The sequence below is a fragment of the Streptomyces sp. NPDC002888 genome, assembly GCF_042888465.1.
Taxonomy (GTDB): domain Bacteria; phylum Actinomycetota; class Actinomycetes; order Streptomycetales; family Streptomycetaceae; genus Streptomyces.
On sequence record NZ_JBIAPU010000027.1, the window covers coordinates 1 to 115,343 of the forward strand.

Sequence of the window (115,343 nt, forward strand, 5' to 3'; positions counted from 1 at the left end):
CGCCCTGCTCACCGCGATCCCGACACTGGTCGTGTACTTCGCACTGCAGAGGCAGTTCGTCAGCGGACTCACGCTCGGCGCCAACAAGGGCTGACGCCCTCTCCTTGAAAGAGACCTCCGTGCACCACCCCTTCACTCCGGTCGCCTCCGTGCCGGTGGACCCGCGCAGGGCCAGCGTCCACGAAGAAGGCTGGCAGTCCTGGAGCCCCAGCGGCGCCTACGCCCTCGACGCGACGCCGTACCGCCCGACGAACGCCAACTGGGCGACGGTCTGCTACCGGCCCGGCGTCACCGTCCCCGAGGGCGCCTTCCAGGGCGAGGGCCTGCTCGCGCTCGACCCCGGCGACGGCTCCCCGGTCCGCCTGTGGGCGGCGGCGGAACCCCTCCAAGAGGTGCCGTCGATCCGCCTGGTCGTCCGGGACCGGGCCGTCGCCGAGATCAGCGCCGACGGCCCGGTGAAGGAGTGGACCGGCGCGGACATCCAGGCGCTGCTGGGGGAGTGGGCCGACGCCCTGGGAGTCGAGGCGCCCCGCCGCGCGCCGACGGTCTGGTGCTCCTGGTACGAGTACTTCACCGCCGTCACCGAGGACGACATCCACGAGAACCTGCGCGCGATGGACACCCTCGGCCTGCCCGTCGACGTCGTCCAGATCGACGACGGCTACCAGAAGGCCCTCGGCGACTGGCTCACCCTCTCCGGCCGCTTCCGCTCCCGCGCGGGCATCGCCGACGCCATCCGCGCCCGAGGCCGCCGGGCCGGCATCTGGACGGCACCCTTCCTCGTCGACCCGGCGAGCGACCTGGCCGCCGATCACCCCGACTGGCTGGTCCGCGACGCGGAGGGCGGCTTCGCGCACGCCGGCCGCAACTGGGGCCACGACCTGTGCGTGCTCGACACCACGCACCCTTACGCGGCGGCCTACCTGACCGGGGTGTACGCCACCCTGCGCGCCGAGGGCTACGACTACTTCAAGGTCGACTTCCTGTACGCGGGCGCGCTGGAGGGCGTACGGCACGGGACGGCCGACCCTCTCCGGTCGTACCGCGACGGCATCCGGCTCATCCGCGAGGCCATCGGCCCCGACGCCTACCTGCTGGGCTGCGGCGCGCCGATCCTGCCCTCGATCGGCCTGTTCGACGCCATGCGGGTCAGCCCCGACACGGCACCGCACCGCCGCCCCGAGGCCGACGACCACAGCCAGCCCGGTCAGGACCCGGCCGAGTTCACCGGCGTGGGCAGGCAGTGGCAGCACGGCCGACTCTGGGTCAACGACCCGGACTGCCTGATGGCCCGCCCGGCCGTGGAGACCCGGGAGCGGTGGGCGGCGCACGTGGAGGCCACCGGCGGCCTGATGGCTTCCAGCGACCGGCTGCTGTCCCTGGACCAGTGGGGCGTCACCACCACCCGCCGACTGCTGTCGGGAGGCGCGGAGTGAAGCGCACCCTGTCCCTGCCCGGACTCGCGTACGGCGGCGACTACAACCCCGAGCAGTGGCCCGAGGAGGTCTGGGCCGAGGACGTACGGCTCATGGCCGAGGCCGGGGTGAACATGGTCAGCGTCAACATCTTCTCCTGGGCGCTGCTGGAACCCGCCGAGGGCGCGTACGACTTCTCGCGCCTCGACCGCATCCTCGACATGCTGTACACCCACGGCATCGCCGCCGACCTGGCCACCCCGACCGCGGCCCCGCCGGCCTGGTTCTTCAGGGCCCACCCCGAGGCGCTGCCCGTGGACCGGGACGGCCGCCGGCTGTCGTACGGCAGCCGCCAGACGTTCTGCCCGAGCAGCCCCGCGTACCGTGCGGCGGCCCTGCGGATCGCGGGCGAACTGGGCCGTCGCTACGCCGACCACCCGGCGGTCGTGATGTGGCACGTCCACAACGAGTACGGCTGCCACAACGCGGAGTGCCACTGCGACACGAGCGCGGAGGCGTTCCGGCGCTGGCTGCGGACTCGCTATGCCGATGACCTCGCGGCACTGAACGACGCCTGGGGCACCACCTTCTGGAGCCAGTGGTACTACGACTGGGACGAGATCATCCCGCCGCGCGCGACGGGCGCCGTCCCGAACCCGACCCACCAGCTGGACTGGCGCCGGTTCTGCTCGGACGAGCTGCTGTCGCTGTGCACGGCGGAGCGGGACGTGCTGCGCGAGGCGGCCCCTTCGACGCCCGCCACCACCAACTTCATGGTGATGTACAACTTCGACGCGCTGGACTACTGGCGCTGGGCGCCGGAGCTGGACGTCGTCTCCAACGACCACTACCTCCGCTCCACCGACCCCGAGTCGGAGATCGACATCGCGCTCAGCGGCGACCTGGTGCGGTCGTTGGCGGGCGGGCCCTGGCTGCTGATGGAACACTCGACGGGTGCGGTGAACTGGCAGCACGTCAACAGGGCGAAGGGACCCGGCGAGTTGCGGCGCAACGCACTCGCCCATGTCGCACGGGGCGCCGACGGCATCGCCTTCTTCCAGTGGCGGGCCGCGAAGGCGGGCGCCGAACAGTGGCACTCGGCGATGCTGCCGCACGCCGGCACCGACAGCGTGATCTGGCGGGACGTGGTCCAACTGGGCGCGGACCTGCGGGCCTTGGCGGAGGTCCGCGGCAGCCGGGGCGTGGCCGAGGTGGCCGTGGTGTGGGACTGGAACGCCAAGTGGGCCCTGGAACTCCCCTCCCAGCCCAGCGAGGAGGTCCGCCAACTGGACCTCGTCCGCTCCTGGTACGAGCCCCTGTGGCGGGCGGGCATCGCCGTGGACTTCGTACGCCCGGGCGCCGACCTTTCGGCATACCGCCTGGTCCTGGCCCCGAGCCTGTACCTGGTGGACGACGCGGGAGCCGAGAACCTCACCGGTTTCACCGAGCGCGGCGGCACCCTGGTCGTCGGCTTCCACAGCGGAGCCGTCGACGAGAACTGCCATGTCCGGCTGGGCGGTTACCCGGGCGCGTTCCGGGAGGCGCTGGGAGTGCGGACGGACGAACTGTTCCCCTTGCTGCCCGGGGAGACGGTCGGCCTGGAAGGCGGCGGCACGGGCTCGCTCTGGTCGGAGCGGGTACGGCCGACCGGCGCCCAGGTCGTGTCCTCGTACACCGACGGCCCACTCACCGGCGTCCCGGCGCTCACCCGCCACGGCTACGGCACGGGCACCGCCTGGTACGTGGCGACCCTGCCCGACCCGGACACGTTGACTGCGCTGCTGGACCGCATCCGCACGGAGGCGGGCGTGACACCGGTGCGGGTGACGCCCGAGGGTGTGGAAGCGGCGCTGAGGCGGGGGCGGGACGCGGACTACCTCTTCCTCATCGACCACCGGGGCAAGGGCGCTGAGGTCCCGGTCGCGGCGGACGCCGTCGAACTCCTCACGGGCAGACCGCTCACGGACGGTTCGGTGACGGTGCCGCCGGGCGGGGTGGCCGTGGTGCGGGAACCTCGTTCCGTCCTGCCCTGATCGACATCGACGGGGAACTCTCGTATCGACGAGGACTCTCGTGAGGACCGACGGAGCGCGGCACGCCCCCACGACGTGCCGCGCTCCTTCCCCGGTTCCCCCCGGCTTCTGGTTACCTTCCGGCTATACGGGCTCCACCGTCGGCAGCGTGCCCGTGCGGGCCGCCTGGCCGTACCACAGGGCGCTCGACTTCGGGGTGCGGGCCAGGGTCGCGTAGTCCACGTACACCGCCCCGAACCGCTTCTCGTAGCCGTACGCCCACTCGAAGTTGTCCAGCAGGGACCACAGGAAGTAGCCCCGCACGTCTGCCCCGTCGGCGATGGCGCGGCGCACTGCCGACAGGTGGCCGTGCAGGTACGCGACCCGCTCCGGGTCGTGGACGCGGCCGTCGGGGTCGGGCTTGTCGTCGTAGGCCGCGCCGTTCTCGGTGATGTACAGCGGCAGGCCCGGAGCCTCGCGGGTGTAGCGGATGATCAGGTCGTGCAGGCCCGTCGGGTCGATCGTCCAGCCCATCTCCGTGCGGTCGCCCGGCGTCTGGTGGAAGGCGACGTCGTCCGCGCCCGGCCAGGGGGAGTGGTCGCTCGCGCCGTGGCCGTCCGACCTCGGGCCCTTCACCTCGGTGTCCGCCGCCGAGACGAGCGCCGGGGTGTAGTAGTTCAGGCCCAGCGCGTCCAGCGGCTGGTTGATGCTGCGCAGGTCGCCGTCGAGGACGTACGACCAGTCCGTCACCGACGAGGTCGCGGCGAGGAGGGTCTCCGGGTAGGCGCCGTGCAGGATCGGACCGTGGAAGACGCCGTTGGCCAGGTCGTCGATCTTCTGGACGGCCGCCAGATCCGCCGGGTCGCCCGGCGAAAGCGGCCGGACCACCGAAGAGTTGAGACTGATCGCCACCGAATTACGCGCCGGCATCGACGCCCGCAGCGCGGACGTGCCCAGGCCGTGCGCCAGGTTCAGATGGTGGGCCGCGCGCAGAGAGGCCGCCGGGTCCGTACGGCCGGGGGCGTGCACGCCGGAGGCGTAGCCCAAGAACGCGCTGCACCACGGCTCGTTGAGCGTGATCCAGCTCTCCACACGGTCGCCGAGCGCCTCGCCGACGATCTGCGCGTACTCGGCGAAGCGGAACGCAGTGTCGCGCTCGGGCCAGCCGCCGGCGTCCTCCAGCTCCTGCGGCAGGTCCCAGTGGTAGAGGGTGACGGCCGGCTTGATGCCGCGCTCGAGCAGCTCGTCGACCAGGCGGCGGTAGAAGTCCAGGCCCACCTGCACGGCCGGGCCGCGACCCGTCGGCTGCACCCGCGACCAGGAGATCGAGAAGCGGTACGCCGTAAGGCCCAGCTCCGCCATCAGCGCCACGTCGTCGCGGTAGCGGTGGTAGTGGTCGACAGCGATGTCACCGGTCTCGCCGCCGGCCGTCTTGCCGGGCGTATGGCTGAAGGTGTCCCAGATCGAGGGGGTGCGGCCGTCCTCCCGCACCGCCCCCTCGATCTGGTACGCGGACGTCGCGGCACCCCAGAGGAAGGCGGGGGGAAAAGTCACGGACTGTGCGGACTCAGGCATGGAAGCGCTCCCATAGGAGGTCGAGGAGACCGACGGTTGGGGGGAGGGGGGAGGGAGAGGAACGGGGCCGAGACGGCGGTGGCTCGGCCCCTGGAAGCAGGGGGTCAGCCCTTGACGGCGCCCTGCATGATGCCACCGACGATCTGCTTGCCGAAGATCGCGAAGACCAGCAGCAGCGGCAGCGTGCCCAGCAGCGCGCCCGCCATGATCAGGGACTGGTCGGGGGTGTAGCCGCGGCCCAGGCCCGCGACCGCCACCTGCACGGTCGGGTTGCCGGTCTGGGTCAGCACCAGGAAGGGCCACAGGAAGTCGTTCCAGGTCTGGACGAACATCAGCATGCCCAGGACCGCCATCGCCGGACGCGCGGTCGGGAACACCACGTGCCACACCACGCGCCAGCTGCTCGCGCCGTCCACCCGGGCCGCCTCGATGATCTCGTCCGGCAGGGCCTGGATCAGGTACTGCCGCATGAAGAACACGCCGAACGCGCTCACCAGCGAGGGCAGGATCACCGCCTGCAACTGGTCGGTCCAGTCGAGCTTGGCGACCATCATGTACAGCGGGATCACCTGGAGCTGCGGCGGCACCATCATCGTGCCGATCACGATCAGCATCAGGGCACCCCGGCCCCTGAACTTCAGCTTGGCGAAGGCGAACCCGGCGATCGTCGACAGGAAGACGATGGTCAGCGCCGAAACACCGGCCACGATCGTGGTGTTGAGGAACGCCTCGCCCAGGTTGGCATCCGTCCAGGCGAGTTCGAGCTTGTCGAACAGGCCCGAGCCGAACCAGAACGGTGGCGGGTTCTGCGCGAGGCGCTGGTTGTCGCGCGACGCGGCGATCGCCGTCCACACCAGCGGGAGCAGCGACACGATGGTGAACACGGCAAGGATGATGTACGCCACAGGACCGGCGTGCATCTGCCCGCCCGCGCGTGCCGCCTTCATGCCGCGTGAACGCTTCGGCGGCTCGGGCGCCGCGTCGGCCTCGGGTTTCGTCAGGGTCGTCGTCACGGCCGGTTCTCCTAACTACTGGCGCGCAGCCGGCGCGAGATGACGTAGTTGACGATGCCGATCGCGATCAGGATCAGGAACATCGTCCAGGCGATCGCGGAGGCGCGGCCCAGGTGCTGGTTCACCCAGCCCTGTTCGTACATGTACAGGCCGAGCGTCTGGAACTGGTGCTGCGAGCCGCCGGAAGCACCCTTGGTGGAGTCGAACAGCAGGGGCTCACCGAAGAGCTGCGAGGCGCCGATGGTCGACACCACACAGGTGAACAGGATCGTCGGGCGCAGCGACGGCAGCGTGACGTGGAGGAACTGCTGCCAGCGGTTGGCCCCGTCGAGGGCCGCCGACTCGTACAAGTCTTGCGGGATCGCCTGCATCGCGGCCAGGTAGATCAGCGCGTTGTAGCCGGTCCAGCGCCAGATCACGATCGAGGAGACGGCGATCTGTGAGGGCCACTTCTCGTTCTGCCAGTCGATCTTGTCGATGCCGACCAGGTCCAGCGCCCAGTTGATCATGCCGTAGTCACGGCCGAAGAGCAGTACGAAGACGAGGGACGCCGCGGCGATCGAGGTGGCGTACGGCGCGAGCATCGCGACCCGGTAGAAGGTCGAGGCACGCAGCCGGTAGTTGAGGATGTGGGCGATGCCCAGCGCCATCATCAACTGCGGGACGGTGGAGATGATCCCGATGGTCAGGGTGTTCTTCGCCGCGTTCCAGTAGAACTCGTCGTCGAAGATCCGGGTGTAGTTGCGCAGGCCCACCCACTCCATGTCGGTGGGCGCGGTCAGCTCCACCGCGTGCAGCGAGGCCCACGCCGTGTAGATCAGCGGGAACAGGCCGAACGCCGCGAACAGCAGGAAGAAGGGCGAGACGAAGGCGTACGGACTCCAGCGAACGTCCCGCTGCCAGCGGCGGGACAGCCGGGCCCGCTTCCTGATCGTCTCAGGGGACTCGGCGGGCGGACGGGCCGGGGCCGCGCCCCCCTCCTTTACGGGGGGCGCGGCGGCGGTGTCGTGCCGGGTGGCCATGACCGGTCACTTCTCCAGGTTGTTGTCGATGGTCTTGACCGCGTTGTCCCAGGCATCCTTGGGCGACTTGCCCTGGGTCACCAGGATCACGCCGTTGTCGGTCAGACCCTGCTGGATGATCTGGTCCTTCGCGCCGACCACCTGAACCGGGAGCTCCGCGGCCAGCGGCGCGTAGATCTGGCCGATCGGGGCGTCACCGGTCATCTTGTTCTTCGCGTCCTTCACCAGCGGCAGGTCGTAGGCGGCCTGCGCGGTCGGGAAGCTGCCGCGCTTGGAGAACAGCTTCGCCTGCTGCTCGGGCGCGGTCAGCCAGGCGGCCAGCTTCGCGGCCTCCTCGGCGTTCTTGCCCGACTTCGGCACGCTGAGGAAGGAGCCGCCCCAGTTGGCGGCCTTCGGCGGCACGGCCAGGTCCCACTTGCCGGCGCTCTCCGGCTTCGACTTGCTCTCGATGTAGCCGAGCATCCACGGCGGGCAGGCCATCGCGGCGAACTTGCTGTTGGCGATCGTGGTGTCCCAGGCCGGCTGGAACTGCGTCTGGTTGCCGATCAGGCCGTCCTCTGCGGCCTCGGCCGTCAGGTCGAACGCCTTCTTGACGGCCGGGTTCGTCTTGTAGACGACCTTGCCGGAGGCGTCGTAGAACCGCTCCTTCTCACTGCCGACGATGGCGTTGAACAGGCCGCCGGGGGAGTCCATGAAGGTGGTGCCCTTGGGCGCCTTCGCCTTGTAGTCCTTGCCGACCTGGACGAGCTTCGCCCAGTCGCCCGCCCACAGCTTGCCGACCTGCTCGCGGTCGGTGGGCAGACCGGCCGCCTGGAACAGGTCCTTGCGGTAGCAGATGGCCATCGGACCGACGTCGGTGCCGAGGCCGACCGTCTGACCGCTCTTCGCGGTCCCCTGCTGCCACTTCCAGGGCAGGTAGTCGCTCTCCTTGCCGTACTTCGACAGGTCGACGAACTTGTCGGAGTACTTTTCGACGACCTCGGCGATGTTGCCGACCTCGATGCCCTGGATGTCCTGGAGGCCACTGTTGGTGGTGAGGTGATTGACCAGGGGCGGGTAGTAGTTCTCGTTCCGCTCGATGACGGTCTGCTGGACGTCGATGTCCGGGTGGAGCTTCTCGTACTCCTTGTACAGGCCGGCCTCCTCGAAGCCGAAGCTGCCGAAGAGTCCCAGGGTGATCTTCGTCTTGCCCTTGCCGCCGCCGTCCGACGAACCGCCGGAGCCGTCGTCTCCACCGTCGTCGGCACAGCCGGCCAGCAGCCCGGTGCCCAGCGACGCGACGGCCGCGAGGACCAGCGCCTTGCGGGCGATTCGGGTACGTGCTCGCATTGCGTCCTCCTGTTGCCCTGACGTGCCGACCCCCCGGCCAACTGCGTGGTTGGGCCCGTTAGTTCTCGTTGGCGGCTCGGGCGGGGAACGTGCGGGATGTGTATGTCTCAGGTACCGTGGGAGCGCTCCCACAAGTGATGTGTTGAAGAGTCGTCGGTCGGAGCGGGGGTGTCAAGGGAGTCGGCGCGGTGAGATGTGTTCAGTTATCGGGCTGTTAACTAACTCCAGGGGGTGGCGAACATTCCGCCCGAATTGGCATATATCGGTTCGCCCGGCGGAGGGCGGGGGCGGCTGCCCCCGTGCCGGTCACCGGCACGGACGGGACTGTTAAATTCCAGGCCATCGAAAGGTTCGACGGGAGGCGGAGCCCATGGCAAGCCACGGAACGCGGAACCGGAGTGGAGGGCGGCCCACACTCGAGGAGGTCGCCGCGCGCGCCGGCGTCGGCCGCGGCACGGTCTCCCGGGTCATCAACGGCTCACCCCGGGTCAGCGACGCCACCCGCGCGGCGGTCGAGGCGGCGGTCGCCGAGCTGGGGTACGTCCCCAACACGGCCGCGCGCGCCCTGGCCGCGAACCGCACGGACGCGATCGCCCTGGTCGTTCCCGAGCCGGAGACCCGCTTCTTCTCGGAGCCGTACTTCTCGGACATGCTGAAGGGTGTCGGGGCGGAGCTGTCGGACACCGAGATGCAGCTGCTGCTGATCTTCGCCGGCAACGACCGCGAGCGCCGCCGCCTCGCCCAGTATCTGGCGGCCCACCGCGTGGACGGCGTCCTGCTGGTCTCCGTGCACGCCGACGACCCCCTGCCCGACCTGCTCTCCCAGCTGGAGATCCCGGCGGTGATCAGCGGCCCGAGGTCGGCCGCGGAGACGCTGACCTCGGTCGACTCCGACAACTACGGCGGCGCCCGCTCGGCCGTGGAGCACCTGCTCGACCGGGGCCGCACCCGCATCGCCCACATCACCGGGCGCCTCGACGTCTACGGCGCTGAGCGGCGCGTCGACGGCTACCGCGACGCCCTGCGCGACGCGGGCCACGTCGTGGACGAACTCCTCCTCGAACCGGGCGACTTCACCGAGGAGGGCGGCAGCAGGGCGATGCGCAACCTGCTGGAGCGCCGCCCCGAACTGGACGCGGTCTTCGCCGGCTCGGACGTCATGGCGGCCGGTGCCCGCCAGGCCCTGCGGGAAGCGGGCCGCCACATCCCGGACGACGTGGCCCTGGTCGGCTACGACGACTCGGCCATCGCCCGCCACATGGACCCGCCCCTGACCAGCGTCCGCCAGCCCATCGAGGAGATGGGCCGCACGATGCTCGACCTCCTCCTCGCGGAGATCGCCGACCGCCGCCCGGCCGCCTCCCGCGGGCTGGAGCGCCGCCAGGTGGTGCTGGCGACGGAACTGGTGGCTCGTGCGTCGTCCTGAGCGCGGTGAACGCCTTCGCGCTCTCCTTTCAGGAGCGCAGGGGTAGCCGCCAGTGGGTCTCGCCGTCGTGCGTCTCGCCGGTGGGGGAGAGGCCGGCGGCCTCGGCCACGGCGGCGGAGGCCGCGTGGTCGGGGTGGATGTGGGCGATGACCGTGTGGACGGGGCTGTCGCGCAGCCACCGCACGAGTGCCCGGGCCGCCTCCGAGCCGAAGCCGCGACCCTGCCAGGGGGTGCCGGTCACCCAGGCGATCTCGGCGACGCCCTCCGCGGTGACCGTGGCCTGGACGGTTCCGACGAGCTGCCACTCGTGGCGCACCCGCAGGACCCAGTTGCACCAGGACACGGACGGGTCCGGGGAGCCCGCGACCAGACGCTCGTAGCGGGTCCGCAGGGCGTCGGGGGTGAGGGGCGTGCCGCCGATGAAGGCGTGCAGCGCGGGGTCGGAGAGGACGACCGCCATCTCCTCGGCGTGCTCGACGGCCAGCGGGAGGAGGTTCAGGCGGTCGGTACTGATCGGCTCGGCGTGAACGGCTGGCTCCCGGGAGCTCTGTGGCCAACAAGAAGCGGGGTCATGCTCCCACGGGGGCAGGGAGGAACGCCAAGCCTGACGCTCGGCTGCTCTGTGAGCGGGAAACGCCCTTACCGAGATCACCCAGAAACACAGCGCCCCCGCATCGGCGGGGTCGCTGCTGCCCTCCCCTCCCGCCGGACAGGCCCTAGTTGGGGGGTGACTCGTCGGCGAGCTGGTTGTTGCGGTCGATCGCCGGCATGTGTGTCTCGGCCCAGACCCGCAGGACGGAGAGCGGTCCTTCGAGGGACAGGCCGAGCTCGGTGAGCCGGTAGTGGACGGCGGGCGGCACGGTGGGTTCCACGCGGCGCGCGACCAGGCCGTCGCGGGCCAGGCTCTGCAGGGTGGTGGACAGCATCTTCTGTGAGATGCCCGGGATACGGCGCCGCAGTTCCGCGAAGCGGAGCTCGCCCGGAGCCTCCTCGGCCAGCACCTTGACCGCCATCGACGTCCACTTGGTGCCGATGCGGTCGAGCAACTGGCGGGTCGGGCAACGCGGATCCAGCAAATCACCGCGCTCACCGGGCCGCTGGTCAGGTCCGCCGGGCCTCGACGTGGTCACCCGGGGCTCACCACCTGAAGGGAAAGTGCCGTCTTGGGCGGGCCAGGCTAGTTCCCTAACGTGACCTTGTCACTTTCCATCACCACACGCCTGGAGTCCCTCCATGCCCGAGCTGCAACGCGTCCCCGTCAACGGCGTCGAACTGAACGTCGCCCTCGCCGGATCGGGCCCAGCCGTCCTGCTGCTGCACGGCTTCCCGCATACCTGGGAGCTGTGGACGGACGTCATGGCCGAACTGTCCGGCCGCTACCGCGTCATCGCGCCGGACCTGCGCGGGTTCGGCGCGAGCAGCCGGGCCGCCTCCGGGTACGACGCGGGCACTCTGGCCGAGGACGCCGCGGCGCTTCTCACCACGCTCGGCGTGTCCTCGGCCGCGGTGGTGGGCATCGACGCGGGCACCCCGCCGGCCTTCCTCCTTGCCCTGCGCCGCCCCGATCTCGTTCGGCGCCTGGTCGTCATGGAGTCCCTGCTGGGCAGGCTGCCCGGCGCCGAGGACTTCCTTGTCGACGGGCCGCCGTGGTGGTTCGGCTTCCATTCCGCCGCGCCCGGCCTCGCCGAGACCGTGCTGGAGGGCCATGAGGCCGCTTACGTCGACTGGTTCCTGCGCACCGGCACGCTCGGCGACGGGGTGCGCCCTGCCGTCCGGGACGCCTTCGTCCGCGCATACACCGGCCGTCAGGCGTTGAGCTGTGCGTTCTCGTACTACCGGGCCCTGCCCGAGAGCGCGGTACAGATCGAGCAGGCGGTCACCACTGCCCGCCTGACGGTGCCGACGATGGCGCTGGGCGCCCAGCCTGTCGGTGCTGCGCTGGAACGCCAGCTCCGCCCGGTCACCGACGATCTCACCGGACACGTCATCGAAGACTGCGGCCACATCATCCCGCTGCACCGCCCGCGCGCCCTGCTCACGCTGCTGCGTCCGTTCCTGGCCGGTGAGGACACGAGAGCGGCGTGACCGGGGCGGGGGGCACGAGTGGCTGTGAACAGCACATTCGATACACGCCTCAGGGGCGTTCCCGCGATGTTCCCATGGTGAGAAGAAACATCAAGGGCTGACCCGTTTGCACGGATCAGCCCTTGATTATTCAGGGTGAGTGACGGGACTCGAACCCGCGGCATCCTGGACCACAACCAGGTGCTCTACCAACTGAGCTACACCCACCATGACCGGCAGTTCGAGGAATGTTCTTCCCCGACCGGCCGAGAAAAAGTGTACAGGGTCCGAAGGGGTGCTCGCGCACAGCTTTTACGGCGCCCCCTCGTGGACCGTGCTTACGCCTGCTGAGCAGGCAGGACGTGCTTCGCCGCGATCGTCTTGGCGGTGTCCGAGTCCGGGCCGGGCTGCGGTACGAAGATGGCTTCGCGGTAGTAGCGCAGCTCCGCGATGGACTCGCGGATGTCGGCGAGGGCGCGGTGGTTGCCGTTCTTCTCGGGGCTGTTGAAGTACGCCCGCGGGTACCAGCGGCGGGCCAGCTCCTTCACCGAGGAGACGTCGACGATCCGGTAGTGGAGGTAGTTCTCGAGCGTCGGCATGTCACGGAGGAGGAAGCCGCGGTCCGTGCCGACGGAGTTGCCGCACAGCGGCGCCTTGCCCGGCTCCTTCACGTGCTCCCGGATGTAGGCCAGCACCTGCTCCTCTGCCTCGGTGAGCGTCGTGCCGCCGGCCAGCTCGTCGAGCAGGCCGGACGCGGTGTGCATCTGGCGCACCACCTCCGGCATGGTCTCCAGGGCCCTGGACGGGGGCCGGATGACGATGTCGACGCCCTCGCCGAGGACGTTGAGTTCGGAGTCGGTGACGAGGGCGGCAACCTCGATGAGCGCGTCGTCGGACAGCGAGAGGCCGGTCATCTCGCAGTCGATCCACACCATGCGATCGTTCATGCGACCACCCTAAGGCTGGGGTTCACTGATGTGGTGCCCCGAGCCGGCAGAACAGCACCGACCGGGGTCCACTTGCCGTGGACCCCGGTCGGCTCTCCGCTCTGTTCAGCTCACGTTCCGCTTCGCTGGCCCGGGAGGCTCGCCCTGCTCGGGACGTAGGCCTCACGGGCGTGGTCGCGGGCGTGCTCCGACTGGAGGCCGATGGCGCCGGCCGCCGTGCGCCGGGCCTGGAGTGGTACCGCGCTGTCCGGGTGCAGACCGGCGGGGGCGAGGCCGCCCGGGGTGCCGGTCACCGCCGGGGATGGCGGAATCTCGCCGTCCGTCGGCTTGTCGACCTGCGGCCTGCGGGCGCGGTACGCGGCCCGGTAGGCGGCCGGGGACGAGCCGAGCTGACGGCGGAAGTGGCCCCGCAGCGCCACCGGGGAGCGGAAGCCGCAGCGGCCCGCCACCTCGTCCACCGAGTAGTCCGACGTCTCCAGCAGACGCTGGGCCTGCAGGACGCGCTGCGTGATCAGCCACTGCAGCGGCGCGCTGCCGGTCAGGGACCGGAAGCGGCGGTCGAACGTACGGCGGCTCATGTACGCACGCGCGGCCAGCGTCTCCACGTCGAACTGCTCGTGGAGATGCTCCAGCGCCCAGGCGACGACCTCGGCGAGCGGGTCGGCGCCGATCTCCTCTGGTAAAGACCTGTCGAGATAGCGCTCCTGGCCGCCCGACCGGCGCGGCGGGACCACCAGACGGCGGGCCAGCGCGCCGGCCGCCTCGTTGCCGTGGTCCGTCCGCACGATGTGGAGACAGAGGTCGATGCCCGCCGCCGTACCGGCCGACGTCAGGACGTCGCCGTCGTCGACGAACAGTTCGCGCGGATCCACGTGCACCGACGGATAGCGCTTGGCCAGCGTCGGTGCGTACATCCAGTGTGTTGTCGCGGGGCGGCCGTCCAGCAGGCCCGCTGCCGCCAGCACGAAGGCGCCGGTGCACAGTCCGACGATGCGGGCGCCTTCCTCGTGCGCCCGGCGGAGTGCGTCGAGCGCCTCCTCCGGTGGCGGCGAGGTGATCGAACGCCAGGCGGGCACGACCACCGTGCCTGCCCGGGAGATCGCCTCCAGGCCATGTGGTGCGGTGAGTTCCAGGCCCCCTGTGGTCCGCAGCGGGCCCTCCTCGCCGCCGCACACCAACAAGCGGTAGCGCGGCACGCCGGCGTCCTGGCGGTCAATCCCGAACACCGACAGCGGAATGGAACTCTCGAAGATGGGGCCGCCGCTGAACAGCAGCACCGCGACGATCTCCTTGCGGCGTCGCCCGGAAAGCTTCCGGGCCGCGGCTTCCGGCGCGGCAGTGGAGTCGTGGCTCATACTGCTAAGCCCCCCTCGGTGGTCGCGGCTCCTCGGTTGTGTCGCTCCTGCACGTTTCCCCTCGGTCCTGCACGAGTCCCCCGCCATAAGAAAGTCAAGATCGAATCTACTGTGTGCCGTTGTGCCGCCGTGACCGGGTTCGGCACCCGGCACATTGTCGACATGGCAACTTGGCGTGAAGCATTCGATCACGAAGCGTTGCACTCGTGGGGCGTGCAGGGAAGTGCGCCTTGTCGCAGTGGCCAATCCACGTAGGGTGCGCAGGGTCCCGGAGGCCCTTTCCGTGCAGGTCAAACGGGGGGTGGGGGGTGGTTACGGCAAGGGGTGTACACACGCCAGAAGTTGGCTGAAAAGATGCGGTTGCGTGCGTGAAAACCGGTCAGCCGACCGGTGTGTTTCCCCCAGTGTGACGCCCGCCCCCGCGGGAGCCCGCCGCGGTCCTGTGGCAGCGGCCCCGGTTGCGCTCGGAGCGGCGCAGCAGGAACCGGCAGACCGCGGTGACGGCGGCGAGACCGAGTGCGGTGCCCGCGGCGCCGGCGAGGGACGTGCCGTACCAGAGGAGGACCACCGGGACGAGGACGCAGCTGAAAGCGGCCCAGCGGATGACGTCGGTCGCGGTGTCCTCGGCCGGGTGCCCCTCGGGGGTCGAACGGGGTGAGGACATGGCGGGCTCCTCCCAGGGACAGCGGTCACGGGGTTCAACGCGTGTTCGACCGGTCGGTCACTGCCGTGGGGGCCGTAGGACCGCGATGTGAGCGCCCGGTAAGTGAACCCTGTGCAAACCGCCTGTACGGGGCAGCAACCATTGCGTTACGGGCGCCCCTCGTGCATGCTCCCTGGAACCCCCACGCACGGTGGGCGGGAGCTGGGCCACGGAGGCTTGGCGCCGTACCCTTGGGGGTATGGGGTTGGGAAGATGATTCCCGGACACAGCTCCGCCGCACACTGTCGTCCCACCCAATAAGGATCACGACCCCGAGACAGCCATGGCCGGTCACGAATTCTTCGAACCCGCGGACCGCAAGCGGCCCGTCGCCGACCCCACGGCGGCCGAGCCCCTGGCGGCTGAAGAGCTACGCCATTCCTGCGATCCCGCCTTCAAGCACGGCGTGGTCGTCGGCTTCGACGGCTCCACCTCCAGCGAGCGCGCCCTCGCGTACGCGATCGGCATGGCCCACCGCTCCGGCTCGGGCCTGATCATCGTCCACGTCGCCAACCGGCTGCCGACGACGGTGTGGGCCGGCTGCGAGCCGCCCGTCTTCGTGGACGTCCCCGATCACCGCACCGAGGTCCTCGGCCTCGAGCTCGCCTGCGCGGACTACCTCGCCGAGGTGCCGTGGATCCTCGTCGAGCGCGGCGGCGACATCTGCCACGAACTCGAAGAGGTGGGGCGGGAGTACGAGGCCGACGCGATCGTCGTGGGCTCCACGCACGGCATCGTCGGCCGGATCTTCGGCTCCGTCGCCGGGCGCCTCGCCAAGCGGGCACAGCGGCCCGTCATCGTGATCCCCTGATCCTCCGACACGCTTTCGGCGTCGTTCAACTCCCTTGTGCCCGCCCCGGGGTGACAGCCACGGGCTGATCGGCAGCCGAGCGGAGGCCCCCGGCGAAAAGAGCGGACCCCCTGTGGTGGGTGGCACCACAGGGGGTCCGCTCTTTTCGCTCTGCCCTGCAGGGGCGTTGTGGTTGCTCGCGCCGACGCGGCGGAGCCGCACATTGCCACAGCCCCGCGCCCCTGTCGGGAGCGCTGCTACTCGACCGTCACCGACTTGGCGAGATTCCTCGGCTTGTCGATGTCCCGGCCCAGGGCCTTTGCCGTGTGGTAGGCGAGGAGTTGGAGGGGGATGCCCATGAGGATGGGGTCCAGCTCGTCCTCGTTCTTGGGGACGAGGATCGTGTGGTCGGCCTTGGGCTGGTCCTGGTGGGCGACGGCCAGGATCTGGCCGCTGCGGGCCTTGATCTCCTCCAGGGCCGCGCGGTTCTTCTCCAGGAGGTCGTCGTCGGGGACGATGGCGACCGTCGGCAGGGCCGGCTCGATCAGCGCGAGCGGACCGTGCTTGAGCTCGGAGGCCGGGTAGGCCTCGGCGTGGATGTACGAGACCTCCTTGAGCTTCAGGGAGGCCTCACGCGCCACCGGGTAGCCCCGGACGCGGCCGATGAAGAGCATGGAGCGGGCGTCGGCGTACTGCTCGGCCAGCTTCTTGACCTCCTCCTCCTGCTGGAGGATCTCGGAGATCTGGGCGGGCAGCTTGCGCAGGCCCTCGATGATCCGCTTGCCGTCGCGGACCGACAGGTCACGGGTGCGGCCCAGGTGCAGGGCGAGCAGCGCGAAGGCGACCGTGGTGTTGGTGAAGCACTTGGTGGACACCACGCAGACCTCGGGGCCCGCGTGCACGTAGATGCCGCCGTCGGCCTCGCGGGCGATCGCCGAGCCGACCACGTTCACCACGCCGAGGACCCGCGCGCCCTTGCGCTTCAGCTCCTGGACGGCCGCCAGCACGTCGTACGTCTCACCGGACTGGGAGACGGCGATGTACAGGGTGTCGGGGTCGACGACCGCGTTGCGGTAGCGGAACTCGGACGCGGGCTCGGCGTCCGCCGGGATGCGGGCCAGCTCCTCGATCATCTGGGCGCCGATCATGCCCGCGTGGTACGAGGTGCCGCAGCCGAGGATCTTCACGCGGCGGATCTGGCGCGCCTCGCGGGCGTCCAGGTTGAGGCCGCCGAGGTGCACGGTGGAGAAGCGGTCGTCGATGCGGCCGCGCAGCACGCGGTCCACGGCGTCGGCCTGCTCGAAGATCTCCTTGTGCATGTACGTGTCGTGGCCGCCCATGTCGTAGGAGGCGGCCTCCCACTCGACGGTGGTGGGCTCGGCGGTCGTACGGGTGCCCTCGGTGGTGTACGTGCGGAAGTCGTCGGCCTTGAGGGTGGCCATCTCGCCGTCGTCCAGCGTGACTATCTGCCGGGTGTGGGCGACCAGGGCGGCGATGTCCGAGGCGACGAACATCTCCTTCTCGCCGATGCCGAGGACGACCGGGGAGCCGTTGCGGGCGACGACGATGCGGTCCGAGAAGTCGGCGTGCATGACGGCGATGCCGTACGTGCCCTCGACTACGCGCAGCGCCTCGCGGACCTTGTCCTCGAGCTTCACGGCCTGGGAGCGGGCGATGAGGTGGGTGAGGACCTCGGTGTCGGTCTCGGAGAGGAACTCGACGCCGTCCGCCTCCAGCTTCTTGCGCAGGTCGGAGGCGTTGTCGATGATGCCGTTGTGGACGACGGCGACCTTCTGGTCGGCCGACAGGTGCGGGTGGGCGTTCACGTCGGACGGGGCGCCGTGGGTGGCCCAGCGGGTGTGGGCGATGCCGGTGGTGCCCTTGAAGCGCGCCGGAACCTTGGCCTCCAGGTCACGGACCCGGCCCTTGGCCTTGACCATCCTCAGGCGGCCGCTCGTCGGGGTGGTGACGACGATGCCCGCCGAGTCGTACCCGCGGTACTCCAGTCGCTGCAGGCCCTCAAGGAGCAGCGGGGCGACGTCACGCTTCCCGATGTAACCGACAATTCCGCACATGTACAGATGTCCCCAAGCTCTCGATCAGCCGTAGACGATGCGCCGCAGTTGCCTGAGCGTGAGCTCGGGCGGCGCCACCGCACGGTATTTCAGGTCCGCCTCGATCCGGTCGAAGATCGTCGCGTTGACCAGGCCCTGGGCCTGGAGCTCGCGGTGGCGGCGACGGACGTATTGCTCGGTCGTCTCGTCGAAGTAGGCGAGCACGTCCTGGACCACCCGCAGCGCCTCGCCCCGGTTCAGGGGCGTGGACCGCGTCAGGTGATCAACAAGTTCGTCGTGCACCCGCTAGATCTTGGGGCACGGAAGCCGGTTTCGCAAGAATCCTGCCCGAATTCGGGCAGGCGCCTGTTGGGGATCTTTGGGGGAACATTGAATCCGTCATGAGGACCTGTTCGTCGGCCGTCCATCCGGCGTCCCGCGGCTCGTCGCCCGAGGGGACGAGTTTCAGACGCCATGGACATTCCTCGCATGGGGGTACCCGAGCAGCTGGCCGAGCGCATGAGCATGGCCGAGCAGCACGAGTACCTGCGCAGCAGATTCTCCCGGCGCACGATGATCCGCGGTGGCGCGGTCACCCTGGGCGCCGTCGCCGGTGGCGCGTTCGTACCCGGCGCCACCGCACAGGCCGCCGTCCCGACGCGGACCGCGCCGAGCACCGAGACCGTCGACGGCTCCCGCGTCGCCCCCTTCGGCCGCCACCTCGCCTACGGCAACGACCCCCGCACCGAGATCACCGTCTCCTGGCAGGTCCCGATCGCGGTGAAGAAGCCCTTCATCCGCGTCGGTGCCCACCCCTGGGACCTCTCCCGCAAGATCGACGCCGAGGTGCGCACCCTGTACACCCCGGCCGGTGTCGGAGCCAGCGGCGACCACACCCAGTACTACCTGCACGCCAAGCTCACCCACCTCAAGCCCGGCAGGACGTACTACTACGGCGTCGGCCACGCCGGCTTCGACCCGGCCGCCCCGCACCTCCTGGGCACCCTCGGCACCTTCACCACCGCCCCCGCCCACAAGGCGCCGTTCACCTTCACGGCCTTCGGCGACGAGGGCGTCGGCTACCACGGCCTCGCCAACAACAGCCTGCTCCTCGGCCAGAACCCGGCCTTCCACCTGCACGCCGGCGACATCGCGTACGGTGACCCGTCCGGCTCGGGCAAGACCAGCGACACCGGCTTCGACTCCCGCATATGGGACCAGTTCCTCGCGCAGACCGAGTCCGTCGCCAAGTCCGTTCCGTGGATGCCCGCCTACGGCAACCACGACATGGAGGCCTGGTACGCGCCCCACGGCTACGGAGGCGAGGAGGCCCGCTGGACGCTCCCCGACAACGGGCCGGACAGGACGAACCTCCCGGGCGTCTACTCCTTCGTCTACGGCAACACCGCGGTCATCTCGCTCGACGCCAACGACGTCTCCTTCGAGATCCCGGCCAACCTCGGCCTCTCCGGCGGCACCCAGACCAAGTGGCTGGAGGCCCAGCTGAAGAAGTACCGGGCCTCCGACGACGTCGACTTCGTCGTCGTCTTCTTCCACCACTGCGCCTACTGCACCTCCACCGCGCACGCCTCGGAGGGGGGCGTGCGCCAGGAGTGGGTGCCGCTGTTCGAGAAGTACACGGTCGACCTGGTGATCAACGGCCACAACCACCAGTATGAGCGCACGGACGTCATCAAGGCGGGCGCGGTCACCAAGAAGCTCCCGATCGGCGGCACGGCCTACCCGGAGACGGACGGCGTGGTGTACGTGACGGCGGGCGCGGCGGGCCGCAGCCTGTACGCCTTCACCGCCCCGCTGTCGTACGAGGGCCACGAGAACGAGGTCGAGTCCGTCGCCTCGTTCATCAACACCAAGGACGGCAAGCAGAACGAGACGGTCGCCTGGTCGCGCGTGCGCTACCTCGACTACTCCTTCCTGCGCGTGGACGTCACCCCCGCGCCCCGGGGCCGTACCGCCACCCTGACGGTGCGCGGCATCGCCGAGAGCGGCGAGCAGGTCGACCACTTCACGGTGGCCCGCAGGGCCAAGTAGGCCAAGTAGGCCAGGTGCGCCCGGAAGGCGGGGCGCACCTGTGGAACTCCCGCGGCAGGCGGTCCTCACCCGCGCTACATGCGTTTGAGGACCGCCTGCTTGGCCCTGGCGAACTCCTCGTCCGTGAGCACACCGTCGCGGTGCAGCTCACCCAGCTCCCGCAGCCGCCGCAGCAGCGCGTCGTGGTCGTCCTCGGCGGGGGCGGCGGGCTGGGGAAGCAGCACGGGTTCCTCCGGCCGTACGTCGATGACCGCGGCCGTGGCCGGGTGCGGCAGGCGGGCCTGGACGGCCGCCGCGACCAGGGCCATCAGCGGGTCCTTCTTGAATCCCCACAGGTCCACGGAGTTGGGGTCGTACTTGGGCGGGGCCTTGGTGGGCGCGTTCTTCACGGTGAAGCGCAGCCAGCCGTTCTCCAGGCCGACCGCCGGATGCCACTCCACGGCCGCGATGTCGGCGACGGCGAGCGTACGGGCGCCGGCGGCGGCCTTGGCGTCCTCCGTCTTCCAGTTCCACTCCAGGCGCACCTGCTCGCCGTCGAAGCTCGCGGTGCCGTCCCCGGCGGACACGGACAGGGGCACGGAGGGGCCCGGCAGCAGGTACTCGCCGACCGGGTCGGACGGGACGCGGTCGAGCAGCAGGGCGTTGCGCACCTCGTCCACGAAGTACTCGGCGACCCCGTAGCGGTCGGATTCGACTACCAGTTGGTACGGATCGTGCGGTTCGGTCAGCCGGCCGCCGGTCGCGTGCAGCAGCGGATCGGCGCCGTCCCGCAGGCGCAGCCTGAGCCGCCCGCTCCTACGGCCCTGCTCGAACGACACCCCGGCCAACGCCCCCAACGGCACGACGAGTTCGCCCATCGTTCTGCGTAAGAGGCCCACGTTCTTGTCCCGCCCGGGCGTGAGCCGCAGCGCGTCGCCGTCGAAGGCCCAAGTCCCGTCCTTCTGGATGATTTCCGCCATGCGGGGGATTGTTCCACCGGTTCTGCGAGAGATTGGTCTATACCCATTGCGGGCAAGTGATGGTGGACAGGCACTGTGAAGGGAGCGCAGGTGAGACGACCCCCCGGAACGACTCCCCGTACGACCCGACTCCTCGCACCGCTGCTGCTGTTCGTGGCGGCCGGCGCCCTCGCCGCCGCCACCACGCCCGCACCGGCGGCGGAGGCCCCGGGCCCCTACGGCCGGCTCCTCCCCGCCCCCGTGTCGGCCCAGCCGGGCGGATCCCCGTACCGCATCACGAACACCACCCGCATCCGCGTCGACGACTCACGCGAGGCCCGCCGCATCGGCGAGTACCTCGCGAACATCCTCAGGCCCTCCACCGGCTACCCCCTGCCGGTCACCTCGCACGGCACCGGCGGCATCCGACTCCGGCTCGCGGACGGCAGGTTCGCAGCCGAGGGCTACCGCCTGGACAGCGATCCCCGACACGTCACCATCAGCGCCGGGTCCCCCGCCGGCCTGTTCCACGGTGTCCAGACCCTGCGCCAGCTCCTCCCCGCGGCCGTCGAGAAGGACTCCGTGCAGCCCGGCCCCTGGCAGATCGCGGGCGGCACCGTCGAGGACGCCCCGCGCTACGCCTACCGGGGCGCGATGCTCGACGTCTCCCGCCACTTCTTCACCGTCGACCAGGTCAAGCGCTACATCGACCAGCTCGCCCTCTACAAGATCAACAAGCTGCACCTGCACCTGAGCGACGACCAGGGCTGGCGCATCGCCCTCGACTCCTGGCCCCGGCTCGCCACGTACGGCGGCTCCACCCAGGTCGGCGGCGGCCCCGGCGGTCACTACACCAAGGACGACTACAAGGAGATCGTCCGCTACGCGGCCTCCCGCTATCTGGAGGTCGTCCCCGAGATCGACATGCCCGGCCACACCAACGCGGCACTCGCCTCGTACGCCGAGCTGAACTGCGACGGCGTGGCACCCCCGCTCTACACCGGCACCGATGTCGGCTTCAGCTCGCTGTGCGTGCCGAAGGAGGTGACGTACGAGTTCGTGGACGACGTCGTCCGGGAGCTGGCCGCGCTCACTCCCGGCCGCTACCTGCACATCGGCGGCGACGAGGCGCACTCCACCAGCCACGCGGACTACGTGACGTTCATGGACCGGGTGCAGCCGATCGTCGCCCGGTACGGCAAGACGGTCATCGGCTGGCACCAGCTGACCGGCGCGAACCCGGCGAAGGGGGCGCTCGTGCAGTACTGGGGGCTGGACCGCACCAGCGCCGAGGAGAAGGCCCGGGTGGCGAAGGCCGCGCAGAACGGAACCGGGATCATCCTCTCCCCGGCCGATCGCATCTACCTCGACATGAAGTACACCAAGGAGACCCCGCTCGGTTTGTCCTGGGCGGGCTATGTCGAAGTGAAGCGGTCCTACGACTGGGACCCGGGCTCCTATCTGCCGGGTGTGCCCGCGCAGGCCGTGCAGGGCGTCGAGGCGCCCCTGTGGGCGGAGACCGTCTCGACCTCCGCCCACATCGACTACATGGCCTTCCCGAGGCTCGCCGGTGTCGCCGAGCTCGGCTGGTCGCCCGCGGCCACGCACGACTGGGAGGCGTACCGGCTGCGGCTCGCCGCGCAGGGGCCGCGGTGGGAGGCGCTGGGCATCGGGTACTACCGGTCGCCGCAGGTTCCCTGGCCGACGGCCTGAGAACAAGCCGACGGGCACCCCCAAGGACCGTACTCCGGGGTGCCCGCCCGTCTGTGGGGCTACCGGCCCGCCAGGGGGTTGTGCAGGTTGCCGACCAGCTGGAGGGCGCCGGACGGGTCCGCGAGGTCGACCATCTGCTTGTTGTTGCGCAGCTGGAGCCGGTTGAGGCAGGACAGCGCGAACTCGGGGGCGAACATGTCGTACTGACGGAACTTGTCTGCGAGTTCGGGCGCCGAGTCCTGGTACGCGCGGGTGACCTCGGCGACCGTGCGCCAGAAGTCGTCCTCCTCCAGGATCCCCTCGGTGGCGAGGTCCGCGGCGAGGAAGCGGAAGAAGCAGTCGAAGACGTCTGTGAAGATCGACAGGAGCTTCTTGTCCTCCGGCACCTCGACGCGGATCCGCCGCACCTCCGGCGGCAGCACCGCGTCCGGGTCCATGACCGCGATCTCCTCGGCGATGTCCTTGTAGATCGCCCGCTGCACGACCCCGTCCTTCAGGACCAGGATGACGTTCTCGCCGTGCGGCATGAAGACCAGGTCGTAGGCGTAGAAGCTGTGCAGCAGCGGGGTGAAGTATGCCCGCAGGTAGTGCCGCAGCCACTGAGTCGGCGTCAGCCCCGACTGCTCGATCAGCGCGCCCGCGAAGGAGGCGCCCTCGTGGTCGACGTGGAGCAGGGAGGCCATGGTGGCCAGGGACTCGCCCTCCTGGAGGGAGGGGACCGGGCTCTCGCGCCACAGGGCGGCCAGCATCTTGCGGTACGGCGAGTACCGGTCCGTCGCCTGCTCGTACTCCAGGTGCCGGTAGCCGACCGCCGCCCGCTCCCGGATGATCGACAGGCCCGTCGACTTCAGGACGGGGTCGCCCTCGATGAGCTGGGCCAGCCAGTCGTTGATCGCCGGGGTCGCCTCCATGTACGCGGCCGACAGACCGCGCATGAAGCCCATGTTGAGGACGGACAGGGCCGTCTTCACGTAGTGCTTCTCGGGGTGCGAGGAGTTGAAGAAGGTCCGGATGGACTGCTGGGCCAGGTACTCGTCGTCGCCCTCGCCCAGGCAGACCAGGTGCCGGCGGGCGACCTCGGCGGCGAAGGTGACGGTGAGCTTGTTCCACCACTGCCAGGGGTGGACGGGGATGAGGAGGTAGTCGGCGGGGTCGAGGCCCTGGTCCTTCAGCACCTGGCCGAACCGCTCGACGGTCGCCTCGCCCAACTCGTCCCGTACGAAGGACTCGTACTCGATGCCGACACCCGCCGTGAAGGCCGCCCTGTCCCGGTGCGCGGCCAGCCACACCAGCCGGACCGGGCTCGCGGTCTCCGGGGCGTACGACAGGTACTCGTGGATGCCGAAGCCGAGCCGCCCGTTGTTGGCGACGAAGCAGGGGTGGCCCTCGGTCATGCCGGTCTCGATGGCCTGGAAGCCGCTCTTCACGAGTTCCGCCGCCGGGACCTGCGGCTTGGTGAGCTTGTAGCAGGTGCCGGAGAGGGTGGAGGAGATCTCCTCCAGGTAGACCGGCAGGATGTCGTCGCTCAGGCCCAGCGTCTTCTTCAGCTCGATGAAGAAGTCCAGTGCGGCGAGCGGGAGTCCGGCGCCGTCGCGGCTGCGGGTGATCGAGTCGGCGTCCACCTGCCAGTGGTCGAGGGCGCGGCGGGTGGCCGTGAAGCGGTAGGACGTCAGACCGTCGTCGCTCCGTACGGCGTACCGGTCGCCGTCCTTCTCGGGAGCGATCAGCCGCTCGTGCGCGAACTCGGCGAGGGCCTTGCGGATGAGGAGGCGATTGGCCTTCTCCCAGCGCTCGGGGGAGAGGTGGGCCACGGCGTCGGCGAGGGTCATGCGGTCACCGCCTTCTCGAACTGCGCGCGCGTGCAGAAGCTCAGCAGCGCCTTCTTCTCGGGCTTGCGGATCTCGGCTTCCGCGGTGAACCCGACGGCCTCGTTCAGGGCGTGGACCGCCTTGTTGCGTACGTCCGGCTCGACGACGACGCGTTCCACCGCCGGGTCCTCGAAGAGGTACGCCATCACGGCGGTGATCACGGCCCGGGTGAAGCCGTGCTCGGGCCGGTCGGTGGGCGACACGAGGAAGTGCATGCCGACGTCGCCGGGCCGCGGGTCGTACAGGCCTGCCAGCTCGCGGTGGGCGGGGTCGTACTTCTCCATCAGGAAGGCGGGCTCGTCGTCGCGCAGGCCGAGGTACGCGTGGTGGTGCTCGTCGGCCGCGATCTCCATGTAGGTGCGCTCGACGTCCTCCAGTTTCGCGTCCTGCATCATCCAGAAGGCGGCCTTGGGGTGCGTGACCCAGCCGTGCAGCAGCTCGGCGTCCTTCAGCGGGTCGAGCGGGCGGAACGTGAAGGTCATATGCCGAACTCCTGGAACGCGATGGTCTTCTCGACCGGGTAGTACTCGGTGCCGAGCAGCTCACGGATGATGTAGCTGTTGCGATAGGCGCCCATGCCCAGGTCGGGGGACGTGACGCTGTGCGTGTGGACGCCGGCGTTCTGGAGGAAGACGCCCCGGCCGGTCACGTCGACGGCGTAGTTGCGGGCGACGTCGTAGTTGCCCTGGGAGTCGTAGCGCAGCCGGTCGCGGACGGGCTTCAGGAACTCGGGCTCGGCGTACTTGTAGCCGGTGGCGAGGACCAGGCCCTGGGAGGAGAGCTCGTAGTCCTTCTCCTGCTCCTCCTGGCGCAGGGACAGGGTGTACGTGCCGTTCTCGTACGTCGCGCCGGTGAGCGAGGAGTTGGTGAGCAGGCGCGTGGGGACGGGGCCGCCGAGGTTCTTCTGGTAGAGCAGGTCGAAGATCTCGTTGATGAGGTCGCCGTCGATGCCCTTGAACAGGCCCTTCTGCTCGGCGGTGAGGTGGTAGCGGGTCGGCTCCGGCAGCGCGTGGTAGTAGTCGATGTACTCCGGGGAGGTCATCTCCAGCGTGAGCTTGGTGTACTCGAGCGGGAAGAAGCGCGGGGAGCGGGTGACCCAGTTCAGCCGGTAGCCGTGGACGTCGATCTCGCCGAGCAGGTCGTGGTAGATCTCGGCGGCGGACTGGCCGCTGCCGACCAGCGTGATCGACTCCTTGCGCTGCAGCTCCGCTCTGTGCTCCAGATAGCGGGAATTGTGGATGAAGTCACCGCCCAGGCCCTGGCAGGCCTCGGGGACGTAGGGCGGGGTGCCGGTGCCGAGGACCAGGTGGCGGGCGCGGTACGTCTCGCCGGCCGCGGTCCGTACGACGTACAGCTCGTCCCCTTCGTCGTACGTCACGTCCGTGACCGTCGTGTCGAAGCGGACGCTGCTCAGCTTGTTCGCGGCCCAGCGGCAGTAGTCGTCGTACTCGACGCGCAGCGGGTAGAAGTTCTCGCGGATGTAGAACGAGTACAGCCGGCCCTTCTCCTTCAGGTAGTTCAGGAAGGAGTACGGGGAGGTCGGGTCGGCGAGGGTGACCAGGTCCGACATGAACGGGGTCTGGAGGTGGGCGCCGTCGAGGAACATCCCCGCGTGCCACTCGAAGTCGGGCTTCGACTCCAGGAAGACGCCGTCGAGTTCGGCGATGGGTTCGGTCAGGCAGGCCAGTCCGAGGTTGAAGGGGCCGAGCCCGATTCCCACGAAGTCATGGGTGGTGTTCGCGGATTCAGGAAGCGCGGTCAAGGGACTCTCCCAGGTACTGCTCGGCGTGGCCGGCGATCAGGTCGAGGACGGCGGCGATGTCGTCGGCCGTGGTCTCGGGGTTGAGCAGGGTGAACTTCAGGTAGTGGCGGCCGGCGACCTTGGTGCCCGCGACGACGGCGTCACCGGAGGCGAACAGCGCCTTGCGGGCGTAGAGGTTGGCGCGGTCGATCTCGGCCGGGTCGGTGACGGCCGACGGGATGTAGCGGAAGACCAGGGTGGACAGCGACGGCTGGACGACCACGTCGAAGCGGGGGTCGGCGGCCAGCAGCCGCCAGCCCTCCACCGCGAGGTCGCAGACCTCGTCGAAGAGCTGCCCGATGCCGTCGGCGCCCATCACGCGCAGCGTCATCCACAGCTTGAGGGCGTCGAAGCGGCGGGTGGTCTGCAGGGACTTGTCCACCTGGTTGGGAATACGTTCCTGCACCATGCGGCGCGGGTTCAGGTACTCGGCGTGGTAGGTCGCGTGGCGCAGCGTGGCCGCGTCCCGCACCAGCACCGCGGACGAACTCACCGGCTGGAAGAAGGACTTGTGGTAGTCGACGGTGACCGAGTCGGCGCGCTCGATGCCGTCGATGCGGCCGCGGTACTTCAGGGAGGCGAGCAGTCCGCAGCCGTAGGCGGCGTCCACGTGCATCCAGGTGCCGAACTGCGCGCACAGCTCGGCGATCTCGGGCAGCGGGTCGATGGAGCCGAAGTCGGTGGTGCCGGCGGTGGCGACGACGGCCATGGGGGTCAGGCCGTCCTTCCTGCACCGCTCCAGCTCGTGGGCGAGCGCGACGGTCTGCATGCGCTGGTCGTGGTCGACGGGGATGGAGACCACGGAGTCCTGGCTCAGACCGAGCAGTTTCGCGGACTTCTTCACGCTGAAGTGGCTGACCTCGGAGGCGAAGATGCGCAGTTCGGCCAGGCTGTCGGTCTTGGCCTCCTCACGGGCCAGCAGCAGCGCCTGGAGGTTGGACTGGGTGCCGCCGGAGGTGAACACGCCGTCGGCGGCCGGGCCGAGGCCGATGCGCTCGGCGGTCCAGTCGATGAGCCTGCGCTCGATGAGGGTGCCGCCGGCCGACTGGTCCCAGGTGTCGAGGGAGGAGTTGACGGCGGACAGGACCGCCTCGCCGAGCACGGCCGGGATGACGACCGGGCAGTTGAGGTGGGCGAGGTAGCGGGGGTGGTGGAAGTAGATCGCGTCGCGGAGGTAGACCTCCTCCAACTCGTCCAGGACGGCCGCGGTGTCGTGCAGCGGCTGGTCGAGGTCGATCCGCTCGATGCGGGGAGCGAGGGCGTCGACCGTGACGCCGGTGAACGGACGGTCGGTGGCGGCGAGTTTGGCGGCCACCCGCTCTACGCCTTCGGTCACGGAGCGGCGGTACTGCTCCGCGGTCGTGTCATTGAGCAGGTGCGAGCGCATGGTGAGGGTCCTCCGGTGGGGACGGTCCGTGGGGGAGACGAGCGAGGAGCGGGGCCTCAATTCAACTTAGGTTAGCCTAACCTAAGTAGGAAGGGCTGTCACTCCTGCGCCCGCAGCTGCTCCTCCGTCAGGCCCTGCCGCCAGTACCCGACGAACGTGACCCGGCGCCGGTCGACCCCGCGCTCGCCCACGAAGTGCCGGCGCAGCTGCTTCACGCACCCCGACTCGCCGGCGATCCACACGTACGGCCGCTCGGCGTGCGGGAGTCGGGCCTCCCGCAGCGCGGCGAGGGCCATGGGGGATCCCTCGCCGCGGGTCTCGTCCTGGATGAGCCAGGTGACCTCTGCGTCCGCCTCGGTCGGCAGGTCCTGGATGTCCCCGGCGTCATGGACCTCCAGCCAGGCCCGCACCCGCTGCCCGGCCGGCAGCGATTCGAGGATCGCCGAGACCGCCGGCAATGCGGACGCGTCGCCCCACAGCACCACCAGATCGGTGTCCTGCGGCGGCCGGAACCGGATCGCGCGGTTGTCGGCGACGGCGGGCCCGAGCAGCAGCACCCGGTCCCCGGCACTCGCCTGCGCGGCCCACCGCGAGGCGGGCCCCGCCGGAGTGTGCAGCACGAAGTCGATGTCGATCTCGTCCGGGTCGCGACGCAGCGCACGCAGGGTGTACGACCGCATCACGGCCCGTACGTCGTCCGGCAGTTCACGCCACCCCTGCCACCACCCGTCCCCGAGCTCCAGCGGCACCTGCGGCTCCCGTTGCCCCGGATGCGGCAGGAAGAGGGACAGCGACTGGTCCCGCCCCTCCGAGAAGAAGTACCGCAGTTCGTCTCCGGCGAACGTGACCCGGACCAGAGACGGCCCGAGCCGCCGAGTCCGCACTACGTGCAGGGAGAAGAACCGGAACGGGGCGGCGACGGCCGTAGTCATGGGGTAACTCCTGAATCGACGTCAGGGAAGCGCCCCAAAGGGGCGCGGGGCTGTTTCGATTTGCGGCTCCGCCGCGTGGGCGCGACCAGCCACAACGGACCCGCAGCTCACCCGATTGCTCAGCTGACCTTCTTGGCCTTCTCCAGAGCCTCGGCAAGGCTGGTGAGCAACGGCACGCACTTGTCGTAGGACAGAATCGGCTCGGGGTTGCGCGCGATGACCTGCCCCGCCTTCACCGCGGGCAACTTCTTCCACGTCGCCTCAGAGATGTCAGCGGGCTGGATCGCCGACGTCCGGTTGTCCATCATGATGATGTCCGCCCCGTACTTGTCGACGTTCTCCCAGCTCAGCGACTCGAACCAGCCGCCACCCTGCTTCTTCGCCGACTCCGGCGGCTCCACGAAGTTCACGCCGAGCGCCTTGAAGTACTCCAGGTCGATGGAGAGGTTGGTGCCGGAGACGTAGAACAGCTCCTGGCTCGCCGACCCCGCGAGGACCTTGATGTCGGGCTTGGCCTTGGCCGCGGCCCGCAGCCGGGCGGCCGCGTCCTCGAACCGCTTCTTCGCGTCCGTCACCTTGGCGGACGTCACGTCCGCGCCCAGGGCCTTGGCGAGCTCCAGCATCCGCTGCAGGGGCTCCGTCAGCTGGCGGTCGTAGACGGAGATACCGATGCTCGGCGCCCCCACGGCCTCGATCTTCTTCTTCGACTCCTCCGGCACGTACCAGAGGGTGCCCGCGTCGTCGAACATCGTGGAGACGAGCAGATCGGGCGCGAGGGCCGCGTACTTCTCGACGTTGAACTCGCCCCAGACGTTGCCGAGGATCTCCACCTTGCTGATGTCCATGTCGCCGGCCTGGACGTCGGCCTTGCCGTCCGTGGTTTTGGTCGGGCCGAACACGCCCTTGACCTGGACGCCGTAGTCGTACAGCGCGGCGGCGACACCGGTGAACGCGACGATGGCGGACGGGGTCTTGTCGGCCTTCACGGTCTGGCCGCGGTCGTCCTTGAAGGAGAAGGGGCCGGAGTTCTTGGCCGCCGTCTCACCGCTGCCCGCGTCCCCGCTTTTCTTCTCTTCGTCACCGCAGGCCGCGAGCGCGGCACCGAGGCCGAGGGCGCCGCCCGCGGCGAGGATGCCGCGACGGGTGAGGTGGATGGCACGGGCGTTGGACATGGGTATGACTGCTTTCGAACGGGGCGGAGCGCCCGCCGGACAGGTTCGAAGGTAGGTTAGCCTAACCTCACTGACCGTCCCAGAGGGTGGGTCCAAGTAGCGGGAGTGCCCAGGTCGAGGGGGCCCTGATCCTTGAGTTGCGTGTGAATCGCAGATCGCAGGTGGACTCGAACGCTCCGCGACGTCGAATCCCGCGCTCATAAAAAATCCCGACGCCTGCAGAAAATGGCTGATTCGGGGAAAGAGCAAGACTCTGGTCAATTCTTGGCGGGGATCCTAGTGGCACCCTGTCGAGAATCGCTCAAGGCCTGCCTCGTGATGTGGCGAAGGCTGATTCAAGAAGCGATGAGCGGTGGAGTTGCGCCACTCTAGTTGGCTCTCACCTGCGGTTTCTCCATGAGGTCGATGCGGTGATCGCCGCATTTTTAGCCAGGAATCGTTGAGTGTCTTGCCGGATCCGAAACACCGGACCTAATGTCCAATGAGTCGGCAGGGCGAAAAGGAACCCAGGCTGCAAAGGGGCTTCTCTTCTCTCATGGCCGGCGTGTCGGAGAACTGCGAACCAAGGAAGCGGAGGTGACAAAAATGGAGCTCGACATCGAGATCGTCGAGGACGGCCAGGTGCTGCTGCACCACCCGTCCACCTGATCGTCCCGCGCGGACGAACGGTAAGTCCGGCTGTGATGCCTCAGGGCATCACAGCCGGACCACACCTGAGAGCGCAGTCGCTGAGAGGGAGACGTGAATGAAGGTCCGCCGTCCCGCAAACCTGGTCCTGCGGTGGCTTCCCGAAGGACTGGAGGTCGGAGTCCCGGGGCGGGCGCAGTGGGTGAGGCTCTCGGACGATCTGCGCAAGGTGCTGGACCGGGCCGGGGACGGAATCGACCTGGATGATCTGGCGGGCGGGTTCGGCTCGGAGTACGAGGCGCAGGTGCGCCGAGCGGTGACCGGTCTGCTCCGGCTCGGGGTGCTCGCCGCCGTGGACGAGACCCGTCAAGTACCGCCCCTGTGGCAGCGTTGGGGCGGCTTGGCGCAGCGGTTCCACATCGAGGCACGGGATGTCGACTATCTCGTCGACTCACCCCGGCGGGCCGACGAGGCGGAGGCGATCCTGGCCGAGGGCGACGCCCCCTCGGCGTTCAAGGAGTACGCGGACAGCCCTGTGGTGCTGTTGCCGCGCCGGCCTCTGCCCTTGACGACGCCTGTGGACGATGTCTTCGCCGGACGGCGTACCCATCGCCGGTTCGCGGACGTTCCCGTCTCCCTCGACCAGCTCGGGACACTGCTTTTCCACAGCTTCGCGCCGCACCGGTTCATCGACGGCGGGGACTTCGGGGTACAGCAGTGCCGGGTGAGCGCCTCGGCCGGTGGCCGCCATGAAGTCGAGGCGTATGTCGTCGTCCACAACGTCACCGGTGTCCCGCCCGGCCTGTACCACTACTCGGTGGTGCGCCATGCGCTGGAACTCCTGGACGCCGAGGTGGACCGGGCGCGACTGGCCGACCTGACCTATCACCAGGAAGCCTCGTACCAGGGCGCGTTCACCGTCATCACCACGGCCGTCGCCAATCGTCTGGCCTGGAAGTACCGTCACCCACGCGCCTATCGCCTGTGGATGTACGACGCCGGGCACTACGGCCAGACCTTCGCGTTGGCCGCCACGGCTCTGGGCCTCGGCCCCTTCCAGACCGTCGCCTTCGCCGACAGCCGGGTGGAGCGGTTCCTGGGCGTCGAACCCGATGACGAGTTCGCCGTCTATCTGTTGGCCGCGGGGGTACCGGAGGAGCCCGCCTCGCTGCTCCCGGCCGACTTCGCCTTCCCACGCCCGGGAGCGGTGCGATGACACAGCGGTTCACAGCGGTTCGTCTTCCGCACCGGGCCTTCTGCCGCAGGAGTGGGCCATGAGTTTGAAGCGCTGTGTCGCACTGCCGCCGGACGAGTTCCGCGCGTCGGTGTTCGGTCACAGGTACCTGCACACCCGGGCCGCCGATCTGGCGGGCGACTTCACCGACCTGTTCTCCCCACAGGCCCTGGAAGAACTGGTCTCGGGAGGGTTGCGCACCTCTTCTCTGCGACTGGTGCGTGACGGTGTGGAACGTGACGTGACCCAGGGCTGCATTCCCGAGTCCGGTGACGCTCCCGGAACCGCCCCGTTCCCCGACACCGATGGCATTCGTCACGCGCTCGCCGCCGGACAGACCCTGATCGTGCGCTCCCTGCACCGCTTTCACCCGCCGATACGGCGCTTCGCGCAGGAACTCGCCGCCGAAATGGGGCACCCCGTCAAGGTCAACGCGTTCGTCACCCCACCGGGGTCCCAAGGGGTGGATCTGCATTTCGACGTCCAGGACGTCCTGGTGCTGCAGATCGCGGGTGACAAGCGGTGGCTGTTGCGTACGCCGCCGCTGCCCGACCCCCTGTCGGCCCATGCCTGGTTCGACGTTCCGGCGCGGCGGCGGGAGGAAATGCGCGCGGCCAGCCGACCGCTCGCGGATCTGGTGCTGCGGGCCGGCGACAGCCTGTACCTGCCGCGGGGGACGATGCACTCACCGATGGCACGGGAGACGTTGTCCATCCATCTCACCGTCGCCGTCTCCACGATCACCCGTCACGATCTGCTCACCGAACTCGTGCGCCGAGCGGTCGACGACGACTGGATGCGCGTCGGTGTGGACACCGACGGGCTCGTCGCGGACTCCGAGCTCGCGCGGGACCTGTTCAAGGAAGCCGGCGAACGGCTCGCGGCGCTGGCCGCCGACGCGGCTCCGGAAGAGGTGTTGTGGTCGCTGCGCAGATCGGCGTTCCGGGAGCAGACTCCGGAACCCGTGCCGATTCTGCCCATGCCGGACGGGTTACGGCCACAGGGTGTTCACCGACTGCGAGCGGGCGTGTACTTTCACACGGCTTCCGTGAAGGATGACGTTCAGCTGTCGGTGGGAAACCGCCGGGTGCGGCTGCCCGCGGCGGTGTCGCCCTTCCTGGCGGCGTTGCACCGTGATCAGGTCGCGGACATGGCGGGGCTCACCGCGGCCCTGGGCGAGGACAACGCGCGAAAGGTGGCCGCGGCGCTGGTCGACATCGGTCTGCTGCTGCCACCCTCCGCCGCGCCCTGGCATGCCGCCGCAGCGCAAGAGGCTGTGCTGCCGAACGGCGCACCGAGAAGAGAAAGCGACCCGGACGACTCATGACGGAAGACACCACCGCGGCCGGCCGTGTCGACAAGGACGCCGGGCGGGGCACGTCATCCGCCGGGAAGCTGCGGGATCACCCGCAATTCCTGCGGCTGTGGGCGGGGCAGGCCAGTGGGGCCGTGGGCGACCAGGTGTTCCCGGTGGCGCTCAGCCTGTACGTCCTGCACGAGGGAGGCGGTGCGGCGCAGGTCGGCCTGGTGCTGGCCGGCCGGGCCGTGGCCCTGGTCGTGTGTCTGCTGATCGGCGGTGTGATCGCGGACCGGTTGCGCCGCACCCGCATCCTGATCGCCGCCGATGGCTTCCGCGCGGCCGTCCTGCTCGCCACCGCGCTGTTCCTCACCTGGCTGCCGCTCGGCCTGCTGCCCCTGGTCACTGCCTTGGTCGGGGCCGGCGAGGCCCTGTCCCGGCCGGCGTCGCGCTCACTGCTGCCGAACCTGCTGCCCGACGCCCTCCTTGAGCGCGGCAACGCCCTGGTCTCCGCGGCGCAGCGGGGCGCTGCCGTCTGCGGCGCGCTGGTCGGGGTGACCGCGGTGACGGTGATCGGGGTGCGGTCCGCGTTGCTGGTGACCAGCGCCGTGTTCGCGTTGGCCGCGTTCTGTGTGCTGCAGGTGTCGGACTCCAGGCCCGCGGCGGCCGCCCGCGCGTCCGTGCTCGGTGAGGCCGCCTCCGGGCTTCGGGCCATTCGCCGACGCCCCTGGGTGATGGCCGTCATGGCAACGGTGTGCCTGCACCTGTTCGCCGGCTCGGCGACCGCGCTCACGCTTTTGCCGATCGTGGCGCGGCGCGACTTCGGCGGCGATGTGGCGTACGGCGCCGTGCTGGCCGCCATGGGGGCCGGCGCTCTTCCGGCCATCGTGCTGGCGGGGCGCTGGCAGCCCAGGGCACGAGGCGCCGTGTCGATGCTCGCGCTGACCGGGTACGCGTTGGTGCCACTGAGTCTGGCCGCGCCGTTCCCGCTGCCCGTGGTGATCCTCTGCTTCGCGCTGGGTGGCTTCGTGGTCGAGCTCTACTTCGTCTACTGGATCTCCGCGTTGCAACGCGCCTTCCCCGACGAACTTCTGGGCAAGGTATTCGCACTGGACCAGCTCGGCGCGTACGCGCTCCTGCCCGTCGGATTCGCGCTCGTCGGCCCCTTGGTCGCCTGGCTGGGCATGACCGGCACCCTCCTCGCCGGAGGCGCCGTGGTCGCCGCGTCGAGCCTCCTGTGCCTGACCGTGCCCGGCGTGCTGCGCTTCGAGAACCGCGCCGGGGACCAGAACGGCCTGTCCGGATAGGCGGGGTGCCTGTCCGCAGAGTTGTGGTTCGCAGTGCGCCCGGGCCCCACCGACCGGTGGGGCCCGGGCGCACTGGGGCTTCGTTCACACCGCTGCCGCCAGGTAACGCAGTGAAGCCAGTTCCGGGCGGGCGACGGCTCGTCCGGGGGCCCGGCTTCTGGCCGCCAGGACCTCCCGCAGGAGCGCTTCCCTTTGGTGCAGGGCGCCCGGTCGGCCGGTGAGTACCCGCTGCCACGAGGTGGATGTGGACCCGCGCGGGATGCCGTCCTCGGCGTGGTGGTCGACTCGGCAGTCCAGCACGATGCCTCCGTCCGGCTCGTGCAGCAGCCGGGACAGGCCGATGCGGACGGACGACTCGGAGAAGTCCACCACCACGGTGTCCTGGTCGCACAGGACATGGTGGGCCTCGGCCAGCCGCCGGTCCCCGATGATCATGACGAACCGGAGGGCGAGACCGCGCCGTTCGAACGCCGCCGGTCGCCGCGCCGGCCGCGGGCCCGCCGGATGCGGGGAAGTGCGTGTGCCGAGCATGAGTCACTCTCCCTGTGGCTTCCGTGCGGTGCGGGGCGGACCCGGCCGGGGCGAGGGGGGTCGCGCCCCGGCCGGGTGGACTCACTTCTCCAGGCAGAACTCGTCGATCGGGTAACCGACATGACGGTCTTCCACGGGCAGGTAGCCGAGTACCTTGTCGCCGGGCTTGAGTTCGGTGCTGTTGAGCACCGATCCACCCGGTCCGAGGACCCGCACGTGCCAGTCGTCCTGCAGGATCAGATTGGCGGTGCGGCCGTCGGGCCCGATGGCGTCGATGGACAGCAGAGGACGGGACTCGATCTTGACGCGGCCCACGGTCACGAGCCGGGTCCGGCCGTGGATGTCCACCGCGGTGACCTTGCTGCCGGACTTCAACTCGCTCAGATAGCTGGTGCGTTGGTCCTTGGCGAGCGTGTACGAGTGGATCGCCCCGGCGTTGACGCGGAACGGGCGGGTGGGCATGTACGGCAGGGGATGGGTTTCGCTGACGCAGAGGATCATGCCCTTGGAGTGCGAGCCGACGAGGATCCCCTCGTCCTCGCGGAAATACGTGGCGGTGTCCACACAGGCCCGCTCGCCCATCCCCACGTGAGCGGTCGCCGTGATCTCGAGTTCGACGAGTTCCAGATCGGGTACGCCGGCCTCGGCCGCCTGCTTGAGCGCCGTGGCGTCGCCGACGCGCGCCGGGGCCATGAGCACTCCGTCCGAGCCCAGCTCCAGCACGCCGAAGATGATCTCGGCTTCCTCGACGTCCTGCGCGACCGTGATCAGGCTCCCCTTCGCCCCGGCCGCCGCGGCGATCACGATTTCCAGCGGGATCTTCGTGGGATCGCGGAAGAACAGCAGACTCCACTTGTCCATGCGGCCGGACCGGCAGGCGTCCTCCAGAGTCGCGGCATCCTTGATCTCCACGTACCGCCCGAACTCGACGTCCGGGTGGCGGACCGCCAGTTCTGCGGGGTCCCCGTGCTTGGCCGGGTCGACCACGACCACGTCGGCGGTGCCGAAGTCCTCCGGCAGCGGGCGGTCCTGGGGAAACAGGATCTTCTTCACGGTCGGCGGCAGATGCTCCAGGTCCTCGGGGACCGCGGCGAGGATGCCGCCGACGCGCGCGTGAACCGCTTCTTGGACGATGGCTTCCTTCGCGGAGCCGACGTTACGAATGTCGATCCAGCTGAGCTTCACATCACACCTGCCATACGTCGGGAAGTGAGGGGGGCGGGGGTTTCGGTCGGGCCGTGCACGATGTCGGCGAGTTCCCGGACCACCTGGCCCGGAGTCAGGGAGGAGAAGACGCGCCGTCCCACCGCGAGGCCTCGGCAACCGGTGGTCAGCGCGGTACGGGCGAATTCGGTCAGGCTCTGCTCGCTGTCGGGACCGCCCGCGACCAGGATCGGCACGGGTGAGGCGGCGACGACCTCGGCCATGCGTTCCGCCGGGCTCGCGAAGACCGTCTTCACCAAGTCGGCGCCGAGGTCGGCGGCGATGTTGGCCACGTGTGCCACCTGCTCGGGGGAGGCGGGGCCGGTCAGTCTCGGGCCGCGCGGATAGACCATGGCGAGCAGCGGCATGCTCCACCGGTCGCAGGCCGCAGCCACCGCGCCCAGGTCGGCGAGTTGTGCGGACTCGGTGTCGGCGCCGATGTTCACGTGGACGCTGACCGCGTCCGCTCCCAGCCGGATCGCCTCCTCGACGTCCCCGACCAGGACCTTGGCGTTGCTGTCGGGGCCGAGCGCGGTGCCGGCGCTGAGGTGCACGATCAGCGAGCAGGTGGTGAACAGGCGAGGGGCGAGCAGTCGGGCCCGGCCTTTGTGTACGACGATGCCGTCCGCTCCGCCGTCCACGATGTCGCGTATCAGGTCGTCGAAGGCGGCGGCCGTGGTGATGGGGCCGTCGGACACCGAGTGGTCCAGAGGGACGAGAAGAAGACGTCCGTCGTCATGACCGGACAGCCTGGCTAAACGTATTGATCTTCCGGTTAACGGTCCGCGCGCCATCGGGTGCTCCTTCTGCCGGTTGATATGGAACAGGCGGAGGTTGGTTTCGGCGGGGCGCTTGCAGCGTCACAGAAGGCGTTCAAGAAACGGTTGAAGGAACCGTTGAATTGCAGCTCGGGATTGCGGGAGAGCCGCCTCGCGCCACTTGAACCGCAGGTCGCGGCGGTTGTCCGTGCAACCGAGGAAGTTCCTCGGTTGCACAGTGGGAAACCGGCTGGTCGAGCTTTTTCGTATATTTAAAGCCAGGTCGGCCGAAACCGGCCTTGTTGACGAGCGGAGGCTCTTACATTTAGATCGTTTCAGCCAATCCTTGTGGCCGATTCACTGGCAATTGATGACCGGATTTCGAGTGATGGGGGAAATGTGTACCAGTCGAAGTATTCGACCGAACTCGGCCTCGATTTCCACATCGCGTGTGAGGCCCCCCGGGTCGAGAGAACTCACCCCCGTGTGCAGGCCAGGGTCCTGGGCGCCCTGCACATCGGTGTCGAGGGGGCGGTCGAACCCGTCGCGGTCGCACCGAAGATCCGAACGGTCCTGGCCATGTTGCTGGTCCATGTCGATCAGGTGGTCCCGGTCCAGGTCCTGGTGCGTGAACTGTGGCAGGAGAACCCGCCCGTAACGGGTCTGCGCACCCTGCAGACGTACATCCTGAATTGCCGCAAAATGCTGGCGCGAGTCACCGGTCGCCCGGCCGCCCGGATCTCCCAGGAGATGTTGGTGACCGGATCCGGTGGTTACAGCTTGAAAGGGGACCAGCTCCAGCTCGACTGGCTGGAGTTCCAGCAGCTGACGAAGCTCGGCTGCAAAGCGCTGGGCGAAGGGGAGACAATTGAGGGAATTGGACTGCTTGATGCGGCCTTGGAGTTGTGGCAGGGGGATGCGTTGGCGGACGCGCCGGCCGGTCCCGTACTCGATTCCAGACGGAGGCTCTTCGAAGAGTCCAGACTCGACGCCATAGCGATGCGGGCCGAGGCCCACATCAAGGCCGGACTGCATCAAAGGGCCATCACCCAGCTCGCCGCCGTCACCCGGGAGCACGCGCTCCACGAGGGCCTGCACCACCAGTACGTACGCGCGCTCGCGCTCGGTGGCCGTCGGGCCGAGGCCCTGGGGGTGTTGCGCGGCCTGCGGGTGCGCCTCGTGAACGAGATCGGAATCGAACCCGGAGCCCCGCTCCAGGACCTCCAACTGGCCATCCTGAACTCGGATTCCGGCACCATGTGAGGCACTTCGCCGACGACGACCCGAGGCCCCGGAACGACCGTTCGCGGGCCGCGTGTGCCGCGGGCCGTCGCCGCCGGACAGGGTTCTAGACGGCAGGGGCGGTGCTCCATGGGGTCGCCGGTTGGAATGACGGGGCCGGGGCGGATGTCCTGACCAGGGTGGCCAGCTCCTGCCAGACCTCCGCGCAGGCCGTGGCCATCGCGGAGATCGAGTCCGCGCAGTGCGCCGGCACCGCCGCGGCGATATGCCGATGGTCCGCGGCCATGTGGACCTCCATCATCCGCAGCAGCAGACGCCCGGTCTCGGTCATCCGCAGGGACGGATCCCGGCACAGGCTGCGGAACATCGCCTCACGCGCCTCGGCCGACAGGGGCGCCGGGTCCTGGTGGGAAGTCAGGTGCGGCGGCGCGGGACGCGGTGACCTCGGCGCGGTCGCCGGTGTCGCCGACGCCGGCCGCCGTCTGGACGGCACAGGATCCTTGCCGCGCTCCAGCCTGTTGCGCACGTCGCGGACGGTCCCCGGTGCGATCCCCGCCCTCTTGGCGATGCTGCGCAGCGACGCGGTGGGGTCCTCGGCGATGAGCCGGGCCGCGATCCTGCGCCCCTCGGCGCTGCTGAGCGGGCGGACCCTGCCGTCCTTGCCGATGCGGGCCGGTCGGCCGGCATCGGCAAGGACCCTGAGGCGTCGGGAGCCGACCGTCTTGGCCGACAGACCGGTGGCGGAGGCGATGGCGCGGTCGGACAACTCCGGGTGTGTGCGGATGATGCGGATCGCGGCGGCGGTGCGCTCGGCCGCGGACAGCGGCAGTCCGTGCCTGACGTTGGCCTTGACCGCGAGGAGGAACGCGTCCTTGGCCGGCCCGTCGAAGAACCGCACCTGGATCTCGCGGCTGCCGCGCCACCGGGCGGCCAACAGCCGGTGCGTGCCGTCGATGACGCGCATGGACGGACGGTGCACGATGATCGGCGGCAGCGGCGCCTCCGATTCGGCGAGCAGACGGACGTGTTCGTCGTCCTCGCCCCCCTGCCGAGGTGAGTCGGCCGGCAGCAGACAGGCGATCGGTACGACTTCCACGGTGGACAGTTCGGAGCCGAACGTGGGTGCCAGGCACTCGTCGGGGCTCATTGCTCGGTGCACCTCCGGAGACATCCAGTAAGGGGGCGGCGCGGGCAAGGCGAGCGGCGGGCTATCCCGTCCCGGCCAGCCACTGCCGTACCGACCCCATGGCCGATCCCGCACTGTCGGCCTCGATGTCCCGGGTGAGGTCGGCGATCGTGATGCCCCTCAGCGCCGCCCGCCACGCGGCGTCGGCGGCGGCCATGGCCCGCGACACGGCGCAGGGCTTCTCGCACTCCTCGGGGCCCAGCGCGAGCGGGCCCTGCCTGCGGATCTCCGTACAGCGGAAGGCCGGTTTCGGCCCGTCGATCGCCAGTACGACGTCCAGGACGGAGACCTGTGCGGGGGGCTGGGTGAATGAGTACCCGCCGACCGGCCCCGGTGTGGAGCGCAGGATGCCGGCCTGGGAGAGCGACTGCAGGTGCTTGGCGAGGTAGGCCGGCGGGATGCCGTGCAGCTGCGCGAGCCGTGCGGCCGGTACGGGTGCCTGGCTCTGACCGAGCGAGACGCAGCAGTGCAGGGCCCACTCGACTCCGTTGGACAGCTTCATGACGCCAGGATAGCAATCTCGGACTCCGAATATCCGAGATCCCTGATATAAACGAGGACAGTAAATATCCGAGATAGACGAAGGTGCAGGTCATGAGCGAGACTGAAGATCGTTTATCCTCGGCGTCACCCGCCGTCGCGGCATCTGGTGGCCGCTCGGAAGACGCCGCTCCCTCACCCGGCCAGGCGCGCGCTGCCCTCGGTTTCGCCGCCGTCGCCCTGTTTGTGGCGGCGGCCAACCTCCGTCCCGCTATCGCCGCGGTCTCTCCCCTGGTGGACCGCATCCGCGCGGACCTGGACCTGTCGGCGACCGCGGTGTCGCTGCTGACGACCATCCCGACCCTGGCCATGGGCCTGTGCGCTCCGCTGGCCGCGTCGGTGGGCCGCCGGTGGGGACTGCAGCGCGGCGTGCTGATCGGTCTGACCGTCGTCGCCGTGGCGACCGCGGCCCGAGGTCTGGGCCGGGCCACCTGGCTGCAGCTGTGCTGTGCCGCCGTCGTGGGCGCCGGCATCGCGATCGCCCAGACGCTGCTGCCGGCCGTCGTGAAAACCCGCTTCGCCGACCGCGCCGGCCTGGTGACCGGGATCTACACGGCAGGGCTCGGACTCGGCGGCGCGGTGGCGGCCGGCGCCAGCGCACCCCTCGCCGACGCGGTCGACTCCTGGCCCGTGGCCCTGGCGTCGTGGGCCGTCCTCGCCGTCGCCGGCATCGTGCTCTGGTCGGCGGCGAAGGGGCCACTGCGCCTCGCCCACGTCGACGGCCCCAAGGGCCCGGCCACCACCGGCCTGCCCTGGCGTTCCGGCCTGGCCTGGCGGATCACCGCGATCTCCGCCGGCAACTCCGCCCTCTACTACTGCGAGTTGGCGTGGATCGCGCCGCTGCTGCACGACGACGGTGGACTGAGCGAGGCCCGGGCCGGCTTCATGCTCACGGTGATGATCTCCATCCAGGTCGTCGCGATGCTGGGCGTTCCCGTCCTGCTCGGCGAGCGCGCCGACAAACGCTTTGGACTCGCGGTGACGACGGCGCTGACCGCCGTGGGTTTCCTGGGTTTCGCCTTCAGCCCGGGCACCGGCACCTGGCTCTGGGTCCTCGCCATGGGCGTCGGACACGGCGGACTGTTCACGCTGGTGCTGACGCTGCCCGTCTCGGCGAGCCGTGACGCCGCCCAGGCCGGGCGGTTCGCCGCGATGGCCTTCTTCGTCGGCTACGCGTGCGCGGCCGTCGGACCGGTCGCCGTGGGCGGCCTGCGCGACGCCACCGGTGACTACCGCCTCGCCTTCGGTCTCCTCGCCGCCGTCACCCTGCTCATGCTCGCCCCCATCGCCCGGCTGTCACCGCGCCAGATCGAGAAGGACCAGCACACCTCCGCCTGAGCGCTCCCCGGTGTGCCGGCTGCGGGACCGTCGTGACCGGTCGCGCTCACGGACCGTACGCCGGGCGGCCGAACCGGACCGCCCGGACCACAGACCGGCAGGAGCCCATCCGAATCCCCCGCGGGTGGGCTCCTGCCTCTTTTCACGCTCCTTGCCTCTTTCCACGCCCCTGCCCATGGCATTGAGCGCTCGTACTGCTCGACCTCGACAGAGGTTCGGCTCGACCTCGACAGGTGTTTGCGACGCTGGCGGCACCTTGCGGTCCGGGCGACGCGCCGGCCCTCACGGCGTCGCCCGGCCCCAACGTCCCCCTGGTCGAGAGGATGCGCATGGCCCCGTCGAAGGCACAGGTAGCCATCGTGGGAGGTGGCGTAGCCGGCCTGGTCACCGCCACGCTTCTGCACGGTCACGGCATGGACGTCCGGCTCTTCGAGCAGACACCGGTGCTCGGGGCCGTGGGCGCGGGCATCCAGCTCTCGCCCAACGGGGTGCGCATCCTGTACCGGCTCGGGCTCGCGGACGCTCTCGCCCGGACCGGGGTGCGGGCCGGAGCCATCGAGACCCGGCGGTGGGACGACGGAAGCCTGATCTCCCGGGTCCCGCACGGCGCCCAGTGCGACACATGGTTCGGCGCCCCGTACTACTTGATCCACCGCGCGGATCTGCAGCGCTGTCTGGTGTCCGCCCTGCCCGAGGGCATCGTCGAACTCGGCAAGGGCTGCGCCCGCCTGGTGGAACGGCCCGACACGGTCGAGCTCCATCTCACGGACGGCTCCGTCACCACCGCCGACCTGGTGATCGGGGCCGACGGTGTGCACTCCGTCGTCCGCAAGGCGGTCGTCGACGACGAGCCGCGGTTCTCGGGCTACTCGGTGCACCGCGGTCTCCTCCCGGCCGAGGTGGTGCCCTCCTTCTCGCGTGATCCGCGGGTCGTGTTCTGGCTCGGCCCCGAGCGGCACGTCACGTACTACCCGATCGTGGGCGGCGACACGGTCCACTTCAGCGCCGTCGGCGTCAGCCCGGACGCACGCTCCGGTTCCTCGTCGTCGCCGGGCACGGTGGAGGACCTCGACGCGGCGTTCACCGGCTGGCACGAGGAGGTCCGGCGGGTGGTGACCGCCGCCGCGTCGGTCACCCGCTGGGACCTGTTCGACCGTGACATGGCCGACCGGTACGCCACCGACCGGGTGGTGCTGCTCGGCGACGCCGCGCACCCCACCCTTCCCTATCTGTCGCAAGGGGCGAACCAGGCGCTCGAGGACGCCTTGGTCCTCGCGCGCTGTCTTCAGGACGCGGGCCCCGGCGCACTGACCGGGGCCGTACGCCGCTACGAGCAGCTCCGCATGCCACGTACCGCCGACGTTCACCGGCGCGCCCGCGCACTGGGGCGGACGTTCCACCTCCCCGATGGCGCGCACCAGGAGCGGCGCGACCGTGAGATGCGCGCGCGGCAGGGCCTGGAGCACTTCGACTGGCTGTACGGCCACGACGCCGCGGCGGCGGCCACGGCCCCGGGCCCGGAACCGGCATCCGGGCGGGAGCCCGCGGTCGCGCGTCTCACCCATCGCCCCTGACCTACGAGGAGAACCAGTGCTGCACACGTTGTTGAGCCGGGTCACCCGCGGGAACGGTTTCTACATCGGCGACATCTTCCATGCCGCCGCGCGCCGCGACGCCACGACCCAAGTGACGCTCGATCGCCCGCCGCAGTGGGCCCCCGACCGCGGTACGCATTTCACTGTCGGTCAACTGGCCGATCAGATAGACGAGTTGGCGGCCCGCCTGTGGGCGGCCGGAGTCAGGCCCACCGAGCGGGTGGCGCTGTACAAGACCGACAACTTCGACATCGCGCTGCTCGCCTGCGCCGCCGCGCGCATCGGCGCCGTGCCCGCGCTGCTGTCACCGGCGCTGGACGGCGCGGTGGCGCACGAACTGCTCGTCCGGCTGGAGAAGCCGTGGTTGCTCACCGACGGCGACACCATGGCGGGCAAGCTGGGCGGCGTGCCGTCGGCCGACGATGTGCGGGGGGTCCTGCTGTCCGCCGGGACGGCCCCCGCCGACCTCGCCGCGAAGGCTTCCGAGCGGACCCCCCAGGTGACCGCGCTCGCCGAGTACGCCGACGCGCCCCGGCGCGAGCCGGTGTTCCTCCACCCGCGCCAGCCGTCACTGATCACACACAGCTCCGGTACGACCGGCATCCCGAAGCTGGCCGTGCACTGTCCCGAGACCGGCTGGCACCGGCTCGTGCCGCAGCGGTTGGTGTCCTGGCCCATCCGGGAGCGGGAAACGGCCGCGCTGTGCATGACGTTCGTGCACTCCCGCTTCTACCAGGGGCTCGCCATGTTCCTCAGCCACGGCAACCCGATGGTGATCGCCGTGGATCCGCACCCGGACCGCATCGGCCCGCTGTTCGTCCGCACCCGCCCCGGATACATCGAGACCCACCCCAACACGTACGTCGACTGGGAGGAACTCGACGACGCGCCGGGCGCTCCCCTGTCGAGCGTCCGGGTCTTCGGCGCCACGTTCGACGCGATGCACCCGCGCACCATCCAGCGGATGCTCGCCGCCTCACGACACAAGCGGCCGGTCTTCGTCCAGTTCTACGGGCAGTCGGAGATCGGTCCCATGGCCGGACGCTGGTACACGCGCCACACCGCCCACAAGGCCGACGGCCGTTGCGTCGGGATGCCGTTGCCCGGCTTCATCTCCATGCGCGTCGTCGACGACACGGGCCGGCGGCTCGGGACCGGACGGACCGGCCACCTCGAAGTACGCAGCCGCACCCGGATCCTCACCTACCTGGGCGAGGACGAACGGTTCGAGAGCCAGCTGCACGACGGCTGGTGGCGGGTCGGCGACATGGGCTACCTCAGCCGCTGGCGCCTGCTGCACCTGATGGACCGCGAGGTGGACCGTATCGAGGCCGTGGACAGCAACCTCGCGGTCGAGGACCTCCTGATGAGCCGCCTCGAAGAACTGCGCGAAGTGGTGATCGTGGCGGGCCCGCAGGGCGAGCCGATCCCGGTCGTGGCCACCCGGGGCGAGGTGCCCCTCGACGAGAAGCGGTGGCGGCGGGCGACCTTCGACCTGCCCTTGATGAGCCCCTTCCGCCAGCTCGGGTTCGACGACCTGCCACGCACCTCGACCCGGAAGGTCCAGCGATCCGAGCTGGCCCGGCTGGTACGGGAAGGGCATCCGCCGCCCACCGAGCCGGACCAGACGTCGGACACCACGGTGGGAGCGTGACCATGAAGGACACCGCAGGAAGTCAACTGTTCGAGCTCATGGCCGGGTTCTGGAAGACCCAGGCCGTATACCTCGCGACCGAGTCCGGCATCGTCGACGCCATCGCGGCGGCGGGCCGCGCCCCGACCATCGACCTGTCCATCGAGACCAGGACCGACGCCGACGCGCTGGGGCGGCTCCTGCTGTTCCTGGAGAGCCTGGGCGTGGTCGACGGCGACGAGGCGAGCGGCTGGGCGCTGACCGAGGTCGGCGAGCTGCTGCGCACCGACACCCGTGACTCGATGCGCGACCATGTGCGCATCTACGGCTCGCACTTCTACCCGGCGTGGGGCGCGCTGTCCCACTCGTTGCGCACCGGCCGCTCGGCGTTCGCGCACGTCTACGGCTCCGACCTGTTCTCCTACCTGCACCAGAACCCCGAGGTCTCGCTGACCTACGAGCGGGCCATGGTGGCGGGCACGCCCTTCTTCGCCGAGGTCAGCGGCGCCTACGACTTCTCCGGGGCGCGGCGGATCGTGGACGTCGCCGGCGGCCACGGAGCACTCCTCAACGAGATCCTGAACGCGAACCAGGGCCCGCACGCCGTCCTGTTCGACGCCCCGCACGTGATCGAGGAGACCAGGGACCGCCCGATCGCCACGGACCACGCGGACCGGTGCGAACGGGTCGCCGGGAACTTCTTCGAGTCGGTCCCCTCCGATGGGGACGTCTACCTCCTCTCCCGCATCCTGCACTGCTTCGACGACGAGGCGTGCCATCGGATCCTCACCAACTGCCGTCGTGCGATGGCCCCGGGCGGCAGGTTGGTGATCCTTGAACGCGTACTGACCCGGGGCACCGGCTCCTCGCTGACCCAGGGCTACAACATGCACATGCTGGTGGTGCTCGGGGGCGGCCGGGAGCGGGACGAGACGCAGTACCGCACGCTCCTCGACAAGGCCGGCTTCACGGTGGAGTCCCTCCACGGCCTTCCCCTGGAGACACACCTCATGATCGCGGCACCGAGCTGACCGGCCCGGCGTTGTTCCTCCCCTGACGAGGACGGACGTCAGCTCGTCAGGCCCAGCTCCCGCGCGATCAGCATCCGCTGCACCTCGCTCGTGCCCTCGCCGATCTCCAGGATCTTGGAGTCGCGCCACATCCGGGCCACCGGATACTCGTTCATGAAGCCATAGCCGCCGTGGATCTGCGTGGCGTCGCGGGCGTTGTCCACGGCGACGGTGGACGAGTACAGCTTCGCCAGCGCCGCCTCCTTCTTGAAGGGTTCGCCGGACACCAGACGTGAGGCCGCGTCACGCCAGGCGAGGCGGGCCGTGTGGGCCTTCATCTCCATGTCGGCGATCTTGAACTGGATCGCCTGGTTGGCGCCGATGGGCTTGCCGAAGGCATGGCGTTGCTTCGCGTACTTCACCGACTCGTCCACACAGCCCTGCGCGAGGCCGGTGCCGAGCGCCGCGATGGCGATGCGGCCCTCGTCCAGGATGTGCAGGAACTGGGCGTAGCCGCGGCCCTCCTCGCCCAGCAGGTTGGCCGCCGGGACCCGCACGTCGTCGAAGGACAGCTCGCGGGTGTCCGAGGCGTTCCAGCCGACCTTCGAGTACGGCTGCGCCACCGTGAACCCGGGCGTGCCCGAGGGGACGATGATCGCCGAGATCAGCGGCCGGCCGTCCGGCTTGCGCCCGGTGACGGCCGTGACCGTCACCAACCCCGTGATGTCCGTGCCCGAGTTGGTGATGAAGCACTTCGTGCCGTTGATCACCCATTCGTCCGTCTCCGCGTCCAGCCGGGCCGTCGTCCGGGTCGCCCCCGCGTCCGAGCCGCCGTCCGGCTCGGTCAGCCCGAAGGCGCCGAGGACCTCCCCGGTGCACAGCCGCGGCAGCCACCGGCGCTTCTGCTCCTCGGTGCCGAACAGGTGGATCGGCATCGCGCCGAGCGAGACACCCGCCTCCAGGGTGATCGCCACCGAGGAGTCGACCCGGGCCAGCTCCTCCAGGGCCACGCCGAGGGCCAGGTAGTCGCCGCCCATGCCGCCGTACTCCTCCGGGAACGGCAGCCCGAACAGGCCCATGCGGCCCATCTCGCGGACGATCTCGTACGGGAACTCGTGCCGCTCGTAGAAGTCGCCGATCTTCGGCGCCACCACGTCGTGCGCGAACTCCTCGACCGTGCGGCGGAGTTCTTCCAGTTCGGGGGAGAGTCGGTGGTCCATGTCGGTCAGTGCTCCTCGGTGCCCTGGGCGTCCTCGTGGGAGAGGGCTCGGACGGTGCGGGACGGGCTGGGTCGGCCCAGTTGGTCGGCCATCCACACGCTGGTGGCGACGAGACGGCCGAGATCTACTCCGGTGTCGATGCCGAGCCCCTGAAGCATCCACACGAGGTCTTCGGTGGCGAGGTTGCCGGTGGCGGACTTGGCGTACGGGCAGCCGCCCAGTCCGCCCGCGGAGGCGTCGACGGTGGTGACACCGTGCTGGAGGGCGGCCAGGGTGTTGGCGAGTGCCTGACCGTAGGTGTCGTGGAAGTGCACGCCCAGCGCGCCGACCGGAACGCCCCGTTCGCCGAGCGCGGTCAGCAGGGCGCTCACGTGCCCCGGGGTCGCCACCCCGATCGTGTCGCCGAGGCTCAGCTCGTCGCAGCCCATGCCGGTCAGGGCCGCGCAGACCCGCACCACCTGGGCGAGAGGCACCGGGCCCTCCCACGGGTCGCCGAAGCACATGGAGAGGTAGCCGCGCACGTGCACGCCCTCCGCCTTCGCCCGGGCGACCACCGGCTCGAACATCGCGAGCGCCTCGTCGACCGTGCGGTTGAGGTTGGCCTTCGCGAAGGACTCGGTGGCGCTGGCGAAAACGGCGACGCGCCGCGCCCCGAGCGCCAGGGCCCGGTCCAGGCCGCGCTCGTTCGGCACGAGGACCGGCAGCGCGACCGGCAGCTCGCTGACCGTCGGGAACAGCTGCTCGGCGTCCGCCAGCTGGGGCACCCACTTGGGGTGCACGAAGCTGGTCGCCTCGATCGTCGTCAGGCCCGCGTCGGCCAGCCGGCGGATGAACTCCGCCTTGACCTCGGTCGGCACCGCCGACTTCTCGTTCTGCAGGCCGTCGCGCGGGCCGACCTCGTGGATGCGGACGCGGGCGGGCAGGTCCTGGGCCGGTACGGCCATGGGGAGCGTCATTTCTCCTCCTCCGGAGCCTCCACCGGGGCGATGACCGCGAGCACCTGCTCCATGGCGACCGTCGTGCCCGGTGTCACGTCCAGCTCGGTGACCGTGCCCGCGTGCGGGGCGGAGACGACGTGCTCCATCTTCATCGCCTCCACCACCAGCAGGCTCTGACCTGCGGTCACCTCGTCGCCGACGGCCACCTTCACCACCGTCACCGTCCCCGGCATGGGCGCGGTCAGCGAGTCGGCGCCGGAGTGCGCGGCCCGGTTCAGGGACGCGGCCACGGGGTCGTGGTCGCGCACGTGCCAGGCGTCGCCGTCGCGGCCGAGCCAGTCGGCGGCGCGGTGGAAGGTGTGGCGGACGCCGTCCAAGGTGACAAGGACCCGGTCGTCGGTGACGGTGTGGGTGCCGCGCGGCACGTACTCCACCGGGTCCTGCACCCGCAGGTGGAAGCCGACGGGCCGCGGCTCACCGCCGAGCCGCCAGCCGCTCGGCACCGAGAAGGGGTCCGTCCAGCCCTCGGCCGCGGGGGGCCGCAGCGCATCCAGCCGTACGGCCGCCGCCGCCTCGTACACCTCGTCCGGTACGTCGGTGGACACGAGCCCCTCCACCTCCCGCTCCACCAGACCGGTGTCCAACTCCCCGGCCACGACCGCCGGATGGGCCAGCAGTCTGCGCAGGAACCCCGCGTTGGTCTGCACCCCCAGCGTGACCGTCTCCGCGAGGGCCGCCCGGAGCTTCCTGAGGGCGGTCGCGCGGTCGGGGCCGTACGCGATCACTTTGGACAGCATCGGGTCGTACAGGCTGCCGACCTCCGTGCCCTCGCTGAGCCCGGAGTCGGTGCGGACGCCGTCGCCCTGCGGTTCGCGCAGCCTGAGGACCGTGCCGCCCGACGGCAGGAACCCGCGTGAGCCCTCTTTAATGGACACAGTTTCGGCGCAGATACGGGCCTCGATGGCGTGACCGGTGAGCGCGATGTCGTCCTGCCCGAAGGACAGGGGCTCGCCCGCCGCCACCCGCAGCTGCCACTCCACCAGGTCGAGGCCCGTGACCAGCTCGGTCACCGGGTGCTCCACCTGGAGGCGGGTGTTCATCTCCATGAAGTGGTAGGAGGAGGGGTCGCCGCCGGGGACGATGAACTCCACCGTGCCCGCGCCCCGGTAGCCGCAGGAGCGGGCCGCCTGCACCGCCGCCTCGCCCATCGCGGCACGGGTCCGCTCGTCGAGGAGGACGGACGGCGCCTCCTCGACGACCTTCTGGTGGCGCCGCTGCAGGGAGCACTCGCGCTCGCCCAGATGCACGACGTTGCCGTGGCCGTCGGCCAGGACCTGGATCTCGATGTGCCGGGGCCGGTCGACCCACCGCTCCACGAGGAGCGTGTCGTCGCCGAAGGAGGCGCGGGCCTCGCGGCGGGCGGCGGCGATCTCGTCCTCCAGCGCGGTCAGGTCCCGCACCAGGCGCATGCCCTTGCCGCCGCCGCCCGCCGAGGGCTTGAGCAGCACGGGCGCCCCGAGCTCGTGGGCCGCCTCGGCCAGCTCGGGGTCACGGCCGCCCGGCACCACCGGCACCCCGGCCGCCCGCACCGTCTCCTTGGCGCGGATCTTGTCGCCCATCAACGCGATGGCGTCCGCCGGAGGACCGATGAACACCAGCCCCGCCTCGGCGCACGCGCGGGCGAAGCCGGCGTTCTCCGCGAGGAAGCCGTACCCGGGATGGACCGCCTGCGCGCCCGTGCGCGCCGCGGCCTGCAGGAGCCGCTCGACGGACAGATAGCTCTCGGCCGCGGGTGCCGGTCCGATCCGTACCGCCGTGTCGGCCTCACGGACGTGCCGGGCGTCCGCGTCGGCGTCGGAGAAGACGGCCACCGAGCGCACGCCCATCGACCGCAGCGTCCGGATGACGCGGACGGCGATCTCGCCCCGGTTGGCCACAAGCACTGTGTCGAACATCGTCGTCAGGTCCCTCACATCCGGAAGACGCCGAACTGGGGGTCACCCAGTGGGGCGTTGGCGCAAGCGGTCAGGGCGAGGCCCAGCACCTGCCGGGTCTCCAGCGGGTCGATCACGCCGTCGTCCCAGAGGCGGGCGGTCGCGTAGTAGGCGTTGCCCTGGCGCTCGTACTGCGCGCGGATCGGCGCCTTGAACGCCTCTTCCTCCTCCAGGGGCCAGGACTCCCCGCGCGCCTCCGACTGGTCCCGCTTGACGGTCGCGAGGACGGAGGCGGCCTGCTCGCCTCCCATCACGGAGATCTTGGCGCCGGGCCACATCCACAGGAAGCGGGGCGAGTACGCCCGCCCGCACATCGAGTAGTTGCCCGCGCCGTACGACCCGCCGACGACGACGGTCAGCTTCGGCACCCTCGTGGACGCCACGGCCGTGACCATCTTGGCGCCGTGCTTGGCGATGCCACCGGCCTCGTAGTCCCTGCCGACCATGAACCCGGAGATGTTCTGCAGGAACACCAGCGGGATCCCGCGCTGGTCGCACAGCTCGATGAAGTGGGCGCCCTTCTGGGCGGACTCGGAGAACAGGATGCCGTTGTTGGCGACGATGCCGACCGGGTGGCCGTGGACGCGGGCGAAGCCGGTGACCAGGGTCTGCCCGAACTCGGCCTTGAACTCGGCGAACCGGGAGCCGTCGACCACGCGCGCGATGATCTCGCGGACGTCGTAGGGGGTGCGGGAGTCGACCGGCACCGCGCCGTACAGCCCGTAGGGGTCGACCTTCGGCTCGACGGCCGCGGTGACCTCCCAGGGCAGCGGCCCGCGCGCGGGGAGCGTGGCGACGATGTCCCGCACGATCCGCAGCGCGTGCGCGTCGTCCTCCGCGAGGTGGTCCGTCACACCCGACACGCGCGCGTGGACCTCGCCGCCGCCGAGCTCCTCGGCGGTGACGACCTCACCGGTGGCGGCCTTCACCAGGGGCGGGCCGCCGAGGAAGATCGTGCCCTGGTTGCGGACGATCACGGCTTCGTCGCTCATCGCCGGGACGTACGCCCCGCCGGCCGTGCAGGAGCCGAGCACGGCCGCGATCTGCGGGATGCCGGCGCCGGACATGCGGGCCTGGTTGTAGAAGATCCGCCCGAAGTGCTCGCGGTCGGGGAAGACCTCGTCCTGCATCGGCAGGAATGCCCCGCCGGAGTCGACGAGGTAGACGCACGGCAGCCGGTTCTCCAGGGCCACCTCCTGCGCGCGCAGGTGCTTCTTCACCGTCATCGGGTAGTACGTGCCGCCCTTGACGGTGGCGTCGTTGGCGACGATCACGCACACGCGGCCGCTGACTCGCCCGATCCCGGCGATGACCCCGGCGGCCGGGGCCTGCCCCTCGTACATCCCGTCGGCGGCCAGGGGCGCCAGCTCCAGGAAGGGCGAGCCCGGGTCCAGCAGTGTGTCGACGCGGTCGCGCGGGAGCAGCTTGCCGCGCGCGGTGTGGCGGGCGCGGGCCTTCTCGCCGCCGCCGAGGCGGGCCGCGGCCAGCTTGCCGCGCAGCTCCTCGACGAGCGTGCGGTGCGCTTCCTCGTTGGCCCGCCAGGCCTCCGACGCGGGATCTGCCGCGCTCTGAAGCTCCGGTGCCTGGTGCATCCTGCGGTCCCCTCAATTGTTAATGAGCGTTAACGCATTTCCATCAGGTTAACGACCGCTAACCTCCCTGTCTAGAATTGTCTTCATGAGCACCCGGACCGACGCCCCCACCCGCCGTGAGCAGATCCTCAAGGAGGCCGCCCGGCTCTTCGCCGAGCGCGGCTTCCACGGCGTCGGGGTCGACGAGATAGGCGCCGCGGTCGGCATCAGCGGCCCCGGCCTGTACCGGCACTTCCCCGGCAAGGACGCGATGCTCGCCGAGCTGCTGGTCGGCATCAGCGGCCAGCTGCTGACCGGGGCGAAGCAGCGGTTGAAGGAGGCCGACGGGGTGGCTCCCGGGGCGGTCCTCGACTCGCTCATCGAGGGGCACATCGACTTCGCGCTCGACGACCGTCCCCTCATCACCCTGCACGACCGCGAGCTGGACCGCCTCCGGGACAGCGACCGCAAGCTCGTCAGGCAGCTCCAGCGGCAGTACGTCGAGCTGTGGGTGGGCGTCGTCCGTGAGGTCTACCCCGACCTGGGCGAACCGGCGGCCCGCTCGGCGGTGCACTCCGTGTTCGGCCTGCTCAACTCCACCCCCCACCTCGGCCGCGCCGGCACCCTCCCGGGACGGGGGACCACGGCCGAGCTGCTGCACCGCATGGCACGGGGCGCGCTGGCGGCGGCCGGGCAGGAGTGAGTCGGCCCGCCTTGCCCGAAGCGTGATGAGCGTTACGTGGACGCCGTCGCTTACTCGCCGGTACGGTTGATGAGCAAGCGCTTAGCCATGGGGCCGCAACCATTGATTGAGGCAACCCCGACGGCGAGCAGCCACATCCGCGAGAGCGGCGCCGGTTCAGGCGCAGAGAGGGGCCTACGGTGCGCCGTACGGTGTTCAACGAGGACCACGAGGCGTTCCGGGAGACCCTCCGGGCCTTCATCGAGGCCGAGGTCGTCCCCGTCTACGACGAGTGGTTCGCCGCCGGCCAGGCGCCGCGCGACTTCTACTACAAGCTCGCCGAGCTCGGCGTCTTCGGCATCCGCGTCGACGAGGAGCACGGCGGCGCCGGCATCGACTCCTACAAGTTCGAGGCCGTGATGTACGAGGAGACCGCCCGCGCGGGCGTCTCCTTCGGCGGCTCCGGCGTGCACGTGCTGCTCGGCCTGCCCTACATCAAGATGCTCGCCACCGACGAGCAGAAGAAGCGCTTCCTGCCGAAGTTCGTCTCCGGCGAGGAGATGTGGGCCCTCGCGATGACCGAGCCGGGCACCGGCTCCGACCTCGCGGGCATGAAGACCACCGCCAAGCTCTCCGAGGACGGCACGCACTACGTCCTCAACGGCGCCAAGACCTTCATCACCGGCGGCGTCCACGCCGACCGCGTCATCGTCTGCGCCCGCACCTCCGCGCCCACCGCCGAGGACCGCCGCTTCGGCATCTCCCTCTTCGCCGTGGACACCAAGTCCGAGGGCTACTCCGTCGGCCGTAAGCTCGACAAGCTCGGCCTGAAGACCTCCGACACCGCCGAGCTGGCGTTCGTCGACGTCAAGGTCCCCGTCGAGGACCTCCTCGGCGAGGAGAACAAGGGCTTCTACTACCTCGGCCACAATCTGGCCTCCGAGCGCTGGGGCATCGCCTACGGCGCCTACGCGCAGGCCAAGGCCGCCGTCCGGTTCGCCAAGGAGTACGTCCAGGAGCGCACCGTCTTCGGCAAGCCCGTCGCCGCCTTCCAGAACACCAAGTTCGAGCTGGCCGCCTGCCAGGCCGAGGTGGACGCCGCCGAGGCCGTCGCCGACCGCGCCCTGGAGGCCCTGGACGCGGGCGAGCTGACCCCCGCCGAGGCCGCCAGCGCCAAGCTGTTCTGCACCGAGGTCGCCCACCGCGTGATCGACCGCTGCCTCCAGCTGCACGGCGGCTACGGCTTCATGAACGAGTACCCGATCGCCCGCCTGTACGCGGACAACCGCGTCAACCGCATCTACGGCGGCACCAGCGAGATCATGAAGTCGATCATCGCGAAGGACATGGGTCTGTAAGGTCCCGGCAATTACTGCCCGGTACAACTAGACGCCATGAGCCAGGCACTTCAGGATCTCCTCGATCTGCTCGACCTTGAGCAGATCGAGGAGAACATCTTCCGCGGCCAGTCCCGGTCCGCCGTCGTCCCGCGCGTGTTCGGCGGGCAGGTCGCGGCCCAGGCGCTGGTCGCCGCCGGGCGTACGGTCCCCGCGGACCGGCACGCCCACTCCCTCCACGCCTACTTCCTGCGCATGGGCGACCCGGGCGCGCCCATCGTCTACAACGTCGAGCGCATCCGCGACGGCCGCTCCTTCACCACCCGCCGGGCGGTCGCCGTCCAGCACGGCAGGCCGATCTTCACGCTGTCGGCGTCCTTCCAGACGTACGAGGAAGGCCTCGACCACCAGACGCCCATGCCGCCCTCCCCGGACCCGGCCACGCTGCCCACGTCCGAGGAGCGGCTGCGCGGCTACGACCACCTCGACGCGGCGGTGGTCGAGAAGTTCCTGGAGACCCGCGAGGCGATCGACCTGCGCTACGTCGACGAGCCGCCGTACGGGAAGTTCGGTGAGCCGCGCGAGCCGCACTCCCAGGTGTGGTTCCGCACCAGCGGCAAGCTCGCCGACGACCCCTTGCTGCACGTCGTCCTCGCCACCTACGTCTCCGACATGACCCTGCTCGACTCGGTCCTGCTCGCGCACGGACGCGGCGGCTGGGCCGTCGGTGACGTCGTCGGGGCGTCCCTGGACCACGCGATGTGGTTCCACCGGCCGTTCCGCGCCGACGAGTGGCTCCTGTACGACCAGGAGTCCCCGTCGGCACACGGCGGCCGGGGTCTCGGCCAGGCCCGCATCTACACGCAGGACGGCCAACTGGCCATCTCGGTGATCCAGGAGGGCGTGGTCCGCGTCCCGCGCTGATCACTCCTCGGCGAGACCCGCCTCCGCCAGCAGGTACGCCGTCATCGGGTCGTAGTAGCGCGGGCTGATCACATGGTCGTCGAGGGGGACCGTCACCTGCACGGTCCCCTCCGCCTCGGCGAGGAAGAGCGCCGGGTCGTTGGAGTCGGCGTACCCGACGGAGTCGACGCCGTGCTGTCCCGCGTAGCCCGCCCAGCCGTGGTCGGCGACGACCAGGTCGGGCAGCGGGCGGCCCGCGCGCTCCAGGCCGGTCAGGATGGCCTTCATCGGCTCGCCGGAGTGGGTGTGCCAGAGGCTGGCGCCGTGCTCCAGGACCGCCACGTCCGCGAACTGCATGACGTACCCCTCGTCCGTCTGCAGCCCGTCCGGGATCACCAGGACCTCGCAGCCGGCCGAACGCAGGGCGGCGGCCGTGGCGCGGTGCACGTCGAGCAGGCCGCCCGGGTGGCCCGTCGCGAAGAGGACCCGCTGCCGCCCGTCGGCCGCCTTGCGCAGCCGGCCCGCCAGCCGCTCCAGGGCCGCGAGGGTCAGCTCGGGGTCGATGGTGTCCTGCCCGTACCGGTACTCGGGGTCGTCGTTGACGCCGACCCGCTCCGCCATCACCGCGAGCACGTCCTGCTCGTCGCTCCAGCGGTCGCCGAGCTCCAGGCCGAGCCAGTAGTTGCGGTCGCCGTTCGCCAGCTTGCGGTAGTGCGAGAGGTTGTTCTCACGCGGGGTGGCGACGGCACCCGCGATACGGGTCCTCACGAGGTGATCGACGAGCTCGGCGCGGCTGGGTGTCCCGGGTATCGGCATGCCACCCATTGTGAGGCAGCGGTCTGTGGGTTCACTCGGCGTCCCGCACGCTGGGACGTGGGTCACGTCATGATCTACAGCCGCCCCAGAGCGAACCACAACTCCATGCGGACGTCCGGATCGTCCAGGTCGGCGTCGAGGAGGTTCGCGCACCGGGCGACGCGCTGCCGCACGGTGTTGCGGTGCACCGACAGCGCCACCGCCGTACGGTCCCAACTGCCGTGCAGCGACAGCCAGGTGCGCAGCGTCTCGGTGAGCGCGGGGCTCGCGGAGGTGAGCGGGGCGAGGAGCGCGCGGGCGTGCGTCTCGGCCTCCTGCGGCGGCACCAGATCCGCGAGCGCGGGCCGCCCGCCGTGCCGGACCAGAGGGGTGCGGGTGGCCCGGGCGCGCGCCAGGGCACGGGCCGCCTGGGAGTCCGCGGCCGGCCACTCACCGGAGTCCGCCGGGGCGCTCACCCCGAGCGTCCACCCGGCCTGCGGGGCCACCTCCCGCCCGTCCGGCACGAGAACCCGTACGACGTCCTGAGCCAGGTCGACCAGCGGCGAGCCCAGGGCGGCGCCCAGCGCGGACCCGGCGAGCGCGTCGACCGGCTGGGCGTAGGGAACGGCGTGCACGACCACCCACCGCCCACCGCCCAGCAACGGCGCCACGTCCTCCGGCGCGCTCCCCAGCAACAGCCGCACCAGCGCCGACGAACGCGCCGCCCCCGCGCCGCTCCGGTGCTCCCCGGTGAGCAGGGAGAGCAGGACGGCGGCGACGGAGGCGATGGTGTGGTCACCCGGTTCGCGCCCCGGCGCCGCGACCCCGAGCACGAACCCCTGACCGGCCCCGAGGGCGTAGGCGGCGAGATGGACGCCCGCGACGGTGTCGGTGGCGGAGGAGGGGGTGGGCCGGTCCGCGGCGGGCGGGCCGGGGGTACTGGTGAGCGGGGTCGTGCGGCCCGTCGCCGCCGGGCGGTCGGCGGCAGGAGGGCCGGGAGTGCCGGTGATGAGGGCCGTGCGGCCTGGGGGCGCTCCGGCGCGGTCGGCGGCGTGGGCGGGACCGGCGGTCGGCCGGGGGCTGCCCGCCCCGGCCGCCGGCTGGTCTCGGCGCCGCGGCGTATCGGCTCGGGGGGCCTCGTCCGCCCGTGGCGTCGCGCCGGTCGTCCCCGCTGCCACGGCGGTCGGCCGCACCACCGTCGCCAGCTCCGCCAGCGCGCCCCTCACCGCGTCCTGCGGCCCTCGCCCGGCCGTCGCGATCTCCGTGCCCTCGGGGCCGTACAGGGCGGTCCAGCCGCCGATCCGCTGGGCCAGCTGGGCCAGGACCGACGGCACCGGGTCCGGGCGGGAGGCCGCGGCGGCGAGGCTCTGCTGGGCCTCCGTGACGCGGCGGAGTTCGGCGTGGCGGGCCTGGGCCATCAGCTGCCAGACCGCGCGGGCGACAGCCGAGAAGGTCGTGCGGGGCGGGACCTCAAGGAGCGGCAGCCCGTACGCGTCACAGGCCGCCACCAGGGCGCGCGGCACTGTGTCGTGCACGGGGGCGAGACCGAAGCCGAGGGCCGCGCCGCCCGCCGCGACGATCCGGGAGACGTAGTCGTCGAAGTAGGTCCCCGCACCCGCCGCCTCCGGTATGTGCACGCCGGCCGTGAGCAGCAGTTCGCCGCCCAGCAGATAGGGGTACGGGTCGGCCATCTCCGAAGCGTGCGCCCCGTGGACGGCGATGCCCGGAGCGGCCGGCCCGGCGATCCGGCGCAGGCCGAGGTCCTCGCGGGCCAGCAGCACGGCCAGGGGCACGGGCGGAGTGGGCGGAACGGCAGGGTCCGGCATGGTGGATGTTTCCTCCATCCACTCGGCTGCAAGTGGATGAAACGTACACTTCGCTGCCGCGCTCCGGCCACCTAGGGTCAGGTTCCGTCAGCCGCCACCTAGAGTCGTACAAGAAGCAGTACATACGCCATGAAGCGTAGGAAAGAAGGCATCCGGCCATGAGCAGCAGCGAGACGCCCCGCGGGCCCGTCGACTCCTCCCGCATCCCGCGGTACGCCGGACCGGCGACCTTCGCCCGGCTGCCCCGGCTCGACGAGGTCGGGCGCGCCGACGTCGCCGTGGTGGGTGTGCCGTTCGACTCGGGTGTCTCGTACCGGCCGGGCGCCCGCTTCGGCGGCAACGCGATCCGCGAGGCGTCCCGGCTGCTGCGGCCGTACAACCCGGCGCAGGACGCCTCCCCCTTCGCCCTCGCGCAGGTCGCGGACGGCGGCGACATCGCGGTGAACCCGTTCGACATCAACGAGGCCGTGGAGACCGTCGAGGCGGCCGCCGACGAGCTGCTGGGCACGGGCGCCCGCCTGATGACCCTCGGCGGCGACCACACCATCGCGCTCCCGCTGCTGCGGTCGGTCGCGAAGAAGCACGGCCCCGTCGCCCTGCTCCACTTCGACGCCCACCTCGACACCTGGGACACCTACTTCGGCGCCGAGTACACGCACGGCACGCCGTTCCGCCGCGCGGTCGAGGAGGGCATCCTCGACACCGAGGCGCTCTCCCACGTCGGCACCCGCGGCCCGCTGTACGGCAAGCAGGACCTCACCGACGACGAGAAGATGGGCTTCGGCATCGTCACCTCCGCGGACGTCTACCGCCGCGGCGCCGACGAGGTCGCCGACCAGCTGCGCCAGCGCATCGGCGACCGCCCGCTGTACATCTCCATCGACATCGACTGCCTGGACCCGGCGCACGCGCCCGGCACGGGCACCCCGGAGGCGGGCGGCATGACCTCCCGCGAACTCCTGGAGATCCTGCGCGGCCTCGCGTCCTGCAACCTGGTCTCGGCGGATGTCGTCGAGGTGGCGCCCGCGTACGATCACGCGGAGATCACGTCGGTGGCCGCGTCCCACACGGCGTACGAACTGACCACGATCATGTCCCGGCAGATTGCGGAGGCCCGCGCGAAGTGACTCACGACCACGACCTGGTGCTCCGCCCGACGCCGGCCCAGACGGAGGCCGCGCTGAACCCTCCGCCCGGCCGCCGGGGCGGAGACCTGGTCGTGGAGACCCTGGCCGGGCTCGGCGCGACGACCGTCTTCGGCCTGCCCGGCCAGCACGCCCTCGGCGTGTTCGACGCCCTGCGCCGCTCCGACCTGCGGTACATCGGCCTGCGGGTGGAGAACAACGCGGGGTTCGCGGCGGACGCGTACGGCCGGATCACGGGTGAGGCGGCGCCGCTGCTGCTGTCGACGGGCCCGGGCGCGCTGACAGCGCTGGCCGCGCTCCACGAGGCGGCCGCCGCGAGCGCCCCCGTCCTGGCGATCAGCAGTCAGATCCCGACCGCGGGACTGGGCGGCGGCCGCCACGGCTACCTGCACGAACTCCCCGACCAGGCCGCCTCGTTCCGGGGCGTGGTGAAGTCGGTTCACACGGTCCGTACGCAGTCCCAGATCCCGTCCGCGATCGAGGCGGCCTGGAAGTCGGCGCTGTCGGCCCCGCACGGACCGGTGTGGGTGGAGATCCCGCAGGACGTCCTGCTCGCCGAGACGCACATCCCGGTCGTGACCGGGGGCGACGCCTTCCCCGACGAGCTGTCTCCGCGCCCCGAACTGACCGCCGTCGCCGCCGACCTGCTGTCCCGTGCGTCCCGTCCGGCGATCATCGCGGGCGGGGGAGTGGTACGGGCGGACGCGTCGAAGAAGCTGCGTCAGCTGGCGGAGACGCTTCAGGCGCCGGTCGTCACCACCTACGGCGGCAAGGGCGCCTTCCCCTGGAAGCACCCTCTCTCGCTCCAGTCCTGGCTGGAGGACCGCCACACCACGGACTTCCTGGAGGACGCCGACGTCCTCCTGGTGGTCGGCTCGGGCCTCGGCGAACTCTCCTCGAACTACCACACGTTCAAGCCACGCGGCCGGGTCATCCAGATCGAGGCGGACCTCGGCAAGCTGGAGTCCAACCACCCGGCACTCGGCATCCACGCGGACGCCCGACTCGCACTGCAGGCACTGCTGGAGACGGTCTCCGAGCGGCAGGACCCGACCGCGCCGGAGCGCGTCCGCGCACTCCTCGCGAAGGTCGCCGCACGCATCGCCGCCCAGGAACTCACCCTGGAACAGGACGTGTTGGCGTCGGTGCGCAAGGCGCTCCCCGCCAACTCCCCGTCCTTCTGGGACATGACGATCCTCACCTACTGGGCCTGGCCCGCGTTCGACCCCAAGGGTCCCAACCACATGCACTCCGCCCAGGGTGCCGGCGGCCTCGGCTACGGCTTCCCGGCGGCGCTGGGCGCGGCCGCCGCGGACCCGACCCGCCCGGTGCTGGCGGTGTCCGGCGACGGAGGGGCCCTGTACTCCATCGCCGAGCTGGCGACGGCCAGGCAGTACGAGCTGAACGTCACCTGGCTGATCGTGGACGACGGCGGCTACGGCATCCTGCGCGCGTACATGACCGACGCCTTCGGCGAGGCCACGGCGACCGAGCTGACCCGCCCGGACTACGTGGCACTGGCCGAGTCGTTCGGGGTGCCCGGCGTACGGACGTCCCCGGAGACCCTGGAGGCAGACCTGGCGAAGGCGCTGGCCGCGCCCGGGCCTTCGGTGGTGGTCCTCCCGGCGGTCCTGCGGATGTTCGCGCCGACGCACCTGGGCTGACCAGTGACACTTGTCTCGGCAAGGATGGAGCAATGACCGACGCCGAGGTGAGCGAGGCCGAGACGGGCCTCGTGGGGAGCATCGTCGAGGGAGAGGCCACGGCCGTCTTCCGTTGGGGAGTCATCGTGGATCTGGGCCTGTCACGGGACGGCCTCATCGATGTCCTCTACATCGACGATGACGACAACTATGAGGTGGGCGACCGTGTGTCCTGCTGCCTCGACGGCTTTGACGAGATGAAGAACAAGTTCATCCTGAGGCCCCCGGGACAGTTACCTCTCGCGGAACGCCTGCGCAAGGCCAGGGAGCGGCGGGTCTCTCCTCCTGCCCCTTTGGACGCGGCCGGTATCGCGCGGTTCCTGCTGTCGCTGGACCGGTTCCAGAAACAGCTCGACGCGTTCATGCTCGGCGCCTACCTGGCATGCGACTTCGGCGGCGATTTTGGGGATGACGGCGATTCGACACTCAGCCCGCAGGTACGGCTCGATGTCGTGGACGGTGCGCCGCAGGTGACGCTCGACCATGCCATCACCTGGATGGACCGGACCCGGGACCAGGAGCTGAGCGAGTACCGCCTCGCCGTGACCCTCACCTTCGCCGAGGCGGGGATCACGGTGGAGGCGTTCGTCCGGCTCGACCTGGAGCGGGACATGGGCGAGTGGCCGGCCGGGGTCCACATCCCGTACCGGCAACGCGCCGACGGCCTCGTGCTCGACGAGGCACTCGCCTTCGTCGAGGCCCGGGTCGGGGAGCTGTGCCAAAGGTACGACGACGTGAACCGGCTGGGTCTGGGATCGTGAACCTGGAACCCCACCTCGCCGAGCTCGTCGAGCAGCTGCGCACGTCGTTTCCTGCCGGTCTCCGGGAGGACGGCGGGGACGACGAGGACTACGGGCCGCTTCTGGTCATCCTCTCGGAGCTCCTGTCGGAACGAAACCTCGGCGTGGTGGTCGAGGCCGCCTTCGGTCTCGACCGGCATGTGGTCCGCAATCATGCCGCAGCGGCCCTGTCCGTCCGGAAGCCCCCCGCCGGACAGGTGGAGCGGCTGAAGGAACGCATGGTCGGACACGGCTGGTGTCTCGAAGACGACGATGGGGGCTGAGTGGGGGCGTTCAACATGGCGGTCGTGCCGAGGCTGCACGGCTGCCCGGGGTGTGGGGACGAAGGGGCGATGACCCTGCAGTTCCACTTCGGGCACACGTTCCAGGACACCTACCGCATCGGCGAGCGCCTGCGGTGGGGAGGCAACGACAAGGGGACGCCGGGGCAAGGGCGGGCGGAGGTCATCGGGTATCAGGAGGCCTGCGGCACGTGCGGGCTCGACGAGGACCGGGAGTACGTCCTGGTCTTCGAGCACGACGTGCTGACCGGTGGCCACCGGTCAGCACTGCCCGATGACCTCGTGCGTCTCGGGTGACCGGGATGGATGAAGGGCCCTGCCGGACGTGTTCGGCAGGGCCCCTTTGTTTCGTGCGTTACCAGATCGCCTCGACCCACTCCGGGTGGTCGATGAACGGGTTGCGGTTGTGCTGGTACGTGTCGTAGATGACCTGGTTGCGCTTCTCCTCGAAGGCGCTCGGCGGGTCCTCGTCGTTCCACTGCTTGAGCACGGAGAGCTTGCCGATGTACGGGTTGCTGCCGTTGTTGACCTTCTCGTTGGGCTCCAGGTTGGCCCAGCCGTCGTCACCCTCGTAGCGCACGGCCATGTAGAGGATCATGCGGGCCACGTCGCCCTTGTCGGCGTCGCGCGGCTCGAAGGAGTCGGAGTCGACGAGGCTGCCGCCGCCGCCCGTGACCGCGCTGCCGCCGTTGTCGAAGTCCAGGTTGCCTCGGATGCTGTTGACCTTGACGTCCGCGGGGCGCAGGTGGTGCAGGTCGGTGCCGGGTCCGGTGGCCTCGCCGAAGTCGCCGTGGGACTTGGCCCACGTGTGTTCGCGGTTCCAGTCGCCGACGTCGCCGCCGTTGAGGGACTTGCTGCGCGAGACACCGCTGTACAGCAGGATCACGTTGCTGCTGTTGTTCGGGTCCTGGTCGGTGGCCTTGAGGGCGTTCCAGACCGCGGAGTACGAGATCTTCGTCTGGCTGCTGATGATGGTGTGCAGGGAGGACTTGAGGCTCGTGCCCGTCTTGCCGATCGCGTTCTTGTAGTACGTCGAGTCGTACGCCGTCGTCGTGGCCGCGGCCGGGCTCGCGGTCAGGGCGGGAGCGGCGAGGCCGACCAGGACGGCGGCGGTGGTCAGCGCGACCGGCTTCCAGCGGCGGCGGGTGCGTGTCGCCAGCATAAAGGGGGTCCCATCTACGCGGGTTGAATGGAGGCGGCAATCGGGAGAGTGACATGGACATGCGGCCATGTCCATGGAGTCGACGTGTCCATTGGGTGACGGGAAACGGCAAATCGGGGCTTGTCTACGCGAGTTGACGCGGCAGAACGGCCCCTGACCGGAAGTCAGGGGCCGTTGCGTGTTACGTCGGTGTCAGCTGATGTCCGACGCGTCCAGGCGGTAGATCGTCGACTGGTTGGCCGTGCCCTGCGAGGAGCTGTCCGACGTGTTCGACGTGCTGGACGAGCTCGACGTACTCGACGACGAACTCCCGCTGTACTCGCTCTCCTTCACCGCCGTGCCGTTCTTCTGCACCCACGCCGTGACCTCGGAGCTGACGTTGGACCCGCCGCCGGGGCCGCCGCCCATGCCGCCGCCACCGATCTGGAGGTAGTGCAGCTCGCCCGCCTTCACCAGCTCCTTGAGCCTGGCGAGGGTCATCGCCTTGTCGCTGCCCGACCAGCCCCACATGGAGATCACCGGCTGGCCGCTGCTGAGGATGAGCTGCGCGGCGCTCTGTGAACTGGACACCGCGAGCAGCCACTTGGCGCCGTCCTGGTGCTTCTTCAGGTAGGTGATCAGCTCGCTGCTCGCGCCCCCCATGCCGCCGCCGGGGCCGCCACCCGTGCCGCCGCCACCGCCGGGCTGCTGCCCGCTGTCGCCGGTGCCGCCCTGGGCCGTACCGCCGTTCCCGGCGCCGCCGTTGGGAGGCGTACCGCCCGCCTCGCCCGTGCCGCCCGGCAGCTCACCGTTCCCACCACCAGGAGTCGTCTGGCCGCCACCCGCCTGCTGGCCACCGGGGAACCCGCCCTGCTGACCGCCAGCCTGACCGTCCTGTTGACCCTGACCGTCCTGCTGGCCCTGCTGACCACCGGGCCCGCCCGCGTTCCCGCCCCCAGGGAACCCACCCCGGCCGCCGCCACCGCCGGGCCCTCCCATGCCGCCGCCCGTCGAGGGCCCGGCCGTAGGGTTCGTACCGCCCATGCCGCCGCCCGATCCCGCACCGGACGGCACCGACCAGGCGTACGCGGCCGGCCCCGCGACCGCTGCGAGGACCGCCGCGGCCACCGAAGCCGCCAGCAGACGAAGCCGGTTGCCCGACCGGAAGACGAACAGCCCCACGATCGCCAGCGCCATCACGACCCCGATGGCCGGCCACAGCCAGGTGTTCCAGCCGGAGGCCCGGCGCAGCAGCACGATCGCCCAGACGGCCGTGACGCCGAGCCCGAGGGGCAGCACCCACGCCCACCGCTTGTCGGCGCGGAAGGCGCGCAGCAGCATCAGGCCGCCGCCTCCGCAGAGGGCGGCGATGCCGGGCGCGAGCGCGGTCGTGTAGTACGGGTGCATGGTGCCCTCGGCCATCGCGAAGGTCAGGTAGTGCAGGGCGGTCCAGCCGCCCCACATCACCAGCGCCGCCCGCGTGGGGTCGGTACGCGGGGCGCGTCCGCACAGGACCAGGCCGCCGACCAGCGCGATCGCCGAGAAGGGGATGAGCCAGGAGATCTGGCCGCCGAGGATCTCGTTGAACATACGGCCGATGCCCGCGGTTCCGGAGAAGCCGCCGCCTCCGCCCCCACCGCCCCCGCCGTTGCCCTCGCCACCGAAGATCCGGCCGAGGCCGTTGTAGCCCATGATCAGGTTCCAGGCGCTGCCGTCGGTCGAACCGCCGATGTACGGCCGCTCGGACGCCGGGACCAGCGACACGGCCGCCGCCCACCAGAAGCTGCTGACCGCCAGGGCCACGCCCGCCAGCAGCAGGTTGACGATCCGCTTCACCAACTTCGGCTTGGCCGCGTACAGATAGACCGCGAAGACGGCGGGCAGCGCGATGTAGCCCTGGAGCATCTTCGTGTTGAAGGCGAGCCCGAAGCAGGCCGCCGAGCCGAGCAGCGGCAGCAGCCTGCCGCCCCGCACGGCCCGCAGGGCGAGGGCCGCGCCCGCCACCATGAGGAAGACCAGCAGGGTGTCGGGGTTGTTGTCACGGTTGATGGCGACGGTGATCGGGGTCAGGGCGAGGACCAGCGCGGCGACCGTCGCCGCGCCGTGCCCCCAGACCCGCTTCACGGACGCGTGCAGGATCCAGATCGTGGCCAGCGCGACCAGGACCATCGGCAGCATCATCTGCCAGGTGCCGAAGCCGAAGATCCGGCACGACAGGCCCATGACCATCAGGGCGAACGGCGGCTTGTCGACGGTCAGGAAGTTGCCCGCGTCCAGCGAGCCGAAGAACCACGCCTTCCAGCTCTCCGTGCCGCTCAGCACGGCGGCGCTGTAGAAGCTGTTGAGGCTCGACCCCGACAGGTTCCAGGAGTACAGGGCTGCCGCCAGGACCAGGATCGCGATCAGCGCGGGCAACGACCAACGCGGCGCCTTGTCCGGCGGGGGCGGTTGGGGGGCTGTCGCGGAGGTTGTCTGCGGCGGCCGGTCGGGGGACACGGTTGTGTGGGGGTGTGGATTGGTGGCAGATGTCACCCGTGCACAGTGCAGACGGCCGATGAGTGAGGGCTGTGCTCAACCTGGGGGCAGCCTGTGGGTGGGTGCCGTCTCCAAGCTGGTCAACAGCCAGGGTGGGCGATGCTGACTCAACATTCGTCAACGGTCACCAGGCCGATCAGTACGCGCTGCCGGGAAGATTAAAAAAGGCCAATGTGTTGGGCCGCCGTTGACCTACATGATCGACCAGCACATGATCCTCACAGCTTCTTTACATGGAGAACTAGGGGACGGGTGGGGCGTGTTCACGCACATACGGCGGCAGGGCTGGCGTCAGGCGGTCCTGAGCGGGGCGATAGCAGTCACGCTCTTAGGAACTGCAGTTCCGGTGATCGGGGCCGGGGCGACGCCAGCATTCGCCGATGACGGAGTGGTCCCGGTAGCGGCTGACAGGACTCCGGAGTCGGAAGCGAGTGCTCTCGCAGCGGAGATGAGCGAGCGGGTGGCCGTGGACGCGGCGACCACCGAGTCGTCTCAAGTCTTCGCCAACCCTGACGGTACCTTCACCCAGGAGATGAACGCGGCTCCCGTCCGCGCCCGGCAGGACGACGGCACCTGGGCCCCCCTCGACACCACTCTGGTTCCCGAGGCCGACGGCTCTGTGCGGCCAAAGAACACGACCGCCGGTCTCACCTTCTCGGGCGGCGGCAGCGGAGACGGGCTGGTAACGCTGGAGGGGGAAGGGCACGAGCTGAAGCTCGGCTGGCCCACCACGCTTCCGAAGCCCCGGCTCGACGGCGACACCGCCACCTACGCCGAAGTCCTCCCGGACGTCGATCTGGAACTGACCGCGCTGAGCTCCGGCTACACCTCGGTGCTCGTGGTCAAGACTGCGGAGGCGGCGAAGAACCCGGCGCTCGCGACGATCAGGATGACCGTCTCCGGCGGCGGCATGGACATCGCTCCGACGGCAGACGGCGGTTTCGTCGCGCGCAACGGCGACGGCACTCCGGTCTTCGAGAGTCCGGCGGGGCGGATGTGGGATTCGGCCGGTGACACCCAGGCCACCAACCCGCCCACTTACGGCGTCACCACGCAACTCGCCCGCACCGCTTCGTCAGCCGAGGGTGAGCTGGAGGTGACGGAGGCGGCTCCGCTGCCCGCCGCTGAGGGCGAGCCGGCCTCTGGGGAGGCACCCGGCAGCGGTGACGCGGCGGCCAAGCTCCCGCTCAAGGTCACCGGCACCACCCTGGAGATCACGCCCGATCTGGCCCTGCTGCACGGTGAGGACACCGTCTTCCCGCTCTACATCGACCCGCCGACCAAGGGCATCGCGCGGGGCGACTGGACGGCTCTGGCCTCCAACGGCACCAAGTACTGGGAGTTCGACAAGGACAAGGGCGTAGGGCGCTGCTCCAACTACGCCGGCTACCTCTGCTCCAACAGCCCGTACACCCAGCGCATGTACTTCGAGTACCCCCTGTCGTCGATCCACGGCAAGAAGGTCCTGGACGCGACGCTCGAGGTGTACCAGGTGTGGACGTTCTCCTGTGATCCGCACTGGTACGACCTGAGCCGCGTGGACAAGGGCATCTCCTCCAGCACCACTTGGTCGTCCCGCCCTACCGGTGTGGATCTGATGGGTGACCGGAACGTGGCTTACGGGCGGGGCACTCTGTGCAGCCCGTCGCAGCCGGCGAACTGGGTGCGCTTCAGCGACAACGTGGGTGAGGAGACGAACGAGAACCTGACGACGACCCTCGCCTCCTACGCCTCGAACAAGCAGTCGCAGATCACCTTCTCGCTGACCGCGCACGACGAGTCGGATGCCGGGGCCTGGGCGCGGTTCCGCAACGACGCGAAGTTGTCGGTGACTTACGTGTCCTACCCGGGCAAGCCGACCTCGTACGGCGTGCAGCAGGGCACCACCGGTCGGGCCTGCAACGCCTCCACGCTGCCCCTCGCCACCAGCGACACCACGCCGAAGATGCTGGCCACGGTGCAGTCGGCCGACGGCTCCAACTCGCAGCTGCGCGCTTCGTTCGAGGTGTGGAAGGCCGACGGCTCCAGCCGCGCCTGGTCCGCGGCCTCGCCGAGCAGTGCCTGGGTGGCCGACAATGCCGTCCGTGACGCGTCCACCAGCACGCTGCCGGCGCAGACGAACTACCGGATGCGGGTCAAGACGCAGGCCTACTACAAGACCGACCGGGGCGCGACCGGTGTCCTGGACTCGGCCTGGTCGTCCTGGTGCTACTTCCGCGTCGACACCGACTCGCCGCCACCTCCGATCGTGACCAGCACGGACGGCCTCTACAAGCCGGCCGAGACCGACCCGGCCGCGGGCGGCGTGGGCACGCCGGGCAAGTTCACCTTCACACCCGCCGACACCAACGCCGGTACGGCCGGCATCCAGTCGGACGTCGTCAGCTACAAGTGGAAGCTGAACAGCGGCGCGCTCTCCGCCCCGATCAACGTCGCCAAGGGCACGGCCACCACGAAAACGATCACGCCTAACCAGGCCGGTGAGAACACCCTTCAGGTCTGGGGCTACGACGCGGCCGGGCACAGCTCGCTCACCGGCTACTACAGCTTCCTGGTCAAGGGCGCCGAGAAGCCCTCGGGGACCTGGCACCTGGACAAGGCGCTCACCGACTCCACCACCGCGACCCAGCACCCGCTGACCTCCACGGGGGCCACCTGGGACACCTTGGCCCGCAGTGGCTCCGGCGCAGTGAGGTTCAACGGCACGACCGGCTACCTCTCCACCTCCGGCGCGGTCCTGGACACCACCAAGTCCTTCACCGTCTCGGCCTGGGCGCGTCTGACGAAGAAGGACGCCAATTACGCCGTTCTGTCCCAGGCGGGCACGAACGCCTCCGGGTTCCATCTGTACTACTCCAGCTCCTACAACGCCTGGATCTTCAACCGCCACCACACCGATGTCGCAGACCCCGTGATCACCCGTTCGGTCGGCACCAAGCCGCCGGTCCTGAACGTCTGGACCCATCTGGCGGGCGTCTACGACGCGGCCGGGCAGACCATCCAGCTCTACGTCAACGGCGTCCCGCAGGGCGATCCGGTGCCGTTCACCGCAACGCCGTGGAAGGCGTCCGGCGGCCTGCAGGTCGGGCGGGTCTGGCATGCTGCGGCCGGCAAGGAGAACTTCGCCGGAACCATCGACGAGGTGAAGGTATGGTCCCGCGCCCTGGCGGACACCGAGGTCGCGCACGAGGCCTGGCTGGAGGACGAGGACCTCAGCGACGGCACCGCAGGCGACCCCGTCCCGGCACTCGTCGGCAAATGGGACGCCACCGACATGGCTAACGCGACCGGCACCACGGTCAAGGACACCAGCGGCTTCGGCCGGAACCTCACGCTCAACGGAGCCGCCCTCACTCAGTACACCACCGGTGATGCGGAGAGCGGCGAAGAGGTGACGACCTCGCAGACGATGGCCCTGAACGGCACCAGCGGGTATGCGACCGCCACCGGTCCGGTCGTCGACGACTCAGGTTCGTTCACAGCGACCGCCTGGTCCACCTTGAACCCAGCCAGGCTCGCCGACACCAGCAAGTCGTACGCGGTGCAGGTGTTCGGCCAGTCGGGGACGAGCCAGTCCTCCTGGGGCGTCTGGTACGAACAGCCAGCTGGCAGCACCCAGGGCCGGTGGACGTTCGGCCGTCCCGACAAGGACGGCACCGGCGCAGCGTGGACCGAGAGCGAGTCCACCGCCTTCACCACGGCCAAGCTGGGCGTCCCGGTCATGCTGACGGTCGTCTACGACGCGCAGGCGGCAGCCGACCCCGACGACACCTCCCAGCTCGGCGCACTCAAACTCTACGTCGACAGCGCCCAGATGGGCGACGAGGACGGCGTGCCGTACCCGGCCCCCTGGCAGGGCAGCGGAGCGTTCGAGATCGGCCGGGCGAAGATCAACGGCGCTGCCACGCGCTACTTCCCCGGAACCATCGACAGCGTCCGCGTCTGGGCGGGAGCCACCTCCACCGACACGATCGCCAACCGGCACAACACCGAGCAGCAGTAGCAACGGGAGGGGACAGGGCGGGCCTGCATGCCCGTCCTGTCCAGTCCTGTTCGAAACACCCTGCGCGTCTCTGCGGATGCGCCGTCGAGATCCGGCGCGCCCGAGCGCCTCCTGCCCATATCCGAGAACCGGGAATACACCGTGCCTTCATCACCTTTTCGCACACGCTTGCCAGGGGCGGTCATACGCCGCTGGCTCGGCCGTGGCGCATTGGTCGCCTCTCTCTCCCTCCTGCCCCAGGTCGTGGCTCCGCCGGGCTACGACTTCGCCGCCCAAGCGCAGTCCGCGGCGGCCCGCAAGAAGTTAGAGGAACGGCCCGACGCGAAGATCGACAAGGTGGGCGTGCTCAAGCCCGGCACGTCCAAGGCCCCGAAGGACAAGGCCGCCTCCGCCTCCCGTGAGACCCGTGAGCGGCTGAAGAAATCCGCATGGCCCAAGGCCGGCAAGGCCACCGCCGAGGTCGCGGCGAACGGCGAGGCCGCCGTCACTGTCGGCGGACTCGGCGTGAAGCTGGCCCAGGAGCCTGCCACCCCGGCCTCCAAGCTGACGAAGAGCAAGAAGAAGGCGAAAGCCACCGGCCCGGCCGAGAAGGTGGCGCTCAGCATCCACGCCCAGTCGGTCACGAAGAAGGCGGGCGTCAATGGCGTCCTGCTCACCGTCGACCCGGCCGGAGCCGCCTCCGGAAACTCCGCCGGTGACACCGACAAGCTCCGGGTCTCCCTGGACTACTCCTCCTTCAACGACGTCTACGGCGGCAACTTCGGCCCCCGTCTGCGCCTGGTGACGCTCCCGGCGTGCGCGCTGACCACCCCGCAGAAGAAGTCCTGCCGCACCCAGAGCCCGGTGCCCGGCGCGGGCAACGACGCCGGGTCCCAGACCCTGACCGGCACGGTCTCCGCCCGCACCCTCGCAGCCGGCACCCCGATGCTGCTGGCGGCGGCAGCCGACAGTTCGGGCGGCGGCAGCGACTACAGCGCCACCCCGCTGTCCCCGACCGCGACCTGGGAGGCCGGCGGCAGCACGGGTGACTTCACCTGGAACTATCCGCTGCGCGTCCCTCCGGCGACCGCCGGCCCCGCGCCGAATCTCTCGATCTCCTACAACTCCGCCTCGGTGGACGGCCGTACGGCAGGGGAGAATAACCAGACCTCGGTGATCGGCGAGGGCTTCTCGATCACCGAGTCCTACATCGAGCGCAAGTACGGCTCCTGCAAGGACGACGGCCAGTCAGGCAAGGGCGATCTGTGCTGGAAGTACGCCAACGCCACCCTGGTCCTCAACGGCAAGGCCGTCGAGCTAGTCAACACCTGCACCGACAAGGCGGCCTGCGACACCGCCGCACTGTCCGAGGCGTCCGGCGGCTCATGGAAGGTGAAGAACGAGGACGGCACACGCGTCGAGCACCTCACCGGCGCCACGGCCAACGGCGACAACAACACCGAGTACTGGAGGGTCACGGACGCGGCTGGCATCCAGTACTTCTTCGGCAAGCACCGGCTGCCCGGCTGGAGCGACAAGGGCACTACCGACACCGCCGACGACGACCCGGTCACCAACTCGGTGTGGACCGTCCCGGTCTTCGGCGACGACTCCGGCGAGCCCTGCCACAAGTCGACCGGTTTCGCCGACTCCGCCTGCTTCCAGGCCTGGCGCTGGAACCTGGACTACGTGGTGGACCCTCACGGCAACGCCTCGACCTACTGGTACGGCCGGGAGACGAACTACTACTCCAAGAACGCCGACACCACGGTCAACGGCACCGTCTACACCCGCGGCGGCATTCTCAACCGCATCGACTACGGTCTCCGCAGCGACCTGATCTACGCCAGGCCTGCCGCCCAGCAGGTCCGCTTCACCTACGCCGAGCGCTGCGTCGTCTCGGGCGGTTGCTCCAGTCTGACCAAGGACACCAAGGCCAACTGGCCGGACGTGCCCTTCGACATGATCTGCGCAGCGTCGACCAAGTGCACCACGCAGATCGGCCCGGCCTTCTTCACCCGCAAGCGTCTCAGCGATGTCACCACCTCGGTGTGGACCGGCAGCGGCACCACTCGCCGGGAGGTGGACACCTGGCACCTCGAGCACAGCTTCCCCAACACCGGTGACGCCTCCTCGGCGAGCCTGTGGCTGAAGTCCATCCAGAACACCGGCAAGGCCAACAGCACCGCGGCCGCCATGCCGCCGGTCGTCTTCGGCGGCATCCAGATGCCCAACCACGTCGAGGGCAGCGGCCCGGACACCCTGCGCTACATCAAGTGGCGCGTGCGCACCATCAAGTCCGAGACCGGCTCCACCCTCACCGTCAACTATTACGACCCGGACTGCGTCTGGGGCTCAAGCATGCCGGGGAAGGTCGACAAGAACACCCGCCGCTGCTTCCCGGTCAAGTGGTCCCAGTCCGGAGCGACCCCGGTCACCGACTGGTTCCACAAGTACGTGGTGAGCTCCGTCTTCCAAGATGATCCCTACGGCCACGGCGACACCGGCGAGAAGTACTACGACTACCAGGGCGACGCCGGCTGGGCCTACGCCGACGATGAAGGCTTGACCAAGCCGTCCAACCGGACCTGGTCGCAGTGGCGCGGGTACGGCAAGGTCGTGGAGACCTCCGGCGACTCCGAGGGCCCGCGCTCCAAGAAGTCCACGCTCTACATGCGCGGCCTGAACGGCGAGAAGGAACTCGACGGCACCGCCCGCGTGGAGAAGGTCACCGACTCCACCGGCACCGCCATCGACGACTCCCGCCAGTACGCCGGCTTCGTCCGCGAGACCATCGTCTACAACGGCGCCGAGGAACTCAGCGGCACCATCAACACCCCCTGGTCCCACAGGAACGGCAGCCACACCTACAGCTGGGGCACCACCGAGTCCTGGATCGTCCAGGCCGACGAGACCGCCACCCGTACCAAGACCTCCACCGGCACCCGCACGGTCAAGCAGAAGACCACGTACGACACCACGTACGGCATGCCGCTCACCGTGGAGGACAGCGGTGACGCCGCCAAGACCGGCGATGAGTCCTGCGTGCGGACCAGCTACGCCCGCAACACCTCGGCCTGGCTGGTGAACGCGGTCTCGCGCACCGAGACCTACTCGGTCCCCTGCGCGACTATCCCGACGCTCCCCGACGACGTCGTCTCCGACGTCACCACGGCCTACGACGGCCAGGCGGTCGGGGTGGCGCCCACCAAGGGCGAGATCACGGCCTCACACCGGGTCGCGAGCTACAACGCGGTGGACAAGTCCCCCGTCTACCAGCAGGTCTCCAGCTCCACCTACGACAAGCTGGGCCGCCCGCTCACCGCGACCAACGCCGGCAACCGCACGGTCAAGACCACCTACGTCCCCGAGGACACCGGCTACGGCCCGCTGACGTCCAAGACCACCATCGATCCCAAGCTGTACACCTCCACCACCGAGGTGGACCCGGCCTGGGGCACGGCCACCAAGACCACCGATGCCAACGGCAACGTCACCGAGTGGTCCTTCGACGCGCTCGGCCGCCTGCGGTCGGTCTGGAAGCCGGACCGCTCCCGCACGCTCAACGACGCTGCGAGCATCGTCTACGCCTACAGCATCAACAACGACAAGGAAACCTGGGTCCGCACCGACGCCCTCAAGGCCGACGGGAAAACCTACAACAGCGCATACGAGATTTTCGACGGCCTGCTGCGGTCCCGCCAGAAGCAGGCCCCCGCGCCGAACGGCGGCCGGGTGATCTCCGAGACGCTCTACGACGACCGCGGCCTGGCCTACATCACCAACAGCCAGGTGCACGACGACAACTCCCCCTCGGGCACGCTCGCCAACACCTTCCCCGGCTCCGTCCCCGCCTCCACCGAGACGGTCTTCGACGCGGCCGGCCGCGCCACCGAATCGGTCTTCCGGGTCTACGACCAGGAGAAGTGGCGCACCAAGACCGACTACCAGGGCGACCGCACCGCCGTCACCGCCGCAGAGGGCGGCACCGGCACGCTGACGATCGTCGACGCCCGAGGCCGGGTCACCGAGCGCCGCGAGTACGGCGGCCCCGTCCCGACCGGCACCGCCTACACCCGCACCCAGTACGAGTACACGCCCGGCGGCCAGCTCAAGAAGCTGACCGGTCCCGACGGGGCGGTCTGGACGTACGGCTACGACCTGCGCGGCCGCAAGACCACCTCCACCGACCCGGACAAGGGTCGTATCGACACCATCTACAACGACCTCGACCAACCGCTGACGGTCACCACCACCCTCAACGGCGCCTCCCGCACACTGATCACCGACTACGACGAGCTCGGCCGAAAGACCGGCACCTGGGACGGCGCGAAGGACAACGCCCACCAGCTCACCAAGTTCACCTACGACTCCCTGGCCAAGGGACAGCCGACCGCCTCGATCCGCTACATCGGCGGAACCACCGGCAAGATCTACTCACAGGTCGTCACCGGCTACGACGCGCTGAGCCGCCCCAAGGGCACCAAGACCGTCATCGCCGCCAGTGACCCCCTGGTCGTCGCCGGCGCGCCGCAGACCTCCACCACCTCCACCACCTACAACATCGACGGCACGGTCCAGTCCACCTCGATGCCCGCGGCGGCCGGCCTGCCCGCCGAGACCGTCACCAACAGCTACAACGGCCTCGGCATGGTCACCGGCACCGACGGCATGACCGACTACGTCCAGAACATCGGCTACTCCCCGTACGGCGAGATCGAGGAGACCCGCCTGGGCACCTCCACCGGGGCCAAGCAGCTCCAGATCCTCAACCGCTTCGAGGACGGCACCCGTCGCCTGGCCAACAGCCACACCGTCGACCAGACCAACACCGGCTACACCAGCGACGTCGACTACGTCTACGACGCCACCGGCAACGTCAAGTCGATCACGGACAAGGCGGGCGGCAAGGACACCCAGTGCTTCGCCTACGACGGCTACCGCCGCCTGACCGAAGCCTGGACCCCGTCCTCCAACGACTGCACCACCGCCCGCTCGGCGAGCGCGCTCGGCGGCCCGGCGCCGTACTGGACCAGCTGGACCTACAAGCCCGGCGGCCTGCGCGAAACGCAGACCGAGCACAAGGCCGCCGGTGACACCAGCACCGCGTACGGCTACCCCGCCGTCAACGCCTCCGGCGCCGGCCAGCCCCACACCCTGACGTCCGTCAGCGTCAATGGCGGCACCGCCAAGACCTACACCTACGACGAGCAGGGCAACACAGCCAAGCGGTACAGCCCCAGCGGCACCGCGCAGAGCCTCGTCTGGGACATCGAAGGAGAACTTACCCACCTCACCGAAGGCACCAAGACCACCGACTACCTCTACGACGCCAACGGCGAACTGCTGATCCGCCGCGGCCCCGCCAAGACCGTCCTCTACCTGGCCGGCCAGGAACTCCACTACGACACCGCCGCCAACAAGTTCACCGCCCAGCGCTACTACCCGGTCGGCGACGCCACCGCCGTCCGCACCGAGACCGGCCTGTCCTGGATGGTCGACGACCACCACGGCACCGCCTCCATGACGGTCGACGCGACCACACAGGCCGTCACCCGCCGCTACACCAAGCCCTTCGGCGAGGCACGCGGCGCGACTCCGCCGACCTGGCCCGACGACAAGGGCTTCCTCGGCAAACCCGCCGACATCGACACCGGACTCACCCACATCGGCGCCCGCGAGTACGACCCGGCCAGCGGTCGCTTCCTCTCCGTCGACCCCGTCCTCGCCCCCGACGACCACGAGTCCCTCAACGGCTACGCCTACGCCAACAACACCCCCGTCACCAAGTCCGACCCCACCGGCCTTAGGCCCATCACGGCCTGCGAGTACGGGTGCAGCGACGGCAAGGGCGGCTCCTACCGGGACCACCTTTCTCCCAATGGCAACGGCGGCTGGACCTACCACTCCACGCAGACCTACACCCAGACGTTCCAGTACCAGAAGGCGGGCGGCGGTACCGGAAGCGGCACCATGACCGTCACTGTCCGCACGGACGGGGGCCACAAGTCGGCGCAGGTCGTGTTCAAGAAGGGACCCGACCCGAAGCCTCAGCAAAGAGAAGGATGGCAGTGCCGAGCCTGTTGGGCTATGGGAACGAACCCTCACTACAACCCGAAGGCCGACGACCTTCCAGACACCGGCAAGCTCGCGACATGGCAGAAGGTTGTACTGGGCGTTGTCGCAGTCGTGGCGATAGCCGTGACCGCCGCCCCAGTTGCCGTTGCACTGGGCGATGGGTGCCTGGCCACCGCACCGGTCTGCGCCGCGGAGATCGCAGAGATGGTGACCGGCGGGGCGTCCGGCGGAAGCCTGACAGTTGGCAGCGCGGCCGCCGCGGGTGGTTATAGTGCGGCCCGCTCTACAATCCTGGGCGGAAAGTACTTCACCCCCGAAACGGGCCTTAAGGGTCTTATTAACCCAGGCAGAGGAGAGACGAATTGCCGGGGATGTGTGATCTCACTCGATCAACTCATGGCTGGCGGGGCTCATTCGAACGCCATCCCCACGCTCGAGCGCGGTTCTTTGAAACCGATCGAAGAGTTCTACGGTAGAAAGTTCCGAGGCAGAAGCTTTTCGAATATCGTGAGCGACATGCAGAAGGCCGGGCCTGGGGCCCGAGGTATCGTGTGGGGGCAGGACGATGAAGGCGGCCATGTGTTCAACGTGTTTAACATCCAAGGGAGGGTGACGTTTCTGGACGGGCAGTCTGGGAATGCAAGCCACGCCCCCACATGGGACGGCTATCAGTGGATGAGGACAAACTGATGCTTTCAGAAGCAGAGGGCCGCTTGGTTGCAGATGCATTTCTGCAAGCGAGCCGAAAGACCAGCGAACCTGAACTGGCGATCGACTGGAATAGAGTGCGGGTGAAAGAGGGAATTCTTATCGCTCCGTACAATTCTGTTCAATTCTTGAAGAGTAGAAACTACGAGCATCAATTGCTGGACTGCTGGCCAATTTTGGTCGATCTATCCACAGGGCAAGCCCGATTCGGCGAGTTGGAGGAGCGGGCCTTCTGGAAGGGCTCTTAGCAGCCATCTTTTTTGCTGGCCCGTCGAGTGGCGGGCCAGCAGGAAAGAGATCGAACTCCAGACGATTCGGGCGATAGGCGTGACCACCGCCCCAGTAGCCGTTCCATTGGGCGAGGAGTGCCTGGCCACGGCCCCAGTCTGCGCCGCGGAGATCACAGAGAGGGTGAGCGGGGGCCCTGGCGGCAGCCCGGTTGTGGGGAGCAGGGGCGCTGGGTGCAGTCAGCAGCAACCGGCTCGCGCCTTCACCCGCGAAGCCGAAGTCCGCCGCAGCGCAAATGTCGCCGGAGCCGCTGCAACAGATCCGGCACCTCGTTGAGGAGATCCGGCGGCGCCAAGCGGTGTACCCGCCTCCGAAGCCGCCGCAGCGCCGTCGCCGCTCGCGGCAGTACCCGGTGGCCGGCCGAAACCCCTTTGAGCTCGTAACACGATCTTGTTGAGCTGTCCTGGCCGGGCGTGACCGATGTGACGATTCGGCCGTTCGGGAGGGTGTGAGTACTCGGCCGTGGATCGTGGATGACGACTTGTGGACGCTGATCGAGCCGCTGTTGCCGCCCTGGCCGGAGCGATCTCCGGGGCCTCGGCCGGTGGCGGACCGGCTGTGTCTGCAGGGCATCCTGTACGTGCTCCACAACGACATAGCCTGGCAACTGCTGCCCCTGGAGCTGGGTTCGGCTCCGGACAGACCTGCTGGCGGCGTCTGGAGAGGTGGCAGCAGGCTGGGGTCTTCGACCGGCTGCACCGCATTCTGCTTGCCGAGCTGAATGCGGCCGGCGAACTCGACTGGTCGAGGGCGTGTGTGGACGGCTCCCACATCCGCGCGAAAAAGGGGAGCCGACACCGGTCCGTCACCGGTCGACCGCCGGAAGACGGGCAGCAAGCACCACTTGATCTGCGACGGACGCGGCACCCCGCTCAAGGTCATCACCACCGCGGCGAACGTCAACGACGTCACCCAGACCCTCGCCCTGGTCGACGGCATCCCGCCGGTGGCCGGGCGCCCCGGCCGGCCACGCCGCCGCCCCGATGCGCTGCTCGGGGACAAGGGCTACGACTCCAACCCCCACCGCAAAGAGCTGCGCAAGCGGCGGATCCTGCCGGTCATCTCCCGCAAAGGCGACCCGAACATCAAGGGCCTGGGCAAACTCCGCTACGTCGTCGAGCAGACCTTCGCCCTGCTCCACCAGTTCAAACGCCTCGCCGTCCGCTGGGAACGCCGCACCGAACTCCACGACGCCTTCGTCTCATTGGCCTGCAGCCTCATCTGCTGGAGACGCCTCAAGAAAATCCGATCATGATCGCGTCACGAGCTTTTGGCTACAACTCACACCACTCACCCAGGGGGCCGGCCGCCCGCGTCTGCGTGAAGTCGTGCACCAGGTCCCACGCCCGATCTGTATCCAGGACAAAGTCGCCCGTGAACGCGGCGAGGTCGTCCATGATCGGGACTTCGACCTCAGCACCTGAGGGCGCAGTGCCGTCTCCTACGAGCAGAGACATCCGCTCGGTGTCACTCATCAGGTGAACGACCGCGTGATCATCTCGGAAGGCCAGGGTCAGCACCGGGAACTCCCTGTTCGGTGACCGAACCTCGACGTATCCCTGGCCACAGGAACGCAGGTCGTTGAAGCGATCTGACAGATCCTTCACCTCCGTGCGTCTCTCAACCGGATCGAACAGTCCCGATTCCGGCGACGTCGCCGCCCACACCACGCTCATCCAGTCCCGCTTCCCCACACAGGCCATCGCCCACAATCCAGGGCCACGCTCCCACGCTCCACCACGACACGACTACTGGGACTGGGTCGCATGATCGTGTTACGAGCTCTTTGGCAGCCCGCGCGCCACCGCAAGCGCCGCCAGGGATGAGTCGAACGGAGCGGCCGATGATGGTCGGCTTCCTAGTACTACAGCCGGTTGTTCACGTGACGTGGTGGCGGTTGGCTCGTTGCTTCGTTCGTGGGACTGAAATTGCCGCTTGGTGTGATGCGGACGGATGAGTTGAGCGAGGCTGAAGTCCGGGCGTTGGAGGGGGAGTTGGAGGCGCTGTGTGCCTCGGTGGACGATGTGTTCGCGCGCCCGGCCTCCCGGGAGAACCTGCGGGCGATGGTGCGCGGGCTGCTCAGCGAGGTGCCGCGCAAGAACCTGTGGCAGCTCGCGGAGGCTGCCGGCCACCCCAACCCGGACCGGTTGCAGGGCTTCCTGGCCAAGGCCGCGTGGGACGCGGACGAACTGCGCGACCGGGTCCGGGCCTTCGCGGTCGCAGCGCTGGCCGCCGACGACGCGGTGCTGATCGCGGACGAGACCGGCGACATCAAGAAGGGAACCAAGACCGCCGGTGTCCAGCGTCAGTACACCGGAACTGCGGGCAGGGTCGAGAACGCCCAGGTCAGCGTGCACCTGTCGTACGGATCCAGTAAGGGCCGCACCCTGGTCGACAGCGAGCTCAACCTCGGCAGGAACTGGGCCGGCACCACCGCGGAGCACGAACGCCGCTGCGCAGAGCAGGGCATCCCGCCCGAACGCGCGAGCGCGGTGGCCACCAAACCGGAGCTGGCCCGGCGGATGCTGGAGCGCGCGCTGGCGGCCTCGGTGCCGTTCACCTATTTCCTGGCCGACGAGGCCTACGGGCAGTGCCGTGCGCTGCGCGCCTGGCTGGAGGAACACCAGGTCCGCTACGTGCTCGCCATCCCGAAGAACGAGGTGCTGGCGCTGCCCGACGGGCGCACCCGGCAGGCCCGCGAGCTGCGGGCGCTGGTGCCGGAGGATGCCTTCGAGCGCCGGTCCTGTGCGGACGGCGCCAAGGGCCCTCGCGAGTACGACTGGGCCGCTGTCCAACTCGCCTCCGTGTCTACGGGGCTGGAGCGTCACCTGCTGATCCGCCGCTCGACCGTGCCCAACAAGAAGGACAAGAGGACCGGCGAACTCGTCCGGGAGATCGCCTACTTCCTGTGCCACACCCACCCGGACACGACCCTGGCCGAGATGGTCGTCGCCGCCGGACAGCGCTGGATGGTGGAGGAGTCGTTCCAGGTAGCCAAGGGACAGGTGGGGCTGGACGAGCACGAGGTACGCAAATGGTGCTCGTGGTACCGGCACACCACCGTGTGCATGCTCGCCATGGTCTTCCTGGTCACCGTCCGGAGCCGGCTTATACCAGCCCCGCCAACTACCCGGCCCCCGACCGTGAACGAGATCCGCCGCCTGTACGACCGGATCGTGCTCGCTCCCGCCCGCACCGCCCGGACCTGGCTGGCCATGCACTGGCACCGCTGGCGCACCCGCCACCAAGCCCGAGCCCGAACCAGCCACTACCGCACCCGAGCCGCCCGCGCTCACTCACCGTGAAACCACCGGCTGTAGTACTAGCCTCGCGCTTTCACGAGGCGTGCTGTCCGGCTGGTGATCAAGCAAGCAGAAAGTGCCTCTGACCAGCGAGAATGAGGATTGCTGAGGTCCTTGTTCCCGCCACCGCCGGAGGCACTTTCCAGGTGAAGAAGCGTATCGGGTCCTACCCGCGTGTCCGCGTCGAGGGCGGCGGTCGCGGAGTCGTCTCGCAGGCCGGGGCCGTGCTGCTGGTCGAGACGATCCGCAAGTCCGGTCTCGACGCGGCGATATCAGCGGCGCTCGTGCCCTGGCGCAGACCGCGGGCGGTGCACAATCCGGGCAAGATCCTGCTGGATGTCGCGCTCGCGGTGGCACTGGGCGGGGACTGCCTGGCCGATGTGGGCATGTTGCGAGCCGAACCGGCCGTGTTCGGGCCGGTGGCCTCCGACCCCACGGTCTCCCGGCTGATCAGCACGCTGGCGTCGGGCGGACAGCGGGTCCTGGCCGCGCTGCGCACCGCCCGTGCCGAAGTACGTGAACACGTGTGGCGGTTGGCCGGTGAAGCAGCGCCGGACGCGGGCGGGCAGGTGATCGTGGACATCGACGGAGTCCTCGTCCTGGCCCACTCCGAGAAACAGGACGCCGCCGCGACCTGGAAGAAGACGTTCGGCCACCACCCGCTGATGGGGTTCGTCGACCACGGCCGCGGCGGGTCCGGTGAGCCGGTCGTGGGACTGCTGCGGCCCGGCAACGCAGGCTCCAACACCGCCGCCGACCACATCGAGGCCACGAAACTGGCCCTGGCCCAGCTGCCGAAGCGGTTGCGGCGCGGACGTCAGACACTGAGCTTCTTCGAGGTGGCCACCGATCGGGTGATGGGCCGTGAAGCGCAACGAGCGAGGCCCCCGGGCTGTTGATCGAGATGTCTGACGTCTCAATCACGTTGCTCGGGGGCCTCGTTGGTCATCCATCCTGCCGCACTCGACCTGCCGCATGCACTCGTGGAGTGGCTCACCATGCTGATCGTCACCCGTGAGGGCGACCGGCGCTGCAAGCTCCGTCCGTCTCAGCGCGCGATGGTGGCACTGGTGTACCTGCGTGAACACACCACTCTCGCGAAGATCGCTGCCGGGTTCGGGATCAGCGAGTCCACCGCCCACGCCTACACCAGCGCGGTCGTCGACCTGCTCGCCGAACGTGCACCGGGCCTGCTGAAGACGCTGCGCGAGCACGAACCCGACTTCGTCCTGCTCGACGGCACCCTCGCCGAGTGCGACAGGGTCGGCGACGGCCGGGCCGACTATTCCCACAAACACCGGCGCCATGGTGTGAACGTGCAGGTCGTCACCGACCCCGGCGGCCGGCTGCTGTGGCTCTCGCCCGCCCTGCCGGGCCGCGCCCATGACCTGACCGCGGCCCGCACCCACCGGATCATCCGGATCTGCGAGCGCCAGGGCGTTCCCATCCTGGCCGATCTCGCCTACCAGGGCGCCGGCCCGTGGCTGACCACCGGCATCAAACGCAGGCCTTTGCAGGAACTCACCCCCACCGAAAAGACCCTCAATCAAGCACTGGCCGCAGCGCGAGCGCCTGTCGAACGCGGCGTCGCTCGGCTGAAGTCCTGGCGAATCTTCCGCAGGTCCCGATGCAGCCCCAACTGCATGACGTCAATCGCCAAGGCCATCCTCACACTGGAGCGGCAACGCTGAAGAAGCTCACTGATCCGTACCGACTCCGGCGGCGGCACCCACGAGTTCGTCGCCTGGCTCGCCCAGCGCGGGAGGTGGCTATCGTACTCAGTCGGCATGACCATCACCGACGCCATCCACCAGGCCGTCCTGAAGGTCCCGGCCCCGGCCTGGACACCGGCCGTGGAACCTGATGGCGAGATCCGCGACGGCGCCTGGGTCGCCGAACTCGCCGGCGACTGCCTGAACGGCTGGCCGAAAGGGCTGCGGCTGATCGTCCGCAAGGAACGGCCGCACCCCGGCGCCCAACTGCGCTTCACCGACGCCGACGGCATGCGGCTGACCTGCTTCGCCACCAACACCGCGAGCGAGGCGATCGCCACCCTCGAACTACGCCACCGGCATCGGGCCCGGGCCGAGGACCGCATCCGCGCCGCCCGCGCCACCGGCCTCCGCAACCTCCCCCTGCACGACGCCGCACAGAACCAGATCTGGCTGGAGATCATCCAGATCGCCCTCGATCTCCTCGCCTGGATGCCCCTGCTCGCCCTGACCGGCCAAGCCCGGCTCTGGGAGCCCCGCCGACTGCGGCTTCGGCTGTTCTCCACCGCCGCCCAGCTCATCACCACCGGCCGCCGCCGCTACCTCCGCCTCGCCGAGCACTGGCCCTGGACCGACGTGATCACCGATGCCCTGGACCGGCTCCACGCCCTCCCGAACCCCGGCTGACCAGCACGTTCCCGTCCCTGCGAACAGCACCAGCCCACCGGAACCGTGGAACCCGGCGCACACCCGACGCGACAACCGGGCCATCAGCCTGCCCATACGCCGAAAATCCTCACCAACACCCACCACAAAGGGCCCGTCAACAAGCTGACGGACCCTCATGAACGATCGAGGCTAGCCGCCTTGCGCGCCGGAGCCGGCTTCGTCTGCTGCGGCTCGGCAGCCGCCTCGCGGCCGCCGCGGCCTGGTCGATGCTGCCCTGCAGGACCGACATGAGGTCTACGACATTGGTGGCCTGCGGCGGCTCCGCCTCTGCCGCGATCTTCTGCGCGAGATAGCTGACAGGGCTGATGATAGTCAATCTGGCTCTGCAATGTGACATATTGACTCTCGGGAAATTGGTCGGGAGGAGATCCTGCTGGCCTGCAGGGATGGAAGTTTTCCATGTCTCCAGCCGTATGATCGCTCTTGCTGATCCGGCCGCCAGTGCCTGTTTTAACCTTCGCTGGAGGGCGGTCCTCCGTATTCCATCGAAGGAACTCAAATGTCGCATGGCCCTTTATCGATCCTGAGATCCGTATCCTGCCGAGCGAGGCAGATGTGGATACGCTCCGTCACGGATTAGTCGGCGAAAATTCATGACATGTGATGAAGGTGCCGTGCCGCTGTGGCGCAGGGGGCAGTAACTCTCTCGTTTGGCCTCGAATCGTCAGCCGTGACTGCCTCTCAGTGCGAGGGCGATAGCCAGCTGAATCACACAGGCTGATGAGGGGCGAGCAGCGCGCCGGTGCAGTGGCCTGGAGAAGGTGTTTCTGCCGCAGATCTGGTGCCTCTTCAATCGGAACGGGCACGAGAACATCAAGACGGCGCTGAAGCAGGGCCGGGAACGGGATGCCAGGATCGCCTTCTCCGCCCTGCTTTGGGGTCTGGCAGTTGCTGCACCGCAAGACGGTCACAGGCATGTTCGGAGGGATCTGTGGCCAGGTGACGACCAGACTGCCGTTCGCGAAGGTTCTCAATGATGCGGCGAACATCAAGTTGGTCCTGCTGCGCCAGGTCTATGCCCGCAGATCTTTCGGAGCGAGAATGATCGGTTGCTCGCTTGCTGCGTACGATTCCCGTATTTCGGACGAGGAGCGGAAGTTGTGCAAGCTGCGAAAAATGAAGCAGGGTATCGTAGTTGACCTGCTTCTGGGCGCTGGCTGAGCACTTTGGACGGCGGCAGTGTTTACCGAGCCAAGTGGGGGCGTTCGGCTTTGATGGCCCTGACGAAAGACGCCCAGCATGCCGCCGGGATAACCAGGGCGGGCCCGTGCGGGTTCTTTGAGTCCCGAATGGGAATTCCAGTGGGGTGCCCGTCGAGAACTTCGAGGCAGCTGCCGCCCTGATCATTACTGTACGACGACTTCCGCCAGCCCTTCGAGATCGCGGCGTTCGGGATGCTTCGGTCAGCCATGGCGTTCGTAGCCCCTTGCTGTTGCTCTGAGTAGAACCAGTGACTCCTTGAGCGGTAGTGCGTTGCCCAGCGCGAAATCGTAGCGATGTTGCAGGTCCTGGACCACGGACGGGGTGTCATGGAGCTTCCCCATGTGAAGGCCCTCGCCGTACGCAGCAGGCGGCTGGTCCTCGAACCACATCAGGGTGAGCATGTTGCTCAGGAGCGGATGGACGCCCAAGGAGAATGGCATCACATGCACCTGGATCCGGCCGCTCTCGCCGAGCTGCACGAGATGACCGAGCTGCTGGGCCATGACGTCCGGCCCGCCGATCTGGCGACGTAGTACCGCCTCGTCCAGGAGCGCCCACACTACCGGCGTCACCGGATCGTCCAGGATCTCCGCGCGCTCAAGGCGTGTGACAAGGCGCCTGTCACATTCCTCTTCACTCACCCGAGGGAACGCCGTCCCCAGAACCGCACGCGCGTACGCCCTCGTTTGGAGGATGCCCGGTACGAACGACAGGGCGAACTCCCTGATCATCACCGCCTGTTGTTCGAGTTGGCGGGCCGCCTCGAAGTAGTCGGCGACCGCCACGTCCTGCGCCGGCAGGAAGCTGCTCAGTACATCGCCCGTGTTCAGGGCCGTGTCGAGGCGCCGTGCGTCCTCCCTGGAGGGGATGCGGCGGCCCGCCTCGATGTGGGCGATATGCGAACGCGTCATCACCGTCACGTCCGCCAGCTGCTGCTGCGTCAGTCCCGCCGCTTCCCGCTGCTGCTTGAGCCAGTCACCGTACGTGCTGGTCATGGCCACCCCTTTGTGACAAATGACTGGTCACACCCGAGCCTCTGGCGAGCCTAGACCGCACCGTCTCACTCTGTAAGTGGATCGCTACAGAACGCGAGACCCCCGCGACCGAGCGACCGGTCCGGGGGCGTGGCCATCAACGAAAGCTACGGAGTTGACGACATGAGTCACCGTATCGCCCGCCTCTTCGAACCGCTGCTACAACTCCTGTTCCCGGGGACCGGACGCCGTCGCCGTACGGCCACCGTTCCGGCCGGTGCGTGTGCGTGTCCCACCTGCTCGTGCGCTGAGGAGCGCCCTGCCCTTCCCGCCCGCCCGGTCGGCCCGCCGCTCCTGCGAGCCGAGGACAACGCGATGGTCCGCCCCTATCTCGTCGCCCACGAGCGGCAGGAGGAAGCCCGGCGGCAGCGGGCCCGGCGTCGGGCTCTGTGGTTCGCCGTGCACGGCATCGACATCGGCCCGCGGGTCATCCACGGTGTGGAGGTGACCGCGTGATCTGGAGTCAGGAAGGAGTCATGCGGTTGCTGCCGTGGGCCAGTCCGGAGGGCAAGCCGTGTTACCTCGTCGGTGACGGAACCGGGCGTCTCTCACGGCTCGCCGATACAGTCGAGTCCGTACAGCTGGGCATGGCGAGCGAACTCCTCGGCCACGCCGCGGACATGCTCGCCGACCCCAAGGCCACGTCCGCGCAACTCCGCTTCCTCGCGGCCCGTATGGCCGAGGCGCTGCGCGACGTCCACCGCATCGCGGAGAGCCGTGGTGCCCGCCTTCCCGCGCCCGATCACGACGATCCCGACGGGCGCGACGATTCCGACGGCGACGACCTCCCAGCACCGGAGTCCTGAGCGGCTCGCGCACCGGCATACCGCCGCTCGCTGCCCGCCCCGTCCGGTCGGATCCCCTCCTCCTGCCTCCCCGCAGACTGGATCAACTGGACGGGCAGGGGCGGCGGGCGGAAGGCGCGGGGCATGGCGGTGCAGGTCGAACGACCGGCTGAGCCGGGGCGGACAGGGGACTGGCCTGACGCCAACCCTCACACGGGGCCCGATCTGAAGAGGCTCAGCCGGTAGGTGGTCGGCTGGGTCAGACGCCCGCAAAGCGTGTCCAACCGGACCGCCGTCCAGTCGATCCGCTGGCCCGACGCGCGCAGACGTTGGATGTGAGCACGCCATTCCGACTCGTCCTGGGTCTCGAAGAGCACTTCCCAGTGACCCGTTCCAGGCGCGAAGCGGGCGGCGGCCCGCTGCCTCTCGTCGTGGCGCTGCCGCCTTCTCTTCCGCTGCCCTGGCATCGGCCCAGCATTGCCGGACCGGGCACGCCGCGGCAAGACGATGACCCGCATAACGAACTGGCGTACAACGTTCGGCCACCCGAGCGAGTCAACCCGCCTGACTCGCCGCAGCCCTCACCGCGCCCGCCTCATCGGTGCCGCGCTCACCGCCGGAGCATCCACCTGTGAAGGAGGCGCGACCCCCGCGTGAAGAGTGGGAACAGGTGTACAACTTTCGGTCATTCAGGCGAGTCAAACCCGTATGACTCGCCCTATGACTCGCCGCAGACCACATCGCGCTCGCCTGCTCGGCGCCGGGCTCGCCGCCGGAGCGTGTATATCGTGCGTCGCCGTGGCCACGCCCGCCGCCGCGGCCCCCACGCCGACCGTCGCCTGTACGTCCACGAAGGCGGCCCTCGCCGCCAAGTTGAAGACCGACATCACGGCGGCGCTCGCGGGCCGCAAGGGCACCATCGCCGTAGGCCTCTACGACCGTACGACGAACACCAACTGCACCCTGCGCGCCTCCACCGCCTTCGACTCGGCCAGCACCGTCAAGGTCACCGTCCTGGCGACGCTGTTGTGGGACGCGAAGAAGCACAACCGCTACCTCACCGACCGCGAGGCCACCCTCGCCAAGGCCATGATCACCCAGTCGGACAACGACTCGACCTCCACGCTGTGGCGGCAGTTGGGCCTGACGAAGATCAAGGGCTTCCTCACCGCGGCCGGCATGACCCAGACCAAGCCCGGCGCGGACGGCTACTGGGGCCTGACCCAGATCACCGTCACCGACGAGCAGAAGCTGCTCAAGCTCATCACCGCCAAGAACACGGTCCTCAGCGACAACTCCCGTGCCTACATCCTGAAGTTGATGAGCCAGGTCGTCTCGTCCCAGCGGTGGGGCACCCCGTCCGGCGTGCCGTCCGGTGTCACCGTGGCCCTCAAGAACGGCTGGCTGCAGCGCGCCAGCAACGGCTGGCGCGTGCACAGCCTCGGCGCGTTCAAGGGCGGCGGCCACGACTACGTGATCACGGTCCTCACCCACGGCAACAGCACCATGAACTACGGCATTGCGACCATCGAGGGCGTCGCCAAGGTCATCCACAAGGACCTGGCGGCCTCCTGATCCTTCACTGAAGGGCCCACCCGCTGTCATCCACCCGTCCTACGGTGACGTCCATGCGTCTGCGAACCGTACTCGCCACCGTCACCGCCGGCCTGGCGGCGGCCACCTGCCTCTCCGCCGCCGGACCGGCCGACGCCGTCCAGAGGGACAACGCCTGTTCCTCCTCCGTCTCCATCGACCGCTTCTCCGACGCGCTCGACAAGACGACGTACGACGGCACCTTCGTCGGCAACCTCTCCGCGCTCGCCATCAACGGTGACGGCTCGCTCGCGGCCCTCTCCGACCGCTCCGCCCTGTTCGACCTGGACGCGAGAACGCTCGCCCCGCGCTCCGTCGTCCCCCTCGCGGACGAGAACGGCGCCGCCCTCGACTCCGAGGGCCTGGTCGTCGACGGCGACGGCACCCGGCTGATCACCTCGGAGACCGAGCCGTCGATCCGCCGCTACTCCCGCGACGGCAAGATCCTCGACCGCCTCCCCGTACCGGACGCCCTCCGCGTCGCCCCGGCCGGCCGCGCCCAGTCCAACGGCACCTTCGAGGGTCTGACCCTGCTGCCCGGCGGCCACACCCTGCTCGCGTCGATGGAGTACGCCCTCGCCGGCGACACCGCGGGCATCGTCCGCTTCCAGACCTGGCAGCGCACGTACGACGGCCACTTCCGCCTCGGCCCCCAGTACGCCTACCGCACCGACAGCGGCCTGGGCGTACCCGAGATCCAGGCGACCCCCGACGGCCGCCTGCTGGTCCTGGAGCGCGGCTTCACGGCGGGCGTGGGCAACACGATCCGCCTGTACATCGCCGATCCCCGCCACGCGACGAACACGAGCCACATCGAGAACCTCACGGGCCAGTCCGGCGTCCGCCTGATCAAGAAGACCCTCCTGGCCGACATCGCCGACTGCCCGGCCCTGGGCGCCACCGCCGAGCAGCCTCAGCCGAACCCCCTCCTCGACAACATCGAGGGCATGGTGATCACGGGCAGGAGCGGCGGCCGCCTGAGGGTCCTCCTGGTCAGCGACGACAACCAGAACGCCGTACAGACGACGCGGTTCTATTACTTGCGAGTACGTGTCTGAGCGCAATCTCCGAGAGCGCAATCTCCGATTGTTACGGCGGGATGAAATCCGCTCCCACCCGCGTTGGTGCCTTCCGGAACACCAGATCGAAAAACGGAGGGCACCGACGTGGCAGCGCAGCCGGGATGGGCGCGGAGACTGGCCGGGTACGCCTGGCGCTACCCCAAGGACGTGGTCCTCGCCCTCGGCTCCTCCCTCGGCGGCATGGCCGTCATGGCCGTCGTCCCACTGGTCACCAAGGTGATCATCGACGACGTCATCGGCGACCACACCCGTGACATGGCACCCTGGGCGGGCGCCCTGATCGCCGCCGCCGTCCTCGTCTACGCCCTTACCTACGTCCGCCGCTACTACGGCGGCCGCCTCGCCCTCGACGTCCAGCACGACCTGCGGACGGAGATGTTCGAGACGATCACCCGCCTCGACGGCCGCCGCCAGGACGAGCTGTCCACCGGCCAGGTGGTGGGCCGCGCCACCAGCGACCTCCAGCTGATCCAGGGCCTGCTCTTCATGCTCCCGATGACCATCGGGAACCTCCTGCTCTTCCTGATCTCCCTGGTCGTGATGGCCTGGCTGTCGCTCCCGCTGACCCTGGTCGCCCTGGCGGTCGCCCCCGCGCTCGCGTACATCGCGGGGCGCAGCCGTACGAAGCTGCACCCCGCCACCTGGTACGCCCAGGCCCAGGCCGCCGCCGTCGCGGGCGTGGTCGACGGCGCCGTCAGCGGCGTACGCGTGGTGAAGGGCTTCGGGCAGGAGGACCAGGAGACGGGGAAGCTCAGGGAGGTCGGGCGCCGGCTCTTCGCCGGGCGGCTGCGCACCATCCGGCTGAACGCCATGTACACCCCCGCCCTCCAGGCCGTCCCCGCCCTCGGTCAGGTCGCGATGCTGGCGCTGGGCGGCTGGCTCGCCGTGCGCGGGCACATCACCCTCGGCACGTTCGTCGCCTTCTCCACCTACCTCGCCCAGCTCGTCGGCCCGGTCCGCATGCTCGCCATGGTCCTCACGGTCGGCCAGCAGGCCCGCGCGGGCACCGAGCGCGTCCTGGAGCTGATCGACACCGAGCCGTCGATCAAGGAGGGCACGAAGGACCTGCCGGCCGACGCCCCGGCGACGGTCGAGTTCGAGAACGTGTCGTTCGGCTACGAAGGCGCCTCCGGCAGGACCAGCCCCGTCCTCGACGGGCTCAGCTTCCAGATCCACTCCGGCGAGACCCTCGCCGTCGTCGGCTCCTCCGGCTCCGGCAAGTCGACCGTCTCCCTCCTCCTCCCGCGCTTCTACGACGTGACACGCGGCGCCGTCCTCATCGGCGGCCACGACGTCCGCGAGCTCACCCTCGACTCCCTGCGGGCCGCGATCGGACTGGTCCCGGAGGACTCCTTCCTCTTCTCCGACACCGTCCGCAACAACATCGCGTACGGCCGCCCCGACGCGACCGACGAGGAGGTCGAGGCCGCCGCCCGCGCCGCCCAGGCGGACCGTTTCATCGCGGAGCTGCCCGACGGCTACGCCACCACGGTCGGCGAACACGGCCTCACCCTGTCCGGCGGCCAGCGCCAGCGCGTCGCACTCGCCCGCGCCCTGCTCACCGACCCCCGCCTGCTCGTCCTGGACGACGCCACCTCCGCCGTGGACGCCCGCGTCGAGCACGAGATCCACGAGGCGCTGAAGCACGTCATGGAGGGCCGTACGACCCTCCTGATCGCCCACCGCCGCTCCACCCTCAACCTCGCCGACCGCATCGCCGTCCTCGACGCCGGACGCCTCGCCGACCTCGGCACCCACGAGGAGCTCCAGGAACGCTCCGCCCTCTACCGGCGCCTGCTCACCGACCCGGACGAGCTGGGCGGCGTCTCCCCGGGCCACGCCACGCCCGCCGCGCCCCCGGAGGACACCTCCGTACGCGACGAGCTGGACGCCGAGTTCGACGCGGAGCGTGGGGTGACTCCTCGGCTGTGGACGGGTGACCGCGAGCCCAAGGACACCGCGCTCTCCGGCATGCCGGCCACCCCGGACCTCCTCGAGAAGGTCGACGCGCTGCCCCCGGCCACCGACACCCCGGACGTCGACGAGGCACGGGCGGTCACCGCGGAGGAGTCGTACGGCCTGCGCAGGCTGCTGCGCGGCTTCGGACGCCCCCTCCTGATCAGCCTCGGCCTCGTCGCCGTGGACGCCGGCATGGGCCTCCTCCTGCCCGTCCTGATCCGGCACGGCATCGACCAGGGCGTCACCCAGGTCGCCCTCGGCGCGGTCTGGGCGGCATCCCTGCTCGGCCTGCTCACCGTGCTCGTCCAGTGGACGGCGCAGATCGGTGAGACCCGGATGACCGGACGCACCGGTGAGCGCGTCCTGTACTCCCTGCGCCTGAAGATCTTCTCCCAGCTCCAGCGGCTCGGGCTCGACTACTACGAGCGGGAGCTGACCGGCCGGATCATGACGAGGATGACGACGGACGTCGACGCCCTCTCGACGTTCCTCCAGACGGGCCTGGTCACCGCGTTCGTCTCGGTCGTCACCTTCTTCGGCATCATGCTCGCCCTGCTGGTGATCGACGTGCAGCTCGCCCTCGTCGTCTTCGCCACGCTGCCCCCGCTGATCATCGCCACGTACTTCTTCCGCCGGGCGAGCGTGAAGGCGTACGAACTGGCCCGCGAGCGGGTGTCGGTCGTCAACGCCGACCTCCAGGAGTCGGTGTCCGGGCTGCGGATCGTGCAGGCGTTCCGGCGTGAGCGGGACGGCGGGCGCAGGTTCGCCGAGCGCAGCGACAGCTACCGGCAGGCGCGGATCCGAGGTCAGTGGCTGATCTCCATCTACTTCCCCTTCGTGCAGCTGCTGTCGTCGGTCGCCGCGGCCGCCGTGCTGATCGCGGGCGCGGGCCGGATCGACGCGGCCACGCTGACGACCGGCGCGCTGGTGGCGTACCTGCTGTACATCGACCTGTTCTTCGCCCCCGTCCAGCAGCTCTCCCAGGTCTTCGACGGCTACCAGCAGGCGACGGTGTCGTTGGGCCGCATCCAGGAGCTGCTCCAGGAACCGACGTCCACCGGGGCCGCCGACAAGCCCCTCGACGTGCTCTCCCTGCGGGGCGACATCGCCTTCGAGGACGTGCACTTCAAGTACGGCGACGAGGAAGAGGCGCTCAGCGGCATCGACCTGCGCATCCCCGCCGGCCAGACCGTCGCCTTCGTCGGCGAGACCGGCGCCGGCAAGTCCACCCTGGTCAAGCTGGTGGCCCGCTTCTACGACCCCACCGCGGGCCGGGTCACCGCCGACGGCACGGACCTGCGCGCCCTCGACATCACGTCGTACCGCCACCGCCTGGGCGTCGTCCCGCAGGAGGCGTACCTCTTCCAGGGCACCGTCCGCGACGCCATCGCCTACGGCCGCCCCGACGCCACCGACGCCGAGGTGGAGGCGGCGGCCCGGGCGGTCGGCGCACACGAGATGATCGCCACGCTGGAGGGCGGCTACCTCCACGAGGTCGCCGAGCGCGGCCGCAACCTCTCCGCCGGCCAGCGCCAGCTGATCGCCCTCGCCCGCGCCGAACTCGTCGACCCCGACATCCTCCTCCTCGACGAGGCCACCGCCGCCCTCGACCTGGCCACCGAGGCCCAGGTCAACCAGGCCACCGACCGCCTCGCTGGCCGCCGAACCACCCTCGTCGTCGCCCACCGCCTCACCACCGCCGCCCGCGCCGACCGGGTCGTGCTGATGGACCACGGCCGGGTCGCGGAGGACGGCACGCACGAGGAGCTGCTCCGCGCGGGCGGACGGTATGCCGCGTTGTGGCGGACGTTCGTGGGGGAGGACGCTCCTGTGGTGGCCTGACCGGTTGGTGGCGGCCTCGGGGCCTGTCGGCCTGCGGCCACGTCAGGTGCCGGACGGAGTCCGGCCAGTCGTCCCGAAGCCGGGAGGCCCGCCAGGGCCGAACGTCGCGAGGGCGACATCGGGAGGTTCAGAGTCCGAGGAACCGGTCGCCGCGCCCCGGTGACGATCACGCAACCGCCGGACATATGTCCTGCGTCCGTACATCAGTACGGCAACGGCGGGAAACGGGAGGGGCGCGAACCGTGGACAGTGGGGCGATACGCCGGCGACTGGCACTCGGCACATCCGTACTCACCGCGTCCGCCCTCCTGGCGCTCGCGTCCCCGGCGGCCGCCCACGCCGCGCCCTCCCACTGCGCGGGCCGCAAGGTCAGGACACTCACCTTCTCCACCGGCTCGGTCCAGATCTACAAGCAGGCCGGCTACCTCTGCGCCCTCACGGTCCCCAAAGCCCCCGGCACCCGGCGCAAGATGACGGTCAGCGTGCATGCGCGCGGCCTCCGGCCGGTGGTGGACACGGGACAGTACGCGTACCGGGCGGGACCGGTCACCGTGCACGTGGGGCACCGGCGCGTGCTGATCAAGGGCGAAGTGGGGCAGGGGTCGGTGAGCAGCGGGTGGACCCGGTACTGACCTCCTGAATCCCAACCCCCCCCTGGTGTGAAGACAGTTGCTCCGATAGCTTCCGGCGCACATCTGTTTCACAGGGAGGGTGCATGCGCAAGGCGCTCAGATGGCTGCTGGCGCTCACGGTGCTCATAGGCACGTTGAGCACGGCCGGGGCGGCAACCGCCGCAGAGCCGGAGGCCACGGACATCAAGGACCAGCTGCTCGCGATACCGGGCATGAGCCTGATCCAGGAGAAGCCCTACACCGGCTACCGCTACTTCGTCCTCAACTACACCCAGCCGGTCGACCACCACAACCCGTCCAAGGGCACGTTCCAGCAGCGCATCACCGTGCTGCACAAGGACGTCTCCCGCCCGACGGTCTTCTACACCGGCGGCTACAACGTCTCCACGACCCCCAGCCGCCGCGAGCCGACCCAGATCGTCGACGGCAACCAGGTCTCCATGGAGTACCGCTTCTTCAACCCGTCGCGCCCCGACCCGGCCGACTGGTCCAAGCTGGACATCTGGCAGGCCGCCGGCGACCAGCACCGCATCTTCAAGGCGCTGAAGAAGATCTACACGAAGAACTGGATCTCGACAGGCGGCTCCAAGGGCGGCATGACCGCCACGTACTACGAGCGCTTCTACCCGAAGGACATGGACGGCGTGGTCGCGTACGTGGCCCCCAACGACGTGGTCAACAACGAGGACTCCGCCTACGACCGCTTCTTCGCCAAGGTCGGCACCAAGGAGTGCCGCGACCGCCTGAACGCGGTGCAGCGCGAGGCGCTGGTGCGCCGCGCACCACTGGAGAAGAAGTACGAGGCGTACGCGGCCGAGAACGGCTACACCTTCACCACCATCGGCAGCCTCGACCGCGCCTACGAGGCAGTCGTCCTCGACTACGTCTGGGGCTTCTGGCAGTACAGCCTGCTCTCCGACTGCGACTCCGTCCCCGCGGACGCGGCGACCGCGACGGACGACGAGATCTGGAACTCCGTCGACACCATCTCCGGCTTCTCCGCCTACGCCGACCAGGGCCTGGAGACGTACACCCCGTACTACTACCAGGCCGGTACGCAACTCGGAGCCCCGACGATCCACTTCCCGTACATAGAGAAGAAGTACATCCGCTACGGCTACCAGCCGCCCCGGAACTTCGTCCCCCGCTCCATCCCCATGAAGTTCCAGCCCTGGACCATGCGCGACGTCGACACCTGGGTCAAGCACAACGCCCACCACATGCTCTTCGTCTACGGCCAGAACGACCCGTGGGGCGCCGAGCCGTTCCACCTCGGCAGGGGCGCGAAGGACTCCTACGTCTTCACGGCCCCCGGCCTGAACCACGGCGCGAACGTGGCCGGCCTGGTCGCCGACGAGAAGTCGCTGGCCACGGCCCGGATCCTGGACTGGGCGGGCGTCTCGGCTACAGCTGTGGCCAAGGCCAAGCCATTGGCGAAGTTCGACGCGAGGCTGGATGTGAGGGACGTGGAGCGGGAGCCCGGGCTGCGTCCGTAAAGGCGGGTTGACGTGTGCTGACGGCGGGTCCGGTGAGGGCCCGCCGTCAGTCTGAGGGGCAGGCGGGTTCGTTTGATTCGTCGGGGAGGTAGGCCCCGCGCTCCTCCGGGGTGAAGTCGCGGTTGAAGATGCCGCAGATCTGCTTGATCGCCTGGGCGGGTTTGGGGGAGGTGACGACGTCCCACAGCCGCGCTGTTCCGTCGAAGTCGGCGGTGGCGAGGGTGCGGCCGTCACGACTGAGCGCCAGCAAGAATATTCCGCTGGCGCTGGCAGTGTCGGCAGAGCTGGTGCGGGTCTTTCCGGTGGCCGCCTCCAACAAGCGGACTTTTCCTTCGAAGTCGGCGGTGGCGAGGGTGCGGCCGTCGGGGCTGAAGGCCACTGACGCCACTGATCCGGTGTGCTCGTTCGGAGCAGTGCGTGTTGCATCGGTGGCTGCATCCCAGAAACGTGCTGTTCCGTCGCTGCTGGCGGTGGCGAGGGTGCGGCCGTCTGGACTGAACGCCAGTGCGGTCACTCCGAGGTCGTATCCGGTGATCCTTTTGCGGGTCTTGCCGGTGGCTACGTCCCAGAGCCGTGCGGTGGAGTCGTCGCTACCCGTGGCGAGGGTGTGGCGGTCGGGGCTGAAGGCCACCGACAACACTGGGCCGTTGTGTCCGGTGAGTCTGTTGCGGGTCTTGCCGGTGGCTACGTCCCAGAGCCGTGCGGTGGAGTCGTCGCTACCCGTGGCGAGGGTGCGGCCGTCGGGGCTGAAGGCCACCGACTCCACCGTGCCATCGTGTCCGGTGAGTCTGTTGCGGGTCTTGCCGGTGGCTACGTCCCAGAGCCGTGCGGTGGAGTCGTCGCTACCCGTGGCGAGGGTGCGGCCGTCGGGGCTGAAGGCCACCGACCAAACCGGGCCGTCGTGTCCGGTGAGTGTGGTGCGGTTTTTGCCGGTGGCCGTATCCCACAGGCGGGCGGTCTTGTCGTCGCTGGCGGTGGCCAGGGTGTGGCCGTCGGGGCTGAATGCCATTGCGTTCACCGCCTCGCTGTGTCCGGTGAGTGCGGTGCGGTTGTTCCCGGTGGCCGCGTCCCACAGACGTACCGTCTTGTCGCGGCCGGCAGTGGCGAGGGTACGGCTGTCCCGACTGAAGGCCAGCGCAAGAATCACGTTTGCGTGCCCAGGGAGGGTGGCTCGAGGCGACTCGGTGGCGGCATCCCACAGCTGTACGACACGGTCGCTGGCGGTGGCGAAGGTCTTGCTGTCCGGACTGAAGGCCACCAGGCGCGCTGTGCCGAGGAGTGTGCTGCGTGTCTTGCCGGTGACTGCGTCCCTCAGGTCGACGTCATAGTCGTCGGCGGTGGCGAGGGTGCGGCCGTCGGGGCTGAAGGCCACTGACGTCACCGGCTTGGTGTGATCTTTGCGTGTGGTGCGGTTTTTGCCGGTGGTCGTATTCCATAGGCGGACGGTTTTGTCGGTGCTGGCGGTGGCGAGGGTGTGGCCGTCGGGGCTGAAGGCCACGGCGTTCACCGCGTTGCTGTGCCCGGTGAGTGTGGTGCGGTTTTTGCCGGTGGCCGTATCCCATAGATGGACGGTTTTGTCGGTGCTGGCGGTGGCGAGGGTGTGGCCGTCGGGGCTGAAGGCCACGGCGTTCACCGCGTTGCTGTGTCCGGTGAGTGTGGTGCGGTTTTTGCCGGTGGTCGTATTCCATAGGCGGACGGTTTTATCGGTGCTGGCGGTGGCGAGGGTGTGGCCGTCGGGGCTGAAGGCCACGGCGTTCACTGCGGCGTTGTGTCCGGTGAGCTTGGTGCGGATTTTGCCGGTGGCCGTATCCCACAGACGTACCGTTCGGTCAGCGCCGACGCTGGCTAGGGTGTGGCCGTCGCGGCTGAACGCCACCGCCCGCACTTCGTCGGTGTGCCCGGACAGGCGGCGATGCGCCGGCAAGGCCGCGGCGTTTCGCAGGCTCTCGAAGGCCTCCGACGTATGGCTGCTGCGGTACGCCTTCACGGCCAGCAGCGCGGCGAGTTCCGGGTTCGTGTCCATGAGTTCGTCGGATCGGGCGGCAAGCTGCCGCGACAACGCCGCCTCCCGCGCATCGATCACCGTCCGCCACTGCCACACCGCACCCCCCGCCGCCACCAGCGCCAGCACCAACAACCCGCCCAGCACCACATTGAGCCGCCTGCTGCGGCGGATGACCGCCCGCTGGCGCTGCTTGCTGGCGTCGAGGTACGCCGTGATCTCGGCCGGGAGCCGGCGGCGCCGTGACCATTCGAGGCCCTCGGCGAGTGATGTCCCGCCCAGGAGGTCCCCAGCGTCCTTCGCCGTGGCCCAGTGGGCCTGCCGTTCGCGGGTGTGGTCGAGCCATTCCTGGAAGCGGTGGTCCTGGTCGACCCACGCACGCAGTGCGCCCCAGTCGCGGATGAGCGCCTCGTGGATCAGCTCGGCCACCGGTTCCCCGGGAGGGGCGCCGGGGTGTTGCGGGGCGTGAAGCGTCTGGGTGGTGATGATGCGATGGCGTGTGAGGGCGGCGATGACGTCGTCGACGGCCGCTTTCTCGCCGTTGGGTGTGTCGCCCGGGTCCGCCGAAAGTTCGCGCAGCTCGCCGAGGGGGACCTGGGTGCGGACGGCCGTGATGTTGTGGCTGGGGTCGGCGGGATGCACCAGGGAGGTCAGCGTCCGCTGGGCGATGGCCCGTTGCTCGGGGGAGAGCTCGCTCAGGGCGCTGTCGCACCACGTGGTCACGCTGCCGCTGACCGCTCCGATGCGGCGGTACGCCTCGTGGGTGAGGTAGCCGTCCTGCCGCCGGTGCCAGAGCTGGCTGAGGGTCATCTCCAGCAGGGGGAGCACCGTGACGGGTGCCTGGCGGGTGGTGGCCGCCTCGGGTGAGGTGGCCAGCACGTCGGTGATGATCTGCTCGGGCAGCCCTGGCTGGAAGCGGAGCCCCACGTCCAGGGCGGGCAGGGTGATGATGTCGTGCAGGTCCCGCTGGCTCAGGGTGCCCGGCACATTGAGGAGTCCGGGCATCGCGGCTTCCAGCAACCCGGGCTCTTTGGCGGCAAGCTGGGGATAGAAGTCGTCGCGCATGATCAGGATGACACTGAGCTGGGCCTCGGAGCCGACCGCCGTGATGATCTGGTCGGCGACGGCCAGCTGGAGCCGCTGCCGGCCGTTGCCGGGCTGGGTGAAGAGCTCCTCGAACTGGTCGATGATCAGCAGGATGCGCTCACAGCCGGGCTCGGCCGCGAGCCTCCGGCTCACCGCCGCGGCGATCCCGTCCTCGGCCGCCCCGGGCAACCCGGCTCGCTCGATATCCGCGATCATGTCCTGTCGGGGCCGGGTGAGCACGGGCAACCACCGGTCGCTGCCCGGCAGTTCCCCCGCGGCCAGCGCGCGCAGCACGCCCGCCTGGAGCAACGACGACTTGCCCGACCCCGACGGCCCGAGCAACAGCGTCAGCCGCCGCTGCTGGGCGAGGTTCGTCACGACCTGCCGTACCGCGTCCTTCCGTCCCTGGAACCACCGGGCGTGCTCGGCGGTGAACGGCTCCAGCCCCCGGTACGGACACACCTCCCGCTCGGCCAGCTCCGGCAGGATCTCCCGCAGTACCTGCGTCGGGGTGACGTAGGCGATGCCCTGCCCCCGCTCGTACGCGTCGGGGGCGGTGATCTCGGTGAGCATGCCGATGACCAGGCCGGTCACCTCGTCGAGGACGGGGCCGCCGCTGAAGCCGGTGGTGAGGTCGTTGGCGGCGGTCAGCTGCAGATGCGGACCCCTGCCGTCCGTGCCCGGCAGCAGATCACCGGTCACGCCGAAGCCGAAGTGTCCTTCCGGCGGGGCCTGGGCGGGGAACCCGAACGAGCGCACCTGGTGGCCCCGGCACCCCTCCGCGGAGCCCAACGGCAGCGTCCGCATAGCCGCCGACGTACCGCTCAGCCGGATGAAGGCCACGTCCTCGCCCTCGGCGGCACGCCACAGCTCACCCGGGACATGCCCCTCCACCCGGGCCGCACCGTCCACGTGGGGGAAGGTCAGCAGGACCCTCTCCCCGGCCCCGGCCCCGGCCCCCGCGACGACGTGCGCACAGGTGACCACGACACTCTCGGCCACCAGGAATCCCGTCCCTGCCACCGCCCCGTCCGGCCCGAGGACCTGGGCCACGGCGGTGAGCAGATCCGATGCGATGCCGTCGCCCTGCTGCTTCTCCCCGCTGGTCACCGGGGTCAGCCCGTACTCTCGCCCGCCTGCGGGTGACCGGCGTCGTCGCTCTTCCACGACATGGTCACCTTCAGGTGGCAACTGGCCTGACTCTTGGTGATCACGGCCCCGGCCTCGAACGCGAGGTCGACACCGAACTCGATGGTGATTTCGTCGGGGCGGGCCTTGCGCAACTGGTCGAGTGTGGCGCGCGCGGCGTCGGTGACCGGCTCCAGTGCCCCTTGCAGGGTGCCCGGCAGTTCGCGCACGGCATCGCCGGCGCGGCCGGCCTTCACCGGCCCGTCCCACACGCCCGGCTGCTCGATCAGAACGCAGCCCCCACCGTCCAGCGGAATCCGAGTCAGAGGTGTCAAAACGCCTCCTCCGCCTCTCGCGTTCGCTCTCCAGGGACCTCGCCAGCATCCGCAGGGTCTGGCATATGCCGCATCTTGGAGTGAGCCGTACGCGTGAACGGGCAGGCGAAAGCAGCAAAGCCAGATGGTCGGCATGCCCTAGCAGGCCTCACAGTCGCTGGGCGCAGCCCACCGGCTTCTCTCCGCCGAGTTGGACGTACAGGGCCGTGGACACCGGGCACTTCGGGCGGGTGTTCACGGCCTTGGTCACCTTGTACTCCGGGGTGTGCTTTCCCTTGCCGTCGCAGGCCGTCTCCCGTACCCGGCCGTCGCCGAGGCCGTAGACGCAGTCGCCGACGATGGTGCGGGGGCCGCCTCCGCCGCCGGGGTCGCCGGGGTGTGGGGATGCCAGTTTGCGCATGCAGGCGTAGCCCTGGGGGATCGCGCCGTCGCCGTCCTCGTCGGAGACGGTGGACTGTTCGCTGATGTGCAGGACGAAGTCGGTGGTCGCGGGGCAGGCCGGACCGTTGCCCACCGTGCCGTCGTGCCGGGCGACGACGCGCGCCGCCGCCCGCTCACCGGCGCAGGGCACCTCGTTGAAGCTGGTCGTGCCGAACGAGCTGCACTCGTCGACTCCGAGGAAGACGGCGCCGTAGCCGGAGGGGGCGGCCGTGGCGGCCGCTCGCTCGCCGAGTTGGTCCTGCTCGGCGGGCGGCGATCCCTGGCAGCCGGTCAGCAGGACGGCGAGCAGCAGCGGCAGCGCGCACGCCGCGCCCACACTCCGTCTCTCGCGCATCGCCATCCCCCCAAACGCCGACCAGCGTGACCCGTGGCGGCGGGCGCACGCCAGCGGTCCGGGGTGCTTTGCGCCCGTTGAGGATCGTACGCCCGTCGCGGGGCGTACATCCGGATACGTCTAATACGACAGCCCGTGTCCGAGGGGGTACAGCACCTGAGCCGGGTCGTCCGCCCGCTGCACCGCCACCGGCAGGCGTCCGCGGGGCCCGACCCGACCGGCGATCACGCGTGCGGCCGCGCGCAGTTCGACGTCGGTCCAGGAGTAGGACGCCAAGTAAGCCTTGACGGAGGGCAGTTGGGCGACGTCGTACGGGTTGCGGATCGCGATCGCCACCACCGGCTTACCCGTCGCCAGCAGTTGCTCCACCAGCGTCCTCTGGGAGCTGGTCGCCGAGACGTTGTACGTCCCCACGACCACCGCGTCCGCGTCGGCCGCCGCCGTCACCGCCCGGGTGACGGTCTCCGGGGAGGGCGCCGTGCCCGTGGACAGGGCCGTCGCCGTGAACCCGAGCCGGCCGAGGGCGGTCGCGAGCACTCCCGTCGGCGGGCCGGTGGTGCCCGACGGGGAGGCCGGGTCGGCGCCCACGACCAGGATCCTCCGGTGCGTACGGCGCGACAGCGGCAGCAGCGGCCCCTCGTTGACCAGCAGCGTCGTCGTCCGCTCGGCGATCCGGTCCGCCGTCGCGAGGTGGCTGCGGATACCGACCGTGCGCTCGACGCCGGACTGGCTGACGTAGGGCCGGTCGAAGAGGCCGAGCCGCGCCTTCAGGCGCAGGATCCGCAGGATCGACTCGTCGAGCCGTGCCTCGGTGAGCTCGCCGTCCTGTACGGCCTTCAGCACGGCGTTCCACGCCACGTCCAGCTTGGGCGGGTTGAGGAGTTGGTCCACGCCCGCCTTGAGCGCGAGTACCGGCACCCGGTCGTCGCCGTACTTCGTCCGCACGCCCGCCATGTCGAGCGCGTCGGTCACCACGACCCCGTCGTAGCCGAGCTGCTCGCGCAGGATGCCGGTGAGGATCGGGCGGGAGAGGGTGGCCGGGTCGCCGATGGGGGTCCCCCCGCTCGAGCGAAGCCGAGAGTGGGGGACGTCGAGCGCCGGGACCAGGATGTGCGCGGTCATGATCGAGTCGATGCCGGCCGCGACGGCCGCCCGGAAGGGCACCGCGTCCAGCGCCTCCCACACCTCACGGGTGTGTGTGATGACCGGGAAACCGTAGTGACTGTCGACGGCCGTGTCGCCGTGCCCCGGGAAGTGCTTGGCGGTCGCCGCGACGCCGGACCCCTGATAGCCCTTCACCTCCGCCGCGACGAGACGTGCCACCGCGTCCGGGTCGGCGCCGAAGGACCGTACGCCGATGACCGGGTTGGCCGGGTTGACGTTCACGTCGGCCACGGGGGAGTAGTCCTGCCGGATGCCGATCGCGCGCAGCTCCTCGCCGGCGATCCGCCCGAGGGTGCGGGCGTCGGCGGTCGACCCGCCCGCTCCCACGGCCATCGCCCCCGGGAAGAGCGTGGCGGGTCTTCCCACCCGGCACACGATCCCGTGCTCCTGGTCGGTGGAGACCAGCACGGGCAGCCCGCGCGGCCGCTCCAGGGACGCCTTCTGGATGCCGTTGGACAGGCCGGCGATCTGGTGGGGGTCCCGGGTGTTGTGCGCCCAGATGAAGTAGATGACCCCGCCCACGTGGTACTTCGCGATCAGCTCGGCGGCGGTGCGCACGCCGAGTTCCTTGAGGTTCGCGTCGATGTCGGCCTGGTCGGGCGCGGTGGCCGAGTGGCCGTACACGCGCGTCACGAAGAGCTGGCCGACCTTCTCCTCGAGCGTCATCCGGGAGATCAGGGCGCGGAGCTTCTTGTCGTCGTGGCCGGCCGCGTACGCGGTGCTGCCGGCCGCCAGGCCCGCGGTGACACCTGCCGTGGCGGCGAGAACGGTTCGTCTGGAGGGCACGTGCGCTCCTTCCGGAGATGATCCACTGAAGGAAACTGCCAAGTAATCAGCAATATCCGGGAAGTTTCTGCCGGTCAAGGGAGCGCGCACGGACAGCGGCGGCCGGGTGAGGGGCCGTCACCGGCGCTCAGGAGGGGGCGCGCCGATGACGACATGCTGCCGGCCGCGGTACGGCGGAGAGGGGTCGTCAGCGTTCGCAGCCAGCAGCGAGGCCGACACCGCACCGGGTGACTCATCCAGCAGCCTGCGGATTGGACGGGGCGGGGCGGGGGTGGGTTCCCGCAGCCGGGCGGATCGGCAGAAGTCGGTGAGCGGGGGACTCAAGGGGTGCGGGGTGCGTGCGGGAGGGGCCCGGACGGGGTGAGGGGTGCGTGCGGGAGGGGCCCGGACGGGGTGTGGGCCGAGACCTTGGGCCAGTGGTCCTGGAGCGCCCGCACCGTCTCGGCGATCGCCGGGCGCCGTGCCGCACCCGTCCGCCACAGCGCGTACAGCCGCCGTACGGGCATGGGGTCGAGCGGCACCTCCACCACCCCCTCGGGCAGCGGCCCGCGCCCCAGCCGGGGGATGAGGGCGACCCCGAGTCCCGCCGCGACGAGCGCGACCAGCGTCGGGTTCTCGTCGGCCTGGTGGACGAGGTCCGGCTCGTGCCCGGCCGCCCGCAGCGTGCGCAGCAGCCAGTCGTGACACACCCGCCCCGGCGGCTGGCAGATCCACCGCTCGCCGCCCAACTCCTCCCGCCGTACGGCCGTACGCCCCACGAAGGGATGCCCCGCCGGGACGAGCAGATCGCACAGGTCGTCCCCGACGACCGCCTGCTCGACGCCCGCCGGAGCCGGCAGCGGCGCGATGTCCCAGTCGTGCGCGACGGCCAGATCGACCGCCCCCTTGGCGACCAGATCGACGGACAGATGCGGGTCGACCTCCGTCAGGCGGGCGTCCAGGGCCGGATGACGCCGGGCCAGGTCCGCCAGCACGGACGGCATCAGCCCCCGCGCCGCCGACGCGAACGCGGCCACGCTCAACCGCCCGGCGGGCACCCCGCGCCGCTCCTCCAGCTCGGTCTCCGCGCGTTCCACGATCGTCATCAACTCATGTGCGATGGACGCCAGTTGACGTGCCTCGTCGGTGAGCCGCACCCCGCGCCCCTCCCGTTCGAGGAGCACGGTCCTGGTCTCCCGCTCCAGCTTGGCTATCTGCTGCGACACGGCCGACGGCGTGTAGCCGAGCGCGGCGGCCGCGGCCCCGACGGTGCCGTGGACGGAGACGGCGTGCAGGGCGCGCAGACGCTGGAGGTCGAGCACGAGGCCCTCCGATGAGTAGTGATGCTTCATCCAACCGTGCAGCAATCATCGCTGGTGCTTCACGGTCCGTGGGCGTGATCCTCGACGCATGCGACCCGCACACCTCGCCCTCGCCGTCCTCGTCGCCGCCGTCTGGGGCGTCAACTTCACCGTCATCGAGATCGGCCTCGACCACTTCCCGCCCCTCCTCTTCTCGGCCCTGCGCTTCCTCGTCGCGGCCCTGCCCGCCGTGTTCCTCGTGGGGCGCCCGAAGGTGGCCTGGACATGGATCGTCGGGGTGGGACTCGTCCTCGGGGTGGCGAAGTTCGGCCTGCTGTTCGTGGGGATGGACGCGGGGATGCCGGCGGGCCTGTCGTCGCTGGTGCTGCAGATCCAGGCGGTGTTCACGGCGGTGTTCGCGGCGGCGGTACTGGGTGAGCGCCTGCCCGGCGTGCGCCTGTGGGGCATGCTGCTCGCTCTCACCGGCATCGTCGTCGCGGCCGTCGACGAGGGCACCTCGGGCCCACTCGGCGCCTTCGCCCTGGTCGTCGCGGCGGCCGCCTGCTGGGGCGCGTCGAACGTCCTCACCCGCAAGGCGGCCCCACCGGACGCGCTGAACTTCATGGTGTGGGTGAGCACGGTCCCCGTGCTGCCGCTCCTGGCCCTGTCCCTGCTGACGGAGGGCCCGACGAGGGACCTGGAGGCCCTGCGCACCCTCGACTGGCAGGGCGCGGGCACGGTCGTCTACGTCGCCTGGGTCACCACCGTGTTCGGCTTCGGCGCCTGGGGCTGGCTGCTGCGCCGCCACCCCGCGTCCACGGTCGCGCCCTTTTCACTGCTGGTCCCGGTCTTCGGGATGTCGTCCGCGGCGCTGTTCCTGGGGGAGCCGGTGACCCCGCTGCGGTGGTGCGCGGCGGCGCTGCTGGTGGGCGGGGTGGGGCTGACGTCGTGGACGGGGGCGCGGGCGGGGGCGCGGCGGGGTTTGCGGTGGGGGTTGCGGACGGGGGTGCGGCGGGGTTTGCGGTGGGGGTTGCGGACGGGGGTGCGGCGGGGTTTGCGGTGGGGTTTGCGGACGGGGGTGCGGCGGGGGTCGCGGACGGGGGCGCGGCTGGGAGTGCGGCGGGGGTCGCGGTGGGGGTTGCGGACGGGATCGCGGCCTTTGGGGCTTCGGTCGAGTGTGGCTCATTCCGTGGACTCCACGGCGCCGGAGGGGGCCGTGGGGCGATCATGAGGGCATGGTCCTCGTCGACATCCCCGGTTCCAAGTCCATCACGGCCCGCGCCCTGTTCCTGGCGGCCGCGGCCGACGGCGTCACCACCCTCGTACGGCCCCTGCGCTCGGACGACACGGAGGGTTTCGCCGAGGGCCTGGTACGCCTCGGCTACCGGGTCGGCCGGACCCCGGACGCCTGGCAGGTGGACGGCCGCCCCCAGGGGCCCGCGGTGCCGGAGGCCGACGTGTACTGCCGGGACGGCGCCACCACGGCCCGCTTCCTCCCCACCCTGGCCGCCGCCGGCCACGGCACCTACCGCTTCGACGCCTCTCCCCAGATGCGCCGCCGCCCCCTCCTCCCGCTCACCCGCGCCCTGCGCGACCTGGGTGTGGACCTGCGGCACGAGGAGGCGGAGGGCCACCATCCTCTGACGGTCCGGGCAGCCGGGGTCGAGGGCGGGAAGGTGACGCTCGACGCGGGCCAGTCCTCGCAGTACCTCACAGCCCTGCTCCTGCTGGGCCCGCTGACCCGCGAGGGCCTGCGGATCGAGGTCACGGACCTGGTCTCGGTGCCGTACGTCGAGATCACGATCGCGATGATGCGGGCGTTCGGGGCGGAGGTGACCCGCGAGGGCAACACCTTCGTCGTCCCGCCGACCGGTTACCGCGCCACGACCTACCCCATCGAGCCCGACGCCTCCACCGCGAGCTACTTCTTCGCCGCGGCGGCCGTCACGGGCGGCGAGGTGACCGTCCCCGGGCTGGGCGAGGGGGCCCTGCAGGGCGACCTGGGCTTCGTGGACGTCCTGCGGCGGATGGGCGCGCGGGTGTCGGTGAGGCCGGACGGCACGACGGTGGCAGGCACGGGCCGACTGGCCGGCGTGACGGTCAACATGCGGGACGTCTCCGACACGATGCCCACCCTGGCAGCGATCGCCCCCTTCGCCTCCGGCCCGGTGCGGATCGAGGACGTGGCGAACACGCGGGTGAAGGAGTGCGACCGGTTGGAGGCCTGCGCGGAGAACCTGCGCCGCCTCGGGGTGGAGGTCGCGACGGGCCCGGACTGGATCGAGATCAGGCCGAGTGCGGGGGCGCCCTTGACCGCGGGCACGGAGATCAAGTCCTACGGGGACCACCGCATCGTGATGTCCTTCGCGGTCACCGGCCTGCGGACACCGGGAATCTCGTTCGACGACCCCGGGTGCGTACGAAAGACTTTCCCGGACTTCCACGAGGCGTTCAGGGGGTTGCGGCGGGCGCTTGGAGAGGGATGAGGCGGGGATGAGCTACAAGCTGGAGGGGCCGGTTCTGGAGGGTGCGTTGGTGCGCCTGGAGCCGCTGGAGCACCGGCACGCGGCCGATCTGGCGGTGGCGGCGGAGGAGAACCGGGGCACGTACGAGTTCACCTGGGTGCCGAGGGCCGACGAGGTCGCCGCCTACATCGACGCCCAGCTCGCCCGCGCGGCGACGGGCCGACTCGCGCCGTACGCCCAGGTGTCCGTCGCCACGGGGAAGGCGGTGGGGGCGACGTCGTACTGGGAACCCCGCTGCTGGCTGACGGAGGACCAGCTCGACGCCGTGGAGGTCGGCTTCACCTGGCTCGGCGCGTCGGCGCAGGGCACGGGCGTGAACGCCGAGGCCAAGCTGCTGCTGTTCCGGCACGCCTTCGAGGAGTGGGGCGTCTCGCGAGTGGACCTCAAGACGGACGCCCGCAACGCCCGCTCCCGCGCCGCCATCCAGTCCACCGGCGCCCGCTTCGAGGGCGTCCTGAGGAACTGGTCCCGCTCCTGGGCCCCGGGCGAGGACGGCCACCTGCGGGACTCCGCGATCTACTCCATCACGGCAACGGAGTGGCCGGAACGCCGGGTGCGGTTGGAGGAGCGGGTGTCGGGGTTCTTGAGGTGAGCGCGGGGGCCGCCCGCTTCTTGGCCAGTGTCGTGCTTCCACGGCCCACCTCAAGGGCGCTTCGCGTCGCCTTCGGCGATGGCTGTTGGGATTGGCGGATGTGGGCCAGTTTCTGGGCGGCCTACCCGTGGTTGTTGGGCGCTTGGGGTGGCGCGGATCCTCCAATGACTGGCCGCCGGGCTTCAGCCGCTGTGGCACCCGGCGTGCCTCCGGACGTCGAATTACCGCAGCGGCCCCCGCCGCCTACGCCGAGTCGTTGAGCAGTCGCGCCAGGTGTTCCCGCCCCTTCTCCAGCAGGTCGGGCAGCGGTGCGGCGTCCTCGTACCACCGCTTCTCGTACTCCCAGCACAGCCAGCCGTCCCAGCCGTGCCGGGAGAGGACCTCCACGCACTCGGCGAGCGGCAGGACGCCGGTGCCCAGCGGCAGCGGGGTGGTGTCGTCGGCGGAGGCGATGTCCTTGACCTGGATGTAGCCGAGGTACGGGGAGAGCGCCGCGTATGTCTCCGAGGGCTGCTCGCCGCCCAGCCAGGTGTGCATGACGTCCCACAGCGAGCCCACGTTCCGGTGGCCGACCAGGCCCAGGACGCGGATCGCGTCGGCGCCCGTGCGGTGTGAGTCGTGGGTCTCCAGCAGGATGCGTACGCCGAGGTCGGCGGCGTATTCGGCGGCCGTGCCGAGGCGTCGGGCGGCGACGGCGTCGGCCTCCGCCGGGGACTGGCCGGGGTCGGCGCCGGGGAAGACCCGGACGTAGGGCGCGCCCAGGTCGCGGGCGAGGTCGAGGAGCCGGCGTACCTCCTCGATCACGGGGTTGTCGTCGCCCGGCGCGGCCACGCGCGCGTACCCCGCGATGCCGAGGACGTCGACCCCGGCCGCCTTGAACTCGGCTGCCACGTCGGTCCGTTGGGCGAGGTCGAGGCCGGGATGGACCGGCTCCTCCGGGTGTGCGCGCAGCTCCACGCCGTGGTAGCCGTGCGTGGTCGCGAGCCGCAGGACGTCGGGGAGCGGGAGGCCGGGTACGCCGAGGGTGGAGAACGCCAGTTTCATGGTGTCTACTCTCACTCGGGTATGCCGTGCAGGTCCAGCCGCCAGTCCTGGCCGAGCAGGTCCTGTCCGAAGGAGCGGTGCGGTTTCTCGGCGACGAGGGCGAAGCCGTGGCGCTGGTAGATGCGGCGGGCGGCGCCGAGGATGTCGTTGGTCCACAGGACGATGTCGCGGTAGCCGACCTCGCGCGCGAAGTCGACGACCGCGCCGACCAGCCGGTCGCCGATGCCGAGGCCGCGGGCGTCCGGCTCGACGAGCAGGAGCCGCAGCCGCGCGGTGCCGGGGGCGTCGTCCCGTACGCACATCACGCAGCCGACCGGACGGCCGTCGAGCTCGGCGATCCACACCCGCTCCAGGTGCGGATCGTGGTCCTCGGCGAAGTCGGCGACGATCCGGGCGACCAGGCCCTCGTAGGCGGCGTTGAAGCCGTATCCGGAGGCGTAGAGCGCCGCGTTGCGCTCCACGATCCAGCCGAGCTCGCCGGGGGCGGGCTCGCGCAGCGCGACGTCCTCGGCGCTCGCCGGTCGGCGGTTGTCACCGAGGATCGTACGAATCGTGCGCATCGCCTCCGCGAGTCGCGGCCGGTCGTCGGCGGCGACGCTCCCCAGCAGCTCGCCGACGCTCTCCCGGGCCCGCTCGTCGAGCAGCCCCGCGGCGTCGCGGCCCCGCTCGGTGAGGACGATCCGGCGGCGTCTCGGATCCCTCTCGGAGGGGGCGCGCTCGACGAGGTCGTCCTTCTCGAACTTGTTGAGGATGCGGGTCAGATAGCCCGAGTCGAGGGAGAGCGCGGTGCGCAGGTCGGCGGCGTCCGTACCGGAGGGGGAGTGCGCGAGTTCGTACAGGACGCGGGATTCGGTGAGGGTGTAGGGGGCGTACAGGTGGCGGCCGTAGTCGAGGGCGCCGATGACGTTCGTGTAGAAGCGGTTGAAGGCGCGGATGTCCTGGACGGTCATGCTCAACCCCGATCCCCGATAGCTGACTCAGTCAGATATGTCATCGGGGTCGAGCGTAGGCGTCCGGACACCTACCCGGCTACCCCTCGGTGCTTGAGGTCTCGGTGCTCGTGGTGGTCGGCGGTCACGTGCAGCTCGGCGCCGAAGCCTGCCACGACCCGCGCCCCGAACCGCTCCTCCCAGCTGCGCAGCAGGGCGCACAGCAGGGGCAGTGGGGCGTCGGCCGACCAGCCCACGGCCGCGGGTACGTCGGCGCTGCGGCGGGCGGGGACGAGGGCGAGGACGCAGTCCTCCAGACCGTACGGCCCTTCGCCCATGAGCCGGGCGACGGTATGGGCCGCCGACTCCGTCGGCGTCGCCGAGCCGTCGTCCGCCCTCACGGCCGCCGCCAACCCGGGCCGGCTCTCGAACGGCGGCCCCGGATCATGCGGCCATGGCTCGAGCCCCTCCGGCATCTCCACCGGCGTCGGATCCGACCATGCGGGCAGCCGTCGGCGCCGGTACTCGGCGAAGTCAGCCGCCAGTACGGTCTCCAGCCGCACGGCCTCGACCTCGCCACGTCGGTCGGCCGCCCCAGGGAATCGGGTGGGCACAGGAACGGGAACAGCCCGCTCACCTCCGCCTCCCCGAACAGCCGAGGCAACAACTGCTCGACGTCATCGGGCAGTTCGTCGGAGAGCCATGTCTCGGCGGTCCCCCGGGGGCGAAAGCGCCCCGGCGGCAGGCCGGCGGGCAGTGAGAAGACCATGCCGGGGACGTTAAGGGGCGTCACTGACAGCTGGCCCGCTGTCATGCCGGTCACGGCAGTCTCGGCCCGTCCAGTGCTCCGGCCCTCACTCCCGCGGCACCCCCGAAGACCCCCGAACCATCAACTCCCCCCGAACCATCGCGATCCCCCCGAGCGGCGGCTCCTCCCGCCCCATGGCGATCCGCCCGGCCCGCGCCCCCGCCTCCGCCAACGGCAACCTCACCGTCGTCAGCGAAGGCACCGCGTCGATGCTGAAGGGGAGGTCGTCGAAGCCGGCCACCGACACGTCCTCGGGGATCCGCAGTCCGGACTCGCGCAGCGCGGCGCACGCGCCCAGTGCGACGGAGTCGTTGGCGGCGACCACGGCCGTCAATGAGGGGTCCCTGCGCAGCAGTTCCAGTGTCGCCTCGTAGCCGGAGCGCCGGTCGTAGCGCCCGTGGACCGTCCACCGGGGGTCCTCGTCGATGCCCGCCGCCGCCAGCGCGGCACGGTGGCCCTCCAGCCGGTGCCGTGTCGTCGTCCGTTCCACGGGCCCGGCGATGTAGCCGAGCCGTCGGTGGCCGAGGCCGATGAGGTGCTCGGTGAGTTCGCGGCCGCCGCCGCGGTTGTCGAAGGTGATCGCGATCGCCCGGGTGTCCGGTGCGGGCGGCCGCCCGCACAGCACCACACGGGTCCCGGCGTCGGCCAGTTTCCGCAGCTTCGACGTCATGGCCGCCGCGTGCGGCTCGTCCTCGATCGCACCGCCGGTCAGCACCACGGCCGCGGCGCGTTGTCGCTGGAGCAGGGTGAGATAGGTCAGTTCGCGTTCCGGGGAGCCCCCGGTGTTGCAGACGACCGCGAGTCTCTCCCCGCCCGCGCGGCCGCCCGGGCCGCCGATCTCCGACTGGATCGCGCTCGCCATGATCCCGAAGAAGGGGTCGGCGATGTCGTTGACCAGGATGCCGACCAGGTCGGATGTGGCCGCGGCCAGCGCGCTCGCGGGGCCGTTCAGTACGTAGTCCAGCTCGTCCACCGCCCGCAGCACCCGCTCCCGGGTGGTCGCGGCCACGGGGTAGTTGCCGTTCAGTACGCGCGACACCGTCGCAGGGGAGACCTGGGCGCGGGCCGCCACGTCCGCCAGGGTCACCGTCATCTGTCGTCCTCCGGTCGCGCATCTCGTCGTACGTCGTCGTACGCCCTGGTACGCCCACGTAGACAGGCCGCCTCGCGGGCATGGTTCCGGGCGTGTCAAGCAATGTCGAGCAGACCTTACGGCCAAGAACCCCGGCTGTTCGCCCCCTCGAACAACTCGGAGTGGACACGGTCTTGTCTGGACCGCTGATCAGAGGCTAGCTTCTCATCAGATAGAAAGCGCTTGCTGTATCGCTCATCAGTAGGGGCGTACGCGGCGGGCACATCCGCGTACGACGCTGCGTACGACACCTACGAAGGGACAGCCGTGACACGCAAGACGGTGCGTATCGCCATGAACGGCGTGACCGGGCGCATGGGCTACCGCCAGCACCTGGTCCGCTCCATCCTGGCCATTCGCGAGCAGGGCGGCCTCGACCTCGGCGACGGCACCGTGCTGTGGCCGGAGCCGATCCTGGTCGGCCGCCGGGAGCACGTGCTGAAGGCGCTCGCCGAGCAGCACGGCCTGGAGCACGTCTCGACGGACGTGGACGCGGTCCTCGCGGACCCGACCGTCGAGATCTACTTCGACGCCCAGGTCACCTCCGCCCGCGAGGAGGCGCTCAAGAAGGCGATCGCCGCGGGCAAGCACATCTACACGGAGAAGCCGACGGCCACGGGGCTGGAGGGCGCCCTGGAGCTGGCCCGCCTGGCCAACGCGGCAGGCATCAAGCACGGCGTCGTCCAGGACAAGCTCTTCCTCCCGGGCCTGCTCAAGCTGAAGCGCCTCATCGACGGCGGCTTCTTCGGCCGGATCCTCTCCGTCCGCGGCGAGTTCGGCTACTGGGTCTTCGAGGGCGACTGGCAGGCCGCCCAGCGCCCGTCCTGGAACTACCGCGCCGAGGACGGCGGCGGCATCGTCGTCGACATGTTCCCGCACTGGGAGTACGTGCTCCACGAGCTGTTCGGCCGCGTGAAGTCCGTCCAGGCCATCGCCACCACCCACATCCCGCAGCGCTGGGACGAGAACGACAAGCCCTACGACGCCACCGCCGACGACGCCGCCTACGGCATCTTCGAGCTCGACGGCGGCGCCATCGCCCAGATCAACTCCTCCTGGGCCGTCCGCGTCAACCGCGACGAGCTCGTCGAGTTCCAGGTCGACGGCACGGAGGGCTCGGCCGTCGCGGGCCTGCGCAACTGCCGCGTGCAGCACCGCAGCGCCACCCCCAAGCCGGTCTGGAACCCGGACATCCCCGCCACCGAGGTCTTCCGCGACCAGTGGCAGGAGGTGCCCGACAACGCCGACTTCGACAACGGCTTCAAGGCCCAGTGGGAGCTGTTCCTCAAGCACGTCTACGCCGGCGCCGACTACCACTGGGACCTGCTCGCCGGCGCCCGTGGCGTCCAGCTCGCCGAGCTGGGCCTGAAGTCGTCGGCCGAGGGCCGCCGTCTCGACGTACCGGAGATCTCGCTGTGACCATCCAACTGCCCGACGGCACGGGCGGCCTGCGGACCTACGAGCCCCGCACGGAGCCCCTCGCCCTCTCCACCGGCTCGCCCTTCACCTCCCGTACGGTCTTCTCGGCGGCGCACGTCGTCGCCGACCCGTACGCGGACGTGACGCCCGACTCGCCCGCCGCCGTCGACTGGGACGCGACCCTCGCCTTCCGCCGCCACCTGTGGTCCCACGGACTCGGTGTCGCCGAAGCCATGGACACCGCCCAGCGCGGCATGGGCCTGGACTGGGCGGGCGCGGCCGAGCTGATCCGCCGCAGCGCCGCCGAGGCCAAGGCGGTCGGCGGTCTCATCGCCTGCGGTGTCGGCACCGACCAGCTCACCGGCCCGGCGTCCCTCGCCGAGGTCCGCGAGGCCTACGAGGAGCAGCTCGCCCTCGTCGAGGCGTCCGGCGCCCAGGCGATCCTGATGGCCTCCCGCGCCCTCGCGGCGGCCGCCCAGGGCCCCGAGGACTACCTGGAGGTCTACGGCCACCTGCTGCGCCAGTCCTCCGAGCCGGTGATCCTGCACTGGCTGGGCCCGATGTTCGACCCGGCCCTCGAGGGCTACTGGGGCTCGTCCGACCTGGACGCGGCGACGGACACGTTCCTGGAGGTCATCGCCGCGCACCCCGACAAGGTGGACGGCATCAAGGTGTCGCTGCTGGACGCCCAGCGCGAGGTCGACCTGCGCCGCCGCCTGCCGCAGGGCGTGCGCTGCTACACGGGCGACGACTTCAACTACCCCGAGCTGGTCGCGGGCGACGAGCAGGGCTTCAGTCACGCCCTGCTCGGCATCTTCGACCCGCTGGGCCCGCTGGCGGCCGAGGCGGTACGGGTCCTGGACACGGGGAACACGGCCGGCTTCCGGGAGCTGTTGGACCCGACCGTCGACCTCTCCCGCCACCTCTTCCAGACCCCCACCCGCTTCTACAAGACGGGCGTGGTCTTCCTGGCCTGGCTGGCCGGCCACCAGTCGCACTTCACCATGGTCGGCGGCCTCCAGTCGGCCCGCTCCCTCCCGCACTTCGCCCGCGCCTACGAACTCGCCGACGGACTGGGACTGTTCCCGGACCCGAAGCTGGCGGAGGAGCGGATGAAGAACCTGCTCGCCCTGTACGGAGTGAACCAGTGACCGCCCCGGAACTCGCCCGCTTCAGCATCAACCAGATGACGGTCAAGCAGCTGTCGATGCCGGAACTGGTCGACGCCTGCGTGGAGTTGGGCGTGCCGGGTGTCGGCCTCTGGCGGGATCCGGTCCAGACGTACGGACTGGAGGCGACCGCGAAGCTGGTCCGCGACGCGGGCCTGACGGTGACGACGCTCTGCCGCGGAGGCTTCTTCACGGCGATCGACCCGCAGGAGCGCGCGGTGGCCCTGGCCGACAACCGTCGCGCGATCGACGAGGCGGCGACCCTGGGCACCGACACCCTCGTCCTGGTCTCCGGCGGTCTGCCGGCCGGCTCCAAGGACCTGCACGGCGCGCGGGAGCGCATCGCGGACGCGCTGGCGGAACTGGGGCCCTACGCGGAGCAGCACGGCGTACGGCTGGCCATCGAGCCGCTCCACCCGATGTACGCCTCCGACCGCTGCGTGGTCTCCACCCTCACCCAGGCCCTGGACCTCGCGGAACGCTTCCCCGCACACCAGGTGGGCGTGACGGTGGACACGTACCACATCTGGTGGGACGACAAGGCCCCGGAGCAGATCGCCCGGGCGGGTGCGAGCGGCCGTATCCACACCTTCCAGCTCGCCGACTGGACCACCCCGCTCCCCGAGGGCGTCCTCAACGGCCGCGGCCAGATCGGCGACGGCGCGATCGACATGCGCGAGTGGCAGCGCTACGTCGAGGCGGCGGGCTACACCGGTGCCATCGAGGTCGAGCTGTTCAACGACGCCCTGTGGGCGCGGGACGGCCGCGAGGTGCTGGCGGAGACGGCGGCGCGGTTCGTGGAGCACGTGGACCGCTGACGTCTGAAAGGGCCGGGCGGGCGTCCACATGATGTGGACGCCCGCCCGGCCCTCGTCATCCGGTCATCCGAACATGCCGGGCTCGTAGTCGCCGGCGGGCTGCTGGACGATGACGTTGACGCGGTTGTACGCGTTGATGAGGGCGATGAGGGACACCAGCGCGGCGAGCTGTTCCTCGTCGTAGTGCTTGGCGGCGTTCGCCCAGGCTTCGTCCGTGACGCCACCGGCCGCGTCCGCGACACGGGTGCCCTGCTCCGCCAGTTCCAGGGCGGCACGCTCGGCGTCGGTGAACACCTTGGCCTCCCGCCAGGCCGCGACCAGGTGGAGGCGCTGCGCGGTCTCCCCGGCGGCCGTGGCGTCCTTGGTGTGCATGTCGGTGCAGAAGCCGCAGCCGTTGATCTGGCTGGCGCGGATCTTCACCAGCTCCTGCGTGGCGGCGGGCAGCGTCGAGTCCGCGATGACCTTGCCCGCCGAGTTGATGTACCGGAAGAACTTGGCCGCGACCGGGTTGCCGAAGAGGTTCAGGCGTGCGTCCATGGTGAGCTCCTGTGCCGTCGTGGGTGCTTACACCTCCCTGACGGAGCGGCTCGCCAAGATGTGACATGACCGCAGGCGGTTCACGGGCCCTTGGCCGGGGCGAGGCCGTCGAAGACGATGGCGAGCATCCGGTCTCGTACCTCCTTTTCGAGGCGGGCGTGTGCGGCGGCTCGTGATGTGGCGACCAACAAGGCGTACACCTCGGGGAGTTCGACGTCGCTTCGGACGGCGTCGGCGCGTTGGGCGTGCTGGAGCAGGGCTCCGACGGCCTGGCGCAGTCCGTCCGATGCCCGAGCGGCGTCGCCGTCGTGGTCGCCGCCGGCCTCCAGCAGGGCCTCGGCTATGGCGATCTTGCCCGCCGCGTCGGCGACGAGGTGGCTGAAGAAGCCGAAGAACGCCGCACCCGGGTCCGTGGCGTGAAGCAGCGCCTCGGCCTGCTCGCGCAGGCGATCGAACCGCTTGACGAGTACGGCCTCCAGCAGCGCCGCTTTGGTGGGGAAGTGCCGGAAGACCGTGGCGATACCGACGTTGGCCAGGCGGGCCACCTCCTCGGTCGACGCGGACTCGCCGCCCTTGCCGAAGACCTCCTCGGCGACGTTCAGGATCCGCTCGCGGTTGGTGCGCGCGTCGGCGCGTTGCGGCCGACTGCCGCCGGTCTCTCGGTTGCTCATCGCTCTTTCGCCTGTTTGCCGCTATCCGAAGTCGCGACTCCGTATAATCGGAGCCCGCACTTCGGATAGTAGTTCGCTGCCCCTGCATGTCGGCGTCGATGACAGGAGACGAGACTGCCATGACCAAGATCCTCAGCCCGCGCGAGGTTTTCCTCGCGCTCGTGAACGGCGTCGCGGAGGGCCGCTGGGACGAACTGCCCGCTCTGTACGCGGAACAGACCGATGTCGTCCACCCGTTCGACCCGCTTCGTGCTCCCGCGCTCCGCACCCGCGACGAACTGCGCGAGCACTTCAGGCCGACCGGCGCAGGCCCCCGGCTGGACCGTCGAGCAGCGAACATCACGATCCATGAGACGGCCGATCCCGAGGTCATCGTCGCCGAGTTCGAGTATCAGGGCACGGTCGCAGACACCGGAGAGCCCTTCGCGCTGCCCGGCATCTTCGTGCTCCGGGTGCGCAACGGTGAGATCGTCAGCTCCCGCGACTACTTCGACCACCTCACCGCCGCTCAAGTCCGCGGCCAACTCGACGGACTTGTCGCAACCCTGCGATCGGGCACTGCCACCTCGCCCTAGGGAAAGCGGCGGCGGTACGAGCCGGGGGAGACCGTCAGGTGCCGATGTCCTCGATGATCTCTTTCACGCTCCGGGCCGCCGAGTACATCCACCAGGCACGCAGCGGCGCCACCCGGGCGACCGCCTCGCCGAGCCACTCCGGGTCTCCGAGCCGGCGCACCGCCCTCGCCTCGGACGTCTTCAGGAAGAGCTGGTGGACCAGGAAGACGTGGGCACCTGTGTAGGGGCGCTCGTGGTGGGTGTAGTTCACCGACCACCCCTCGTACGGATGGCGAAGGAGTCCCCCCACGGAACAGCCGCTGCGGCCGCCCCCCATGCGGCTGCCGCCGAGCGCGTCCAGCACACCGGCGGTGCGCGTGGCCATCCACGCCCACGCGGTGGCCTGCACGCCCAGTTCCACGACCCTGGACCAGGGGACGACGGCAAGGGGCTCTCGTTCACCCTGCTTGTGGTGCTCCAGGCCTTCGGCGGTGAGGACGACGCACGAGCCGCCCTCCCGCTTCGGGTCCCCGATGATCCACCGGTCCCCGACGAGTTCCAGAGGCCCCAGAAACTCCGCCATGATCCCCCGTCGGTCGACTGTTCGCCCTGCGGAGATCTTAGGTGGGCTGAGCCTCTGAACCTCCTCAAGTCGCTTGGTGGGCACGCAACATGACAGCCAGGATGATCCACATGACAGGAATCGCGGGACTGAACAAGAAGCACAACTTCGTGCTGGTCGTCCGGGACGCGGACATCGTCGCGGCGGCCCTGCGCCAGGCACTGGCCGAGGCCTCACCCGAGGAGCGCCCCGGCCTGGAACGCGCCGCCGCCGTCGTCGAGTCCACCGCGGCCGCCACCGAAACCCAGCTCCGCGCCCGCTGGGTCCGCTCCCGGCTGACCTCCGCCGGCTTCACGGGCGACATCTCCTCGATCGCGGCGGTGAGGGCCCTACGCCAGGCAGAGCCCAAGCTGAGCCTGCTGGCGGCGGTGCAACTGCAGAAGGAGGCGGTGGCCCATCCGGAGTGATCCCCGGCCACTGGAAAGCTCTACTCGGTCGATCACCCGTAGAGCGAGCGGGCTCCCGGGCTGTTGCCCTTGAAGCGCTGGCCCGCGGCGATCTCCTCGCCGACCACCGACCAGACGGTCTCGTCGTCCTGGAAGGGGAGCGGGTCAATGCCGCTCGTCTCCTGACGGATGCGATCGACCTCGCCGTCCAAGCGCTCGAAGTCGGCTTCCTCCTCGTTCTCGTCGCCGCTGAAGGTGAACTCCTCGAGCAGGCGTTGGAACCGGAGGGTGACCTGGACGAGGGAGGAGACGTCCGTGTGGAGTTCCTGCACGGTCTCCTCGTCGGCGTCGAACGCGTGCACCTTGCCGGAACCGGGCTCGAGGGCGAGGTGGGCGTTGAGCAGCCAGCCGATGACGGGCCATTCGCCCGCGTCCTCCGAGGCGTCCTCGAAGTCCTCGGTGTCGACGACGTCCTGGAGGAGGGGCAGCCGACCGGAGTCCTCGTCGGGCTCACGCAGCCAGAGCGTCCCGGTGGGGATGCCGACGGTCTGCAGGAGGCGGGCGCCCTCGGTGTCCGCGGTGGAGGGCGGGAAGGCGGTGGCGGGCAGGGTCGCGAGCCGGTCCTCGCCGAAGATGTCGGCGAGTTCGCTGCGGGTGACATCGAAAAGCACTGCCGGAACTCCGAACTCGGCGGCGGCACGGGCGCCGCGGGACTCTTGGTGGAGGGAAGCGGTCACAACAACAGCGTTGCGGATCGAGGCGCTTCCGGCGAGTCGATTCCGCCCCGCCCGCTCACCCGCCCTCTTTCCACATCTGCGACCGGCGAGCAGCATGACCCTCGAAACGAACGAGTCGGTCCTGTGCGGTGTGGCGCTAGCCGACGTGGCCTTCCTTGACGGCCGTGACGAACGAGGTCCATCCGGTTGCCGAGAAGAGTAGGGCCGGGCCTGTGGCGTTCTTGCTGTCGCGGACGGGGACGCCGGGGTGGCCGTGAGCGGACTCAAGGCACTCGCCTTGGTTGCCGCCGCTGTAGCTGGACTTGTACCACCCCGTGAGGATGGACGAGTCGGAGACGGTGGGCTCACTGCTGACCATGTGCGTGTTCCTCCGCTGCCGCTCTGACGAGGGCCAGTGACTCCTGTTGCGACAACGCGTCGCTCAGCGCAAGAGCGTAGGAGGTCTGGCTGGCGGCCACCAGCGCCGGATCGTCCATCAA

General features: G+C 70.0%; 93 protein-coding genes, 1 tRNA gene and 5 pseudogenes (1 of these 99 running past the window's edge). 49 read left to right on the forward strand and 50 right to left on the reverse strand.

Annotation, left to right across the window (positions count from 1 at the left end; genetic code table 11):
* From ACFYWX_RS34860 to ACFYWX_RS34870, 3 genes and pseudogenes are all read left to right on the forward strand, one after another.
* Window positions 1-94, forward strand: a pseudogene (locus ACFYWX_RS34860) (carbohydrate ABC transporter permease); the annotation flags it as partial.
* 25 nt (window positions 95-119) lie between these two features.
* Complete coding sequence (locus tag ACFYWX_RS34865; protein ID WP_389428953.1) at window positions 120-1,436, forward strand: glycoside hydrolase family 36 protein; 1,317 nt, start codon at window positions 120-122, stop codon at window positions 1,434-1,436.
* Window positions 1,433-3,448, forward strand: a complete 2,016-nt coding sequence (locus ACFYWX_RS34870) for a beta-galactosidase (protein WP_389428837.1) — start codon at window positions 1,433-1,435, stop codon at window positions 3,446-3,448. Before ACFYWX_RS34865 ends, ACFYWX_RS34870 begins: the two co-directional genes overlap by 4 nt.
* A 123-nt stretch (window positions 3,449-3,571) precedes the next feature.
* On the opposite strand, the gene ACFYWX_RS34875 is transcribed toward ACFYWX_RS34870, so the two are convergent.
* The 4 genes from ACFYWX_RS34875 to ACFYWX_RS34890 all read right to left on the reverse strand — a co-directional run bounded on the left by ACFYWX_RS34875 (window position 3,572) and on the right by ACFYWX_RS34890 (window position 8,366).
* The gene (locus ACFYWX_RS34875) at window positions 3,572-5,002 is read right to left on the reverse strand and encodes a GH1 family beta-glucosidase (RefSeq protein WP_389428838.1); all 1,431 of its coding nucleotides are present in this window, start codon (window positions 5,000-5,002) and stop codon (window positions 3,572-3,574) included.
* A gap of 104 nt (window positions 5,003-5,106) precedes the next feature.
* Window positions 5,107-6,015 carry a carbohydrate ABC transporter permease gene (locus ACFYWX_RS34880; RefSeq protein ID WP_389428839.1) on the reverse strand — a complete coding sequence of 303 codons (909 nt, stop codon included), beginning with the start codon at window positions 6,013-6,015 and terminating at the stop codon, window positions 5,107-5,109.
* An 11-nt stretch (window positions 6,016-6,026) separates the two neighbouring features.
* Window positions 6,027-7,037 (reverse strand): carbohydrate ABC transporter permease, encoded by a 1,011-nt coding sequence (locus ACFYWX_RS34885; RefSeq protein WP_389428840.1) that lies wholly within the window; start codon window positions 7,035-7,037, stop codon window positions 6,027-6,029.
* 6 nt (window positions 7,038-7,043) lie between these two features.
* Window positions 7,044-8,366 carry an ABC transporter substrate-binding protein gene (locus ACFYWX_RS34890; protein ID WP_389428841.1) on the reverse strand — a complete coding sequence of 441 codons (1,323 nt, stop codon included), beginning with the start codon at window positions 8,364-8,366 and terminating at the stop codon, window positions 7,044-7,046.
* A 370-nt stretch (window positions 8,367-8,736) separates the two neighbouring features.
* Between ACFYWX_RS34890 and ACFYWX_RS34895 the strand changes: the two genes are divergently transcribed.
* Complete coding sequence (locus ACFYWX_RS34895) at window positions 8,737-9,792, forward strand: LacI family DNA-binding transcriptional regulator (RefSeq protein ID WP_389428842.1); 1,056 nt, start codon at window positions 8,737-8,739, stop codon at window positions 9,790-9,792.
* Window positions 9,793-9,820: 28 nt separating this feature from the next.
* Here the strand turns inward: ACFYWX_RS34895 and ACFYWX_RS34900 are convergent, their stop codons facing one another.
* Window positions 9,821-10,306 carry a GNAT family N-acetyltransferase gene (locus tag ACFYWX_RS34900; RefSeq protein ID WP_389428954.1) on the reverse strand — a complete coding sequence of 162 codons (486 nt, stop codon included), beginning with the start codon at window positions 10,304-10,306 and terminating at the stop codon, window positions 9,821-9,823.
* 202 nt (window positions 10,307-10,508) lie between these two features.
* Entirely contained in the window at window positions 10,509-10,922 is a 414-nt protein-coding gene (locus ACFYWX_RS34905; protein ID WP_389428843.1) for a winged helix-turn-helix transcriptional regulator, read from the reverse strand.
* Between the two features lie 103 nt (window positions 10,923-11,025).
* Here ACFYWX_RS34905 and ACFYWX_RS34910 point away from each other — a divergent pair, with 103 nt between their 5' ends.
* Entirely contained in the window at window positions 11,026-11,877 is an 852-nt protein-coding gene (locus tag ACFYWX_RS34910) for an alpha/beta fold hydrolase (protein WP_389428844.1), read from the forward strand.
* Between the two features lie 134 nt (window positions 11,878-12,011).
* Here the strand turns inward: ACFYWX_RS34910 and ACFYWX_RS34915 are convergent.
* The 4 genes from ACFYWX_RS34915 to ACFYWX_RS34930 form a co-directional block, all read right to left on the reverse strand.
* Window positions 12,012-12,084, reverse strand: a tRNA-His gene (locus tag ACFYWX_RS34915).
* A 110-nt stretch (window positions 12,085-12,194) separates the two neighbouring features.
* On the reverse strand, window positions 12,195-12,803 hold the full coding sequence (orn, locus tag ACFYWX_RS34920) for an oligoribonuclease (RefSeq protein WP_389428845.1): 609 nt from the start codon (window positions 12,801-12,803) through the stop codon (window positions 12,195-12,197).
* A gap of 110 nt (window positions 12,804-12,913) precedes the next feature.
* Window positions 12,914-14,158, reverse strand: a complete 1,245-nt coding sequence (locus tag ACFYWX_RS34925; RefSeq protein WP_389428846.1) for a helix-turn-helix domain-containing protein — start codon at window positions 14,156-14,158, stop codon at window positions 12,914-12,916.
* Between the two features lie 379 nt (window positions 14,159-14,537).
* Window positions 14,538-14,822: a hypothetical protein gene (locus ACFYWX_RS34930; RefSeq protein ID WP_389428847.1), complete on the reverse strand. Its 285-nt coding sequence runs from the start codon at window positions 14,820-14,822 to the stop codon at window positions 14,538-14,540.
* 322 nt (window positions 14,823-15,144) lie between these two features.
* On the opposite strand from ACFYWX_RS34930, the gene ACFYWX_RS34935 reads away from it, so the two are divergent.
* Entirely contained in the window at window positions 15,145-15,672 is a 528-nt protein-coding gene (locus ACFYWX_RS34935; RefSeq protein ID WP_097216812.1) for a universal stress protein, read from the forward strand.
* A 236-nt stretch (window positions 15,673-15,908) separates the two neighbouring features.
* On the opposite strand, the gene glmS is transcribed toward ACFYWX_RS34935, so the two are convergent.
* Window positions 15,909-17,726 (reverse strand): glutamine--fructose-6-phosphate transaminase (isomerizing), encoded by a 1,818-nt coding sequence (gene glmS, locus ACFYWX_RS34940; protein ID WP_389428848.1) that lies wholly within the window; start codon window positions 17,724-17,726, stop codon window positions 15,909-15,911.
* Window positions 17,727-17,750: 24 nt separating this feature from the next.
* Window positions 17,751-18,008: a hypothetical protein gene (locus tag ACFYWX_RS34945; RefSeq protein ID WP_389428849.1), complete on the reverse strand. Its 258-nt coding sequence runs from the start codon at window positions 18,006-18,008 to the stop codon at window positions 17,751-17,753.
* A 186-nt stretch (window positions 18,009-18,194) separates the two neighbouring features.
* On the opposite strand from ACFYWX_RS34945, the gene ACFYWX_RS34950 reads away from it, so the two are divergent.
* On the forward strand, window positions 18,195-19,757 hold the full coding sequence (locus ACFYWX_RS34950; protein ID WP_389428850.1) for a fibronectin type III domain-containing protein: 1,563 nt from the start codon (window positions 18,195-18,197) through the stop codon (window positions 19,755-19,757).
* Between the two features lie 74 nt (window positions 19,758-19,831).
* Here the strand turns inward: ACFYWX_RS34950 and ACFYWX_RS34955 are convergent, their stop codons facing one another.
* The gene (locus ACFYWX_RS34955; protein ID WP_389428851.1) at window positions 19,832-20,716 is read right to left on the reverse strand and encodes a DUF4429 domain-containing protein; all 885 of its coding nucleotides are present in this window, start codon (window positions 20,714-20,716) and stop codon (window positions 19,832-19,834) included.
* Window positions 20,717-20,806: 90 nt separating this feature from the next.
* Here ACFYWX_RS34955 and ACFYWX_RS34960 point away from each other — a divergent pair, with 90 nt between their 5' ends.
* Window positions 20,807-22,408, forward strand: a complete 1,602-nt coding sequence (locus ACFYWX_RS34960) for a beta-N-acetylhexosaminidase (protein WP_389428852.1) — start codon at window positions 20,807-20,809, stop codon at window positions 22,406-22,408.
* Window positions 22,409-22,467: 59 nt separating this feature from the next.
* On the opposite strand, the gene ACFYWX_RS34965 is transcribed toward ACFYWX_RS34960, so the two are convergent.
* The 6 genes from ACFYWX_RS34965 to ACFYWX_RS34990 form a co-directional block, all read right to left on the reverse strand.
* Entirely contained in the window at window positions 22,468-24,237 is a 1,770-nt protein-coding gene (locus tag ACFYWX_RS34965; protein WP_389428853.1) for an IucA/IucC family protein, read from the reverse strand.
* On the reverse strand, window positions 24,234-24,758 hold the full coding sequence (locus tag ACFYWX_RS34970) for a GNAT family N-acetyltransferase (RefSeq protein WP_389428854.1): 525 nt from the start codon (window positions 24,756-24,758) through the stop codon (window positions 24,234-24,236). The genes ACFYWX_RS34965 and ACFYWX_RS34970 overlap by 4 nt, the downstream gene beginning before the upstream one ends.
* Window positions 24,755-26,038, reverse strand: coding sequence for a lysine N(6)-hydroxylase/L-ornithine N(5)-oxygenase family protein (locus tag ACFYWX_RS34975; protein WP_389428855.1), 1,284 nt, complete (start codon window positions 26,036-26,038; stop codon window positions 24,755-24,757). Before ACFYWX_RS34975 ends, ACFYWX_RS34970 begins: the two co-directional genes overlap by 4 nt.
* A complete protein-coding gene (desA, locus tag ACFYWX_RS34980) occupies window positions 26,022-27,464 on the reverse strand; it encodes a lysine decarboxylase DesA (protein ID WP_389428856.1) in 1,443 nt (480 codons plus the stop codon). The genes ACFYWX_RS34975 and desA overlap by 17 nt, the downstream gene beginning before the upstream one ends.
* 98 nt (window positions 27,465-27,562) lie before the next feature.
* Window positions 27,563-28,396 (reverse strand): siderophore-interacting protein, encoded by an 834-nt coding sequence (locus tag ACFYWX_RS34985; RefSeq protein WP_389428857.1) that lies wholly within the window; start codon window positions 28,394-28,396, stop codon window positions 27,563-27,565.
* 119 nt (window positions 28,397-28,515) lie between these two features.
* The gene (locus ACFYWX_RS34990; RefSeq protein WP_389428858.1) at window positions 28,516-29,568 is read right to left on the reverse strand and encodes an ABC transporter substrate-binding protein; all 1,053 of its coding nucleotides are present in this window, start codon (window positions 29,566-29,568) and stop codon (window positions 28,516-28,518) included.
* 474 nt (window positions 29,569-30,042) lie between these two features.
* On the opposite strand from ACFYWX_RS34990, the gene ACFYWX_RS34995 reads away from it, so the two are divergent.
* From ACFYWX_RS34995 to ACFYWX_RS35010, 4 genes are all read left to right on the forward strand, one after another.
* Window positions 30,043-30,216: a hypothetical protein gene (locus ACFYWX_RS34995; RefSeq protein ID WP_389428859.1), complete on the forward strand. Its 174-nt coding sequence runs from the start codon at window positions 30,043-30,045 to the stop codon at window positions 30,214-30,216.
* Window positions 30,217-30,313: 97 nt separating this feature from the next.
* Window positions 30,314-31,411: a SagB/ThcOx family dehydrogenase gene (locus ACFYWX_RS35000; protein ID WP_389428860.1), complete on the forward strand. Its 1,098-nt coding sequence runs from the start codon at window positions 30,314-30,316 to the stop codon at window positions 31,409-31,411.
* Between the two features lie 58 nt (window positions 31,412-31,469).
* Window positions 31,470-32,756 carry a cupin domain-containing protein gene (locus tag ACFYWX_RS35005; protein WP_389428861.1) on the forward strand — a complete coding sequence of 429 codons (1,287 nt, stop codon included), beginning with the start codon at window positions 31,470-31,472 and terminating at the stop codon, window positions 32,754-32,756.
* Window positions 32,753-34,033, forward strand: coding sequence for an MFS transporter (locus ACFYWX_RS35010; protein WP_389428862.1), 1,281 nt, complete (start codon window positions 32,753-32,755; stop codon window positions 34,031-34,033). Before ACFYWX_RS35005 ends, ACFYWX_RS35010 begins: the two co-directional genes overlap by 4 nt.
* Before the next feature lie 84 nt (window positions 34,034-34,117).
* Here ACFYWX_RS35010 and ACFYWX_RS35015 read toward each other — a convergent pair whose 3' ends face one another.
* The 3 genes from ACFYWX_RS35015 to ACFYWX_RS35025 all read right to left on the reverse strand — a co-directional run bounded on the left by ACFYWX_RS35015 (window position 34,118) and on the right by ACFYWX_RS35025 (window position 36,561).
* Window positions 34,118-34,564, reverse strand: coding sequence for a hypothetical protein (locus tag ACFYWX_RS35015; protein WP_389428863.1), 447 nt, complete (start codon window positions 34,562-34,564; stop codon window positions 34,118-34,120).
* Window positions 34,565-34,645: 81 nt separating this feature from the next.
* On the reverse strand, window positions 34,646-35,749 hold the full coding sequence (locus ACFYWX_RS35020) for a 3-dehydroquinate synthase II family protein (protein WP_389428864.1): 1,104 nt from the start codon (window positions 35,747-35,749) through the stop codon (window positions 34,646-34,648).
* Window positions 35,746-36,561, reverse strand: coding sequence for a 2-amino-3,7-dideoxy-D-threo-hept-6-ulosonate synthase (locus ACFYWX_RS35025; protein ID WP_389428865.1), 816 nt, complete (start codon window positions 36,559-36,561; stop codon window positions 35,746-35,748). Before ACFYWX_RS35025 ends, ACFYWX_RS35020 begins: the two co-directional genes overlap by 4 nt.
* A 312-nt stretch (window positions 36,562-36,873) precedes the next feature.
* On the opposite strand from ACFYWX_RS35025, the gene ACFYWX_RS35030 reads away from it, so the two are divergent.
* Window positions 36,874-37,788, forward strand: a complete 915-nt coding sequence (locus ACFYWX_RS35030; protein ID WP_389428866.1) for a BTAD domain-containing putative transcriptional regulator — start codon at window positions 36,874-36,876, stop codon at window positions 37,786-37,788.
* Between the two features lie 85 nt (window positions 37,789-37,873).
* Here the strand turns inward: ACFYWX_RS35030 and ACFYWX_RS35035 are convergent, their stop codons facing one another.
* On the reverse strand, window positions 37,874-38,914 hold the full coding sequence (locus tag ACFYWX_RS35035; protein WP_389428867.1) for a ParB/RepB/Spo0J family partition protein: 1,041 nt from the start codon (window positions 38,912-38,914) through the stop codon (window positions 37,874-37,876).
* 61 nt (window positions 38,915-38,975) lie between these two features.
* On the reverse strand, window positions 38,976-39,455 hold the full coding sequence (locus ACFYWX_RS35040) for an RrF2 family transcriptional regulator (protein ID WP_389428868.1): 480 nt from the start codon (window positions 39,453-39,455) through the stop codon (window positions 38,976-38,978).
* Window positions 39,456-39,547: 92 nt separating this feature from the next.
* Between ACFYWX_RS35040 and ACFYWX_RS35045 the strand changes: the two genes are divergently transcribed.
* The 4 genes from ACFYWX_RS35045 to ACFYWX_RS35060 all read left to right on the forward strand — a co-directional run bounded on the left by ACFYWX_RS35045 (window position 39,548) and on the right by ACFYWX_RS35060 (window position 45,090).
* On the forward strand, window positions 39,548-40,831 hold the full coding sequence (locus tag ACFYWX_RS35045) for a CynX/NimT family MFS transporter (protein ID WP_389428869.1): 1,284 nt from the start codon (window positions 39,548-39,550) through the stop codon (window positions 40,829-40,831).
* Between the two features lie 329 nt (window positions 40,832-41,160).
* Window positions 41,161-42,405 (forward strand): FAD-dependent monooxygenase, encoded by a 1,245-nt coding sequence (locus ACFYWX_RS35050; RefSeq protein WP_389428870.1) that lies wholly within the window; start codon window positions 41,161-41,163, stop codon window positions 42,403-42,405.
* 16 nt (window positions 42,406-42,421) lie between these two features.
* Complete coding sequence (locus ACFYWX_RS35055) at window positions 42,422-44,080, forward strand: class I adenylate-forming enzyme family protein (protein ID WP_389428871.1); 1,659 nt, start codon at window positions 42,422-42,424, stop codon at window positions 44,078-44,080.
* Between the two features lie 2 nt (window positions 44,081-44,082).
* Window positions 44,083-45,090 (forward strand): methyltransferase, encoded by a 1,008-nt coding sequence (locus tag ACFYWX_RS35060; protein WP_389428955.1) that lies wholly within the window; start codon window positions 44,083-44,085, stop codon window positions 45,088-45,090.
* A 38-nt stretch (window positions 45,091-45,128) separates the two neighbouring features.
* Here ACFYWX_RS35060 and ACFYWX_RS35065 read toward each other — a convergent pair whose 3' ends face one another.
* The 4 genes from ACFYWX_RS35065 to ACFYWX_RS35080 are packed head-to-tail and all read right to left on the reverse strand — an operon-like array spanning window position 45,129 to window position 50,813.
* Window positions 45,129-46,289 carry an acyl-CoA dehydrogenase family protein gene (locus tag ACFYWX_RS35065; protein WP_389428872.1) on the reverse strand — a complete coding sequence of 387 codons (1,161 nt, stop codon included), beginning with the start codon at window positions 46,287-46,289 and terminating at the stop codon, window positions 45,129-45,131.
* Window positions 46,290-46,294: 5 nt separating this feature from the next.
* Complete coding sequence (locus ACFYWX_RS35070; RefSeq protein ID WP_389428873.1) at window positions 46,295-47,245, reverse strand: hydroxymethylglutaryl-CoA lyase; 951 nt, start codon at window positions 47,243-47,245, stop codon at window positions 46,295-46,297.
* Window positions 47,242-49,182 carry an acetyl/propionyl/methylcrotonyl-CoA carboxylase subunit alpha gene (locus tag ACFYWX_RS35075; protein WP_389428874.1) on the reverse strand — a complete coding sequence of 647 codons (1,941 nt, stop codon included), beginning with the start codon at window positions 49,180-49,182 and terminating at the stop codon, window positions 47,242-47,244. The genes ACFYWX_RS35070 and ACFYWX_RS35075 overlap by 4 nt, the downstream gene beginning before the upstream one ends.
* A 14-nt stretch (window positions 49,183-49,196) precedes the next feature.
* Entirely contained in the window at window positions 49,197-50,813 is a 1,617-nt protein-coding gene (locus tag ACFYWX_RS35080; protein WP_389428875.1) for a carboxyl transferase domain-containing protein, read from the reverse strand.
* Between the two features lie 85 nt (window positions 50,814-50,898).
* Here ACFYWX_RS35080 and ACFYWX_RS35085 point away from each other — a divergent pair, with 85 nt between their 5' ends.
* From ACFYWX_RS35085 to ACFYWX_RS35095, 3 genes are all read left to right on the forward strand, one after another.
* Window positions 50,899-51,495, forward strand: coding sequence for a TetR/AcrR family transcriptional regulator (locus ACFYWX_RS35085; RefSeq protein ID WP_389428876.1), 597 nt, complete (start codon window positions 50,899-50,901; stop codon window positions 51,493-51,495).
* 179 nt (window positions 51,496-51,674) lie between these two features.
* Window positions 51,675-52,832, forward strand: a complete 1,158-nt coding sequence (locus ACFYWX_RS35090) for an acyl-CoA dehydrogenase family protein (RefSeq protein ID WP_389428877.1) — start codon at window positions 51,675-51,677, stop codon at window positions 52,830-52,832.
* Between the two features lie 36 nt (window positions 52,833-52,868).
* Window positions 52,869-53,735: an acyl-CoA thioesterase gene (locus ACFYWX_RS35095; RefSeq protein ID WP_389428878.1), complete on the forward strand. Its 867-nt coding sequence runs from the start codon at window positions 52,869-52,871 to the stop codon at window positions 53,733-53,735.
* Here ACFYWX_RS35095 and ACFYWX_RS35100 read toward each other — a convergent pair whose 3' ends face one another.
* Window positions 53,736-54,530, reverse strand: coding sequence for a phosphatase (locus ACFYWX_RS35100; protein WP_389428879.1), 795 nt, complete (start codon window positions 54,528-54,530; stop codon window positions 53,736-53,738). It lies immediately after the preceding gene.
* Between the two features lie 74 nt (window positions 54,531-54,604).
* The gene (locus tag ACFYWX_RS35105) at window positions 54,605-56,335 is read right to left on the reverse strand and encodes a helix-turn-helix domain-containing protein (RefSeq protein WP_389428880.1); all 1,731 of its coding nucleotides are present in this window, start codon (window positions 56,333-56,335) and stop codon (window positions 54,605-54,607) included.
* Window positions 56,336-56,493: 158 nt separating this feature from the next.
* On the opposite strand from ACFYWX_RS35105, the gene speB reads away from it, so the two are divergent.
* The 5 genes from speB (at window position 56,494) to ACFYWX_RS35130 (ending at window position 60,561) form a co-directional block, all read left to right on the forward strand.
* Complete coding sequence (gene speB, locus ACFYWX_RS35110; RefSeq protein WP_389428881.1) at window positions 56,494-57,462, forward strand: agmatinase; 969 nt, start codon at window positions 56,494-56,496, stop codon at window positions 57,460-57,462.
* A complete protein-coding gene (locus tag ACFYWX_RS35115) occupies window positions 57,459-59,144 on the forward strand; it encodes a thiamine pyrophosphate-binding protein (protein WP_389428882.1) in 1,686 nt (561 codons plus the stop codon). The genes speB and ACFYWX_RS35115 overlap by 4 nt, the downstream gene beginning before the upstream one ends.
* 32 nt (window positions 59,145-59,176) lie before the next feature.
* Window positions 59,177-59,944 (forward strand): hypothetical protein, encoded by a 768-nt coding sequence (locus ACFYWX_RS35120; RefSeq protein ID WP_389428883.1) that lies wholly within the window; start codon window positions 59,177-59,179, stop codon window positions 59,942-59,944.
* Window positions 59,941-60,246, forward strand: a complete 306-nt coding sequence (locus ACFYWX_RS35125) for a hypothetical protein (protein ID WP_389428884.1) — start codon at window positions 59,941-59,943, stop codon at window positions 60,244-60,246. The genes ACFYWX_RS35120 and ACFYWX_RS35125 overlap by 4 nt, the downstream gene beginning before the upstream one ends.
* A gap of 69 nt (window positions 60,247-60,315) precedes the next feature.
* Complete coding sequence (locus ACFYWX_RS35130; protein WP_389428885.1) at window positions 60,316-60,561, forward strand: hypothetical protein; 246 nt, start codon at window positions 60,316-60,318, stop codon at window positions 60,559-60,561.
* A 58-nt stretch (window positions 60,562-60,619) separates the two neighbouring features.
* Here ACFYWX_RS35130 and ACFYWX_RS35135 read toward each other — a convergent pair whose 3' ends face one another.
* Both ACFYWX_RS35135 and ACFYWX_RS35140 read right to left on the reverse strand, forming a co-directional pair.
* Complete coding sequence (locus ACFYWX_RS35135) at window positions 60,620-61,426, reverse strand: endonuclease I family protein (RefSeq protein WP_389428886.1); 807 nt, start codon at window positions 61,424-61,426, stop codon at window positions 60,620-60,622.
* A gap of 192 nt (window positions 61,427-61,618) precedes the next feature.
* Window positions 61,619-63,937, reverse strand: a complete 2,319-nt coding sequence (locus tag ACFYWX_RS35140) for an ArnT family glycosyltransferase (protein WP_389428887.1) — start codon at window positions 63,935-63,937, stop codon at window positions 61,619-61,621.
* Between the two features lie 451 nt (window positions 63,938-64,388).
* Between ACFYWX_RS35140 and ACFYWX_RS35145 the strand changes: the two genes are divergently transcribed.
* The 4 genes and pseudogenes from ACFYWX_RS35145 to ACFYWX_RS35160 all read left to right on the forward strand — a co-directional run bounded on the left by ACFYWX_RS35145 (window position 64,389) and on the right by ACFYWX_RS35160 (window position 76,251).
* Window positions 64,389-67,943 carry a LamG-like jellyroll fold domain-containing protein gene (locus ACFYWX_RS35145; RefSeq protein WP_389428888.1) on the forward strand — a complete coding sequence of 1,185 codons (3,555 nt, stop codon included), beginning with the start codon at window positions 64,389-64,391 and terminating at the stop codon, window positions 67,941-67,943.
* Window positions 67,944-68,153: 210 nt separating this feature from the next.
* Window positions 68,154-74,690, forward strand: a complete 6,537-nt coding sequence (locus ACFYWX_RS35150; RefSeq protein ID WP_389428889.1) for an RHS repeat-associated core domain-containing protein — start codon at window positions 68,154-68,156, stop codon at window positions 74,688-74,690.
* Window positions 74,672-74,956, forward strand: coding sequence for a hypothetical protein (locus ACFYWX_RS35155; protein WP_389428890.1), 285 nt, complete (start codon window positions 74,672-74,674; stop codon window positions 74,954-74,956). The genes ACFYWX_RS35150 and ACFYWX_RS35155 overlap by 19 nt, the downstream gene beginning before the upstream one ends.
* Window positions 74,957-75,462: 506 nt before the next feature.
* A pseudogene (locus tag ACFYWX_RS35160) lies at window positions 75,463-76,251 on the forward strand (IS5 family transposase).
* Window positions 76,252-76,270: 19 nt separating this feature from the next.
* Here ACFYWX_RS35160 and ACFYWX_RS35165 read toward each other — a convergent pair.
* Window positions 76,271-76,672 carry a hypothetical protein gene (locus ACFYWX_RS35165; protein WP_369273946.1) on the reverse strand — a complete coding sequence of 134 codons (402 nt, stop codon included), beginning with the start codon at window positions 76,670-76,672 and terminating at the stop codon, window positions 76,271-76,273.
* Between the two features lie 282 nt (window positions 76,673-76,954).
* Between ACFYWX_RS35165 and ACFYWX_RS35170 the strand changes: the two genes are divergently transcribed.
* The 5 genes and pseudogenes from ACFYWX_RS35170 (at window position 76,955) to ACFYWX_RS35190 (ending at window position 81,900) form a co-directional block, all read left to right on the forward strand.
* Complete coding sequence (locus tag ACFYWX_RS35170; protein ID WP_389428891.1) at window positions 76,955-78,301, forward strand: IS701 family transposase; 1,347 nt, start codon at window positions 76,955-76,957, stop codon at window positions 78,299-78,301.
* Window positions 78,302-78,444: 143 nt separating this feature from the next.
* A pseudogene (locus ACFYWX_RS35175) lies at window positions 78,445-79,125 on the forward strand (transposase); the annotation flags it as partial.
* A gap of 114 nt (window positions 79,126-79,239) precedes the next feature.
* Window positions 79,240-79,989, forward strand: coding sequence for a transposase family protein (locus ACFYWX_RS35180; protein ID WP_389428892.1), 750 nt, complete (start codon window positions 79,240-79,242; stop codon window positions 79,987-79,989).
* Window positions 79,990-80,697: pseudogene (locus ACFYWX_RS35185) on the forward strand (transposase); the annotation flags it as partial. It abuts the gene before it with no gap.
* Window positions 80,698-81,678: 981 nt separating this feature from the next.
* A complete protein-coding gene (locus ACFYWX_RS35190) occupies window positions 81,679-81,900 on the forward strand; it encodes a hypothetical protein (RefSeq protein ID WP_389428893.1) in 222 nt (73 codons plus the stop codon).
* Between the two features lie 22 nt (window positions 81,901-81,922).
* Here ACFYWX_RS35190 and ACFYWX_RS35195 read toward each other — a convergent pair whose 3' ends face one another.
* Window positions 81,923-82,150 (reverse strand): DUF397 domain-containing protein, encoded by a 228-nt coding sequence (locus ACFYWX_RS35195; RefSeq protein ID WP_389428894.1) that lies wholly within the window; start codon window positions 82,148-82,150, stop codon window positions 81,923-81,925.
* On the reverse strand, window positions 82,143-82,937 hold the full coding sequence (locus ACFYWX_RS35200; RefSeq protein WP_389428956.1) for a Scr1 family TA system antitoxin-like transcriptional regulator: 795 nt from the start codon (window positions 82,935-82,937) through the stop codon (window positions 82,143-82,145). Before ACFYWX_RS35200 ends, ACFYWX_RS35195 begins: the two co-directional genes overlap by 8 nt.
* Window positions 82,938-83,099: 162 nt before the next feature.
* On the opposite strand from ACFYWX_RS35200, the gene ACFYWX_RS35205 reads away from it, so the two are divergent.
* The 7 genes from ACFYWX_RS35205 to ACFYWX_RS35235 all read left to right on the forward strand — a co-directional run bounded on the left by ACFYWX_RS35205 (window position 83,100) and on the right by ACFYWX_RS35235 (window position 92,365).
* Window positions 83,100-83,432, forward strand: a complete 333-nt coding sequence (locus ACFYWX_RS35205; RefSeq protein WP_389428895.1) for a hypothetical protein — start codon at window positions 83,100-83,102, stop codon at window positions 83,430-83,432.
* Window positions 83,433-83,452: 20 nt separating this feature from the next.
* Window positions 83,453-83,782, forward strand: a complete 330-nt coding sequence (locus tag ACFYWX_RS35210; protein ID WP_389428896.1) for a hypothetical protein — start codon at window positions 83,453-83,455, stop codon at window positions 83,780-83,782.
* Between the two features lie 699 nt (window positions 83,783-84,481).
* Window positions 84,482-85,336, forward strand: coding sequence for a serine hydrolase (locus tag ACFYWX_RS35215; RefSeq protein ID WP_389428897.1), 855 nt, complete (start codon window positions 84,482-84,484; stop codon window positions 85,334-85,336).
* 53 nt (window positions 85,337-85,389) lie between these two features.
* A complete protein-coding gene (locus ACFYWX_RS35220) occupies window positions 85,390-86,412 on the forward strand; it encodes an esterase-like activity of phytase family protein (RefSeq protein ID WP_389428898.1) in 1,023 nt (340 codons plus the stop codon).
* A gap of 108 nt (window positions 86,413-86,520) precedes the next feature.
* Window positions 86,521-90,237, forward strand: a complete 3,717-nt coding sequence (locus ACFYWX_RS35225) for an ABC transporter ATP-binding protein (RefSeq protein ID WP_389428899.1) — start codon at window positions 86,521-86,523, stop codon at window positions 90,235-90,237.
* Between the two features lie 242 nt (window positions 90,238-90,479).
* On the forward strand, window positions 90,480-90,869 hold the full coding sequence (locus tag ACFYWX_RS35230; RefSeq protein WP_389428900.1) for a hypothetical protein: 390 nt from the start codon (window positions 90,480-90,482) through the stop codon (window positions 90,867-90,869).
* Between the two features lie 83 nt (window positions 90,870-90,952).
* Window positions 90,953-92,365: a S28 family serine protease gene (locus ACFYWX_RS35235; protein WP_389428901.1), complete on the forward strand. Its 1,413-nt coding sequence runs from the start codon at window positions 90,953-90,955 to the stop codon at window positions 92,363-92,365.
* Between the two features lie 46 nt (window positions 92,366-92,411).
* Here ACFYWX_RS35235 and ACFYWX_RS35240 read toward each other — a convergent pair whose 3' ends face one another.
* The 5 genes from ACFYWX_RS35240 to ACFYWX_RS35260 form a co-directional block, all read right to left on the reverse strand.
* Window positions 92,412-96,620: a trypsin-like peptidase domain-containing protein gene (locus ACFYWX_RS35240; RefSeq protein ID WP_389428902.1), complete on the reverse strand. Its 4,209-nt coding sequence runs from the start codon at window positions 96,618-96,620 to the stop codon at window positions 92,412-92,414.
* Window positions 96,569-96,916, reverse strand: a complete 348-nt coding sequence (locus ACFYWX_RS35245; RefSeq protein WP_389428903.1) for a CU044_2847 family protein — start codon at window positions 96,914-96,916, stop codon at window positions 96,569-96,571. Before ACFYWX_RS35245 ends, ACFYWX_RS35240 begins: the two co-directional genes overlap by 52 nt.
* Window positions 96,917-97,064: 148 nt before the next feature.
* Window positions 97,065-97,691, reverse strand: a complete 627-nt coding sequence (locus ACFYWX_RS35250) for a hypothetical protein (RefSeq protein ID WP_389428904.1) — start codon at window positions 97,689-97,691, stop codon at window positions 97,065-97,067.
* A 120-nt stretch (window positions 97,692-97,811) separates the two neighbouring features.
* The gene (locus tag ACFYWX_RS35255; RefSeq protein ID WP_389428905.1) at window positions 97,812-99,641 is read right to left on the reverse strand and encodes a glycoside hydrolase family 3 protein; all 1,830 of its coding nucleotides are present in this window, start codon (window positions 99,639-99,641) and stop codon (window positions 97,812-97,814) included.
* 320 nt (window positions 99,642-99,961) lie between these two features.
* Window positions 99,962-100,942, reverse strand: coding sequence for a LysR family transcriptional regulator (locus ACFYWX_RS35260; RefSeq protein ID WP_389428957.1), 981 nt, complete (start codon window positions 100,940-100,942; stop codon window positions 99,962-99,964).
* Between the two features lie 88 nt (window positions 100,943-101,030).
* Between ACFYWX_RS35260 and ACFYWX_RS35265 the strand changes: the two are divergent.
* From ACFYWX_RS35265 to ACFYWX_RS35275, 3 genes and pseudogenes are all read left to right on the forward strand, one after another.
* A pseudogene (locus ACFYWX_RS35265) lies at window positions 101,031-101,885 on the forward strand (EamA family transporter); the annotation flags it as partial.
* 271 nt (window positions 101,886-102,156) lie between these two features.
* Window positions 102,157-103,407 (forward strand): 3-phosphoshikimate 1-carboxyvinyltransferase, encoded by a 1,251-nt coding sequence (gene aroA, locus ACFYWX_RS35270; protein ID WP_389428906.1) that lies wholly within the window; start codon window positions 102,157-102,159, stop codon window positions 103,405-103,407.
* Between the two features lie 7 nt (window positions 103,408-103,414).
* Window positions 103,415-104,038, forward strand: coding sequence for a GNAT family N-acetyltransferase (locus tag ACFYWX_RS35275; protein ID WP_389428907.1), 624 nt, complete (start codon window positions 103,415-103,417; stop codon window positions 104,036-104,038).
* A gap of 243 nt (window positions 104,039-104,281) precedes the next feature.
* Here ACFYWX_RS35275 and ACFYWX_RS35280 read toward each other — a convergent pair whose 3' ends face one another.
* The 4 genes from ACFYWX_RS35280 to ACFYWX_RS35295 all read right to left on the reverse strand — a co-directional run bounded on the left by ACFYWX_RS35280 (window position 104,282) and on the right by ACFYWX_RS35295 (window position 107,912).
* The gene (locus ACFYWX_RS35280) at window positions 104,282-105,082 is read right to left on the reverse strand and encodes a sugar phosphate isomerase/epimerase family protein (protein ID WP_389428908.1); all 801 of its coding nucleotides are present in this window, start codon (window positions 105,080-105,082) and stop codon (window positions 104,282-104,284) included.
* 11 nt (window positions 105,083-105,093) lie between these two features.
* Window positions 105,094-106,032, reverse strand: a complete 939-nt coding sequence (locus ACFYWX_RS35285) for a GNAT family N-acetyltransferase (protein WP_389428909.1) — start codon at window positions 106,030-106,032, stop codon at window positions 105,094-105,096.
* Between the two features lie 71 nt (window positions 106,033-106,103).
* On the reverse strand, window positions 106,104-106,574 hold the full coding sequence (locus tag ACFYWX_RS35290) for a DUF4253 domain-containing protein (protein ID WP_389428910.1): 471 nt from the start codon (window positions 106,572-106,574) through the stop codon (window positions 106,104-106,106).
* Between the two features lie 291 nt (window positions 106,575-106,865).
* Window positions 106,866-107,912, reverse strand: a complete 1,047-nt coding sequence (locus ACFYWX_RS35295) for a LacI family DNA-binding transcriptional regulator (RefSeq protein ID WP_389428911.1) — start codon at window positions 107,910-107,912, stop codon at window positions 106,866-106,868.
* Between the two features lie 306 nt (window positions 107,913-108,218).
* On the opposite strand from ACFYWX_RS35295, the gene ACFYWX_RS35300 reads away from it, so the two are divergent.
* The 3 genes from ACFYWX_RS35300 to ACFYWX_RS35310 are packed head-to-tail and all read left to right on the forward strand — an operon-like array spanning window position 108,219 to window position 111,357.
* Window positions 108,219-109,370, forward strand: coding sequence for a Gfo/Idh/MocA family protein (locus ACFYWX_RS35300; RefSeq protein WP_389428912.1), 1,152 nt, complete (start codon window positions 108,219-108,221; stop codon window positions 109,368-109,370).
* Window positions 109,367-110,521 (forward strand): dihydrodipicolinate synthase family protein, encoded by a 1,155-nt coding sequence (locus ACFYWX_RS35305; protein ID WP_389428913.1) that lies wholly within the window; start codon window positions 109,367-109,369, stop codon window positions 110,519-110,521. Before ACFYWX_RS35300 ends, ACFYWX_RS35305 begins: the two co-directional genes overlap by 4 nt.
* Before the next feature lie 35 nt (window positions 110,522-110,556).
* Entirely contained in the window at window positions 110,557-111,357 is an 801-nt protein-coding gene (locus tag ACFYWX_RS35310) for a sugar phosphate isomerase/epimerase family protein (RefSeq protein WP_389428958.1), read from the forward strand.
* A 63-nt stretch (window positions 111,358-111,420) separates the two neighbouring features.
* Here the strand turns inward: ACFYWX_RS35310 and ACFYWX_RS35315 are convergent, their stop codons facing one another.
* Complete coding sequence (locus ACFYWX_RS35315; protein WP_389428914.1) at window positions 111,421-111,894, reverse strand: carboxymuconolactone decarboxylase family protein; 474 nt, start codon at window positions 111,892-111,894, stop codon at window positions 111,421-111,423.
* Window positions 111,895-111,974: 80 nt separating this feature from the next.
* Window positions 111,975-112,565, reverse strand: coding sequence for a TetR/AcrR family transcriptional regulator (locus tag ACFYWX_RS35320; RefSeq protein ID WP_389428915.1), 591 nt, complete (start codon window positions 112,563-112,565; stop codon window positions 111,975-111,977).
* A gap of 119 nt (window positions 112,566-112,684) precedes the next feature.
* Between ACFYWX_RS35320 and ACFYWX_RS35325 the strand changes: the two genes are divergently transcribed.
* Window positions 112,685-113,140 carry a nuclear transport factor 2 family protein gene (locus tag ACFYWX_RS35325; RefSeq protein ID WP_389428916.1) on the forward strand — a complete coding sequence of 152 codons (456 nt, stop codon included), beginning with the start codon at window positions 112,685-112,687 and terminating at the stop codon, window positions 113,138-113,140.
* Between the two features lie 34 nt (window positions 113,141-113,174).
* Here ACFYWX_RS35325 and ACFYWX_RS35330 read toward each other — a convergent pair whose 3' ends face one another.
* Complete coding sequence (locus ACFYWX_RS35330) at window positions 113,175-113,702, reverse strand: hypothetical protein (RefSeq protein WP_389428917.1); 528 nt, start codon at window positions 113,700-113,702, stop codon at window positions 113,175-113,177.
* Window positions 113,703-113,812: 110 nt separating this feature from the next.
* Between ACFYWX_RS35330 and ACFYWX_RS35335 the strand changes: the two genes are divergently transcribed.
* Window positions 113,813-114,148 (forward strand): hypothetical protein, encoded by a 336-nt coding sequence (locus tag ACFYWX_RS35335; RefSeq protein WP_389428918.1) that lies wholly within the window; start codon window positions 113,813-113,815, stop codon window positions 114,146-114,148.
* A gap of 32 nt (window positions 114,149-114,180) precedes the next feature.
* Here ACFYWX_RS35335 and ACFYWX_RS35340 read toward each other — a convergent pair whose 3' ends face one another.
* The 3 genes from ACFYWX_RS35340 to ACFYWX_RS35350 all read right to left on the reverse strand — a co-directional run.
* Window positions 114,181-114,798, reverse strand: a complete 618-nt coding sequence (locus tag ACFYWX_RS35340; protein WP_389428959.1) for an SUKH-4 family immunity protein — start codon at window positions 114,796-114,798, stop codon at window positions 114,181-114,183.
* Between the two features lie 202 nt (window positions 114,799-115,000).
* Window positions 115,001-115,222 carry a DUF397 domain-containing protein gene (locus tag ACFYWX_RS35345; protein WP_389428919.1) on the reverse strand — a complete coding sequence of 74 codons (222 nt, stop codon included), beginning with the start codon at window positions 115,220-115,222 and terminating at the stop codon, window positions 115,001-115,003.
* On the reverse strand, window positions 115,209-115,343 hold the end of the coding sequence (locus tag ACFYWX_RS35350) for a Scr1 family TA system antitoxin-like transcriptional regulator (RefSeq protein ID WP_389428960.1). 639 nt of this gene lie beyond the right edge of the window; 135 of the gene's 774 nt are visible here — the last part of the coding sequence; its start codon lies beyond the right edge, outside the window; the stop codon is at window positions 115,209-115,211. Before ACFYWX_RS35350 ends, ACFYWX_RS35345 begins: the two co-directional genes overlap by 14 nt.

Excerpts from the sequence above, each read along its gene's own strand:
- ACFYWX_RS34875 (WP_389428838.1), bottom strand. The coding sequence starts at position 5,002 with ATGCCTGAGTCCGCACAGTCCGTGACTTTTCCCCCCGCCTTCCTCTGG.
- ACFYWX_RS34885 (WP_389428840.1), bottom strand. The coding sequence starts at position 7,037 with ATGGCCACCCGGCACGACACCGCCGCCGCGCCCCCCGTAAAGGAGGGG.
- ACFYWX_RS34890 (WP_389428841.1), bottom strand. The coding sequence starts at position 8,366 with ATGCGAGCACGTACCCGAATCGCCCGCAAGGCGCTGGTCCTCGCGGCC.
- ACFYWX_RS34895 (WP_389428842.1), top strand. The coding sequence starts at position 8,737 with ATGGCAAGCCACGGAACGCGGAACCGGAGTGGAGGGCGGCCCACACTC.
- ACFYWX_RS34910 (WP_389428844.1), top strand. The coding sequence starts at position 11,026 with ATGCCCGAGCTGCAACGCGTCCCCGTCAACGGCGTCGAACTGAACGTC.
- orn (WP_389428845.1), bottom strand. The coding sequence starts at position 12,803 with ATGAACGATCGCATGGTGTGGATCGACTGCGAGATGACCGGCCTCTCG.
- ACFYWX_RS34925 (WP_389428846.1), bottom strand. The coding sequence starts at position 14,158 with ATGAGCCACGACTCCACTGCCGCGCCGGAAGCCGCGGCCCGGAAGCTT.
- ACFYWX_RS34930 (WP_389428847.1), bottom strand. The coding sequence starts at position 14,822 with ATGTCCTCACCCCGTTCGACCCCCGAGGGGCACCCGGCCGAGGACACC.
- ACFYWX_RS34935 (WP_097216812.1), top strand. The coding sequence starts at position 15,145 with ATGGCCGGTCACGAATTCTTCGAACCCGCGGACCGCAAGCGGCCCGTC.
- glmS (WP_389428848.1), bottom strand. The coding sequence starts at position 17,726 with ATGTGCGGAATTGTCGGTTACATCGGGAAGCGTGACGTCGCCCCGCTG.
- ACFYWX_RS34950 (WP_389428850.1), top strand. The coding sequence starts at position 18,195 with ATGGGGGTACCCGAGCAGCTGGCCGAGCGCATGAGCATGGCCGAGCAG.
- ACFYWX_RS34955 (WP_389428851.1), bottom strand. The coding sequence starts at position 20,716 with ATGGCGGAAATCATCCAGAAGGACGGGACTTGGGCCTTCGACGGCGAC.
- ACFYWX_RS34965 (WP_389428853.1), bottom strand. The coding sequence starts at position 24,237 with ATGACCCTCGCCGACGCCGTGGCCCACCTCTCCCCCGAGCGCTGGGAG.
- ACFYWX_RS34970 (WP_389428854.1), bottom strand. The coding sequence starts at position 24,758 with ATGACCTTCACGTTCCGCCCGCTCGACCCGCTGAAGGACGCCGAGCTG.
- desA (WP_389428856.1), bottom strand. The coding sequence starts at position 27,464 with ATGCGCTCGCACCTGCTCAATGACACGACCGCGGAGCAGTACCGCCGC.
- ACFYWX_RS34985 (WP_389428857.1), bottom strand. The coding sequence starts at position 28,396 with ATGACTACGGCCGTCGCCGCCCCGTTCCGGTTCTTCTCCCTGCACGTA.
- ACFYWX_RS34990 (WP_389428858.1), bottom strand. The coding sequence starts at position 29,568 with ATGTCCAACGCCCGTGCCATCCACCTCACCCGTCGCGGCATCCTCGCC.
- ACFYWX_RS34995 (WP_389428859.1), top strand. The coding sequence starts at position 30,043 with ATGTCCAATGAGTCGGCAGGGCGAAAAGGAACCCAGGCTGCAAAGGGG.
- ACFYWX_RS35000 (WP_389428860.1), top strand. The coding sequence starts at position 30,314 with ATGAAGGTCCGCCGTCCCGCAAACCTGGTCCTGCGGTGGCTTCCCGAA.
- ACFYWX_RS35005 (WP_389428861.1), top strand. The coding sequence starts at position 31,470 with ATGAGTTTGAAGCGCTGTGTCGCACTGCCGCCGGACGAGTTCCGCGCG.
- ACFYWX_RS35010 (WP_389428862.1), top strand. The coding sequence starts at position 32,753 with ATGACGGAAGACACCACCGCGGCCGGCCGTGTCGACAAGGACGCCGGG.
- ACFYWX_RS35015 (WP_389428863.1), bottom strand. The coding sequence starts at position 34,564 with ATGCTCGGCACACGCACTTCCCCGCATCCGGCGGGCCCGCGGCCGGCG.
- ACFYWX_RS35025 (WP_389428865.1), bottom strand. The coding sequence starts at position 36,561 with ATGGCGCGCGGACCGTTAACCGGAAGATCAATACGTTTAGCCAGGCTG.
- ACFYWX_RS35035 (WP_389428867.1), bottom strand. The coding sequence starts at position 38,914 with ATGAGCCCCGACGAGTGCCTGGCACCCACGTTCGGCTCCGAACTGTCC.
- ACFYWX_RS35040 (WP_389428868.1), bottom strand. The coding sequence starts at position 39,455 with ATGAAGCTGTCCAACGGAGTCGAGTGGGCCCTGCACTGCTGCGTCTCG.
- ACFYWX_RS35045 (WP_389428869.1), top strand. The coding sequence starts at position 39,548 with ATGAGCGAGACTGAAGATCGTTTATCCTCGGCGTCACCCGCCGTCGCG.
- ACFYWX_RS35050 (WP_389428870.1), top strand. The coding sequence starts at position 41,161 with ATGGCCCCGTCGAAGGCACAGGTAGCCATCGTGGGAGGTGGCGTAGCC.
- ACFYWX_RS35060 (WP_389428955.1), top strand. The coding sequence starts at position 44,083 with ATGAAGGACACCGCAGGAAGTCAACTGTTCGAGCTCATGGCCGGGTTC.
- ACFYWX_RS35065 (WP_389428872.1), bottom strand. The coding sequence starts at position 46,289 with ATGGACCACCGACTCTCCCCCGAACTGGAAGAACTCCGCCGCACGGTC.
- ACFYWX_RS35070 (WP_389428873.1), bottom strand. The coding sequence starts at position 47,245 with ATGACGCTCCCCATGGCCGTACCGGCCCAGGACCTGCCCGCCCGCGTC.
- ACFYWX_RS35075 (WP_389428874.1), bottom strand. The coding sequence starts at position 49,182 with ATGTTCGACACAGTGCTTGTGGCCAACCGGGGCGAGATCGCCGTCCGC.
- ACFYWX_RS35080 (WP_389428875.1), bottom strand. The coding sequence starts at position 50,813 with ATGCACCAGGCACCGGAGCTTCAGAGCGCGGCAGATCCCGCGTCGGAG.
- ACFYWX_RS35085 (WP_389428876.1), top strand. The coding sequence starts at position 50,899 with ATGAGCACCCGGACCGACGCCCCCACCCGCCGTGAGCAGATCCTCAAG.
- ACFYWX_RS35095 (WP_389428878.1), top strand. The coding sequence starts at position 52,869 with ATGAGCCAGGCACTTCAGGATCTCCTCGATCTGCTCGACCTTGAGCAG.
- ACFYWX_RS35100 (WP_389428879.1), bottom strand. The coding sequence starts at position 54,530 with ATGCCGATACCCGGGACACCCAGCCGCGCCGAGCTCGTCGATCACCTC.
- ACFYWX_RS35105 (WP_389428880.1), bottom strand. The coding sequence starts at position 56,335 with ATGCCGGACCCTGCCGTTCCGCCCACTCCGCCCGTGCCCCTGGCCGTG.
- speB (WP_389428881.1), top strand. The coding sequence starts at position 56,494 with ATGAGCAGCAGCGAGACGCCCCGCGGGCCCGTCGACTCCTCCCGCATC.
- ACFYWX_RS35120 (WP_389428883.1), top strand. The coding sequence starts at position 59,177 with ATGACCGACGCCGAGGTGAGCGAGGCCGAGACGGGCCTCGTGGGGAGC.
- ACFYWX_RS35130 (WP_389428885.1), top strand. The coding sequence starts at position 60,316 with ATGACCCTGCAGTTCCACTTCGGGCACACGTTCCAGGACACCTACCGC.
- ACFYWX_RS35135 (WP_389428886.1), bottom strand. The coding sequence starts at position 61,426 with ATGCTGGCGACACGCACCCGCCGCCGCTGGAAGCCGGTCGCGCTGACC.
- ACFYWX_RS35145 (WP_389428888.1), top strand. The coding sequence starts at position 64,389 with ATGAGCGAGCGGGTGGCCGTGGACGCGGCGACCACCGAGTCGTCTCAA.
- ACFYWX_RS35165 (WP_369273946.1), bottom strand. The coding sequence starts at position 76,672 with ATGAGCGTGGTGTGGGCGGCGACGTCGCCGGAATCGGGACTGTTCGAT.
- ACFYWX_RS35195 (WP_389428894.1), bottom strand. The coding sequence starts at position 82,150 with ATGGCTGACCGAAGCATCCCGAACGCCGCGATCTCGAAGGGCTGGCGG.
- ACFYWX_RS35200 (WP_389428956.1), bottom strand. The coding sequence starts at position 82,937 with ATGACCAGCACGTACGGTGACTGGCTCAAGCAGCAGCGGGAAGCGGCG.
- ACFYWX_RS35205 (WP_389428895.1), top strand. The coding sequence starts at position 83,100 with ATGAGTCACCGTATCGCCCGCCTCTTCGAACCGCTGCTACAACTCCTG.
- ACFYWX_RS35210 (WP_389428896.1), top strand. The coding sequence starts at position 83,453 with ATGCGGTTGCTGCCGTGGGCCAGTCCGGAGGGCAAGCCGTGTTACCTC.
- ACFYWX_RS35215 (WP_389428897.1), top strand. The coding sequence starts at position 84,482 with ATGACTCGCCGCAGACCACATCGCGCTCGCCTGCTCGGCGCCGGGCTC.
- ACFYWX_RS35220 (WP_389428898.1), top strand. The coding sequence starts at position 85,390 with ATGCGTCTGCGAACCGTACTCGCCACCGTCACCGCCGGCCTGGCGGCG.
- ACFYWX_RS35235 (WP_389428901.1), top strand. The coding sequence starts at position 90,953 with ATGCGCAAGGCGCTCAGATGGCTGCTGGCGCTCACGGTGCTCATAGGC.
- ACFYWX_RS35250 (WP_389428904.1), bottom strand. The coding sequence starts at position 97,691 with ATGCGCGAGAGACGGAGTGTGGGCGCGGCGTGCGCGCTGCCGCTGCTG.
- aroA (WP_389428906.1), top strand. The coding sequence starts at position 102,157 with ATGGTCCTCGTCGACATCCCCGGTTCCAAGTCCATCACGGCCCGCGCC.
- ACFYWX_RS35275 (WP_389428907.1), top strand. The coding sequence starts at position 103,415 with ATGAGCTACAAGCTGGAGGGGCCGGTTCTGGAGGGTGCGTTGGTGCGC.
- ACFYWX_RS35280 (WP_389428908.1), bottom strand. The coding sequence starts at position 105,082 with ATGAAACTGGCGTTCTCCACCCTCGGCGTACCCGGCCTCCCGCTCCCC.
- ACFYWX_RS35285 (WP_389428909.1), bottom strand. The coding sequence starts at position 106,032 with ATGACCGTCCAGGACATCCGCGCCTTCAACCGCTTCTACACGAACGTC.
- ACFYWX_RS35295 (WP_389428911.1), bottom strand. The coding sequence starts at position 107,912 with ATGACGGTGACCCTGGCGGACGTGGCGGCCCGCGCCCAGGTCTCCCCT.
- ACFYWX_RS35310 (WP_389428958.1), top strand. The coding sequence starts at position 110,557 with ATGACGGTCAAGCAGCTGTCGATGCCGGAACTGGTCGACGCCTGCGTG.
- ACFYWX_RS35315 (WP_389428914.1), bottom strand. The coding sequence starts at position 111,894 with ATGGACGCACGCCTGAACCTCTTCGGCAACCCGGTCGCGGCCAAGTTC.
- ACFYWX_RS35320 (WP_389428915.1), bottom strand. The coding sequence starts at position 112,565 with ATGAGCAACCGAGAGACCGGCGGCAGTCGGCCGCAACGCGCCGACGCG.
- ACFYWX_RS35325 (WP_389428916.1), top strand. The coding sequence starts at position 112,685 with ATGACCAAGATCCTCAGCCCGCGCGAGGTTTTCCTCGCGCTCGTGAAC.
- ACFYWX_RS35330 (WP_389428917.1), bottom strand. The coding sequence starts at position 113,702 with ATGGCGGAGTTTCTGGGGCCTCTGGAACTCGTCGGGGACCGGTGGATC.
- ACFYWX_RS35335 (WP_389428918.1), top strand. The coding sequence starts at position 113,813 with ATGACAGGAATCGCGGGACTGAACAAGAAGCACAACTTCGTGCTGGTC.
- ACFYWX_RS35345 (WP_389428919.1), bottom strand. The coding sequence starts at position 115,222 with ATGGTCAGCAGTGAGCCCACCGTCTCCGACTCGTCCATCCTCACGGGG.